Genomic DNA, 106820 nt, shown 5'->3' with positions numbered 1-106820 from the left:
CCCCCCCCCCCCCCCCCCCCGGCGAGCGATCTTCTTCCTCAACAACTCCGTGACTTGGACGTATGTCATCTTGACGCCACGGAGAGCGGAAAACCCGCCGCTGCGCATAGTCTGTACGGAGCTCGCAGGCGCTCCCACGAATTGATGGAGCGCCCATTTTTTGAAAACTTCACTGGGGGAAGAATGCACCAAACACTCGCGCAGCGTGGGGACCTGACTTCACGCACAAATATACGACAACGAATTTTCGGCTTCCTGGCCGCTGCCGCCGTAGCAGTTTCGCTGACCGCCTCGGCACTGCCGGCCACGGCCCAACCCGCGTATTTGAACGACGACTGCGAATACGACTGGGCAAGCGACTTCTGCTCCGAAGAGGAACCGGAGCCGATTCCGGAACTGGTCGAACCTGCCGAGTATCCCAAACCCGGTTTCGTCACCGCCGGAATGTCCATCCTTCCGACCGCCGCCGATTGGAGCCACTCCTGGTCAAGCGAAATCCAGTGGCTACTCGATGGCGTCACACAGCCCGTCCAATGGCATGAGGGCGAGGAATTCGGTTCGGACATCATCGGGGGCAGCCACTTTGTCGTCCCCGTCTCGGCGATCGGCAAGCGTCTGGCCGTGCATGTCCAAATGGACGATGTACTAGGCAAGTCTTGGGTCGATAAGTTCGACTTGGGCATCGTCAAGGCCAACACGTTCACCAAGGCACCTGCCCCCACGTTCTCCGGCACGACGACGGCAGGCAACAAGCTCACCGCATCGGCCGGCTCCTGGGCCCCGAAGGCGACGATCGCCTACCAGTGGTTCCGCAACGGCACCCCGGTCCCCGGGGCAACCAAGCAGGTCTACACTTTGGCGGCCACCGACGTCGGCAAGAGGATCAAGGTGCTCACCCGCGCCACGGCCGCCGGTGTCACCACCCTCGAGAAGTTCTCCGCCGAACGCTCCGTCGCCGCCGCAAGGTTCACCGCGGCACCCACCCCGTCGGTCACCGGCACCACGCGCGTGGGCAACACGCTGAAGGTCTCCACCGGCAAGTGGTCCCCTGCTCCGACGTTTGGCTACCAGTGGTACCGCAACAACGCGGCCATCAAGGGCGCGACGAAGTCCACCTTCGCCACGACCTCGGCCGACGTGAACAAGTCGCTCAAGGTCCGCGTCACGGCCAAGCGAAGCGGCTACCCCACCACGGAGCGCACCTCGCCGGCGCGCAAGGTCACCGCCGGAACCCTGAAAACCGGATCCAAACTGACCATTTCCGGCACGGCACGATCGGGCAGCACCATCTCCGCCTCGGTCAAGGCACCCGCCGGTGCCAAGGCCACCTACCAGTGGTACAAGAACGGCAAGAAGGTCTCCAAGGCGACGAAGAAGAGCCACAAGCTCTCGTCCAAGGACAGCGGGGCCAAGTACCAGGTGCGCATGTCCTTCACCCGCGCCGGCTACTCCAAGATGAACGTGAACTCGAACACCGTGAAGATCGGAAAGCCAACCTTTGCGGTGAAGTCCTCGCCCAAGGTCTCCGGCACCAAGAAGGCCGGCAAGACCCTGAAGGCCAGCACGGGATCGTACTCGCCGAGGCCGACCTCGTACTCCTACCAGTGGCTGCGCAACGGCAAGTCCATTTCCAAGGCCACCAAGTCCTCGTACAAGCTCACGTCGTCGGACAACGGAAGAAAGATCAGCGTCAAGGTCACCGCCAAGAAGAAGGGCCACGACAACAAGTCCGCCACCAGCGGTGCTGTCACGATCCCGGTTCCGCTCAAGACCGTGATGTCGGGCAACGGCACCTATCGCGTGGGCAAGGACGTGAAGCCCGGCCTCTACAAGGCCACCGGATCGGGAAAGGGCTGCTATTGGGAGCGCACCAGCGGCTTTAGCGGCAGCTTCTCCCAGATCAAGGCCAACTACTTCGGCACCGCCAACACCTACGTGCGGATCGTTTCAGGCGACAAGGGCTTCAAGACCAGCGGCTGCGGCAAGTGGACCACGGTGCCATCCTCCGGCGCCAAGGCCGCCAAGATCACCAAGGACGGCACCTACCGCGTGGGCATCGACATCAAGCCCGGACTCTACAGCGGCAAGGGCTCTTCCGCCTGCTACTGGGAGACATCCCGGGACTTCACCGGCCACTTCCGCGACCTCATCGACAACGACTTCACCTCGGGCCGCGTCGTCATCGACATCCCGGCCGGCGCCAAGGGGTTCAAGACCAGCGGCTGTGGAACGCTCAGCCGCATTGGCTAACCAACAACGCCACCACGCTTGATCCTTGCGGGCCGTGTCGCCGGAGCTTTTCCCGGCAACACGGCCCGTTTTCCACCAAGGTGCGGAGGTATCCGCGAATGATTGTTGTGCGCGTTGCAGCATGCGCTCCATCACGCGAGAGCAGTTGCTGAACGCAGCGGACAAGGATCGCTTGCTGATACACCGAGAACCCCGAGGCCCTGGTCTTGGGGTTACTTCGTTAACGGTCAGGCCCGAACATCCTCCAGGGCATCGCGCGGCACCGCGAACAGGGCCAGCGCACAAACGATCGCTGTGCCGCCGCAGATCGCCCATACGATCATGTACCCGGCCAGCGGTGCGGCGAAGTCCTCGCCCGCCCCGTCCGAGACCGCACCGGCCACCTGCCCGATGAGCGCCAGCCCGAAGATCGCCGAGGCGAAGGACCCGCCAACGGTCTTGATCGCGTTGGTCAGCCCGGTGGCCATGCCGGTTCGGTTGAACGGCGCGGCGGCAGCAGCCGCCGCGGGCAGGGCGGCGACCAGCGCCCCGGAGCCGATCCCGGCAATCATCATGTTCGCCAGCACCTGTGCCAGTGAATCGTGCAACGGCAGGAAAAGCAGGTAGCCGATCCCGACCAGGGCGCTGGCGGCGACAAGTGTCATCCGGGTTCCGGCCCAGCGGGCAGCGGCGGGGAAGAGCAGGGCCCCGATGAGCAGCGCCAGCACGTAGGCGCCGATGATGACCGACACCCCGGAGGCGCTCAGGCCCAGGCCGTAGCCGTTCACGCCCGGGTCGGTGCGGGCAAAGGTGCTCATCGGGATCTGCGCGCCGAGCACCGAGACGCCGAAGAGCCCGGCGGTCAGCTGCACCGGCCACATGGACCGGGCGAAGAGCACCGTGAAATCGATCAGCGGATCGTCTTGCTTGTTCTCATGGCGGTAGAAGACGTAGAGCACCACCAGCCCCAGCACCAGGCACGCCCACACCAGCGGACTGGAAGGCCCGTTGATCCGCAGGAAGCTCAACCCGCTGGTGAGCAGCAGCAGCCCCACGGCCAGGTACGCGAATCCCCCGGAATCGATCCTCGCCCCGTTGCGGTCCCCGTCGTCGGGCACCCCGAAGGCCACGGCGAAGATGCACAGGGTGGTGGCGACGGCGGGGATCGCCATGGTCAGCGCGAGGTTCCCGTCAAACACCCCGATCAATGCGCCGCCGGCCAACGCCCCGCCGATCACCCCGAACTCCAGCGCGCCGACCAGCAGCCCTGCGGCCCTCCGGGTCATCGGTCCGGGCACACCGAGCTTGCGGGCGCGGGAGAAGACGATGGCGATCTCCAGCGGAAGCCACACCGCGTAAAAGCCCTGGAATGCCCAGGCGATCAGGAAGGTGGTGAAGGACCCGGAGAACACCACGGCCCAGGAGGCGATGGCGGTGACGACGGCCGAAAGCAGCAGCATCTTCTTATGCCCGAAGATGTCCCCCAGCGAGGCCAGCAGCGGGACGGCCAGCGCGGAGACCATCAGCTGGGCGGCCTCGAACCAGTTCACGTCGGCGTCGTGGATGCCCAGGTGGCGGGCGATGTCGGTGATCAGCGGCGTGTAGTAGCCCTGCAGGATGCCGCTGGTCAGCTCCACGATGGCCAGGAACCCGACGATCCCCGCCACCGCGCTCCAGCGCACCGATTGTGCCTGTGCCGGGTCCTCGTTTGCGGAAAGCGGGGTGTCCATAGCGGGAGCCTATCGCGAAGTTGCGCAGGGCGGTGAGGGACCTCACGCCGGCGCCGGGGAATTATTCCGCGGCCACGGGTGCTATTACATGCAAACGCATACAAATCTGGCACAATGGATGCCAGAGACCAGCACACAGGAGGCAACCATGCAGTTCGGCATTTTCTCGGTCAGCGACATCACCCGCGACCCCACCACCGGCAACACCCCCACCGAGGCCCAGCGCATCAAGGACATCGTGGCCATCGCCAAGAAGACCGAAGAGGTCGGCATGGATGTCGTCGCCATCGGCGAGCACCACAACCGCCCGTTCTTCTCGTCCTCCCCGACCACCACGCTGGCCTACATCGCGGCGCAGACTGAAAAGATCATCCTCTCAACCGCCACCACGTTGATCACGACCAACGACCCGGTGAAGATCGCCGAGGACTTCGCGATGCTCCAGCACCTGGCCGACGGCCGCGTGGACCTGGTGCTGGGCCGCGGCAACACCGCCCCGGTCTATCCGTGGTTCGGCAAGAACATGCAGGACTCGGTGAACCTGACCATCGAAAACTACAACCTGCTGCGCCGCCTCTGGGACGAGGACACGGTGAACTGGGAGGGCAAGTTCCGCACCCCGCTGCAGAACTTCACCTCCACCCCGCGCCCGCTCGATGACGTGGCACCCTTCGTCTGGCACGGCTCGATCCGCACCCCGCAGATCGCCGAGATCGCTGCCTACTACGGTGACGGGTTCTTCGCCAACAACATCTTCTGGCCGAAGGAGCACTACATGCAGCTGATCAACCTCTACCGCGAGCGCTACGAGCACTACGGCCACGGCCGCGCCGACCAGGCCATGGTGGGCCTGGGCGGGCAGTTCTTCATCCGCAAGAACTCGCAGGATGCCAAGAACGAATTCCGTCCCTACTTCAACAACGCCCCGGTCTACGGCCACGGGCCGTCGATGGAGGACTTCACCGACCAGACCCCGCTGACCGTCGGCTCGCCGCAGGAAATGATCGAAAAGACCCTCACCTTCCAGGAAGCCTTCGGCAACTACCACCGCCAGCTCTTCCTGGTCGACCACGCGGGCCTGCCGGTCAAGACCGTCATGGAGCAGCTGGACCTCTTCGGTGAAGAGGTGCTGCCGACGCTGCGCAAGGAGCTCGCGGCCCGCAAGCCGGCCGACCACCCCGAGGCACCCACCCACGCCAACCGCGTCGCCGCCCGCGATGCAAAGCTGGCCGCCGCCCCCGCCGGGAGCGACAATGCCTAGCCCGGCCTCGCTGCGCTCCTCCAACGCCGCCTGGGAGTCGTTGTTCCGTGCGCAGGTGACGGTGATGCGCGAGATCCAGAAGCTGCCGGAGTTCAAGGAAATCAGCACCCGGGAGTACGACGTGCTCTTCAACCTCTCGCGTTGCGAGGCGGGGACCAGTCGGCTCAAGGACCTGAACCAGCACCTGCTGATTTCCCAGCCAAGCCTCAGCCGCATGGCCGACCGGCTGGAAGCAAAGGGCCTGGTCACCCGCCAGCCTGATCCGACGGACCAGCGGGCGGTGCTCTTCACGCTTACGGAAGAGGGAGCCCGCTTGCAGAAGGCCATCGGCCGCGAGCATGTCAAGGGCATCCACGCACTGATCGGCAGCGCACTGAGCACCGAGGAATTCGCGACGCTTGCGGAGCTGACGACCAAGTTGCGCCTCCACATGGAAGCGCGTTAGCCACCGATTTCCATACGCACGAATCGGGGGCCCGGCTGCCAGGAAAAATCCCTGGCAACCGGGCCCCGCGCATGTCCAAGGCCAAGCGGGCCGGTCGGCTCAGACCCCGAATGGTTCGGCATAGCGGAAGTTGCCCTTGGGCAGCTGCATTGCCGACAGGTTCAGCACCATGAAGTAATCGCCCCAGGACGGGTCGGAAGGGATGATGCCCGCGGCCATGGCCGGGCCGTAGCCAAAGCGCCCGTAGTACTCGGGGCTGCCCAGCAGCACGATGGCACGCTCGCCATGCTTGGCGGCGCGGTTCCGGATTTCGGCCAGCAGGGCCGTGCCCACACCTTGTCTCTGGTGGCCGGGTTCAACCGACACGGGCCCAAGTCCCAGCAAGGGGATGTCGCCATCGAGCCACCCCCGGGTGGCAATTGCGTGGCCCACCAGGTGGCCGTTGATCTCTGCCACCACCGAGTACTCGGACAGGTATCCGTCGCAGGCATACAGCTCGGAAAGCAACACCGCTTCCCCGGGTTCCCTGCCGGAATCCGGGTCGGCGAAGGCACTGATCGTCAACTTGCGGATACCCTGCCGATCGGCCGGCACCTCGCTTCGAATCTTCATCTCCCCAGCCTAGCCTTGCGCCACTGAAACCGTTCAGAAGCAGGTCAAGGGCCCGGTCAACGACCGGGCCCTTGAGGGTTGATTGTCTAGTGCGAGCCGATTGGATGATGCTCGTGGTAGACCTTCATTGCCGGCTGAATTGCCATGATCGAGGCAATCAGTGCCACAACACCCGGGATCCAGGTATTCCATGCCACGCCCGGCATATCCGTGGCGAAGCTGCCCATCCAGGGAGATGCGACAACGAGTGCGGCCACAACCAGCTGCACCCATTCGGCCACGGGCATACCCGGAGCCGCCAAGTTGATCACGCCGATGACAATCAAGACAACGCCGCCGGTCAGCATGTACGCATTCGAGGATCCGATTGCCGTGGTCCACGTCATGGCCAAGACCGTGTACAGGCCAGCAGCCACGGCGAGCCAATTCTGCCATGCAGTCCATCGCTTCATGGTCCAGATCTCCTTTGTCTTCCGTATACTCCCGATTCACGGACGTTCCGCAATCGTGAAGGATGCCCTTGCGGGCACCGACGGTACAGCAGGCCCCAACTTCCGTGCGGTGCTGTTCCTTCGGCTGTAATCCCATCCTGCCGTTGCGGTCCGGCTTAGGGTAGAGTCCAAAGTCACGTTGCCGAAGACGACTGCCCCGCAGGTGCTCCGCCCACCGGTTTCGCGAGCACTGTTTGTGAGGCCTGCGGGCACCATCCCGGTGCGCTGTCGACGACCGGCTATTTCGCGGGCAACTCCCCATGGGGCACGCGAATTGTTTTGCGTGCACCTTGGACGAGGCACGCCCCCACCCTTGCTGCATCCCGCCAAGCTGTGTTTGATGGAAACCATGAGCGAATCCGCCAAGGGGCCCAAATCCTATTTCCCGTCGATCGAGTCAAAGTACGGCCACCCCATTGGCCACTGGATGGAATTGCTGGACGAGGTGGCGGGCCAAAAGCATCTGGAGCAGGTGAACTGGCTCAAGACCGAACACGGGATCGGCCACGGTCATGCCAATGCCTTGGTCCATGTCTACCGGGCCGAACACCAGGCATAGGCAAACGCCCGCCCCGGTTGCCGCTGTCGTTTTGGCGTTCGTCCCGGGCAGCCCGCAATTCCTGCTGGCCCGCGACGCGCCGATCACCGCCGGGACCGGCATCTGGTTCATCTCCACGCTGCGCGGTGCACGACCCCTGGTCCAAACCCTGGCCAAGCCCCTCATCGAGGGCCCCTTCCATTGGCCCGGTGGCTGGGAAGCCCATTGGGAGCAAGCGCCGCGCTTCCGGCGCATGTGGCGCATCTCCTCCATCATGTGGGGGTGCGGATTCCTGCTTGACGCGGTGCTGCGCGTGATCCTGGCCTACTCGCTGGAACCCGATCCGGTGCCCGCGGTGACCACCGCGATGCACCTGGCGACAAACCTCGTGTTGATCCTGCTGAGCAACGCCTTCCACATCGCCTCGGGAATGCCCAATCCCCGCTGCATACTCTTTGCCCCGGCCGACGGCTAGGATGAGCCAACCGATTCCCTGCCCGCCACCGACCCGAACCCGCTTCGGGATCCCGCCACCAAACCAACGGAGTTCGCCCTTATGAGCACACGGCACCAACGCCCGGCCGCATTCGGCGCCGCCGCATTCGCCCTGGCAATGGCCATCTCCCCGTTGGCGACCCCGCCCGCGCAAGCCACGTCGGCTGCCATGCACCAGGTGGTGCAACTGGAGCTCGCTGCCTCGTCGGCGAGACCCGCCACCGCAGCGTTGGCCACCAAGCCCAAGCCCCCGCGGGACCCGGCCAAGTCCGATGTCCTGGTCAACAAGAAATACCCGTTGGTGCCCCGGCAGTACGTGCCGAGGCTCACCGAAATTCCGGGCACGGGGATCCGCCTGCAGCCACCAGCCGCCAAGGCCTACAAGAACCTGGTTGCCGCGGCCCGCCGCGACGGGGTGAACATCAGGCTCACCTCCGGCTACCGCTCCTACGCGGTGCAAAAGGGACTGCTCGAGAAGTACACCCGGGCCTACGGATCAACCTACGCACGGCGCATCGCGGCCAAACCCGGCAGCTCCGAGCACCAGACCGGGCTGGCCATCGACGTGGGAAACCACAACCGCGCATGCGCGCTGCAGGCCTGCTTCGCCACCACCAAGATCGGCAAGTGGATGGCCAAGAACGCCCCGAGGCATGGCTTCATCCTGCGCTACCCCAAGGGAATGGAATCGGTCACCGGCTACGCCTACGAGCCGTGGCACTTCCGCTACGTGGGCACCGCCCAGGCCAAGGCCATGGCAGGGTCCACGTCCAAGACCTTGGAACACTTCTATGGCGTGGCACCGGCACCCGGGCCCACCGCCACCAAGCCCTCGGCGCCCAAATCCGGCACCGTGAAGAACACCAGGAAGACCACCGCGAACCTGAACCTGCGCCGCGGACCGTCCACCGGCACCACCATCATCAGGACGGTGCCCCGGGGCTCGGCGGTGCGGCTGACCGGCAAGAAATCCGGGTCCTGGGTCCAGGGCACGCACCGGGGCGCCACCGGGTGGATGAGCTCGCGCTACCTGCGCTGAGGGCCCCGGCAGCGGCCCGATGTCCGGGAGTGCGCCAAGGGAATCTAAACTGGAACAATGACTGCAACACTCGTGGCCAAGGACCTTGCCGGAGGCCACGCCCACCGAACCCTTTTCTCCTCCCTCAGCTTCACCGTCTCCCCCGGAGACGTCATCGGGGTGGTGGGCGCCAACGGCGCCGGCAAGTCCACGCTGCTGCGGCTGCTCGCCGGCGTCGATGCCCCGCTGGGCGGATCCGTCTCCAGTGCCCCCGACGGCGCGTTCATCGGCTGGCTGCCGCAGGAACACGAACGCATCGAGGGCGAAACCATCGACGCCTACCTGGCCCGGCGCACCGGCTGCGCAGCTGCCACGCACGCCATGGAATCCACCGCCGAGGCCCTTGGCTCCGGGGCACCGGGTGCCGACGACGCCTACGCCGCGGCCTTCGACCACTGGATGGCCGCCGGCGCCGCGGACCTCGAGGACCGCGCCCCTGCCACGCTGGCCGAACTCGGCCTCACCCTCCCCACCGACACCCCGATGACCGCCCTGTCCGGCGGGCAGGTCGCCCGCGTCGCCCTGGCCGCGCTGCTGCTGAGCCGCTTCGACTTGGTGCTGCTCGACGAGCCGACCAACGACCTTGACCTGGCCGGGCTCGAACGCCTCGAATCCTTCGTCTCCTCGCTGCGCACCGGCGTGGTGCTGGTCTCCCACGACCGCGAGTTCCTGGCCCGCTGCGTCACCCGCATCGTCGAACTGGACCTGGCGCAGAACCAGGTCGCGGTGTACGACGGCGGCTACGACTCCTACCTGGAGGAACGTGCCATCAACCGCCGGCACGCCCGCGAAGCCTACGACGAGTTCGCCGACAAGAAGGCGGACCTGGTCTCCCGCGCCCGCACCCAGCGCGAGTGGTCCACCCAGGGGGTGCGCAACGCCATGAAGAAGAGCCCCGACAACGACAAGCTCCGGCGCAAGGCGTCCAACGAGTCCTCGGAGAAGCAGGCGCAGAAGGTCCGCCAGATGGAATCGCGCATCAAGCGCCTGGACGAGGTCGCCGAGCCGCGCAAGGAATGGGTGCTGCAATTCGAGATCGCGGCCGCCCCGCGCTCCTCCTCCGTGGTCTCCACGCTCAACGAGGCAACCGTCACCCGCGGGGATTTCACCTTCGGCCCGGTCTCCGCCCAGGTCAATGCCGGGGAGCGGATCGGCATCACCGGACCCAACGGCGCGGGCAAGTCCACTCTGCTGAACCTGCTGCTCGGGCACCTGGCCCCGGACACCGGCTCCGCCTCGCTGGGGTCCTCGGTGGCCATCGGCGAGATCGACCAGGCCCGCAGCCAGCTGCCCGAGGATTCCGCCCTGGGCGATGCCTTCGAGCTGGCGGTTCCCGAGATGAACCCTGCCGAGGCCCGCACGCTGCTGGCCAAGTTCGGGCTCAAGGCGCACCAGAGCGCGTCGAAGGTCCGCGACCTGTCCCCCGGCGAACGCACCCGATCGGGGCTGGCCCTGCTGCAGGCCCGCGGGGTGAACCTGCTGGTGCTCGACGAGCCGACCAACCACCTGGACCTGCCGGCCATCGAGCAACTCGAGGAGGCCCTGGAATCCTACGAGGGCGCACTGCTGCTGGTGACGCACGACCGCCGGCTGCTGGACAATGTCCGGCTCGATGCCCGCTGGGAAGTCGACGCCGGGAAGGTGCGCATCGGCATCAACCACTAGGACTTCGCGTCGCGGTTTTCCCAACGTCCTGCCATGGAACTCCATGGCAGGACGTTGGATAGTACCCGTGGCACATTGTGCCGGAGCGGCGCCGCGGAACAAGATGGTTTGGGCGCGCACTGCGGCGCCCAGCTCTTCCCGGCCGGTACGTCGAAAGTGCTCCCATGAAGAAGTCCTTTGGCAAACGCACCTCCCAGTCCCTGCTGCGCTCCGCGCCCGACATCCCTCCCGCACCGGAACGGTCGGTGCACCCGTCCCGGGTGCCGACCGACGAGGCACCGACCTGTGAATCCTGCGGCTCCGGCGATTTCCTGGTCTACGAGCACGTCGAGCTGCTGCTGGACCGGAGGCGCGTGCAACCTCCCTGCTGGGACGTCGAGTTCTGGTGCGGGCAGTGCGAATCGTTCTACGGCATGCTCACCACGCACGTGCCCGATGACCGCCAGGCCGTGCGCCTGGCCTCCGAGAACCCGCGCTACGTCCGCTATCCGGACGCGGCGCCGGAATCCGGTGCCGAAGCATGGACGGTGGCAGTGGCGGGCAGCAAGGTGTCACGGGATGCGCGCAGGCAGATTCCGGGCTTCGGGGATGCCGTGCCGTCGGCGTCCGTCCACCCCGACCGGTCCGCGGACCGGCTCTCCGGCGCCTACGAGTAGGGCGGTGCCCGCGGTGCGCACCTTCGGCATCGAGCAGGAATTCTTCCTCATCAATCCCGCCACCGGGCTTCCGGCGGTGCCCCGGCACCACGTCCACAACGAGCTCATGGCCCTGCGCAGCGGCGGGACGCACACGCATCCGGAGTTCCTGGCCTGCCAGGTGGAAAACAGCACCCCGATCTGCACCACGGGCGCCGAGGCGCTCGAGGCGGTGGTCGCCGCCCGGCAGGACCTCTCCGCGGTGGCCCGCGAGGCCGGGCTGCAACTGGTCGGACTGGGCACAGCACCGCGGATCCCTGCCGGCCCGGCGCCCGTCCATGCCTCGGAACGCTACTACGCCATCAACCGGTTTTGCCCCGGCATCACCTCCGAGCACTACGTCTGCGGCACGCACGTGCACGTGGGCATCGAGGATCTCGAGACCGGGGTCCAGGCGCTGAACTCGTTGCGCCAGTGGCTGCCGCTGCTCACGGCGCTGGGCGCCAACTCGCCGTTCTGGCGGGGTGCCGACAGCGGCTTCGCGTCCTGGCGCACCATCGCGTACCTGCGCTGGTCGATCCACGGGATCCCGCCGCACTTCGCCGACGCCCGGGACTACCTGGCGCGCATGGAATTCCTGCTGGCTTCCGACGTGGTCCTGGATGCCGGGCACATCGGCTGGGGCGCCCGGCTCTCGGCCCGCTTCCCCACCCTGGAGATCCGGGTGGCCGACGCCCAGATGGGCGCCTCCGACGTGGTGGTGCTGGCGTTGGTGATGCGCGCGCTGGTGTCCGCCGGCATCCACAGCCCCGGCCGGATCCCTGACCCCGCACCCGAGGCCCTGGACATGGCCCAATGGCAGGCGGCGAAGTTCGGGACCCGGGGAAACCACTACGACCTGGCCGCCGGCACCAAGGCCAGCCTGGACCGGCGCCTGGACGCCCTGCTGACCTATATCGGCGCGGAACTGGAGGACAGCGGCGACACCGACTTCGTGGGTACGGGGCTGGCGCGCATCGCCGGCGATGGCAACGGGGCGGCGGCCCAGCGGAGCTTCTTCCACGCCGGCGGCTTCGATGCGCTGATTTCCGAGGCCGGGGCCCGGATCCTGGACTGAACCCGCGCTTCCCAGGCCCGCGCGCACGCGAGGCCACCCGGTGCCCCTGGCCATCCGACCGGCGATCGGCTTGGTTCTCGGCGGAAATCTTTTCGCGCGCTTGAAGGCGACCCAAGATCTTGGTCATCGGCTTGAGCCATCGACCGACAAACGCGTCTTCGCGCGCGAGGCCGACCAAGAATCCACCCCGGCACCGCCCCGCTCATTCGTCCCGGCGCACCGGTTCAGGCCGTGTGCTCAGGCCCCGCCGGCCAGTGCTTCGGCCACTCCCGGGATCCGTTCCCGGTAGTTCTGCAGCAATTCACGGGCGACGGAGATCGAGTCCACCAGCGGGTGGGCGGCCAGCGCCCGCCAGGCCAGCGTCTCGCTCCTTTCCCGGGATGCCGCAATGACCAGCCGCTCGACGGTCTTGACCTGCTGCAGCAGCCCGAGCATCTCCCCGGTGACCGGCGCGATGTGCTTGGGCACGATGCCGGCGGCGCTGACGGTGCACGGCACCTCGATCACCGCGTCGTCGGGCAGCTGGGGCACCACCCCGCGGTTGGCGACGTTCAGGATCATGGTGGCAGGCGTCCCGCCCAGCAGCGCGGCCATCAAGTCCAGGGCAACCTGCTGGTAGCCCCCGCCCTCGATGTCCGAGGCCTCCCGGTTGGTGCGCTGGTCCTCGGGCCGGCTCTCGGCCATGTAGCTGGCCTCGCGTTCGTGCTTGGTGGCCAGCCAGGCATCCAGCGCGCGCTCCGGGTGCGCGGCGGCATCTTGGTAGAAGCCCGACTGCTGGCGGTGCAGGAACTCCCCGCGGGTGGGCTCCGGACCGCGCAGCCGCGCGGTGGCCTCGCGCTGGAAGTAGTAGTAGTACAGGTACTCGTTGGGGATCGCGCCCAGCGCCCGGACCCAATCCGGGCCCATCAGCCGGGCCTCCTCGATCCGATCCAGCGCCGCGTCGTCTGCCAGCAGCGAAGGCAGCCTGTCCACCCCGTCCACCACCAGGGAGCGCAGCCAGCCCAGGTGGTTCAGGCCCACGTAGTCGAAGTCCACCTGCTCCGGGGTGGAGCCGATGGCGGCCACGGCCCGGCGCATCAGCCCGATGGGGGTGTCGCAGATCCCCACGACCCGATCCCCCAACGCCTCGCGCATCGCCTCGGTGACGATGCCGGCAGGGTTGGTGAAGTTGATGACCGTTGCCTCGGGTGCGAGCCTGGCCACACGCTCTGCCAGGTCCCGGGCGTGCGGCAGGGTGCGCAGGGCGTAGGCCAGGCCGCCGGGCCCGGTGGTTTCCTGCCCGAGCACCCCCATTTCCAGGGCGACGCGCTCGTCCTGGATCCGCCCCTCGGTCCCGCCGATGCGCATGGCGGAGAAGATGAACCTGGCCCCGCCGACGGCATCGTCCAGCGACGCGGCGGTGGTGACCTTCGGCGGTGCGGGCAGGGAGGGTGCCATCTGGGACAGCACGGATTCGATGGCCGCCACCCGGTCCGGGTGGGAATCGAAGAGGCACAGCTGCGTGATGCGCACCGCCTCGTTCCCGGCCGACAGTGCCTCGAAGATCTGCGGGACCCTGAATCCGCCGCCGCCGATGATGGTCAGTTTCATGCCAGAACCACTTCGCTTCCTGATTTCCTGAATGCTTCGAGGGTGCGCGGATCGGCACCCCGGCTTGTCACCAACGTGGTGATCCGGGCGGCGGTGCAGACGTCGCGGATCCCCACCCCGGGGAACTTGCTCTCGTCGGCCAGCAACACGATCTTCGCGCTGGTGTCCAGGATTGCCTGCTTGACGGGCACCTCGATGCCGGTGGTGTCCTGCACCGTGGTGTCTTCCCTGATGCCGCTGCAGCCCAGGAAGCTGATGTTCGCCCGGATGGTGGCCAGCGACGCCAGCGTCAGCGAGCCCACGAGCGAGTGGTAGGAGCGGCGCAGCACCCCGCCGAGGATGACCAATTCCACCTCGGGGTCGGTGCGCAGCTCGTCGAGCACCGCCATGCTGGAGGTGATGACCGTGATCCTGCGACCGCGCAGGACCCGGGCCAGCATTGCCGTGGTGGTGCCGATATCCAGCAGCACCACGTCGCCGTCCTCGACGAGCTCCGCGGCCCGGTTGGCGATCTTTTCCTTGGCCGGCGAGCTTCTGGCCAGCACCTCGCGGAAGTCGATCTTGTCCGAGTCCAGGGACCCGCCCCCGTGGACCCGACGCAGGTGGCCCTCGGAGGAGAGCAGGTTCAGGTCCCGCCTGATGGTGGAGGGACTCACCCCCAGGTCGTTGGCCAGTTCCTGGACCGAGACGTCCCCAATCTCCTGGATCCGGCGCAGGATCGAACCCTGCCTCGCACTTATCAGCATGCCCCAAGACTAACAGTCATCAATGAGCAGAACCGAGCATTTTCAATCACTTGTACCACCCCTTGGTGCGTGCTAACGTCCAATCAAGGGTGCGCCGAGCGCCCCGAACGCCACCGGGAAGCCGGCACGCGTCCCGGATCGCCCGCTGGCGGAGCAAGCAAGAGGAACATACAGGTGAACACCGCATCCGAGCCCGACACCGAACTCGACCTGTTCCTCACCGGCTCACTCTTTTTTGACATCATCTTCACCGGCCTGCCCACCGCCCCGCAGCCCGGCACCGAGGTCTGGGCCGAGGGCATGGGATCGGTCCCCGGCGGCATCGCCAACCTCGCGGTGGCCGCTGCCAGGCTGGGCCTGGCCACCGGGCTGTCGGCCGGCTTCGGGGACGACGCGTACGGCGCCTGGTCGTGGTCGCTGCTGGCGGAGCAGGAGGGCATCGACCTGAGCCGCTCGCGCATCTTCGAGGGCTGGCACTCGGCGCTCACCGTCTCCCTGGCCCGCGGCGGGGACCGCTCCATGATCACCCACGGCCACCCGATGCCCATCAGCGCCGCCGAGCTCATCGGCACCCCGCCCACCTCCAAGGCCATGATCGCCGAACTGGCCATGCCGGGGCACGGGGAACCCTGGTGGATCCCCACGCACCCGAGGCAGGGCAAGGTCTTCGCCGCGGTCGGCTGGGACCCCACCGAGAAGTGGGACACCGCCATGCTCAACGACCTGGAACTCTGCCACGGCTTCCTGCCCAACCACGTCGAGGCCATGGCCTATTCCCGCACCGACTCGCCCGACGCCGCGCTCAAGGCGCTCTCCTCCCGCGCACCCCTGGTGGTCATCACCCGGGGCATGGACGGGGCCATCGCCATCGATTCCTCCACCGGGGAACAGGCCAGCGTCCCCAGCCTGAGCGTGGCGGCCATCGACCCGACCGGCGCCGGGGACGTGTTCTCGGCCGGCATCGTGCTGGGCACCCTGGCCGGCTGGCCGCTGGAACGGCGGCTGCTTTTCTCCACGCTCTGCTCGGCCCTGGCCGTGAAGCACTTCGGCGGTTCGCTGGCCTCCCCGGGCTGGGGGGACATCGCCGACTGGTGGGAATCGACGAAGTTGCGCGCCCGGGAAAACGCCGAATGCGCCGAGGTCGCCAAGCGCTACGGCTTCCTCGACGAGGTGCTGCCCCAGCACAAGCCCAACGCCGTGCGCCGCGCCGAGGCCACCTTCGGGCTGCTGACCGAGGCCGAGGCCCACTACCGCCCGCACGGGCACGGCCCGCTGCCGCCCTCCCGCTGACCCACGCTTCCGCCCGCGGCCGCCGGCTTCCGCAGCACCCGGCCGCCCACCGATTTCCACCGCACCTTGCATGAAAGGACACCCACCATGTCACCCAGAGGCAAAACCCGCACACTGGCGCTGGCCGCCACCGCGGCCCTCGCCCTGATGCTTTCGGCCTGCGCCCCCGGCTCCGAGGCCCCGGCCCCGTCGGCACCGCAAAGCGGCGCAACCATCGAAAAGGACGTCGCCAAGATGGGCGAGCAAACGCTCACCGTCTGGGACCAGGAGGTCCGCGGCGGGCAAAACGAGCAGATGACCAAGCTCAACGCCGCCTTCGAGGCCAAGTACCCGAACATCACCATCAAGCGGAACTCCCAGTCCTTCGAGGACCTGGGCAAGACCCTGCGCCTGGCCCTCTCGGGCACCGACGCCCCCGACGTGGTCCAGGCCAACAACGCCCGCAACACCATGGGCGCGTTCGTCAAGGCCGGGCAGCTGCTGCCGCTCGACGACTGGGCCAAGGCCTACGGCTGGACCGATCGCTACCCGGCCTCGGTGCTGAAGTACTCGCAGTACTCCACCGATGGCACCACCTTCGGCGCCGGTTCGGTCTACGGGCTGCCGCAGGTCGGCGAGGTCGTGGGCGTGTTCTACTCCAAGAAGAAGCTCGAATCCCTGGGCCTGGAGGTCCCCGCCGACTGGGCTGCGTTCGAGGCGGCCATCGCCACCGCCAAGGAGAAGGGCGAGACCCCGCTGCTGCTGGGCAACATCGAGAAGTGGCCCGCCGGGCACGTCTTCGGACCCATCCAGGGTGCCAAGGTCCCCGCGGAGGCGATCGAGAAGCTCGGCTTCGGCAACGCCGGCGCCTCCTGGACCTCCGGCGAGAACCAGGCCGCCGCGCAGACGCTGGCGGACTGGAGCGCCAAGGGCTACTTCAACAAGGGCGTCAACGGCACCGACTACGACGCCGCCTGGCAGAAACTCACCAAGGGCGAGGGCGTGTTCCTGATGGGCGGCTCCTGGATGGCCGCGGATTTGGCCGACGCCATGGGCGAGGACGTCGGGTTCTTCGCCCCGCCGGCCACCGCCGGCCAGGGTGCGCACACCACCGGCGGCACCGGGCTGCCGTTCACCGTGACCGCCAAGACCGGGAACGCGGATCTGGCCGCGGCCTACATCGACTTCATCACCAACAAGGACGCGATGAAGGTCCTGGCCGACACCGGGAACCTGCCGGTGCTCGACACCGCGGCCCACGCCCCGGCATCGGGCGTGCTCAAGGACGTGTACACCGCGTTCGAGTCGGTGACCACCGACGGGGTGCTGCTGCCGTACCTGGACTACGCGACCCCGACCATGGGCGACACCCTCGGCGACTCGCTGCAGGGCCTGCTCGATGGCCGCATCGATGCGAAGGCCTTCACCGAGGCCATGGAAGCGGACTATGCGGGCTTTACCCAGGGCCAGTAGCGGACCCGGCACCCCTGGCAGGCACACGGCCCGCCAGGGGCGCGCCATCACGCCCTACCTCTTCATCGCCCCGGCCTTCATCATCTACGCGGCATTCATGCTCTACCCGCTGGCCCGCGCGGTGCACCTCTCGCTCTACGACTGGGACGGGCTGAGCCTGGCGACCTTCGTGGGGGCGGGGAACTACACCGACATCCTCTCCGACACGCGCCTGCGCGCCGCGTTCGGGCACGCCGGCGCCTTCATCTTCTTCTACGCGGTGCTGCCCTGCGGGATCGGGCTGGTGCTTGCAGCGGTGCTCACCCGGGCCAAGGCCCGCGGGCTGGCGCTCTTCCGCACCCTGGTGTTCCTGCCCCAGGTCATTGCGATGGTCGTGGTCTCGGTGGCCTTCAAGCAGATCTACGCGCCCGACGGGCTGCTGAACACCGTGCTGCGCTCCATCGGCCTGGATTCCCTCACGCGCGCGTGGCTCGGGGACTACGTCTTCTCGCTGCCCGCCGTCGGGCTCATCGGTTCCTGGGTGTCAACCGGCCTGGTCACGGTGCTGCTTCTGGCCGGCATGGCCAGGATCCCGACCGAGCTCTTCGAGGCCGCCCGGCTGGACGGCGCCGGCGCGGTGCGCGAATTCATCTACATCATCGTCCCCTCGGTGCGCGCCGAGCTCACCGTGGCCCTCACGCTGACCATCGTCGCCTCGCTGAAGACCTTCGACTTGATCTACATGACCACCTCCGGCGGACCGGGCTCCTCCACCACGGTGCCCAGCTACGAGGTCTACCGGCGGGCGTTCGAGACCGGGCAGGTCGGCAGTGCCGCGGCCATCGGAGTCACCCTGACCATCATCATCTTCCTGGTGACCCTGGCCGTGAACCGGATCTCGGAGCGCGGCGCATGAGGGTCTCGGCGACCGAGCGGACGCTGAACTACGCCATCCTCATCGGCTTTTCCCTCATCGTGCTCACCCCGGTGCTTTCCATCCTGGCCGCCGCGTTCGGCCCGGCCAACGCCTCCGCGGCCCGCGAGGGGGCCTTCCACCCGGGCAACTTCGCCACCGCCTGGGTGGAGGGCCGCTTCGGGCAGTACATGGGCACCTCGGTGCTCGTGGCGGTGATCGTGGTGTCCCTGTCCGTGCTGCTGTCCATCCTGTCGGGCTACGCGTTCGGGACCATGAGGTTCCGCGGCGAGCAGGGCCTGTTCTACCTGTTCCTGCTGGGCATCATGGTGCCCTCCGAGGCCATCATCGTGCCGCTGTTCTTCGACCTGCGCACCTTCGGGCTCACCGACACCGTCTGGGCCGTGGCGCTGCCGCAGGTCGCCCAGTCCGTGGCGTTCGGCACCTACTGGATGCGCGCCTACTTCAAGTCCGTGAACCCCTCGATCATGGACGCCGCGCGCGTCGACGGTGCCTCCAAGGGCCGCATCCTGTTCTCCATCCTGGTGCCCATGGGCCGCCCGGCGATCACCACCATGGTGGTGCTGATGTTCATGTGGACCTGGAACGAGTTCCTGATCCCGCTGGTCATGTCCCCCTCCGGGGAATTCCGCACCGCTCCGCTGGGCCTGGCCTTCTTCCAGGGCCAATACACCCAGGGCACGGCCCTGTTGGCCGCCGCCGCGGTGATGGTCGCGCTGCCCGTGGTGGTGCTCTACTTCCTGATGCAGCGCCACTTCATCAAGGGCATGCTCGAGGGAGCCGTCAAGGAATAACCGGCGCACAATGGGTGCATGAGGATCCTGCTGCAGACCGCACGGCTGGCCTTGCGCGAATTCACCGCCGACGATGCCGGGCTGCTCGTTGAGCTGGACGCCGATCCGCGGGTCATGCGCTACATCTCCAACGGCGTTCCCGCACCGCGGACGTTGATCGAAGCGGAACACCTCCCCGCCTACCTGGCCTGCCACCGGGCGGGCCCGGACTTCGGGTTCCGGGTGGCCCAGCTGCGCGGCACCGGCGCATTCGCCGGCTGGTTCCACCTGCGCCCCGAGCCCGGGACCCCGGCCTCGGAACCGGAGCTGGGCTACCGGCTCAGGCACGAATTCTGGGGCCGCGGGCTGGCCGCCGAGGGCGCCCGCGCGCTGGTCGCCCACGGCTTCTCCGTTCCCTCGGTCACCCGCATCCCTGCCCGCACCATGGCGGTGAACACCGCCTCGCGCCTGGTCATGGAGAAATGCGGGATGGATTTGGTCCGCCACTTCACCGCCGACTGGCCGGTGCACATCGACGGGGACGAACTCGGCGACGTCGAATACGCCATCACCCGCGAGCGGTGGCTCGCGGACCGCCAAGCCCTGCCCGCCCCGTAGGCCCGGCCGTCTCCCGCAGGGTCGGCCGGCCGCGCCATGGGCAGCGGCGCACTTCGCGCCTACGCTGGAGACAGGGGCCCGAGGCATCGGCTCCGCGCACGGAGCCGGCGAAGGGGAAGACACCATGGGCACGAAAACCATCTACACGATCGGCCATTCCACGCACGCCGTCGAGGAATTCATCGAGATCCTCCAGGCCCACGGCATCACCCAAGTCATCGACATCCGTACCATCCCCAGGTCCCGGCACAACCCCCAGTTCAACGGCGACGAGCTGGCCGCTACCTTGGACGGCGCGGGCATCGGCCACCACCGCGCCAAGGACCTCGGCGGGCTGCGCCCCACCCACAGGGACAGCGTCAACGGCGCCTGGCACAACGACTCCTTCCGCGGCTACGCCGACTACATGCAGACCGAGGAGTTCGCCGCGGCCATCGAGAACCTGCTGGACCTGGCCCGGGGCAACACCACGGCCATCATGTGCGCCGAGGCGGTGCCGTGGCGCTGCCACCGCTCGCTGGTCGGTGACGCCCTGCTGGTGCGCGGCGTCGAGGTCCTGGACATCTTCTCCAAGACCAAGGCCGCCGCGCACACGCTGACCTCCTTCGCCCGCGTCGAGGGCACCACCGTCACCTACCCGCCAACCGCGCAGGACCCGGTAGAGGGCACACCCTAGCCGGGAACGTCAAGGGGTCCGGCGCCGCAGCTGCTTGCTTCGCAGGGCCCGCGCCCGGGCCCGCTTTTCACGGGCATCGGGGTTCATGCGCCGGCCCGTGTAGACCATGGCGAACCCGACCACCGACGCCGGGGCGCCATACAGCAGGCCGAGTTGAAAGGACCGGACCTTCCGGCCCGGAAGCGCCGAGGCCTCGGGGGTGTCGATGACCATGCGCGTGGAACCGCCCACGTCGTACAGCAGGGGCAGCTGCCGCCCCACGACCCGGAGTCCGCTGTCCGTCGAGGCGTAGCGCCTCCATTCGGTTCTCGTGTGCCTGCCGCCGATGACCTGCTCGGTCACCGGGTAGTAGGTGGTGCTTCCGCCGCCGGGCCGGGCGCGCGGCGTGGATGCCCGCCCGATCTCGACGATTTCGCCGGTCGCCGGGGCCCCGGATTGGCGCAGCTCGACGTCGGCCCGCTGGGCGGAGGCAGCGGACGGCAGGTGGATGGCGCCGCCGATCACCAGGAACAACCCGGCATGGGCGGGAACGGTCCCGATGATCCACAGCCATGTGCCCAACCGCTCCCGCGGCGTCAACTTCTTGCGTTGGCGCTTCAGCGCCCGCCCGGCCGAACGGCTCCTCTTGCGTCGCCTTCTTCTCACCGCATCCATCGTTCCGCATCCATTGTTCCGCATCCTGGCCGCGGCAATCATCGTCCCTCCCGGGCGGGCAAAAAGTTCCGCGGTGGCTCCCAAGGCGGAAAATCCGACATGGCCGAAGGCGCCCCGCACCGGCTGCCGGGGCAGCTGCCGGCTGGCGCACCACTGGTTCCCTTCGCCCGTCTCCCCGCTTCGCGGATCATCCGTCACAGTCCCTCGTTACGCTGGGAGCCAGAGCATTCCAGCAACCAACGGAGGCCCCCATGACCAGCCACGCATTCGTGCAGGTTGCCGAAGACATCGCCCGCCGCGCCCACAAAGGTCGGTTCGACAAGTCCGGCGTCGACTACATCACCCACCCCGAGCGGGTGGCCGCTGGCGTGCGCTCCCACGGCGGGGACGATGCCGCGGTGGCCGCGGCCTGGCTGCACGACGTGCTCGAGGACTGCGACGTCACCGAGGAGGACCTGCTGGCAGCCGGAATCCCCGCCGGCGTTGTCGAGGCGGTCCGCGCCGTCACCAAGGCCGAGGGCGAAACGCTGGAGGACCACTGCGCACGGGTGCGCACCAACCCCATCGGACTGCTGGTCAAGCGCGCCGACATCGAGGACAACACCGACCCGGCCCGCACCGCGCTCCTGCCAGAACAGGTCCGTGTCCGCCTGGCCGCGAAGTACTCCCGCGTCCGGACCCTGCTCGGTTTCCCGCAGCCCGTCTGGCCTCCTGCAGCCTCCGGGGCCGCACCCAAGATCCCCCGGCCCGGATCCTTCCGCCACGGGAATCCACCACGGGTCTTTGGCCCCTTGTCCGAAGCCGGTTCGACGGCCAAGAATGGAAGGGTGCAGGGGCACCGGCACGCACCCACGGGATCGGGAGGGACCGTCATGGACCACGCAGCGGCAACGGGGAACGCCCCGGGGCAGGCCACCGACCCGGAACCAGCCACCCCCATCCGCGTCTTCATCCTCGATGACCACGAGCTGGTGCGACGCGGCCTGCGCGAACTGCTGGAAGGCGAGGGCTTCGAGGTGGTGGGCACCTCCGGAACCGCGAACGATGCCCGCAAGCAGATCCCGGCGCTGCGCCCGGATGTCTCGGTGCTCGACGCCCGGCTGCCCGACGGCACCGGGATCGAGGTCTGCCGGGACGTGCGCTCCATCGACGGGTCGCTGAACTGCCTGATCTTGACCAGCTACGACGACGAGCAGGCGCTGCGCGGGGCGGTGCTGGCCGGCGCGGTGGGCTACGTGCTCAAGCAGATTGCCGGCAACGACCTGATCCGTGCGCTGCGCCGTGCCGCCCGCGGGGAATCGCTGTTCACCCCGGGGCTCAAGGCCCGGATCATCTCCGGGCTGATCGCCCACGAGAACCCGGACCCGCGCATGCAGCAGCTGACCGTCCAGGAGCGCCGCGTGCTGGAACTGGTCGGCGAGGGGCTGAGCAACCGGCAGATCGGCGAGCGCATGCGCCTGGCGGAGAAGACCGTGAAGAACTACGTCTCCTCGATGCTGGCGAAGCTGGGGTTCGAGTCGCGCACGCAGGCGGCGGTGTTTGTGACCCATCCGCTGCCGGGACCCAACGACGGCGGCACCTAGCCGTCGGCGGGCATGGGCACGACCCAGTGCAGCGTGGTGCCCCGACCCGGGGTCGAATCGATGTCCAGGGTTCCGCCGAGTTCCCCGGCGCGCTGGCGCATGTTCGCCAGCCCGCTTTCGGGCCCGCCGGGGATGAAGCCGGCCCCGTCGTCGCGCAGCGTCAGGGCCAGGGTTCCGTCGGTGCGCTCCACCGTCAGTTCGACGGAGCGGGCACGGGCGTGGCGGACCACGTTGCTCAGCGCCTCGGTGATCACCGCCAGCAGGTGGGTGAGCGTGGTTTCGTCGGCCAGCGCGTCCAGTTCGTCGCCCAGGCACAGCGCCGGGGTGATCTCCAGCGGTTCGGAGGCCAGGCGGATGGCGCGCAGGATCCGTGAGCTGGGGGTCTCGGTCTCCCCCGCGTCGGTGCGCAGCGAGTAGATGGTGGCGCGCAGCTCGGCGATGGTGGTGTCCAGTTCCCCGGCGAGCCCGGAGGCCCGCTCCCGGGCGGCGGGGGTGGGCAGCTGCTTGCGCAGGGCGCTGATCCCCAGGCCCGCGGCGAAGATGCGTTGGATGACGATGTCGTGCAGGTCCCGGGCGATGCGTTCGCGTTCCAGGTAGAGCAGCACGTCCTCGCGCAGGTGGTGCATCTGGACCAGGCCGAGCCCCTGGGCGATGTTGGCGGAGAGGATCCCCGCCATCTGGGCCTCGACGGGGCGGTAGCCCGGTGCCCCGTGGTCCCTGACCATGACCAGCAGCCCGTAGTGGATGCCGCGGGCCAGCAGCTCGGTGACCAGGGTGGCTTCCCCGTCGGCCAGTTCGCCCAGCGGGAGGATGGCATCGGGGGCCGCAAGCAGCAGTGGTGGGCTGTTGCGCAGCACCAGCTTGTGGCGCACCCCCACCTGCAGCAGCACGCGTCCGGCCAGGTGGGGGTGGACGTGTTCGCTGATCCCGGCGATCCGGTAGCCGGTGTCGCCGGGTTCCTTCCCGGTGATGGGGGTCAGCAGCAGGGCGTACTTGGACCGGGATTCGCGGCGGGCCAGTTCGGCGACGTCGTTGAGGCCCTGGGTGTGGTGCCGGGATTCGCCGCCCAGCAGGGTGCCGATGCGTGCGGAGGCCGCCAGCCAGCGGGCGCGGTCCGCGGCGTCCTGGTAGAGCTGGGCGTTCTCCAGGGCCACCCCGGCGCTTCCGGCGAGCGCTTCCCCCAGTTCCCGGTCGGCCCGGGAGTAGCGGTCCTTGCCGTGCTTGGGCCCCAGGGTGAGGCGGGCGAAGTGTTGCTGGCGGGTCTTCAACTCCAGGCGCAGGCGCCTGGATTCGTCCTTGCCCGCGGTCTCGAGCAGGCTTGCCGCGTTCTTGCCCTTGGACAGGTGTCCTTGCTGGTGGGAGGCGTTGGTCAGTTCCAGTACCCCGGAGGTGGCGCCGAAGATCTTCATGGCCTCGTCCAGCACGCGGTGGGTGATGGCGGTGACGGAGAGGTCGCCGGCGATCGAGGCCATGGAGGCGAGCAGTTCTCGCACCCGTGCGTCGCTGCGCTTGGACATCTGTCCTGCCCCTTCCCGGTTCCGCGCTTGGAGCTCCCGTCGCCGGCGGCATTCCTCGCCTTCTCTCCCCGCTATGCGCCACACTACCCGCGCGGGCGTGGCCGGTGACAGGGTGAATCCGGAATAGATTGGGTGGATGGATATTCGTGTTGCCACCGGGGAAGATTGGGCGGGCCTGTGGCCCATCATCGAGGAAGTCGTGCGCCGGGGCGGGACCTATTGCTGGCCTGAGGATGCGACCGAGGAGCAGTGCCGCGCGTGGTGGATGGGCAAGGTCGGCGGGACGGTCTTCGTGGCGGTGGACGACGACGGCGCGGTGGCGGGCACCGCGGAACTGCATCCAAACCAGCCCGCTGCAGGTTCCCACGTGGCCAATGCCGGCTTCATGGTCGCCTCAAGTGCCTCCGGGAGGGGGCTCGGGCGGGCCCTGGCGACACATGTCATCGAGGCGGCGGCCGGGCAGGGGTTCACGGCCATGCAGTTCAATGCCGTGGTTTCCACCAACGTCCATGCCATCCGGCTCTGGCAGTCGCTGGGCTTCGAGGTCCTGGCCGTGATCCCGCAGGCCTTCAACCACCCGGTCCACGGGTTGGTGGGCCTGAACGTGATGCATCGGGCCCTTTGGCCCGCCCCGCTTCCGGCCCTGCTCGAAGCAGAATAGAACACATTTTCGAATATGCCGATTTTCGCGACGCCTTCGGGGCTGCCCGCGGCGTGCGGGCAACCTCGGATCGATCCGCCCGCCGCCGCGCTCTTCCCTGGCCCGGGCCGCGGGTGTAGACCATGGGCATGGACGATCGCAATGACTTCCTCCAGTGGTTCAACACGACGTGGCGCCGGGCCGAGGACGCGCTGCACAACGGGGATTCGAGCGGCAGGTTCTCGACGTGGTCGGATCGCGAGCCTGTCACGCTCTTCGGTGCCTGGTTCGAAGCCCGGGGTCCCGAGGCGGCACGGGAGGTCTTCCTGAAGCTGGCCGACAGCTTCTCCCATTCCGTGTCCGGCGACATCGAGCTGATCGCGGCGGATGTGAGCGGTGACCTGGCCTACACGGTGCATCGGGAAGCCACCTCCACCCGTGTCAACGGCGAGCCCAGCGCCTACGTGCTCCGGGTGACCCGGGTGTACCGCCGCGAGGACGATGAGTGGAAGGTCGTGCACCGGCACGCCGACACCGCGCTTCCGGCTGCCGACGGCACCTGAGCAGCCCCGTGCCACGCCCCCTGCCGCATCCGGCACCCGGAGCTCCCCGCTAGAGCGACCGGAGCAGGAAGGTGTAGAAGTCCACGGCCTTGCCCAGCTCGGCGACCTCCACGGACTCGTCGGTTCCGTGGATGGCCCCGCGCTGGGCCTTGTCCATGCCCAGGGGCGCGAAGCGGTAGACCTGCTCGCAGATCCCGGTGAAGCGGCGGGCATCGGTGGCCGCCATCATGATGTACGGGACCGGATGCGCCTCGGGATGCGAATGGCCGAGCGCCGCTTCCAGCAGGGCGAAGCCGTCGGAGTCCACCGGTGAGATCGGCGAAGGTTCGGTGGCTCCCAGCACCGTGAAGGCGATCTTCGCATCCCGCACGCGCCTGCGCACCCCGGCAATTGCTGATTCCACCGATTCGGTGACGTTGATGCGGATGTTCAGCCCCACCGCGGCCCGCCGAGCCAGCACGTTGATGCCGTCGCTTCCTTCGAGCCTGGTGGCGGCGACGGTGGTGCGCACCATGGCCGCCGGCTCCGCCCCGACACGGGCCAGCAGTTCGCCGGCCAGGCGCCCGGGGCGGGATGCCAGCTTCAGCAAGGTGCCGGTGATCCCGGGGGCGGTGGCGGCCAGGCGGCGGAAGGTCTCCCGGGTGACCGGGTGCACGGCTGCCGGGAACGGCTTGGCCTGCAGCCTGCCCACGGCCCGGGCGATGCGTTGCACGGCGCCGAAGCGGGGAGGCGCGGAGGCGTGCCCGCCGGCGTCCTCGGCTTCCAGCAGCAGGTCCAGGATCCCCTTCTCACCCACCCCGATCACCCCGGCCGGGGCATCGATCCCCGGGAACGCCTGGTGGGCCACGGCCCCGCCTTCGTCAAGGACCCTCCAGGGGCGCACCCCGGCCGCGGTGAGGAAGTCCACCGCTTCCATGGCGGTGGGCCCGGATATCTCCTCGCAGTCGCCGAAGAAGAAGTACACGTCCTGTCCCGGGACAAAGCCCGTGGCAGCCAGGTCGTCGGCCGCCTGCAGGATGCAGGCCAGGTCCCCCTTGTCATCCAGGGCACCCCGCCCGTGGACGCGCCCCTGCGCCATGACCCCGGCGAAGGGCGGGTGTTCCCAGTCCGCTTCGCTTTGCACCGGGACCACGTCCTGGTGGGCCATCAGCACCACCGGCTTGCTGCTTTCGGTGCCGCGCCAATGCCACAGCTGCCCGGTGATCCCCAAGCTGTGCTGCTCGACGGCGCCGGCAATGTGCCCGAACAGGTCGGTGAGCAGGCGGGCGTGCTTGGCGAATTCGGCCCGGTCCTCGTCGTCGCGGTCCGGGCGGGACACCGTCCGGCAGGCGATCAGCTGCGCCAGCTTGGCCGCGACTTGCCCGGCGGTGCCGTCCGGCACATCGATTGCGCGTGAGGTGGGTCCCATGCCCCCAAGTCTATGCCGCGCAATAGTGCCCCAATTGTTGGGGCCGACCGCTCGATTGCGGCTCCCATCCGACGAACGAACAGACCGTGATGGAACATGGCGGAATCGCCAACTGATCAACAATTACGACTGTAGTCCGTGGACATGATGGACGAGAGTTGGATTGTTCCGCCGCCGGCTTCCCCCATCCATGGCGACGACGCATTCGTCGGCACGGATGCCACGGTCAATGATTTCTGGCGATTTGCCATGAGCGATCTGCGCATGAACAACACTCGTGGGTATTTGGCCGAATTCCTCGTTGCAAAAGCTCTTGGCTTGCACGAAGTCAACAGGATCGAATGGGACGCATATGACCTGCTTCTGGACGGGATTCGGGTCGAGGTGAAGTCCTCGGCCCATCTCCAGGCCCGGGAACAGCCCCGACCAAGTCGAATCGGTTTCAGCGGCCTGAAAGGCACGCGTTATCACCCCAAACACCAGTATGACCCGGCCGGCAAGCAGTTGAACGCCCACGTATATGTATTCTGCGTTCAGACCGCCCGGACGCACGAGGAATACAGACCACTCGACGTAAATCAATGGTCCTTCTACGTCGTGAAGCGCAGTGCCCTCGAAAAGCATGGAACGGCCGGTGTTGGACTTGATGCCGTCGCAAGACTGTCCCGAGGAGTCATTCCGTGGTCGGATTTGCGTGCATCGGTGATCCAGGCTGCAACAGGTGAAGTCGTCAACGATGCCCCCTGGTGGTAATGCCCTGAGCGTTCGCAGCCAATTGCAAAGTCGTTCCAGCCAGAAGGAATCGGCGTGCACACGCCATCACATTTCGAGTCTGCCGGACGTCAACAATCGTGGAAACGCTCATTCAACCTGGAGGCTTGCCAACAGGGCCGCCAACGGCGCGGGGATAGCGTCCAAGGGCACCGCCTCGGCCAGCAGTTGGGCGTAGCGCACCTTGTTGCCGCTGCGGCCGCCGAAGAACCGGGCCAGCTGGTGTTCGATCGACCTTTCGGACAAGTTGGGCTGGGCCTGCAGGCGGCGGAAGGACTCGAGCTCGCCCTGCCCGGCGATCACCGCTTCGATACCTTCGACGCCCAGCGCGCGGATGAATTCCGCTTCCAGGTCCGGGTGGCAGGCGAACACCGTGCCCAGCACCCGCTCGAAGTCGCGCCGCTGCGCCGCGTCCACCAGGCCGAGCAGCCGCTGCCCGTCCAGCCGACCTGCCGCGCGGCGGGCGCCCTTGGACCCGCCGACGGGCAGCACGCGCGGTTCGGGCAGGCCGAGCCTGATGGCCAGGGTCTTCACGGCGACGGCGTCGGACTCGCCTTCAACCAGCACTATCGACATGGAGCCATGAAACCACGAAGGGTGCCCCGCGCCCAAGGCATCCGGCCACGTTCGGGCACACCCGGCCCGCCTGCTCCGGGAGCTAGTTGCCGGCGATGGCCTTGACCGCCGCCACCACGGCGCGGGCGGCCGTGGCGATCTCCGCCTCCTTCACGGTGCGGGTGAAGCTCAGCCGCACCGCGGTGTGCGCGGTGTCCTCGTCGTACCCCATGGCCAGCAAAACGAGCGAGGGATCGGTGGACCCGGCGGCGCAGGCCGACCCGGAGGAGCACACCACCCCGCGGCGTTCGAGTTCCAGCAGCACCGTCTCGCCCCCGGTTTCGGGGAACACGAAGGAGACGATACCCGGCACGCGCCGCTCCGGGTCCCCGGTGAGCCGGGCGCGGATCCGCCGCTCGGTGTTCAGCCCGCCCAGCACGGTGTCGATGAAGTGCCGGCCGTGGCCCTGCGCGGTTCCGGTGGCGTTGGCCGCGGCGGCCAGCGACAGGGCGGTGGCCGTGGCGACGGCTCCGGCCACGTTTTCGGTCCCGGAGCGGCGTTCGCGTTCCTGCCCGCCGCCGTGGATCAGCGGCTCCAGGGCCAGCTTGCCGCGGACCATCAGCAGCCCGGCGCCCTTGAGCCCGCCGATCTTGTGCCCGGAGATGCCCAACGCATCGACGTGCGCGGCGATGCCGGCCATGTCCAGCCAGCCGGCGGCCTGCACCCCGTCGCAATGCACCAGTGCGCCCACCGCGCGGGCGGCCGCTGCCACCTCGGCGACGGGCTGGATGGTGCCGACCTCGTTGTTCACCGCCATCACGGAGACCAGCGTGGTGTCCGGGCGCAGCAGGGCACCGAACGCGTCCATTTCCAGGATCCCGTGGGCGTCGACCGGGGCGACATCGAGCTCGAACCCGTGGTGCTTGACCAGGTAGGCGCAGGCCTCGGCCACGGAGGGGTGCTCGATGGCCGAGTGGACCAGGTGGCGCCCGCGCGGGTTGCCCAGCGCCAGGCCCTTGATCGCCAGGTTGTTGGACTCGGTGCCCCCGGAGGTGAAAACCACGTCCCCGGTGCGCACGCCGAGTGTCTTGGCCGCGGTGGCCCGGGCGTAGTCCAGCGCGCGGGCGGCGGTTTGGCCCATCGAATGGGTGCTGGAGGGGTTGCCGTAGTCGCTGGTCAGCAGCGGGATGATGGTGTCCAGGACGTCCTGGCGCACGGGGGTGGTGGCAGCGGCATCGAGGTAGATCACCGGGTGTTCGCCCCGCGGCCCTGATCGATGACGATGTCCAGGCCGAGGTCCAGGGCGCGCACCGAGTGGGTCAGGGCGCCGGAGGAGATCACATCGACCCCGGTGGCGGCGATGGCGGCGACGGTCTCCAGCGTGACGTTGCCCGAGGCCTCGACCCACGCGGCACCGGCGATCCGGCGAACCCCGGTGGCCAGGTCCGCCAGGGAGAAGTTGTCCAGCATGATGGTGTCCACCCCGGCGGCGAGCACCGCGTCGAGCTGGTCCAGCGAGTCGATTTCCACCTCGAAGTGCACGGTGTGCCCGAGGTTGGCCCGGGCCTTGCGCAGCGCGGCGGTGAGTTCGGAGCCGGTGCCCAGCAGCGCCAGGTGGTTGTCCTTGGCCATGACGGCCTCGGAGAGGTTGTCGCGGTGGTTGTGCCCGCCGCCGCAGCGCACCGCGTAGCGTTCGAGCACGCGCAGCCCCGGGGTGGTCTTGCGGGTGTCCACGATGCGTGCGCCGGTGCCCGTCGTCTCCTTGACGAAGGCGGCAGTGGCGGTGGCGATGCCGCTCATTCGCTGGAGCAGGTTCAGTCCCACGCGCTCCCCGGCCAGCAGCCCGCGGGCAGGGCCGGACACGGTGATCAGGGTGTCCCCGGTGTTGAACCGCGCCCCGTCGGCGAGCGCCGGGTGCAGTTCCAGGGCGGGGTCCGATAGCAACATGGCGGCGATGAAGGCCTGAAGGCCGGCGCAGATGCCCGGTTCGCGGGCGATGACCGCGGCGGTTGCGGTGGTGCCGGCGGGGATCAACACGTTGCCGGTCACATCCCCGCGCGGGTTGTCCTCCTCCAGGGCGGCGAGCACGATCTTCTCGATGGCGCGGGCGGGGACCGGAAGAAGTGTGGCGGGGCGGGCCGGGGCGGCGGTGGCGATGGTGTCAGACAAGGGAGGAGATCCTTAGGTTCAGGTTCGTGGTGGCCGGCACCTGGGCGTAGCGGGACAGGTGCCCGTCGATCGGCTGCGGCGCTTCGGTGGCGTCCAAGCGGTAGTGCGCGCCGAGGGAGTTTTCCCGGTTCAGGGCGGCGGTGGCGATGAGCGTGGCGACGGTGAGCAGGTTGGCCCGCTCGCGGGAGGCGCGGTCGGTGCCGGTGACGCGCCAGCGTGCGAGCTGGGCCAGCGCGGTGCGCAGCCCGTCGGCCGTGCGTTCGACGCCCAGGTGCGCCTGGGCCAGGGCCTGCAGCGCGGGCAGCTCCATTTCCCGGGGCGATGTGCCGCGCGCGCGCGAAGCGTCGTCGTCGACATCCCCGGCGGCGGCACGGCGGGTCACGATCACCCTGGTGCCTGCGCTGCTGGTGATCGTGCCGCTTGTCGCGGCGGAATCCAGCGGGTTCGCCGGCGGGTTCGCCGGCAGGTTCGCCACGGTGCGCCAGGCGAAGACCAGTCCCTCGAGCAGCGAGTTGGAGGCCAGCCGGTTGGCGCCGTGCACCCCGGTGCATGCCGCTTCCCCGGCGGCGTAGAGCCCGGGCAGCGTGGTGGCGCCGGTGTCGTTGGTGAGGATCCCGCCCATCCAGTAGTGGGCGGCCGGGGTCACGGGGACCGGTTCGGTGGCCAGGTCATGGCCCAGCTTGGCCAGTTCGGTGGTGATGGAGGGGAAGCGCCGGGCCAGGAACCCGGGCCCGCGGGATGCCTCCACCGCACGGGCATCCAGGTGCACGGTGCCTCCCTTCGCGCGCACGGCGTGGATGGCGCGGGCCACCACGTCGCGGGGCGCCAGTTCGGCATCCGGGTGAACCTTCACCATGAAGCGTTCGCCGAGGCCGTCGATGAGCACCGCTCCCTCCCCGCGCACGGCCTCGGAGACCATGAAGCCGCCCGGGGAGACCAGGGTCGGGTGGAACTGGATGAATTCGGCGTCCGCCAGCGCCGCGCCGGCCCGGTAGGCCAGGGCGGCCCCGTCCCCGGTGGCACCCAACGGGTTCGTGGTCGCGGCAAAGAGCTGCCCGGCCCCGCCGGTGGCCAGCAGCACGGCCTTTGCGAAGAGGTCCCGGCCTTGCCCCTCGGCATCGAGCACCCGCACCCCGGTGACCATCGCGGCCGGGTCCCGCTCCGTGCGGGCCAACGGGTTGGCCTCGGTGAGCAGATCGGTGACGAAGGCGTGTTCGCGGATCTCCAGCCGGCCGGCGGCCTGCTGGGTGCGGCAGGCATTGATCAGCGCGCTGGCCAGCCCCTTGCCGGTGGCGTCCCCGCCGGCGTGCAGGATCCGCGGGTGGGCGTGCGCTGCCTCCAGGCCCAGGGCGAAGGCGCCGGAGGCATCGGTGTCGAACTGCGCACCGGCCTCGATGAGCCGGGTGACGTGGCTCCACGCGGTCGAGCACATGATCGCCACGGCGTCCGCGTCGTTCAAGTGCGCCCCGGCGGCGAGCGTGTCGGCGACGTGGCTGGCGATCGAGTCCCCCGCCGCGGCCCCGGCCGGGCCCACGGCGCTCAGCCCGCCCTGGGCATACCAGGAGTTGGAGTCCGCCAGCTTGTCCTTGGTCAGCAGGGTGACCTCGAGCCCGCGGACCGCGGCGGTCAGCGCGGCGTAGAGCCCGGCAACCCCGGAGCCGACGACCACAAGATCGGTGCCGTTCACGGCCGTGCCGCCAGCATCCGTTCCAGGGCGACCTTGGCGTCGGCGGCCACGTCGGCGGGCACGGTGATCCGGTTCAGCACGACCCCGTCCACCAGGGACTCGAGCACCCAGGCGAGGTAGCCGGGGTGGATGCGGTACATGGTGGAGCACGGGCAGATCACCGGGTCCAGGCAGAACACGGTGTGCCCGGGGTGCTCGGCGGCCAGCCGGTTGACCATGTTGATCTCGGTGGCGATGCCGAAGATGGATCCGGCCGGTGCAGCGGCGACGGCCTTCTGGATGTAGTCCGTGGACCCCGCCGCGTCGGCGGCGTCGACCACCGGCATCGGGCACTCGGGGTGCGCCAGGATCTGCACGCCGGGGTGCTCCACGCGGGCCCGCTCGATCTGGGCGACGGTGAAGCGCTTGTGCACCGAGCAGAACCCGTGCCAGAGGATGACCTTGGCATCGTGCAGGGTCTGCGCATCGGTCCCGCCCAGGGGCTTGCGCGGGTTCCACATCGGCATCGCCTCCAGCGGGATGCCCATGGCCTTGGCGGTGTTGCGGCCCAGGTGCTGGTCGGGGAAGAAGAGCACCCGGCGGCCACGCTCGAACGCCCATTCGAGCACCGTGGCGGCGTTGGAGGAGGTGCACACTATCCCGCCGTGCTTGCCGACGAAGGCCTTCAGCGCGGCGGAGGAGTTCATGTAGGTCACCGGGATGACCGAGGCCAAGCCGTCGGAGGAGTCCTCGCCCGCGTAGAGGTCCATGAGCTGTTCCCAGCATTCCTCCACGGAGGATTCGTCGGCCATGTCTGCCATCGAGCAGCCCGCGGCCAGGTTCGGCAGGATCACGGCCTGTTCGTTGGTGGAGAGGATGTCTGCGGTTTCGGCCATGAAGTGCACGCCGCAGAAGACGATGTATTTGGCCTGCTCGCGGGTCAGCGCCGCGTTGGCCAGCTGGAAGGAGTCCCCGACGAAGTCGGCGAAGGCCACGACCTCGTCGCGCTGGTAGTGGTGGCCCAGGATCACCAGCGAATCCCCGAGGGTTTCCTTGGCCGCCAGGATGCGCGCGGTCAGCTCCGCTTCGGAGGCCTCGCGGTACTTGGCCGGGATCTCGCCTTGCCGCGGGGTGTCGGCCGGGGCCGTATCTTCCTGCGAGGAGCCCGGCCCGTAGTCGGCTTCCCCGGTGTCGAAGAGCCAGGGTCCCTTGGTCAGATCGGTGTTGCAGCTGGCTTCGGGGGAAACCAGCTTCAGGGTCTGCAGGGTGGCGTTGATGCTGCTCATGAGATGTTCTCGCTCTCAAGGGGGTGGGTGGTTGAGCCGGTGTAGCGATAGAGGCGTGGGGGGCGGTGCTTGCCGCCGGAGAGGAACTCGCCGGTTTCCTCGATGTCGGGGGTGCTGCGCAGGGTCCGGCGGAAGTTCGCCGGGTCCAGTGCCCGATCCAGCACCGCTTCGTAGACCTCGCGGACCTGGGCGAGGGTGAAGCGCTCGCCGAGCAGGCGGTGGGCGATGGAGCCGTATTCGACCTTGTTGCGCAGCCGCCACAGTGCGTATTCGATGATTTGCCGGTGGTCGAAGGCCAGGTTTCCCAGCACCTCGGGGTCGTCCGCGCGGAACCAGGCGACATTGGGGTCGTCGACCAGCACCGAGGTGGCGGTGCCGTGGGGGTCGTCCTCGCGGACCAGTGCCCAGTAGACGATGGAGACCATCCGGCGGGTGGGCGAGCGGTCCAGGTCCCCGAAGGCGTAGAGCTGTTCGAGGTAGCGCGGGACCAGCCCGGTGGTGTCGCGCAGGTTGTTCGCCGCGGCGTCCAGCAGCGAGTCGCGCGGGCCCAGCGGGCCGCCGGGCAGCGCCCATTGGCCGCGGAAGGGTTCGCGGGTGCGCCGCACCAGTGGCAGCCACAGGCTCTTGCGTCCGGTGCGTTCGTCGTCGCGCAGCGAGAAGATCACCGTGGACACGGCCAGGGCCGGTGGTTGTTCGCGGCGTTCTGCCACATTCGAAAACGGCAACCGATCCACCTTCCCAGTTAGTGTCATTCTGACCAGAACTAAGAATACGGCCCGGCCCCTCCGTTCACAAGCCCTGTGACGCGAAAGCTTCCCGGCATGTCGACTTCCCCGTCCCGACCCCCTGGTGTGGGGTGCGGGTGACCGCCAACGCATCCTTTGTGCCCGACGTCCGGGAAACCGCCGCCGAACCCACCCGGCGCACCCCGCTCCACATCCTGGCCGACGGGGAACGCGCCGTCAGCGAGCCGGCCGAGAGCTTCCCCGCGACCCGCTCGGCCATCTCCCAAGTCGTGCGACTGCCGGCAGAAGTCGGACTGGCCACCGCCCGCCAGCCTCGAACGCCTGGTGGCCCTCACCTGCCGGAACGTCGCGGCGCGCCGAAGGAGGCACCCGGAACCCCCGGGGCGTGGGCAGCAACCCGGGAAGCCCAAGTCCCTGTCCGGGGGCGGCATTCCACCGGGTTGCCGCCGTGCCGGTGCCGGCAGCCGGGCAGCGCCATGCCGGCCGTTGCGTCCGCGGCGACGCGGAGCGAGGCGTCCCTGGCACGACGCGCTTCCGTCTCGGAAGCACCGCATGGTGCACACTGGGAACCATGATCACCGGACACGCGTTGCTGCCCGTCATCAGCGGCATGGAAGACGAGTTCACGGCCGCGTTCGAGCAGGCTCGGCCACTGATTTCCGCCACCGAGGGCCACCTCGGCCTGCAGCTGTCCCGCAGCATCGAAACGCCCAACCACTTCCCGTTTGCCGGTCTCCCGGGTATCCGTCGAGGCGCCCACCGTCGGCTTCCGCGGTTCGGTGATCCACCTCGAATGGAAACGACTGCTGCATCGCTTCCACGATCCGTTCCCGGTGGTCGAACACTTTCAGGCCGTTGAACCGCCAACCACCGCCCCGCCCACCGTCACGTATTGTGGCAGCGCCCCGGCCCCACGCCCTGCGCAACGCCGGGACATTCGCCAAGCCCTTCCGGATCTGAAAGGATCTGCCACATGGAATCCACACACGAGCACCTCGTCGAAGGCACCGCCAACGCCCTGGGCCTGACCGTCTACGAACCAGGCTCCCCCACCGCGTTGCGCCCGGTGGTCCTGCTGCACGGCTTTGCCTCCTCCAGCGAGCTGAACTGGGTGAAATCCGGCTGGATCCGCTCCCTCACCGAGGCCGGACGCAAGGTGCTGGCCGTCGATCTTCCCGGACACGGCACCTCCCCGGCGCCCGAGGACCTGGATGCCTACACCCCCAGCCGGATGCGCGCGGACTTGCTGCAGCTGTTGATGGACCACGGGGTGAAGGCCCTGTCGCCCACCGACCCGCTCAGCGGCATCGACGTGGTCGGCTACTCCCTGGGCGCGCGCCTGGCCTGGGAATTCGGCGGCACCCAGCCCCAGCTGGTCAACCGCCTGGTGCTCGGCGGGCCGGCGAGCATCGACCCGTTGGCCGCCTTCGACCTGAATGCCGCCCAGCAATTCCTGGCCGACGGCACCTCGATCGCCGACGAGTCGACGGCGGATTTGCTGCGGATGGCCCAGACCGTGGAATCCAACGACATGTTCTCGCTCATGAGCATGATCCAGGCCATCAAGACCGAGCCCTTCTCCCCCGAGCAGATGATCCCCACCATGCCCACGCTGCTGGTGGCCGGGGACGGGGATGCGCTGGCCACGACGATGCCGCGGCTCACCGAGCTGCTGGCAACCCGCGAGACCGAGAAGTCCGTGCTCTGGCTGGCCGGACGCGACCATGCCAACGCGGTGACCAGCCGGGAATTCAGGAACGCTGCGGTCGCCTTCCTGGGCGGGAAGTAGCCCCGCGCCCACTCCGGCTCCGTCGACCCGGGCCATCGCCACCGCCTCGGACCACGCCCCGAAGGACCTTTCCGCGCCCGGTGGTTGCGCGAAGGTTCTCAGCCGGCGGCTCCCACCTGAACCAACAGGTCGCCGAGCCGGGCGTGGATGCGCTTCAGGGCAGGCATCGTCACCGGCAACGACGCGGTGCGGTTGGTGCGGTGTCCATCCTGGTCGTGGCCGACGGTGTTCCAGCAGTCCAGGGCGAGGTGGAAGGAGCCTCGGCTGCCTTCGGCGCCGGGTGTGTAGATTGCCCGTGCCGCCAGCAGGTCGGCCGCCCCGGCAGCCTCCCCCGGGGCGCCGTAGACCAGGTTCTGGTCTCCGGTCCCGGCGGTCAACCCCAGGGTCATGGTCAGCCGGCAGCCGTCGTCGCCGTGGTCCCGGCACCACGGCTGGCAGTCGTCCGGGTGCTGGTCGGCCCGGTTGCGGGCCGCCCAACCGGCGCGGGCCGGGGCGATGCCTTCTTCCAGCTCGGCCCGGTGCGCCTCCCCGCTGCGAACCAGGGCCAGGAACCTGCCCAGCTGCGCGTGGACGCTCTTCATGCCCGGGCCGTTGGCTTGGAACGACGCCGTCGGCTCCCCGCGGTAGGTGTCACCAATCAGGGCGAGATTCAGGATGCACCACAGCGCGGGGGTTTCATCCTCGTCGTCCACAAATTCACTGCCCACCGAAAGCTCCAGGTCGTTGCAGCCGGCGGCACCACCGGCTCCCTGCAGGTCGATCCCCGACAGGGTCTCCCTGCCGCGAAGCGCCGAGGGCTTCTCATACAGTTGAAACGCCGCGGCGCAGGTACCGCCAAAATGGTTGTTGCACCATGGCTGGCAGGCGTCTGTGGTTTCTGGCATGGCGGTTGGCTCCTGATGTGCAACGGGGACGATAGTTGCCGCATACACTTCCACGGCGCACCGACGTTTCGGCGCACGGCCCCTGAGGCACCCCCCGGGTATGGCATCGGCGGATCTCGGAATCCCCCAAGGAATCCGGGCCCCTCCTTGAAGACCGTGTCGCGGCCACACCACGTCGCGCGTCGCCACAATGGCGTGCCCCTCCTCCCCCCAGGAGACGAGACACGCAGCGGCCGATTCGCCAGCGGGCATCGCTTGAGCGGTGCCCGCAGGCCGCGGCAGGTTCCCCAAGAACCCGCCGTTGCGCTCCGTGCACCCCTTCTGAAAGCAGCAAGGGCGTTCGCCTTGCTGGTTTCACACATCAAGAGGCAGCGGGCCCGGGATCATGACGTCGATTTCGCGGGAATGTCGAGAAATCCTTTACGGGTCGGGCGGTCCGGCGATTTCCCGCATGGTTCCGCGGGCATCGGGCACTTCACGTCAATACCGACACCCTTGGGGCGGACCAACCCTTGACAAGCCGGGAGATCGATATCACACTAGATCGTATACGATTTCATACACAACAGGAGGAAACCGTGAGCAGCGACGCCACAGCCACCGAGCCGGTGCAGGTCGACCAGTCCATCTTCGACAAGGCCGGCAAGGTTCTTGCAGTGCACCTCTCGTACTCCTCCCGCGCCGCCCAACGCGGCCGCACCCCGGCATTCCCCTCCTACTTCATGAAGGCCTCCTCCTCGCTGGCAGCCTCCGGTTCCACCGTCGAACGCCCGGCCGGCACCGAACTGCTCGCCTTCGAGGGCGAGATCGCCCTGGTCATCGGCACCGACGCCCGACGCGTCCGTGTCGAGGACGCCTGGCGCCACGTCGGGTACGTGACCGCCTCCAACGACCTGGGCGTGTACGACATGAAGTACGCCGACAAGGGATCGAACATCCGCTCCAAGTCCGGCGACGGCTACACCCCGCTGGGTCCGGTGCTGCTCCCGGCCGCCGCGGTGAACCCCGAGGCCCTGCGCATCCGCACCTGGGTCAACGGCCAGCTTGCCCAGGACGCCACCACCGGCGAGCTGATCTTCTCCTTCGCACAGATCGTCGCCGACCTTTCGCAGCAGATGACCCTGAAGCCAGGCGACGTGATCCTCACCGGCACCCCGGCAGGATCCTCGGTGATCAACCCGGGCGACGTGGTCGAGGTCCAGGTCGACGACGAGGCCGCGAACCTGACCACCGGACGCCTGTCCACCACCGTCATCGAGGGCACGCAAGACTTCGCCGCCTTCGGCAACCGGCCCAAGATCACCGACGCCGACAGGATCGACGCGTTCGGCACCGCCGCCGGCGCGGGCATCGAGCTGCCGATCACCGGCAAGCAGGCACTGACCGACGAAGTCAAGGAAAAGCTCATGTCGGTGGCCACCGCCACCATCTCCGGAGCGCTGCGCAAGCGCGGACTGAACAATGTCTCGGTCGACGGGCTGCAGGCCACCAAGGGCATGAGAAAGGTCATCGGCACGGCGCGCACGCTGCGCTACGTGCCGGGCCGCGAGGACCTGTTCAAGACCCACGGCGGCGGCTACAACGCACAGAAACGCGTCATCGACGACATCGGCCCGGGCGAGATCCTGGTCATGGAGGCCCGCGGCGAGAAGGGCTCGGGCACCCTGGGCGACATCCTGGCGATGCGCACCCAGGTCCGCGGCGCCGAGGCCATCATCACCGACGGCGGGGTGCGCGACCTGGATGCCGTGGCCGCCCTGGACATCCCCACCTTCCACAACGGCGCGCACCCGGCGGTGCTGGGGCGCAAGCACGTGCCGTGGGACACCGACGTGGCCGTGGGCTGCGGAGGAACCACCGTCGTGCCCGGGGACATCGTGATCGCCGACGCCGACGGCATCCTGGTCATCCCGCCGCACCTGGCCGCCGAGATCGCCGAGGAGGTCGTCGAATCCGAGCGCCAGGACACCTTCGTCTTCCTGAACGTGTCCAAGGGCAGCAAGATCGAGGGCCTGTTCCCGATGAACGCGCCCTGGAAGGCCAAGTACAACCAGTGGGTCGCCGACGGCGAACCGGAAATCTAGGCGCACCATGGCACCGAGCAAGTCGGAGTCGGCCTACCGGCTGCTGCACGAGAAGATCACCGAGGGAACCTTCACCCCCGGCTACCGGCTGGTGCTGGGCACCATCGCCGCCGAGCTTGGCTGCTCGGTGGTCCCGGTCCGCGAGGCCATCCGCCGGCTGGAGGCCGAGGGACTGGTGACCTTCGAACGCAACGTCGGGGCCATGGTGGCCGCCGCGGACACCACGCTCTACCTGCACACCATGCAGACCCTGGCGATCATCGAGGGCGCGGCCACCGCGCTGAGCGCCCCGTTCATCGACGCCGACCAGCTGGCCGCGGCCCGGGCCATCAACCAGGCCATGGCCGACCTGTTGGTCGACTTCGACGCGGTGCGCTTCACCGAACTGAACAACGAGTTCCACCAGGTGCTCTACCGCAACTGCCCCAACCCGCACATCCTGGAGCTGGTGCACCGCGGCTGGAACCGCCTGGCCGTGATGCGGACCTCCTCCTTCACCCACATTCCGGGCCGCGCCCGGGAATCGGTGGCCGAGCATGCCCGGCTGCTGGATCTGATCGAGACCCGGGCCCCGGCCGCGCAAATCGAACAGGCGGCCCGGGCCCACCGCACCACCACCCTGAACGCCTACCTCGCGGCGGCCAACCTCCCGGCCTCCCCGATCTAGCCCCTTTCGCAGCACACCGCTTTCGCCCCGCAATCCCCACAAGGAGCCAGTAAATGAGCAAGCACTTCGTTCCCGAGAACCTTCCGACAACAATCCAGCACTACATCGGCGGGAAGTTCGTCGATTCCATCAACGGGGAGACCTTCGAGGTCCTGGACCCGGTGACCAACACGACCTACGCCACCGCAGCCGCCGGCCAGCAGGCAGACATCGACGCCGCGGTCGCAGCCGCAACCGAGGCCTTCAAGAACGGCCCGTGGCCGACCATGAGCCCCCGGGCCCGCGCCAAGGTGCTGTACAAGATCGCCGACGCCGTCGTCGCCGCCGAAGACCGCCTCGCGGAGATGGAAACCTTCGACACCGGCCTTCCGATCACCCAGGCCCGCGGCCAGGCCCAGCGCGCGGCGGAGAACTTCCGCTTCTTCGCCGACTTGATCGTCGCCCAGCACGACACCGCCCTGAAGGTCCCCGGCTCCCAGCTGAACTACGTCAACCGCAAGCCGATCGGCGTCGCCGGGCTGATCACCCCGTGGAACACCCCGTTCATGCTCGAATCCTGGAAGCTCGCCCCGGCCATCGCCTCGGGCTGCACCGTGGTGCTGAAGCCTGCCGAGTTCACCCCGCTGTCCGCCTCGCTGTGGGCCGCCATCTTCGAGGACGCGGGCCTGCCGGTGGGCGTCTTCAACCTGGTCAACGGCATCGGCGAGGAAGCCGGCGACGCGCTGGTCAAGCACCCGAAGGTTCCGCTGATCTCCTTCACCGGCGAATCCTCCACCGGCCAGCTGATCTTCCGCAACTGTGCCGAAAACCTCAAGGGCATGTCCATGGAACTGGGCGGCAAGTCCCCGGCCATCGTCTTCGCCGACGCGGACTTCGACGCAGCCATCGACTCCACCCTCTTCGGCGTGTTCTCGCTGAACGGCGAGCGCTGCACCGCCGGCTCGCGCATCCTGGTCGAGCGCCCGATCTACGAGAAGTTCATCCAGGCCTATGCGGCACGTGCCAAGAACATCAAGGTCGGGGACCCGCACGATCCCGAAACCCAGGTCGGCGCGCTGGTCCACCCGGAGCACTACGCCAAGGTCATGGGCTACGTGGAGATCGGCAAGACCGAGGCCCGCCTCGTGGCCGGCGGCGGCCGCCCGGAGAACCTGCCCGAGGGCCAGGAAAACGGTTCCTACGTCGCCCCGACCGTGTTCGTCGATGTCGCCCCGGACGCCCGGATCTTCCAGGAGGAGATCTTCGGCCCCGTCGTGGCGATCACCCCGTTCGACACCGACGAGGAGGCCCTGGCGCTGGCCAACAACACCAAGTACGGCCTGGCCGCCTACGTGTGGACCAACGATTTGAAGCGCGCGCACAACTTCGCCCAAGACGTCGAGGCCGGCATGGTCTGGCTCAACAGCCACAATGTGCGCGACCTGCGCAGCCCGTTCGGCGGCGTGAAGGCCTCGGGCCTGGGACACGAGGGCGGCTACCGCTCCATCGACTTCTACACCGACCAGCAGGCAGTGCACATCACCCTCGGCGAGGTCCACACCCCCAAGTTCGGCGCCTAGGCACTTCCACAACTTTCCAGCCTTATTCGCGAAGGAGCGAACCCCGTCATGACCAAGACACCCACCAACCCCGTTCCCACCCCCTCGGTTCCGGCCCCGGACATCCTGCGCTGCGCCTACGCCGAGCTGGTCGTCACCGACCTGGCGGCATCGCGCAAGTTCTACGTCGATGTCCTGGGCCTGCACGTGTCCTACGAGGACGACCGGCAGATCTACCTGCGCTCCTTCGAGGAGTTCATCCACCACAACCTGGTGCTCACCCTCGGCCCGGTGGCAGCGCTGAAGGCCATGGCCTTCCGCGTGCGCTCCAACGCGGACGTGGATGCCGCCGAAGCGTACTACAAGGAACTGGGCTGCCGCACCGAGCGCCGCACCGGGGGCTTCGTCAAGGGCATCGGCGACGCGGTCCGCGTCGAGGACCCGCTGGGATTCCCGTACGAGTTCTTCTTCGAGACCACCCACGTCGAGCGCCTGCACCAGCGCTACGACATCTACTCGGCCGGCGAGCTGGTCCGCCTGGACCACTTCAACCAGGTGACCCCGGACGTGCCGCGCGGCCGGGCCTACCTGGAGGACCTGGGCTTCCGCGTCACCGAGGACATCCAGGACGAGAAGGGCACCACCTACGCGGCGTGGATGCACCGCAAGGGCACCGTGCACGACACCGCCCTGACCGGCGGCGACGGCCCGCGCCTGCACCACGTGGCCTTCTCCACCCACGAGAAGCACAACATCATCCAGATCTGCGACAAGATGGGCGCGCTGCGCATGTCCGACCGCATCGAGCGCGGACCCGGACGCCACGGCGTCTCCAACGCGTTCTACCTGTACATCCTGGACCCCGATGACCACCGCATCGAGATCTACACCCAGGACTACTACACCGGGGACCCGGACAACCCGGTGATCACCTGGGACGTGCACGACAACCAGCGCCGCGACTGGTGGGGCAACCCCGTGGTCCCGTCCTGGTACACCGAGGCCTCCCTGGTGCTGGACCTGGACGGCAACCCGCGCGAGGTCGTCAAGCGCACCGACTCCTCGGAGATGGCCGTGACGGTGGGGGCCGACGGCTTCTCCTACACCCGCGCACCCGGAAACGCGCTGACCGGGGACCCGGGCGAGGAAGTCGGCTTCAAGATGGGCCACCAGCTCTAGCCGGCACCCCGCAACCCGCCGCACCACCGGACCTTCGCGTTCGATCGGGGGCCGGCGTGCATGGCACCATCGTGGCGATGGTGCGTGCGCGCCGGCCCCTTCGGCGTTCGAAGGATCCAGCGAGGTTTCCGTGGCCCGCGGCCGCCGGGGCGGCTAGTGCAGCACGCGGTGGCGCATGAAGACCATGCCGTTGTCGAAGCGTCGCTCCTCGAGCAGCTCGAGCGGTTGGCGGATCCCGTCGGGGAACATCCGCTTGCCTCCCCCGACGAGCATCGGGGACACGAAGACCTGGCACTCGTCGATGAGCCCCGCGCGCCACGCCTCGGCTGCCAGCTCGGCGCCGGAAACGCCGAGGTCCTTTGCGGCATCTTCCTTCAGTGCCCGCACCGTCCCGGCATCGAAGGTGCGCTCGATCCGCGTCCGCCTCGTGCTCGCCGCCCGAAGGCTGCGCGAGAAGACGACCTTGTCGGCGGCCTGCCAGAGCCGGGCGAACTCGGCGTCCCGGGCGACCCGGCGGCAAACTCGGGGTCGGTTTCCCAGCCGGCCATCATTTCGTACATGGTGCGCCCGTAGAGGTAGGTGCCCACGTCGCGCTCGGCGGCGTTGATGAAGTCCATGACCTCCTCGCCCGGGTACGCCCAGCCGAAGTCCCCCGACGCGTCGGCGACATACCCGTCCAGCGAGGCGAGGTACGCGTAGATCAGCTTGGCCATGGTGTTCCCCTTTCCCCGGCGCCCCGGGTTTCCCCGAATGGTGGACGGGGCCCTGCGGCGCGTCGGGTTCAGGCTACTCCCCGCCGGACCGGAAGTCACCGGTTCCGCGCGTGGCCGGTGCCCGAGACCGGCCGGATTCCGCCGGCGCACCATGGTGGGGCATTCGTTCCCGCACGCCGACCGCGTGACTGGCCGCGAGACGGTGGTTGGTTGGTGGCGGGCCGGTTGCACGGGCTTCAGCGAACGCACGGTGCGCGGCCAAGGCGGCCTGGACCCTGGAGGCGACGCCCAGCTTTCCCATGAGCCGTGAAACGTGCGTCTTCACGGTGGTCTCGCCGATGCCCGGATTCCTCCCGATCAGGTGGTTGGTGTGGCCCGCGCCGAGTTCCCGCAGGACCTGCAGTTCCCGCTCGGTCAGCACCGTGCGCGGGTCGATGCCCGGGAACTGCGGTGCGGGCGCGGGCGCCGCCCCGAGCGCCGCGTGCACGATCTTGGCGGTGACTTCCGGGGCCAGCACCTGGTCGCCGCCGAGCACCGCGTCCATGGCGGCGATGATGGACTGCGGGGACGCGCTCTTGAGCAGGAAGCCCCGGGCACCGGCGGCCAGCGCCCCGAAGAGGTACTCGTCGTGGTCGAACGTGGTGAGCACCAGGACCTTGGACAGCGCCTCGGCCACGATCCGCCCGGTGGCCGCAACCCCGTCCATGACGGGCATGCGCAGGTCCATGAGCACCAGGTCCGGCCGCTGGGCGCGGGCCATGGATATCGCGGTGGCACCGTTTTCGGCCTCGCCGACGACGGTGAATCCCGGTGCCGATTCCACGACCATGCGCATGCCGAGCCTGACCGCGGCGTGGTCGTCGGCCAGCAGCACGGTGCTCGCTCGCCGGGGTGGTGCTTCGCGGGGTTCGGGGCCCGGTTTGGGGCCCTGGTGTGCGCTCACGTGGTTCCTTCGTTGAGCTGGGCAGGTGCGTGGCCCAGGGGCAAGGCCGGCTCCCCCGGCGCCGCTGCCGGCGGGCGGTGGCCCGTCGGCAGCGACATGGACACCGCGAAGGCGTTGTTGGCCGTCGAAATCCGGAACGATCCGCCCAGCTCGGCGCTCCGGGCCCGCATGCCCCGCAGTCCCGTGCCCGTGCCGTGGCCGCCGGCGGCCCCGCCAGGGGAACCGGCGGCCACCGGGTTGGACGCCGAAAACAGCACCGACCCGTCGCGAGGCACCAGCGAGAGCGAGAGTTCGCTCTCCGGGGCATGCTTGGCGAAGTTGACCAGGGACTCGTTGATGGTCCGATAGATGGTTGCCTGCGTCACGGCATCCAGGGTGCTGCCCCGTCCGGGCAGCTCGTTGCGGTAGGCGACGCGGAGCCCCGAGCCGCTGTACGTCTGGAGAAGGGCCGGGACATCGCCCAGCGACCCGGCCGGCGCGAGCGGGGTGCCGCGGTGCAGCATGCGGATCATGGTGTTCAGCTCCTCGATCCCGTTGACGCTCTGTGCGCGGATCTCGTCCATGGCGCGGGCGGCCAGCGCCGGGTTCTGCGGGGCATTCAGCGCCGCACCGCTTTGCAGCGCAATCGCGGCAAGCCGGGCGGAGAGCACGTCGTGGACCTCGCGGGCCATGGTGGTGCGCTCGGTCACCAGCATCCGTTCGTGTTCGGCCGCTTGCGCCGCCGAGCGCGCCGCCGCTGCCTCGTCCATGGCTGCCGCGGTGCGTGCCTCGCTGGCCGCCAGTTCCCGGGCGTGGCGGAGGTTTCCCGCCCATTGCGCGGGCATCATCAGGACCATCGCCGCAACCAGGGCGAGGGTCACGCTGATCGCGGCGGAACCGGTCACGAAGTACATCACGATCGTCAGCAGCGCCGTGAGAACCAGCGAGCCGTGCTCGGCGGCCCGCGAAACCCTGGCACCACCCCAGAGCACCAACGTGAAGACGGACTCGAAGACCAGGAAGAACCCTCCGCTGCTGCCCACCAGCAACAGCACGATCCCGGCCACCGCCATGGTGGCCGACGTGGCCACGACCTGGAGCTGCCTCAGGGCGACGGCCAGGCAACCGATGGCCAGCGGCAGCGGCCACCACCCGAGGTACCTTTGCAGCCCCCAGACCCCGTCGTTGTTCATGACCAGCGCGTGCAGCAGCCAGGTCAGTCCCCCATAGCCCAGCGCCCGGGCCAGGTCCTGGGGTCGCACTCGTCCGAGATGGCCGGGCCCGGGCGTCGCGGTGGCGTTGTCATCGGCTAACACCCTTTCATCGTGGTACGTCGGGGCGCTTTTACCAAGGGCGACACCACCACATGCCGCTGCCCGGTCCCTCGCGGGCGGCCCGCGAGGCCCGTGGCTGCGGGGGGGCAGCGGAAGCGGCGGATGCGGCGGATGCGGCGGATGCGGGGCGCTGCGCCTTGGTGTCGGCGCCCGGTGTCCTACGAAGGGATGACACCGGATGTTCCCCTTGGTCGACGCCCATACGCCGGTGCCCGGGGGGTGCTGGAAGCATGATGCTTGGAACCACCGGATTGTTCGCTTCCCTGGCCGTGCTGGCCCTGATCGATGCCACCAGCATCGGCACCCTGGTGATCCCGGTGTGGCTGGTGCTGCGGGCGAAGCCGCGCGGGGATCTGCGCTCGGCACTGGCCTACCTGGGTGTCTTGGGGAGCTTCTACCTGGCCGTCGGGCTGCTGCTGCTCGGCGGTGTCGATCTGGTCAGCAGGGAATTCACCGGCGCGTTGCTGGGCTCTTGGACCTTTCGGTGGGCGGTGCTGCTGCTTGGCGCCGGGATGCTGGCCTGGTCCTTCAGGAAAAACCCGGACAACGCCAGGGCGGCATCCGGGGCCGTGCCCGCGGGTGCGGGCCGGTCGGCCGCGGATACCGGCCGCGCACCGGCTCCCGCACAGGGCACCGCATGCCAGGCGGGGCAGGGCGCCGAGGGCCGCTGGGCACGTCGGCTGGACACGGCTCTGGCCAGTCCGTGGGGCATTGCGGGGCTGGGCGTCACCGCCGGGCTGCTGGAGCTGCCCACCATGCTTCCCTATCCGGGGGCCATCGGGCTGCTGCCCCAAAGCCCCTACTCCCTGCCGGTGCAATCCGGGCTGCTGGTGCTCTACTGCCTGGTGATGCTGCTTCCGGGAGCGGCGGTCATCGGCATCCGGGCGGTGGCCGGACCGAGGTTCCAGGGCCCGCTGGTGCGGCTCTCCGCCTGGCTGGCCAAGTCGTCGCCACAGTGGCTGCCGTGGATCGTGGGCATCCTCGGGTTCCTGATGGCCCGCTCCTCGTTGGCGTTCCTGTTTCCCACCGCCGGGTGGAACCCCTTCAAGTGACCGGGTTCTCCGGGCACGCGTGCAGACCCGGGCCGTCAGCGGCGCCATATCGGGCGGCCGGAGTCGCCGCCCGGTATTCACCCGGTCGCCAATCGCGGGCACACTGGAGTCATGGGCAGGCACTCAGCGGTGAAGTTCCACGACCGGGCGCAGGCCGGCGCGTTGCTCGGCGAGGTCCTGGCCGCACAGGGCCTGGGCGCCGACACAGTGGTGCTCGGGCTGCTGCGCGGCGGGTTGCCGATCGCCGCCCCGCTGGCCCAAAGGCTGGGTGCCGGGCTCGGTGCGCTGGCCGTGCGCAAGCTCGGGGTTCCGGGCCATGCGGAGGTCGCCTTCGGCGCCATCGCCTCCTACCGTTCCGTCACCGGCCGGTACCTGGTGCCCGCGGTCCACCGCCACGCGCTGGCCTCGGTCGGGAAGACCGAACTTCGGGCCGTGGAAGACCGGGCCGCCGCCGAGCTGGAACTGCTGGCCGCGCGCTTCGCCGACTTCGCGCCGTCGGTGGCGGGGCGGACCGTGGTGCTGTGCGACGACGGACTGGCCACCGGTGCCACGATGCACGCGTCCCTCGACGTAATCACACGGTGCGGGGCGGGGCAGGTCATCGTCGCGGTCCCGGTGGCCCCGCGGGACCGGGTGCACGCCATGGAGGGGGCGTCGGCGATCATCGCCCTGCACTCCCCGCACGAATTCTCCGCCGTCGGCGCCCACTACGAGGACTTCTCCCAGGTCCAGGAGGACACCGTGGCGGCCCTGCTGCGCGGTGCGCGGAACCCGGAGGCCTAGCCGTCCCCGGCCGCCGGATCCTGCCGGGTGCGCCGGCGCTGGTCGGCGAGCGCCACCAGCAGCGTGACGAGCACGACCGCGGCGATCGAGGCCAGGCCCACGCTCATGGCGGTGTCCCAGGCCGTGGCGGAGAGCGTGGCGAAGAAGACGGCGGTCATCATCGCGATGCCCACCGCGGTGCCGATGCGCTGGGAGGTCTGCATGACTCCCCCGGCGCTGCCGGAGTGCTCGGCGGGAACCTCGAGCATCGTCAGCGCCTGGTTCGGGGCGATGATCGCGCCCTGGGCGATGCCCACGAACGCGAGCGTGCCCAGCAGCCACCACAGCCCCACGCGCCCGCTCGCGTGCAGCTCGATGACCACGATGCTGGTCAGCAGCCCGAACAGCGCGCACAGGATCCCGAGGATCACGATCTTGCGTCCGTACTCCATGACCCGCAGCCCGGCCAGGTGCGAACCGGCCGCCGCGCACAGCGCCGCCGGCAACCCGAGCAGCCCGGCATCCAGCGCCGTGAACCCCTGCCCGTCCTGGACGTAGATGGCCACCAGCACCCACACGCTGGAGATCCCCACGAAGTACAGCCCGGCGATCAGCGTGCCGAAGGTGAAGGAACCGATGCGGAACAGCTCCAGGTCGACCATCGGGGAGTTGCCGCGGGCCGCGTAGTTCCGCTCCCAGAACACCCAGCCGGCGATCACCGCCAGACCTGCGGGCAGCAGCCACCACACCCGGGCGCTCTCGCGTCCCTGCACGAAGGGCAGCAGCATGCCCAGCACGCCGAGTCCCAGCAGCGTGCTGCCGATCGGGTCCAGGTCGGTTCCGCGGCTGGTGCGGTGCCCGGCGACGGGCGCCGGTTGCGGTTCCGGGCGCGCTGCCCGGGTGAACATCGGCCGCGGGAACCAGCGCAACGCCAGCACGATGGCCAGCGCCCCGACCGGCACGTTGACCAGGAACGTCGCCCGCCATCCGGCATCCGGCCCCAGCAACGCGATGAGCACCCCGCCGAGCAGCGGGCCGATCGCCACCGAGAACCCGACCACGGTGCCCATGGCGCCATAGGCCCGCCCGCGCTCGGTCCCGCGGAAGTATTGCTGGATCATGCCCAGCACCTGGGGGTTGATCAACCCCGATCCCACGCCCTGGATGAAGCGCGCGATGTTCAGGCCCAGCGGATCCGGTGCCAGTCCCGCGGCCACCGAGGACAGGGTGAAGACCGCGACCCCGGCGATGAACAGGGCGCCGCGGCCAAAGACGTCCCCGGCGCGCCCGGCTGCCACCAGCACGACCCCGAAGGTCAGCGCGTACCCGGAGAGCACCCACTGGATGTCCGATTGCGAGGCACCGAGGCTTGACTGGACCGCAGGGAGCACGACGTTGACGATGGACACGCCGATGAGCGACATGAACATGGTGACCAGCAGGACCGTCAGGATGCGCCAGCGTCCGGGGTCGGGCACGGGGTTCCCCGCATCCGGTTCCTCGCCGCGCATCGCTTCCCCCTTTTGCTTCTTCCTCTATTCATACGCGCTGCCGGCATCCCTGCCAACGGCCCGCACCACACCGGGGATTGATGCCGGTCCTCGACACCGGCGCGGCTGCGGGTGCCTTGGTGCGGACTCCCGCGCCGGATTCGCCGCCCGCCGTGCACCTGTTGCGTCATGTCAATACCTCCGGGAAGGTTGATACGTTGCCTCAGAAAGGAACCTCCGCGCAGGCCGATGCATTGCGTCCCGACGGTTTGGGCCGTAAATTGTTGCTCATCCGGGGTTGGGGATCGTCCGCACGGACGGCCCGGGACCCGGGCGCCCGATGTCTCGAAGGAGCACCCGATGGGGCTGGTTGGCTGGATCATCCTGGGCCTGGTCGTCGGCGCCCTGATCAAGAACATCATGCCCGGGCGCGTCAACGGCGGCTGGTTCACCTCGCTGGCCCTGGGGGTGGCAGGCGCCATCGTCGGCGGCTGGATCGGCAGCCTCATCTTCCACACCGGGCTCGGCGGGCTCTTCAACCTGCGCACCTGGGTGCTGTCCATTGTTGGCGCGGTGATTGTCGCAGGCATCTACGGTGCCATCCGCCAACGGCGCCTGGATCGCTAGCCCCGGTCGGTTCCCGGCACCTGGCCGTAACGGCGGTCCTGGCATCCGCGGCCGCGCATCCTCCCCCCCCGATGCCGGCAAGCGCAGCGCTCCCGGACCGCAACGGGAAGCTGCGCGCAGAAACCTGGGAACACCGAACATGAGGACCCGACTTTCCCTGCAGGGGATCACCTTTTCCCATCCCGGACGCGTCGTCTTCCGCGGACCGGACCTCGCGGTGCGCCCCGGCGAACGGCTGGGCGTCATCGGCTGGAACGGTGCCGGCAAGGCCACGTAGCTTCGTTTGCTGGGAGGCGGGCTCACCCCGGAGCGCGGGACCGCCATCCGTCAGTCCGCCGGAGGGATCGGCTACCTGCCGCAGCAACCAACCTTCGAGCCGTGCAGGATGGTGGACGGCTTCCGGGCCCACGTGTTGGCCGGAGTCCGGGAACTCGAATCCCGCATCGGCGCCCGGGCCGAAGTGCTGGCGCGCGCCACCAATGAACGCCTGCCTGCCCTGCTCGGGGAATACGCCCGCCTGACCGCTCTTTTCGAATCCCGCGACGGCGCAGGTGCACCCCGGCGCCTTGCCGCCTCGGCGCACCGGCGCACCGGCCGGGCCTGGGCCGGATCCCGGGCGGCAAGCCGAGCTCATCGCTCCGCGGCGGGGAGCATCGGTTGTCGCCGGCGGCCAGCTTGGCAGCCAACCCCGTGGTGCTGCTGCACGACGGGCCCATCAACAACCTGGACACGGCGGGCCTGAACTGGCTGGAGCAGCGGCTTGCCACCCGCCGCGGGGCCGTGGTGTTCTGCACGCACGACCGTCTTCCCGGGGCGGATCGCCGAGGCAATCGTTGAGCTCGACGGCGGTGCGCCCGCCCGCCATGCCGATGGCTACGTCGGATGCCTTCGGGCCAAGGCCGCCGCACGCCGGGCCATCATCTTCTCCCGGGAGCGGTGGGAAAAAGACCTGGCGCAGGCCGCGCGCATGGGGTTCCGCTCCGCGATCGCGGTGGCTGCGATCCCCGGAAGGCTGGGAAGCCCGGCTACAGGCCAACGAGGTTGCGGTTCCCGTCGAGCCGCTGCGCTTCACCCCGGCCCGTTTCCCGTCGCCGGCCCGCGGACCTGCTGCTGCTCGATGACCCGACCAACCATCTGTCCCCCGCGCCGGCCGATGACCTCGAGCGGGCCCTGGATGCCTTCGCCGGCACCGTCGTGCTGGTCAGCCACGACCGGGCACTGCGGTCGGGGTTTGCCGGGTGCCGCATCCACCCGGAAACGGGAGGATCGTGCAGTGGCCGGGGAGCCGGAAATCACCGGAGCCGACCTGTTCGAATCGGCCTCGCGCCTCCCGGCCCGAGCCCCCATGGTCAGTAGGCGACGTTGAGGCGCCCCAGCGTGCCGATCTCCTGGCCGTCCGCGTCGGTGACGTGGAGCGTGTCGCCCTTCACCCGCACCGCTGCCGCCGAAGAGAGCCAGGTGTCCATCCCGAGGCAGGCCACCAGGGTCATCGTCATGTCCTTCAGCTCGATGCGCTCCCCGTTGGCCACCCAGGTGCCTCCGAGCGTGTTGCAGCCGTCGTTGCCGTTGAAATGCCCGCCGGAGGCGAACCACAGCACCGGGGACCCCTCGGTGGCCCCTCCCCACTGACCCACAGGATCCGCTTCGCCCTGCCCGCCGGGGTCCCTGCCCGGTGTCGGCTGCGGCATGGTTGCCGTAGGAGAGCTGGCGGTTGGCGGCGATTCTTGCCCGCCACCGGGCCCGCCCGAGCATCCGGCCAGCACCAGGGCGAGCACCGCGGCCAGGACGAGGGCTGGAGATCGCTTCATGAGCACATCGTAGTACGCAACAATGGGCAATCGGCGGCCAAAGCGGCGCCCAAGTCGTGGCTTGGCTCCCGCCCGGACACGCGGGGGTGCAGACTTGGAGACATGACACCCGAACACATTGCCCCCAACCGCTTCGCGGACCGCACGGCCGCCGGCGAATTCCTGGCGGTCGACCTGCAGAAGTACGCCCGGGACCCGAACGCGCTGGTGCTCGGCCTGCTGCGCGGCGGGGTCCCGGTGGCTGCGGAAATCGCCGCGCGGCTGGGGCTGCCGCTGGACGCCCTGGCGGTGCGCCGCCTGGTGATGCCCGAACGCACCGACATCGCCTTCGCCGCGCTGGCCGCCTACGGGCAGCACACCTCGCTGAAGTACATCGATGGGGTCTGGGACTCGGCGCAGCTGCGCTTCGAGAAGGAGATCCTCGACGAGGTCGAGGCCGACGCCCGCAAGGAGCTGGACGAGCTGCGGGCCCGCCTGGTGGGCCAGTCAGTGCTGCCGGTGGCCGGGCGCACCGTCATCCTGGTCGACGACGGGATGGCCAGCGGGGCTACCATGCTCGCCGCGGTGGAATTGATGCGCGAAGCCGGCGCCGGACGCATCGTGACGGCCGTCCCGGTGGCCCCGGCCCCGGCGTGCAAGGCGGTCGAACCGCTGGTCGACGAATTCATCTGCGCCATCACCCCGCGGGTCTTCCACTCGGTCAGCGCCTTCTACTCGCGCTTCGACTCGCTGGCCGACTACGAGATCCTGGCCCTGGTCCCGCACCTGTAGCCGGAAACCCCGGGCAGTGCCCGGGTGCAGGCAGCAAAGGGGCCGAGCCGCTCCCGTTCCCCGGTTTTCGGGAAGCGGGAGCCGCTCGGCCCCTTGCTTGTTGGTCGCGTGCGTGGTGCGCGCGGTGCGCACCGGGTGTGGTGGCTAGGCGTGCTGGTCGCGCTGCTCCGCGTCGTGGGCGGCCTGCAGCCCCGGGTCCACGTCCTCGACATGCAGGTTGTTGCCCTTGGTCTCCCCGACCCACAGCACCGCGGCAACCGAGATGACGGTAAGCACCATGATGTAGATGGCGATGGAGATCGACTTGCCGGTTTCCTCCAGCAGGATCTGGGCGACGGTCGCCGCGAAGGCACCGCCAAGGATTGCACCCAGGGCGTAGCCGATGGAGATGCCCGAGTAGCGGATGTGCGCCGGGAACATCTCGGCGTACATGGCCGACTGCGGTCCGTAGGACAGGCCCAAGCCGGTGGTCAGCACGAAGACCGAGAGCCCGTAGAGGAAGATGGACCCGGTGTCGATGAGCATGAACATCGGGATCATCCAGACAAAGACGATGCCGTAGCCGATCAGGAAGGTGTTCCGGCGTCCCAGGATGTCGGAGAGCCAGCCGCCGACCAGTGTGAAGATCAGCCAGCCGACAGCACCGATGGTGGTGGCCAGCAGCACCGGTGCGACCGGCATGCCCAGGACCTTGGTGGTGTAGGAGATGAAGAACGCGATGACCAGGTAGCCGGCGGCGTTGTTGGAGATGAAGATCAGCGCGGCCTGGATGACTTCCTTGGTGTTGGTCTGGAACAGCTGCTTCAGCGGGGTGTGCTCGGAGGCCTTGCGCAGCGCCAGCTGCTTGAAGACCGGGGATTCCTCGACGGCCTTGCGGATCATGTAGCCGACCAGGATCAGCACGACCGAGAGCAGGAACGGGATGCGCCAGCCCCAGGCGGCGAACTGCTCGGAGGTCATCGAGGTGCGCAGGATGTAGAGCATGCCGGTGGCCAGGATCATGCCGATCGGGACGCCGATCTGCGGGTAGGCACCGAAGTAGCCGCGCTTGTTCTTCGGGGCGTGCTCGACGGCCATCAGGGCCGCGCCTCCCCATTCGCCGCCGGCGGAGAAGCCCTGGACGATGCGCAGCAGCACCAGCAGCAGCGGGGCCGCCAGGCCGATGGAGGTGTAGGTCGGCAGCAGGCCGATCAGCGCGGTTGCAGCGCCCATCATGATCAGGGTGGCGACAAGGATGCGCTTGCGCCCGTATTTGTCTCCCAGGTGGCCGGCCACGATGGCGCCCAGCGGGCGGAAAAGGAAGGAGATGCCGATCATGGCGAAGGCCAGGATCTGGCCGAAGCCCGGGTTCGACTTGCTCAGTGGTTCCAGGAACAGCGGGCTCAGCAAGGTGGCGGTGAGCTGGGCAAAAATGAAGAAGTCGTACCACTCGATGGTGGTGCCGACCAGCGTGCCGGCAAGGACGCGACGTTCCTCGGAACGTTTCTTGCTTGCAGCCAGGGAGGTGCGGGCCATGGGGATCTCCAGCGTTGGGCGCTAGGCGCGGTGTGAGTGTGGTTATACCGACCGTTCGGACGGTATTGGACTGTGACCATGGTAACCCATGATCGTGAGTTAACTCACCTCGCCCCGCAGCCCGGGGTGCGTCCGCGCATCCGCTCGGCGCGGGATCCGTACCGCTCCGGCGCCCGACACCACGCAGGAGGACCGCGACGCAACAGCTCGGCTGCGCACGCGGGTCCCGGTCGCGGGCCAGGAACTCGCGCACCCTGGCACGCACCGGCTCGCGGTCGTGGCCGTTGACCATGGCCCCGGCCATGCGCACCGGGTCGCCGCAGAAGAAGTACTCGTAGAGCGATTGGCGCCCGGCGAACCCGGTGCTCGAGGCGTCGCAGGGCAGCTTGAACAGCGCAATGCGCTCGGGGCCGGTCAGCGGCTTGCCCTGCCGGTACTTGGCGATGTCCTCGCCCGCCACTTCCAGGTCCGTCTGCCCGGGCAGCGCCGCCAGTCCCGAGGCGCACATCATGCGAATGATCTCCGGAAAGCGCTGGGAAACCTTCGGGTACCGGTTCCGTGCCGCGTTCAGCGTGTCCCGGCGGGCAGCAGCACCCGGTCGACGCCCAGCGCGGCCTGCGCCTCGGCGGCCACCACCAGCGCCTTGCCGATCTCCGAGGCCAGCCCGGGGAAGAATGCGGACTTGGCCACGGTGCGGGTGACGACCTGGCGGGTCATCAGCGCTCCGGCACCGGTGTCCACCCACCAGGCGTTGCACAGCTCGGCGTGCCCGGGCAGGAAGATCCGCTCGTTGGGCATGAACACGTCGTCGAACGCCACCACCGCGTCGATCTCGTCGAAGCGCACTGCAAGCGGCTCGTCGTGGGTGTTCCCGCCGTTGTGCAATCCGGTGCGGCAAAGGTAGCGCAGCCGCGGGGTATCGTTGGGCACCGCCAGGGCGAAGGGGTGCGCGGCGTCCTCCGGGGTGCCGCGCAGCACCGTGGAGGGGAAGACCAGAAGCTCGTCGGAGATCGGGGCAATGGTGGCCGGCATCCTGGCTCCGTTGATGATCACGCCGTCGGAGCGTTCCTCCACGATGCGGGCGGTGAGCTGCCCGCCGAGCTGCTCGGATCCGGAGACCGGGCGGTTGACCCGCGGCGGGATCAGCGTGCGGGTGGCCAGCAGGTCGTTTCGCGCGCGAACCGGCAGTACGCCTCGATGCGTTCCCCGCAGACCGGGTCGGCCTGGGCGAAGCAGGTCTTGGCGCCGGCCAGGGCGGTGAGCGCCCAGTTCCTGTGGTCGGCGGTGCGGCCCAGAAATCCGTTGGAGTACTGCGCCCAGGTGTTGGTCGCGGCCCGGCGTTGGCCGGGTCCTCCTTGGTGCGCGGGAGGGGGAAGGAGGCGTTGACCTTCTGTCCGGTGGTGGGCGAGGTGCAGGTCAGGGCGTCCTGGTACGCCGGGTCGTGCTGCATGTCAAAGAGCTTGGCGTAGGTCGGCGCCAGGTTCTTGAAGGCGGGATGCTGCATGAGGTTCTTCGAAACCACCTCCCCGTCGATCACGAGGTGTGGGTTCATCGCATCGAGCTTGTCCCTGAACCGTTGGCCGGTTCGGATTCCCATGGTGAAGACCGCTTCTTGCGTGGTGGGCGATCTTCGGATGTTGCGGTGCTGTGCGGGAAGGGCCCAGCGGGGCGCGCGGACCTAGAGCAGCTCCTCGACGCCCAGTTGGCTTTCGGGGATGGTGGTGAAGGCGGAGTTGGCGAAGGCCAGTGCGTCGCCACGGCGGTAGTTGAAATCCTGGACCTGACCCAGGTACAGGGTGTGGTCCCCGCCGTCGTAGGCGGCCCACGGGGTGCACGAGAAATAAGCGAGGACCCCGGCCAGCCGCGGGGCAATCTCCCCCTCGATCCAGGCAGGATCGTGGCTCGGGCGGCCGGCGAAGTGAAGGGCCAGCTCCTTTTGCTCGGCACCCAGGATGTTCACGGTGAATGGGTTGTTGGCCAGTTCGTCGTGGGCCCTGGACTTGCGGGCGATGGACACCAGCACCAGCGGTGGGTCCATGGAGACGGAGGTGAAGGAATTGACGGTGATCCCGTGCCGGCGGGTTGCCCCGTCAAAGGTCACGATGGCGACTCCTGTGGCAAAACGCCCGAGGCTGCCGCGGAAATGTGGCAATGTTGAGGCATCGATCCTGCGCGGAATGCCGCCCTCTGCGGCTTCCCGGTTGCGCGGAACGATCATGGCGTGCCCCTGCATTCATTTCCGGCCGTTCGATTCCTCGCAACGAAGGAGGAAATGTTCTAATATCGAACGTATGGTTCCAATAAAGAACTGTATCTGCACCATAGCCCAGCACCGGTTGCCCAACAACCCCCGCCGGGACCCGGCACGCCACGTCGCACGATTCCCCAGAGGATGGCCACCAAACCCATGACTGCCCCCAGCACCCCCGCCCCGGCATCGCAGACCCTGTCCCGCGGCATCCGCATGCTCGAGATCCTGGCCGAGGCCGACGGCCCGCGGACCATTGCGGAGCTGGCAGCCGACATGGGTGTGCACCGCTCGATTGCCTACCGGATTCTGCGCACCCTCGAATCCCACCGCCTGGTCACCCGCGACGAGTCCGGCCGGGTGCACGGGGCCCCCGGGCTGGCGGTGCTGGCCCGCGGGGTGCAGCGCGACCTGCAAAGCGCGGCGCTGCCCGAGCTGACGGTGCTGGCCAACGAACTGAAAATGTGTGCCTTCATTGCCGTGTGGGACCAGCCCGACTGCACCACGCTGGTGACGGTCGAGCCGCGCCACGTGCATGCCGCGGTGGTCCAGCACCCCGGCACCCGGCACCCCTTCGGGCACGGGGCGCCGGGCATCGCCATGCAGTCCACGCTTACCCAGGCCCAGTGGAACGCCCTGAACCACGAGACCCCGTACCGGCAGAACGCCGCAGTGGCCCGGGCCCAGGGCTACGCCACCAGCATCGACGAGGTCATCCCGGGACTGTCCTCCGTGGCCGCTCCCATCAACGTACCCGGCCGGCTTCCGGCGGCCGTCGCGGTGGTCTACAGCACCGGATCGAACACCAGCGAGGTCCCTGCCATCGGCGCCCGGATGAAGGCCGCGGCGCTGGCCATCGAGGCCGAACTGGCCTGATCCCGCCCCGGAAAGCGAAAAAGCGGGCGCCGGCACGAGGAGCACTTCCTCGGTGCCGGCACCCGCCGTTGGTTCCGCGCGGTTGCGGTCAGGCGCGCGGGCCGTTGCCAGCGAGCATGGTGCGGCGCTGGTGCTGGCGCAGGAGCGCCATCGCGATGCCGGCAGCCAGGATCAACCCGGCGGCCCCGGCAGCCACCGCGTAGGCGCCGGCATAGCCGTGGGAATCGGCCAGCAGCCCGGCCAACGAGTTGCCGATGGCGGTGCCCACCACGATCCCCGAGGACAGCAGCGTCATGACCGTGGACAGGCGCTCACGCGGGGCGATTTCCCCGCCGAGGGTGAAGATCGTGACCAGCACCGGGCCCACGGGGATGCCCACAAGCAGCAGGGCGGCGATCATCGGGACAAGATCCCCGGGAAGCTGCAGGGCCAGGGCGGCAGGAACCATGAAGATCCCCGCGGCCAGCCAGCGGCTGGCTTGCGGCCACCCGCTGGGCCAGAAGGCCACCGAGAGCGCGGCGATCGCGGAGGTGAACCCGACCGCGGCGTACAGCAGCCCGCCGATGTTGGCGTTGCCCAGTGCCCCGGCAAAGGCCAGGGTTCCGGCGGCGCTGGCCCCGAAGAAGGTGCCCATGCCGATCATGCCGGCCACGGCGAAGGAAATCCCGGTGACCTGCTGCGCGCCCAGCTTCGTCTTCACGGCGTTCTTCACCGCGGGCAGCACGGCCTTTTCGGTGCGGTGCACCGCGAAGAGCGGGACCAGGACGATGGTCAGGACCGCTGCGATCGCCAGCGGCAGCCAGGGTGCAACCAATGCGGCAAACAGGCCCACGGCCGCCGGACCGAGCACGAAGCCCAGTTCGTCGACCATCGATTCGTAGCTCAGGGCCGCGGATAGCTCTCGTCCCCCGGTTTCGCGCTTGCGGGTCAGCGCCATCCAGCGCACGCGGGCCAGCGGGCCGACCTGCGGGCCGGTGGCCCCGGCCAGGATGGCCAGCAGCACGATGACGCCCAGCGGCGCCAGCGGGCCGGCGCCCCCGAACCAGAGCAGCGCGGTGATCAGGATCGCCTGGGCCACTGCCACCGGGACCAGCACGCGGCGCTGGCCGAAGCGGTCCGAGAGGTAGCCGATGGTGGGCCCTCCCACGGCCGAACCGATCCCGACCATGGCAGCGGCCATGCCGCCGGCCGTGTAGGAGCCGGTCGAGTCGATCAGCAGGGTCATCGACCCGATGGTCAACATGGCCAGCGGCAGGCGGGCGAAGAAGCCCAGGGGGAAGAAGGCCCAGCCGACCAGCGGCGGAAGCGCCGCATAGGGCGAGGTCTGGGGTGTTGATTTCCTGGAAACGGAATTACTCATGGTGATGACGGGCACTCCACATACACGCGTGTACCGTCCCTGCCTCCCGCTACACAAAACCCTTTGCAACCACCGAACAGTCTATCGGAGGGCCACAAGGGTCCCGGTCACACCCCCGCCTGCATCGACACCGTGGAACCCGTGCGTGACTTGTGCACATTCAGCTGGGTGGTGATGCGCTGCTTCATGTCCGCCACGTGCGAGACGACCCCGATGACCCGTCCGCCGCTGCGCAGGTTCTCCAGCGCGTCCATGACCTCCTCGAGCGTCTCGGCATCCAGGGAGCCGAAGCCCTCGTCGACGAAGAGCGTCTCGATGTCGATGCCGCCGGAGGAGTGCTGGATGACATCGGCCAGTCCCAGGGCCAGGGACAGCGAGGCCATGAACGACTCGCCGCCGGAGAGCGTCTGGGTGTCGCGCCGCACCCCGGTCCAGGAGTCAAGGATCTGCAGGCCCAGACCCGATTTGTTGTTGCCGCGCGGGGTGTCGTCGTGGACCAGCGAGTAGCGCTGCCCGGTCATCGCCAGCAGCCGCTCGGTTGCCGCCAGCGCCACCGATTCCAGTCGCGCGGCGAGCACGTAGGTGCTCAGCGTCATCTTCAACCGGTTCTCCCCCGCGCCGCGGGCCAGGTCGGCAATGCCCTTGAGGGTCTCGAAGCGTTCGATGACCGGGCCGGCTTCCACGGCCAGCGCGGCGAGGCGTTCAAGGGCGGCTTCCAGGCGTGCGGCGTAGCTGGCAAGCACCGCGTCGCGGGCCAGCAGGCCGTCGCGTGCCGCCGCGCCCCGGTCCACGGCCTGGCCGGCGGCCTCGATGTCGTCTTCGCCCGGGGCCCCAAGCCCTGCGGCCGCTTCGTTGCGGGCCAGTTCGATGCCCGGCGCCTCGGCCAGGGTCTTGATGCGCACGGCCGCGTCGTTGTGCCCGCGCACGCGTGCCTGCTCGGCGGTGCGCCGGGCATCGTCCAGGAGTTGTTCCTGCCAGGCGGCGGTGTCCGCCGCCCCGATGCCGGCCAGCTTGCCCGCCCACAGGAGCCGCGCACCCTCCAGTGCGGTGCCCGCGTCGAGGCATGCGTGCACCGCACCGGCCAGGGTTTCCAGGTCGGTGGCGGCGGCGGAAAGGTCCGCGTGGCGTTCGGCCAGGGACTGGCCGTCCCTGCCCAGCCTTGCCAGGCGCGCGGCAAGCTTGATGGCCTTGGCCTCCTCGGCCTGCTTCTTGGCGGCCGCAACCTCAAGTGCGGTGGCGGCCGAGGCCAGTGCCGCGTTCAGGGTTTCGAGCTCGGTTTCGGCCGTTTCCAGTGTCAGGGCCGCGGCGGCGGATTCGGCCCCCGAGGCCCGCGCCTTTGCCAACGCGTCGGAGGCCCTCGACAGCTCGGCCTCCGCCTCCTCGGTCGAGAGCTCGCCGATCTTGCCGCGGCCGACATCCAGTGCCGTGTCCGCCTTCTTCAGCGCCGCACGGTGTTTCTCTTCGGTCTTTTCCGCCGCGGCCAGCACGCCCTGGGCTGCCTCGATGTCCCGGACCCCGATCAGCTCGCCGTCGGGCAGGGCGGCAGGTTCCGGGTGCGTGGTGGATCCGCACACCAGGCACGGGTCCCCGTCAACCAGCTCCTGGGCCAGGACCGCGGCAGACTGCTCCAGGCGCAGCGCGACCAGTGCGGCGACCCGTTCCTTGGCTTCAAGGGTTCCGGTGCGCGCCTTGTTCCAGGCGCTGTGCGCGGTCAGCTGCGCCTTCTCCGCCTTGCTGCGGGCGGCCACCGCGTCGCGGCGCTCGGTGGCAGCGTGCACCGCGGATTCCAGGCCCGGTGCGGATTCGGCGAGCGCGGCCAGTTCCGCGTTCCGGGTGCGCAGGACCGGGAGTTGTTCCCCGAGGGCGTGGATGCGGGCGGATCGCTCGGCCTGCCGTTGCGTGCCGGCCTCGATGTCCTCCTGCAGGGCGTCGATGTCCTTGCGGGCCTGGGCCAGTTCGGCTTCCTCGGGCAGCGCGGCCTCGATCAGGGCGGCGGCGGCCCGGGAGGCCTTGGCCGCTTCGCCGGCATGCCCACCCAGGGCCTCAAGTGCCGTGGGATCGGGCTCCGCACTGCGCGCGGCGGCCAGCAGGGTCTCGATGCCGGGGTCCCGGGCATCCAGTGCCGCCCGGGCCTCGCCGGATTCGATCGCGGCCATGGCCTCGGCCAGCCGGCGATGGGCCGCATCGGCCTTGGTCCGGGCATCGAGCAATTGCTGGTGGTACGGGCGCAGCCCGACGGCGCGGGCATCGGCCTCCAGCAACGCCCCGAGTGCGGCAATCTCTTCGGCGCGGTTCTCGTGGGATGCGCGAAGGGTTCCCAGTTCGGCCAGCTGGCGGTGCCGGGCGGCCCGCTCATCCAATGCGGTCCGCGAATCCCGGGCCGCGGCGAGCTCCGCCTCGGCCGAACTGCGTGCCTCGCCCAGCGCGGTGCGGGTGGCGGCGACGTGTTCGCGCAGCACGGTGCCAAGCCCGGCATCATCCCCGGCCTGCAGGTGTTCGCGGGCCTCGGGCGGCAATCCGGACTCCGCTGCCATGCCCTGCCCGGGGTCGTCCTCGTTGTCCTCGCCGGTTTCCCCGGCCTCGGCGTCGCGGACCTGTGCGAACAGCGTGGTCTCGGCGTCGGCCACCAGCGTCTGCAACGTGGTGGTCCGGGCACGCGCGGCCTCCTCGGCCTCGGCGCGGGCGGCGTTGAGCCGCTCGCCCAGGATCCGCTCGGTCGCCGCGTAGTCGCTGGTGTCGAAGAGCGAACGCAACAGGTCCTCGCGTTCCTTGTCCTTGGCGCGCAGGAACGCGGCAAAGGCGCCCTGCGGCAGCATCGCGACCTTGGTGAACTGTTCCCTGTCCAGGCCCAGGATCCCCTTGAGCGTGTCGCCGACCTCGTCGTTGCGCGTGGATTTCTCCACCCACGCCCCGTCGATGCGTTCACGCAGCCGGGATTGGGCGTTCTCCGTGGTGAAGCCTTTTTTGCTGCGCTTTGAAGGCTTGTCCCAGGCCGGGGAGCGGGTGACCTCGAAGCGCCGCCCGCCGGTGGAGAATTCGCAGATGACCTCCGGCACCGCATCGGGGACCGCGTGGTCGCTGCGCAGCGACTTGGACCCGGTCCGCACCCCGGGCAGCGAGCCGTAGAGCGCGTAGCAGATCCCGTCCAGCACGCTGGTCTTCCCGGCGCCGGTCTCCCCGTTGAGCAGGAAGATCCCGGCCTCGGAGAGCGCATCGAAGTCGATGGTTGCCCGCTTGGCGAAGGGGCCAAAGGCCTGGAGCTGAAGCGAATGGACCCTCATGCCTGCACCTTTTCGCTCTTGACCTGGTCCAGCACCGAGACCACCAGTTCTTCCTCGGCCTCGCTCAGGGGCCGCATCCGCACATGGTCGACGAACCCGGCACAGACCTGGACCGGCGAAGTGGCAGCGGCCAGCCGCTGCGCGTAGGAATGGTGTGGATCCTCCGCTCGGTCCTCGGGCTCGAAGTTCAGCACCAGGGTGTCCGGGAAGCGTCCGCGCAGCCGCTCCATGGCCCCGGCGGGCCGGTGGGTGTCGGTCAGGGTGATCTGGCACCAGGCGTCCTGCGCCGCGGCGTAGGCCGGGTCGGTGAGCAGCGCCTCGATCTTGCCCTTGAGGATGCGCAGCTCCTTGGATGCGGGCCAGTCGATGCCGCGCACCTCCCCCAGTCCCCCGGGGCCCAGCTCCAGCAGCCAGGCACCCTTGGAGTGCCCGGCCTCGGAGAAGGAGTACGGGATCGGGGAACCGGAGTAGCGCACGTTCTGGCCCAGTACCTGGCGGCCGTGCAGGTGCCCGAGGGCCGCATAGGTGAAATCGGCGAAGAACGAGGTGGGCACGATGTCCAGCCCGCCGATGCTCAGCTCGCGCTCGGAATCGGAGCCGGCGCCCCCGGCGGCAAAGACGTGCGCCAGCACGATCCCGTGCACGGGGAGGCTCGCGGCTTCCTGCCGGGCGGCCAGGTCCGCGCGGACCCGCTGAAGCGCGGCGGAAACCACCGGCGGGTGCCCGGGCTCGGTGACACCCAGGGACTCGGCGACCATGCGCGGCTCCAGGTAGGGCAGCCCGTAGACGGCCACCTCAAACCCGTCGCCGGCGAACACCGCGGGCTTGGCGATGTCCGCGACCCGGGTGCGCAGGTGCAGCCCCGCGTGCTCCAGCAGTGCCGAGCCGAAGCCCAGGCGCAGCGCCGAGTCGTGGTTCCCGCTGGTGATGACCATCGCCACCCCGGTATCCCGCAGCCGCACCAGGGAGTCGTCGAAGAGCTTCACCGCGTCCACCGAGGGCAGCGCCCGGTCATAGACGTCCCCGGATACCAGCAGCACATCGACGGCCTCGGCCTCGATGGTCGCAACGAGCCGGTCGACGAATTCACGTTGGGCCTCAAGCAGCGAGGCCTGGTGGAAGGAGCGGCCCAGGTGCCAGTCGGAGGTGTGCAAGATACGCATGGGTTCCACAGTAGCCAGCGGCGGCCACTGGTTGGTATTCGGCCCTGCCTGCCTGTGCAAAACCACTAGACTTGCTTCCGTGAGTGAATCAACTGATCAGTACGCGCTTCCCGCCGATTTTTCCGACCGTGTCTTCGGGGTCCTGCTGGCCGCGGCCGACGGCGCGGCCCATGCCCGCGATGCGCAGGAGCCCGGCGAAACCGAGACCCTGGCCCTGTACCTGCTCGACGGGCTGCTCGAGGCCCTGGAATGGGCCCACGACGGCGTGGCCTCCGACGAGGCGGCCTGCATGTGGCTGGCCGCGCTGCGCTGGTACAAGCTGGTGAACAAGTCCTACCCGGAGGGCGCACCCGAGCCGCAGCCGCGCTGGATCGATACGGCCTTCGCCGGTGCTCCGGCCCTGGCCCCGGGCGACTCGCAGAACCTGCTGGCCCTGGACAACCGCGACATGGCCTCGGTGGGCCGCCCGTTGTTCCCGCAGGCCGACACCACGGGGGTGCTCACCCGCGCCGCGTTCGTGGCGTTGCTGCCGCGGGTCGATGAGGCCACCACGGCCAAGATCGCCACGGATGCCGCTGCGCTGACCCACGGCGCACCGAGTGCGCACCGCGCGGCCGGGGCCGCGGCCCTGGTGGTGCGCGCCGCACTGGAATCCGGGACCGACTCCGTGGACCGCTGGGCCGCCCTGGTGCAGGAATTCGCCATCGAGGAACCCGCCCACGATGCGGCGGAGGCCACCGAGGCGGACACCGACGAACACACCGGTGAAACGCCGGGCCGGGAACCGCAGTGCACGGCCGGGGCCGGGCTCTTCCGGGCCGTCGGCCACGTGCGCAACGCGCTGTCACACACCGAACCGAAGGCCGCCTACGACGCACTCTTTGACGCGCTGGGCGAGGAACCCGACGTGGAGACCGCCGCGTTTGCCACCACGCTGCTGGCGGCGGTGCAGGGCACCGACGCGGTGGCCCACCGCCCGGCCTCGGAGATCGACCCGATCCTCGATGCCATGCACGAGCGCTGGATGGCCCTCACCGCCGGGCAGTAGCCGAACACCGATGCCCGGAACACGCCGCGCCCCGCTGACCACCCGGTGGGCTTCGATGCTGCGCGCGGTGCGCGCTGCCATCGCCGCGGCCCCGTTCACCGCGGTGCTGTGGCTGGTGGTGCTGCTTGCAGGGATCCTCACCGGCACGATCTTCGGCGCCGGGTCGCGCAACAACTGGTTCGACGCCATCGGCTTCCCGCTGCCCACCGGCGAGGGCGGGACCTGGGCCGGGGCCTTTGCCGGGATCGTCATCCTCACCGAGCCGCTGGCCTACATTTCGGTGCTGCTGCTGCTGCCGCTGGGTGTTGGCTGGCTGGAAGCCACCCGCGGCACGCGCACGGCGGTGCTCGCGTTCCTCGGCGGGCAGCTCGGTGCCTTCCTGCTCACCGCCGGGGCCCTGTTGCTCTTCCGCGACCTGGGCTCGGGCTGGATCGACGGGTTGGCCACCGACATCGATACCGGGCCTTCCGGCGGGGTCTTCGCCTGCCTCACGATGGCCGCCTGCCACGTGCGCCAGCCCTGGCGCGGACGCTGGCAGTTCCTGCTGCTGGCCTTCGCGGTGCTTTCGGTCATGCTCTTTGGCGAGGTCGGCGATCTGCAGCATTGTGCAGCGATCCTGCTGGTGCTGGTGTTCAGGCACCGCAGCATCACCCTTCCGAACTTGCGCGAGCAGCGCTACGTGGCCTGGGTGGGGCTGGTGGGGCTGGTTGCGGTGCAGATCCTGACCATCATCGTGCCCACGCACGGGCCCTTCGGCCCCACGCAGGCCGGAGGGGGGCACTGGGCGGTGCTCATCGATGCGGCCCTGGCCATCGCCCTGGCCCGCGGGCTGCGTTCCGGACGGCGCCTGGCCTGGGCCGGCGCGCTGGCGCTGGCGGTGCTCAACGTGCTGCGCGGGGCCGCGGGCATCACGCTGGTTGTGACCATCGGCCCGCAGCTTCCGCACCACGGCTTCGCCTCGCTGGCCGCAGCGGTGGCGGGGCTTTGGGTGCTGATGCTGGCCTACCTGCTGATCTGCTGGCGGGCCTTCCGGGTGCGTGTGGCCAAGCGGTTGCCCGCGGACACGCCCCGTCCACCGGCCGACCGGGCCGAGATCGTCACGGCACTTAAGACACACGGGGGCGGCACGCTGTCCTGGATGGGCACCTGGGCCCCCAACCAGCACCGCCACACCCCCGGCGGTTCGCTGCTGGCCTACCAGGTCCACTCCGGGTGCGCGGTCGCCCTCGGCGACCCTGTGGGCCCGGCCGGTGACCGGGATGCGGCAATGGCCGACTTCGCGCACGCGGCCGAGGCAGCCGGGCTTGTCCCCTGCTTCTTCTCCGTCACCGGACCCCCGGTGGCGCCGACCGATGCGTGGCGCTTCATGCAGGTCGCCGAGGACACCATCGTTGACCTGCCGGATCTGGCCTTCGCCGGGAAGGCATGGTCCGATGTGCGCACGGCGCTGAACCGCGCGGCCCGGGAAGAGGTGTCCTTCCGGCTGACGGCGCTGATCGACGAGCCGGAGCCGGTGCGCGCGGCGCTGGAGGAAATCTCCGACTCCTGGGCCGGGGACAGGTCGCTGCCGCCGATGCGCTTCACCCTGGGCACCTTGGCGGAAGCCGCGGACCCGGCGGTGCGCGTGGCCCTGGCACAGGACCGCAGCGGAACCATCCAGGGATTCCTGTCCTGGCTGCCGGTGTATTGCGCCGGAGGAACCGTGAGCGGGTGGACGCTGGATTTGATGCGCCGGCGCGAGGGCGGCTTCGGGCCGGTCATGGAGTTCCTCATCGCCTCCTCGCTGCGCACGTTTTCCGACGAGGGAGCGGCCTTCGCCTCGCTCTCCGGGGCCCCGCTGGCCCATGCCGTGCATGGCGCGGGGACCGAACCGGTGGACCGGGTGCTCGCCGCCCTGGCCAGGGCCCTGGAACCGCTCTACGGGTTCGGGTCGCTGCACGCGTTCAAGGCGAAGTTTTCCCCGCGCATCGTGCCGATGTACCTGGTGTACCGCGACGAGTCGGACTTGCCGCGGATCGCCGGTGCACTGGCCCGGGCGTACCTGCCAGAGGCCAGCGTGGGGCAGCTGGCCCGCGAGGGCTTCGGCGCGTTGCGCGGACGGCGCTAGGGCGGCCGTGGCCCGCGAGCGTCCGCGCGCGAGGCCGTGCCGGCTTGCTCAGGCGGCGTCGAAGCCGTCGATCAGCTGCAGGAATTCGCCCTCGGAAAGGATCGCCACGCGTTGCCCGGCCTCCTGCAGGCGCAGCACCCGCTTGGCCTTGCCGGTGAGCCGGCCGGTGGACAGGTCCTCGGGCACGAAGCCGTCGCCGACCACCAGCACAGTGGTCGCGCGGGTGACCCGGCTGGCGGTGTTGGCCCCGCGCTCGGCGGAGCGGTCCTTGGCGATTTGCCGCGAGATGCGCAGGTTTCCGGTGAACACCACCGTCTCGCCGAACAGCGGGTGCGCGGGGTCGGCCCCGGGCACCGCGGTGCGGTCCTCGCCCTCCTGCGGCCACGCGGCCCATTCGGGCTGCATCGGCACGCGGTTCCCGCTGGCGGCCCAGCCCTGGGCGTCGCGGGTGGCCTTGGACAGTTCGTCGCCCGGCACGTAGGCCGGGGCGAAGCCCATCTTCACCTTCAGCGACTCGGCGGCCGCGGCCACCGCGTCGGCTTCCTGGCGGCGGGCGATGTCGATCATGATGTTCGCGCAGGCCCGGGCATCGGCCAGCGCATCATGGTGGTTTTCCATCGGCGAGCCGGCCTCCTGCGCCACAAAAGGCAGCGAGTAGGAGGAGAGCTCGTAGGTGCGCCGGGACATCTTCACGGTGCAGGCGTAGTCGAACGCCGGTCCGGCGAGCCCGGAGACCTCCAGGGCGGAGCGGATCACGCCCAGGTCGAAGGCGGCGTTGTGCGCCACGAGGGTGTCGGTGCCGATGAAGTTGGCCATCGGGGTGAATAGTTCGCCAAACCGCGGGGCGTCGGCGACCATGTCCGCGGTGATGCGGTGGATCATCACGTTGCGTGGATCGAAGTGGTCAAAGCCCTCCGGCGGGCGCATCAGCCAGGAGGCTTCCTCGACGATGGTGCCGTTGCGGACCCGGCTGAGCCCGACGCTGCAGGCGGAGCCACGGAATCCGTTGGCGGTTTCAAAGTCGATCGATGTAAAGTCCAGGGCCACGCACCAAAGGATACCGTCGATCCCACGCACCTTGGGCACCGCGACGCCCGCATGTGTCGCGAATGACACCGCACACGGCACGGCGAACCCCCCGCGGGGAGGCTTGCCGCTTCGCCTCCCCGCCGGGTTCGACCGGTGCCTGGGCCGCGGGCCGGTGCGAAGTGTTCTCCGCAACCGGCGCGGTTCCGGGTGCCGGGATGACCCGGTGGCCATCAGGGGCAAATCCTCGACAGGGCAATCCTCGTTGCGGCTGTTTCTCCTGACGTATCGGGGAACGGGTGCGGGGCAACACCTGCGCCGTCACCCACCCAGGGCATCCACACGTGCGGCATACGCAGATCTTCGAGCGGGCGGGCCGTGCCGGAACCCCGCCAATGGCAGGACCCGGTCATTGTTCCGGTCGGCACCGGCGGCGTCGTACGGTTCGCCTTCGACGATTTCACCGAAGTCCGTCCACCACTGCCACATGCTGCCCCACGAGGACACGGGCTTGCACGCGGTGGCCAAAGAGCGATGAACAGATATCTTCCCGAAGCCTCCACCCATGCTCCGCGTCCTTCCCCGCCGGCAGCAAGCACGGCAGGTTGCCGTGGTCTTCGTCTTGGGGGGAACCGTCGAGGGCCGCGCGGCCGACCAGGCACGCCGGCCCGGACCCGTGGGCAGATCCACCCGCCGGCTGCCCGCACGGTGGACAGCCGGCGGCGCATGCAGGCGATTTTCGGCCGGGGCCCGTCCAATTCGGTGTGGTGAAGACCAGTGGGCATTCCAGACGGTCCGGCCGGGGCCTTTGCGCCCAACCGGACGCCACGCGGGCACCAACGCTCCGCACCGTTCATTCGCCCTGCATTCGATGGGCGACACAGGTGATGTGCCCACCACCGTCTGGCTCTTGGAAAGCGGCCGGTTCACGCCCACGGGAATCATTCGCACGCGGGAATCCGGCCTGCGCACGGAACAGTGCATCCGCGGCGTTCCGACAGCACCGTCCTCGACCACCGCCGTCCGGGTCGGCCTCGGGGCCCTAACTGCCTGAGATTTCCTTCAGTGCCGCCTGGATTCTGGCGTCGGCATCGTTGGCGACCTCGCGTGTCGCATCGCCCGGGCTGAGTTGGACCAGGGTTTGCGGGTCGATGGCCTCGATGGTGGTTTCCGTGGCCTCGGGGGCGCGACGCACGACGACGTTGCATGGGAGCAGCGCGCCCAACTGTGGTTCGGCGGTGATGCCGCGTTGGGCCAATTGCGGGTTGCAGGCCCCGAGGATGATGTAGTCCCCCACGGCGTCCCCTGCTTCCTGGCCCAGCTTCCGGGTGAAGGTCTCCTTCACGTCGATTTCCGTCAGGACACCGAATCCCTGTTCTGCAAGGGCGCCGCGGGTCCTGGCGACGGCATCTCGCCATGACAGCGGGACGGTGATGGCGTGGGTGTACGTCATGGTGTTTCTCCTGGGCTCGTGGTGCGGAGGCCTGCCTGGGCGGCTGCGGGGTCCGCCATGGCAGGATCCCTCGGCTCCGTGCCCATGCTACGTGTTGGGTCGATCGGGCGGAAGCATTGCGGCGGTATCGACCGCGTGGTCCGGCCGGGGATGCGGCAGGTGTGTTTCATACATGCGGATCGCGACAACCAGGGCCGCGGCTGCGCTGAGGGTCGCTGCCATCCAGATGGCCGCGTGCATCCCCATGAGGTCGGCAATGATCCCGCCGGCGATGGCGCCGACGGCATATCCGAGATCACGCCACACCCGGTAGACGCCCACTGCCCGTCCCCGCCACACGGGGTGTGCGACGTCGCCGACGGCGGCCAGCAGCGTGGGGTAGACCATGGCGGTTCCCGCGCCGAGCAATACGGTTCCCGATGCCCAGGCGCCAAAGCCGTTTCCGAGGGCGATGAGGGCAAGGGCTGTGGCTTGGACCAACATGCCGGCGGTGATGAGGTGTTTGCGCCCGATCCGGTCCGAGAGGGCACCGGTGAACATTTGGCCAATGCCCCACACCCCGGGATACAGGGCGAAGAGCAGGCCGATCTGGCTGGTGCCGAGGTCCGCGGTGGCGAACAGGAGCGGGAACAGGCCCCAGGAAAGTCCGAAATTCAGGTTGTTCACCAATCCGGCCAGGCTCGCCGAAGACAAGGCCGGTTCCCGGAAGCTGGCCAGGGCAAAGACCTGGCGGTTGGTCGGGTCGGAGTCCATGCCATGGCTCACGGAGGTGCCGCGGGATGCCATGTTTCCGGCATCCAGGAGTGCGTGGGGGCGGGTCTCCCGGACGAACACCCCCGACAGCAGCAGGGCCAGGGCCGTGTAGGCCAGGCCCAGGAGGAAGGGTGCGGGGCGCAGCCCGTACTGCTCGGCGAGGTATCCGGCCAGCAGGGAGGTGGCTGCCACGGCCCCGTACCCGGCGGCCTCATTCAGGCCCATGGCCAGGCCGCGCTGCGCCGGACCCACCAGGTCGATCTTCATGATGACGGTGGTCGACCAGGTCAGGCCCTGGTTGATGCCCAGCAGCACGTTCGCCGCGACGACCCAGCCCCAGTCCGGGGCGAAGATGAGCATCAGCGGCACCGGAATGGCGAAGAGCCAGCCGGCCAGCAGCACGGGTTTGCGTCCGTAGCGGTCCGAGAGGGTCCCGGCGAACCAGTTGGAGGCTGCCTTGGCGATCCCGAAGGCGGCCACGTAGGCGAAGAGGAACGTGTATCCGCTCAGGCCGAACTCCGCGTGGGCCAGCAGCGGAAGGACGGTTTGCTGTTGCCCGACCATCCCGCCGACCAGCGCGTTGACCGCGACAAGCAAGGCGAACTGGGCCGCGTTGGCGCGCAGGCCCAGGACGGGGAGGATCTTGGTGGTGGACGGTTTCATGCGCGGACTCCAGGGGTGCCGGGGCGGGAGGGGCAACACGGCGGGGAGCCGGAGACTAGCGGGCTTCGGTTGCCATGTTGGCGGCAGGGGGTGTGGGCGATTTGCGCCGCAGGGGGCAGGCGGGGATCACGAACCAGCACAGCGCCGCAACCGCCGCGGCTGCGCCGGCGGTGATGCCCAGGATGAGGTTGGCCGGGGAGGGCAGTTCCTGGACGAGGACGAAGACGCCCATGGCCAGGACGAAGAAGCCAAAGCCCTTGCGCAGGGCCGCTTCGGGGATCCGTCCGGCCAGCCGGGCGCCGAGGAAGGAACCAAGGATCGCGGCGGCCGTGACCCCGCCGACCAATGCCCAGTCCAGGGAGACGGTGGTGAGGTAGCCGCCAAGTCCGGCGAAGGACTTCATGGCGATAACCACCAGCGAGGTGCCGACCGCGACGGGCATCGACAAGCCACCGAGCAGGGCGAGTGCCGGAACGACGAGGAAACCGCCGCCGGCGCCGACGAGCCCGGTGACCAGGCCCACGACCAGGCCCTCGAGGATGACCTTGAGCACGGGGAGTTCACCGTCGTGGGCCACGGTGGTGCGGTCCTTGCGGCCGCGGATCATGGCCAGGGAGGTGGCGACCATCATGAGGGCAAACGCGATCATGAGGATCGTTCCGGGAATATGGCCCCCCAGGAGGCCGCCGCCGAAGGCCCCGGCCATGCCGGCGGCCCCGAAGACGAGCCCGGTGCGCCATTTGACGCGCTTCTTGCGGGCGTGGGTCACCGCACTGACGGCGGAGGTCGCGCCGACGACGAAGAGCGAGGCGGCGATGGCTTCCTTGGGGTTCATGCCTGCAACGTAGGTGAGGATCGGGACGGTGAGGATGGACCCGCCCCCGCCGAGCAGGCCGAGCGAGAGCCCGATCAGCACCGAAAACAGGAGGGTCAGTACGAGGGTGAGGGTCATGGAAGGGGCCTTGTCTGGGGAGGAAGGGAGGAGTGCGTGCGGGGTGGCGCCGGTGCGTGGCTTTAGGTGACGGGCAGGCCGGCGCGTTGCCAGGCGGTCATGCCGCCGGCCATGGTGTCGGCGGTGAATCCGGCCCCGGTGAGGGCATCGGCGACACGGGCGCTGCGGTTGCCGCTGCGGCAGATGACGATGACGGGGCGGGTCCGGTCGATCTCGCCCAGGCGGGTGTTGAGCTCGCCCATGGGGATGTGGATGGCTTCGGGGATCATGCCCTCGGTGATTTCGAAGTCTTCGCGGACGTCAATGAGCTGGTCCGTGGCGCGTCGCTGGTCGGTGTCGGTGATGGTGATTTCGGGCATGGTCTGCTCCTTCGGGGGCGTGTTCAAGCGGTATGTGGGTGCCTTCCGGGCCCGGATCAACGCGACCCGGGCCCGGAAACCGGGAGGAATCCGGTTGGCGGCGGGCCAACCGGGTGTGTGCTAGGACTTCTTGGGCGGAAGCTGGGCGAGGACCGACGCGCGGGTCGGTTCGTTGCCGGTCTTGTTCCACGGCATCTTGGCCAGGGCCTTGCCCATGGCGCAGGTGTTGGTGGCCGCGGAGAAGGTCAGTCCCGCCCCGATGACCCCGGCAACGGTGCGGATCTGCGGGGAGAGGAACTTGCCCCCGGCCAGTCCGGCGATCACCAGGGAACCGGCGGCCATGCGCACCTGGCGTTCCAGGTCCCAGCGCTTGGAACCTTCAACGGTCCGGCCGCCGGCCTGCTTGTAGGCGGGGACGCCGCCGGCCAGGACGTGGGCGTTGCCGAATCCGACCGACGCGAGGTTTGTCTTGGCTTCGGTGGCGCGCACGCCGGATTGGCAGACCAGCACCACCTTGGTGTCGAGCTTCGAAGCAAGTTCCTCGGTGTGTTCGGCCAACAACGGGAGGGGGACGTTGTAGGAGCCCGAGATGTGCAGGGATTCGAATTCGGCGGCGGAGCGCACGTCAAGCACCACGACGTCGGAGCCGGTGGCGATCCAGTCCTTGAGTTCTTCGGGGCTGGTGGTCTGGGGAATGGGGTTCATGGCTTGTGGGCCCTTTCTGCCGGGCATGGCGCCCGGCCGGTCCCGCATCCGGAAAGGGGGATGCGGGACCGGGAATAGGTGGAATTTATGGGGGAGGGATGGGCGGTGGAGAACGCTAGGCGTCCTGCAGCTGCTTCCAGTTGGCCCATCCGGCGTAGCTGCCCTCGACCTCGACGATGTCGAACCCGGCACGGCGCAGGGCGGAGGCAGCCACGGAGTTGCGCACCCCGGACTGGCAGTAGCTCACGATCACGCCGTCGGATGGAAGGTTGTCGGTGTTCCAGAGCACGCGGCCGGCGCTGAGCTGCTCGGAACCCGGCACGTGCCCGGCGGCGTGCTCGGTCTTGTTGCGCACATCCAGCAGCAGGGTGGCATCGAACCCTGCCAGCTCGGCAGGGGAGATCGTGCGAGGCACGTAGACCGGCAGGCCGTCCAGGGACGTGATGTATCCGGCAACCTTGTCTATGCCCACACGGATGAGGTGGTCCCACATCTCGGTGGCGCTCTCGCTGTCCGGAGCCAAGAGCACCAGCGGGCGCTGGTCCGTTTCCGGGTCCACGGCCCAGGCACCGTAGCTGGCGGCCTTGGTCCCGGCGGGGATGTTCAGTGCCCCGGCGGCGGTGCCCTCGTGGACCAGGGTGTGGTGGCGGGTGTCGACCACGCCGATTTCGTCGGCGGCCAGGGCGGCGGCGACATCCCCGGTGGCCAGCTCGGCCAGCGGTGCACGATCGCCCAGGACGGCCGGGCCCTGGCGGTTTTCGCGCTTCATGCGGCCGAAGTAGGCGTGGGCGTCGGGCTGCCCGTCAAGTAGGGCCTCGACGAAACCGGCCTCGTCGTTTGGCTCCAGGTAGGGGCCCCACCAGGCAAAGTTGCGTTCGTACCCGACCGTGGAGGACGGGATCGCGCCCAGCGCCTTGCCGCAGGCGCTGCCGGCGCCGTGGCCCGGGTAAACCTGCACGTAGTCGGGCAGGGTCAGGAACTTTTCCTTCAGGGAAGTGAACAGGTCGTGGGCCCCGGCGAAGCGGGTGTCGATTCCGCCAGCGGCCTCGTCGAGCAGGTCCGGGCGGCCCAGGTCGCCGGAGAAGACGAAGTCGCCCGAGAGCAGGAAGCCGGGCTTGTCGCTGAAGGCGCCGTCGGTGACCAGGAAGGAAAGGTGTTCGGGGGTGTGTCCGGGGGTGTGCAGGGCGGTGACGGTGATGTTGCCCAGGGTGATGGTGGACTGGTCGAGGAGGCGTTCGGCCTCGAACTCGTACTGCCAGTCCGTCCCGCCCTCGCCCGAGACGAAGATCTTTGCACCGGTTGCCGCGGCCAGCTCCCGGGTTCCCGAAAGGTAGTCCGCGTGGATATGGGTTTCGGTGACTGCGACAATCTCCATGCCGTTTTTTGCGGCAAGATCCTGGTACACCTGGATGTCGCGGCGGGCGTCCACCACGACGGCCTCGCCCTTGGCCTGGCAGCCAATGAGGTAGCTGGCCTGTGCGAGGTCCTCGTCATAGATGCGTTCGAGAAGCATTGGTTCTCCTTGTTGTTGGTCTGCTTGCGCTTCATACCCCTGGGGGTATCAGCTCCACTTCAAACAATAATACCCCTGGGGGTATGCGTCAAGTCATCCATTGCCCGGTACCCGGGATCGTTTGCCCTGCAAAAAGGGCGGTCGGCACCATTCAAGCTGGCGCCGACCGCCGCACGGCACGGAGCGGCCGGGCCTAGCGGCCAAAGAGGCGCGCGAAGAACCCGCCTTCGCTGCTGGGTGCTTTCGGGGCATTTGGATCGCAGGAGCAGCGTTCACTGCGCGGCACATTGGCCATGACCTGCTTGACGTGCTGGCCGCATCCGGCCCAGGTGGTCTTCTGGCACTTGCGGCATTTGGTCGTTCGGCACATGTGGTTCTCTTTCGGTCTTAGGTGATCGAGGGGGCGTGACCACCCCCCTGGGCTCAAGTATGGCACATACCCCCGGGGGTATGTGGAATTGGCTGTGTCGACACCCAAAGAAACCCCCGGGGGTATACACTTGGAGAAAGCCAGCACCCGGAAGGAACCCACCATGGAACTTGAAGCGGACACCCTGAAGCCCGCAATCAACAGGCTCAAGCGCGCCCAAGGACAGCTCAACGCGGTGATTCGCATGCTCGAGGAAGGCAGCGACTGCCGCACGGTCGTCACCCAGCTGTCCGCGGCCTCCAAGGCCATCGACCGCGCCGGCTTCTCCATCATCGCCACCGGGTTGGAGCAGTGCCTGAAGAGCGAGGACCCAACAGCCGACCGCGCCGACCTGGAAAAGCTCTTCCTCTCACTGGCCTAGCGTTCCCGGCAACGTCGTCGATCCTTCCGGCCGCAACCGTTCAGCGCCCCGTGGTCAGCTGGCAAGCAGTCCTTGAATCAGCTTGAAGAATGGTTCGGTCCGTCGACGGTCTCCTTGTCGCCTCGGCCACCAAACAGGGTGAAACGATTTGTGCCACGCACCTTGAAGGGCAAGACGCCTTGTTGCGACAGCTCGTTCCGCATAAGCCGCGGGCCGTCTGGCATTTCCATCCACCCGGGTCGGGGTCTGGCAGAACCCTCACCGATGGCCAATTCATGCCAATGGCCTTCTGTGAGGCCCGGCGGCAGGGAGGACACCGGCATTCGCATTGCCACCGACGTCTTCGAGGCGCTCGGCTATCCGCCGCCGGGCGGCAGCCAACACCCCGAGCAGCCGGCTCTGCGCTGCAGGCCTTCTTCGCCGGCCGCGGGCCGACGGGAGGTCTTCGCGCACCGCCTCGCAGCCCCCGCCCATGGGCATGCGGCGCCTGGATCCAACCAACAGTGTGGCGGCGGGGCCCGGTCAACCCTGGACACACACCACGCACGCATCGAGGTCCGCTGCCGGCTTGCGTTGCCAGTCGTTCGCCTACACCGCGTTGTGTCCATACGGCGGTGCGCGAGTGCCGTCGATTTCCTTGGACAGCAGCGGCTTCTCGCCGGCCTGGCGGGGCCATCGTCCGCCCAGTCTCCGTGCCCCGGCCAAGCTGCGCACCCCACAGGTACGGGAACGGCTTGGCTGTGCCACCGGCCAGCTCCAGCGCCCCGCGCATGGCATTTTGCGCCGAGCCACCGTCTTGGAGCGCCAAGGTCGCCATCGTGCCGGATGCCCCGGTGCGGCCACGTCAACCTCAAGTCCTGACTTCTCCGATCGATTCCAGCTCCCTGAAGGCCACCTTCGCCGCCCCGGCCACGATCCGTGACGCTTTCCTCGGCTGTGGCAGGGTGAACTGGCGCCGCTTGCAGCTGGAGCGCCTCGCGGGGCCAACCGGACTGGTTTCCACCGTGACAGCGAACAGGCCCAGGGCATCATCAGTGGCTTTGGCCTCCGGCCGGCGTAACATCGCCGTGTCACCGCTTCGCGGAACCCCCGCCCCACGTGCCCATGCGCCCTCTTCGGACTCTCAGCGCACGGTACGACGCCGGACGCTGCGCATCAGCGGGGCGAGTCCTTGGCGCTGGTGGCGGCCTCACTGCTCCGAATTCAGGCGACGATCCTGGCCCTTGAGGACGGCATGGGCACCATCCTCGCGCCCGCCACAATCCAGGAAGACAGATTCCCCGGCCGGCCTGGAAAGCTTGACGCGCGCCGAAGTCGTCGGAAGGCTCCTGCGATTGGAGGGTGAAGCAGATCCATACGGCGTCTCGCCGGCTTTGTACGGAGACAGTCCGTGGGCCAGTGCCTCGCCGTTGGTCGGGAATCCCCAACCCCGAAGATTCTTCCCGGGGTGGTCCTGCCGATGCCACGGCTGCCCCGCATTCCTTGTTTCCGGACTTCCCCCCGGGGACGTCATGATTCGGGGACAAGGCATCCGAGTCCAGTGCGCAGCCGTTGCGGTAGTTCTTGGTAGGGCTGCGCAGCTCGGGGGTCGGCGAGGGGTCGTCTTCATGATCGGACACGCCTTTCGGGCGCGTCGGCAGCCAGTGGCCGGCGGACCTTCCCGTTCCTGCGTCTCGGCATCAATGCCTGCCTATTCGCCTCACTGACCAGCGGTTTGATGTCTTGGGCAATGAACGCGCTGTCCATCCGTTCAAGCAAGTGGCCGCGGTCCCCGGTGGCGGCATAGGTGCCACCGCCTCGATTCCCGTCCAGGATCCATCGTGCAGCCAAGAGGTTCACGCCCTGGGCCATGGTCGCATCGTTCATGCGGCAGCAGGAGAAACCGTTGATCGAGGGGTCCAGGGTCTCTACGGCCATGGTGTCGGCCACGCTCACGGGTTCGGCGAGCCCCGCAACCTGAAAGAAGATCGCCCGGGAATCAGCGTTGGCACCTACGACGACCCGCCGCTCTCGGACCGCACAGAGACCTCGAGACCTCTTGGTCGGTTTCTCCCTGACCCACGTCGCCAGCCTCCGGCCGCACGAGACCGCTGTCTCCAGGAACCCGGGGGGGGGGATCATTCAGGCACGGGCCTGCTCGCCATCCCTCGCCGGTCAGCAAAAAGCCCGGCCGCACGTCCCCTGCTTCGTATTTCTCGAAACCAGGGAAATGCGACCGGGCCCAGGGCTCGGTTCGGCGGTGCGGCTACTTGGCGGCGTCCGCGTCCTGCAGGGCAGCGCTCTTCTTCGCCCTCGACTTGCGGACCTTGAGCACGGCCCAGAGCACGATCAGCGCGGCGACCACCACGATCACGACCTTCTGGAAGATACCGGCATAGGTCTCCACCACGTGCCAGTTCTCCCCCAGGTAGTACCCGGAGAGCACGAAGATGGAGTTCCAGATCAACGACCCGGCCGCGGTCAGGCCCAGGAACTTGGCCTGGTTCATCTTGGTGACCCCGGCGGGGATGGATATCAGCGAGCGGAAGATCGGGATCATCCGGCCGAAGAACACGGCCTTGGAACCGTTGCGGTCAAACCAGCCCTCGACCTTGTCCACGTCCTGAAGGTCCACCAGCGGCAGCCAGCCGAAGATCGCGCGGGTGCGCGTGCGGCCCAGTGCCCGGCCCACCCAGTACAGCGCGTAGGCGCCGAAGATCGACCCGATCGTGGTCCACAGCAGCGCCTCGAACAGCGAGAAGGACCCGCGGCTGGCGGTGAATCCGGCAAGCGGCAGGATGACCTCGGAGGGCAGCGGGGGAAAGAGGTTCTCCAGCGCGATGGCCAGCGCGGCGCCGGGCGCCCCGATGACCTCCATCAGGTGCACGGCCCAGTCGGCGAATCGGGTGATCAGGCTTCCGCCGGAGGGATCGGCGGCAGCGGCCTGTAGCGCAATCAAAGTAGTCATTACCCATCAGTGTCTCTTAACGGGCTGGAAATGCGCCGGGTGGATCGGCTCAATGTGTCCAAGGCCTCACGCGCGCGGCCACGCGCAACCGCGGCGGTCCCGGTCGCATGGCCAGGCTAATCCCCGAAAGACCCCTGACGCGTCGGACGCGCGCACGAAACCCTCCCAATCCATGTTGGCGATGTTCAAGTTGCTCTCCACCGCCCACCATTCCGAGGCCGCGCACCGGAATTCCGGCCGTCCTTCCATCAGGTCGATCACCAAGACCGGGTCCCGCGGTCGGCCGGGCTGCGCCGGCCAACGGCAAAAAACACCATCGGGCCGAACCGGTTGGGGACGACCGCCGCGCGCAGGAGCTTCGGGACCGCCTCTTCGAATGCCGGATCGTCGACGAGGGACAGGTTCGCCACGACCCCTTCCCCGCTCGCTTGCCCCACGGCCGCAAGCAGGCGCTCCCAGGCCGCCTGGTCGGTGAAATCGAGGCGGACCAAGGGAGAAATCGAGCGGGTGTCGGGCAGCTTCTTCAAGGCTCCAGTCTTCCACGGCCACACGCTCCCGTGGCAGGACACCGGCAGCCGAAGCAGGCCGCCCGCGAATCCAGGTTCAGTCGTTTCCGGCCGCTTCCAGCCGGTCGATCTTCGCCACGTTCAGCAGCAGGCTGGATTCCTCCAGCGCCGTGATCTGCGAGTACCCGGCCGGCAGCACCAGCAGGTCCCCGGTCCGCCCCTCCCAGTGCTCTTGGCCCGAGGTCAGCCTGATCCGCCCGCTGAGCACCATGATCGTCGCCTCCCCGGGGTTGATGTGCTCCTTCAATTCCGTCCCCGCGGCCAGGCCGATCACCGTCTGGCGCAGCGTGTGTTCGTGCCCGCCGAAAACCGTGTTGGCGCTGCGCCCGCTGGAGGCCTTCGCGGCAAGCTGCATCTGGGTGCGGGCCATGGCGGTGAGCGAAAACTTCTTCATGCGTCCTCTTATCCCGGAAGGCGAAACCTCTTGCCCAAGGATGGCCCTTCGTGGATGCGGCGGTCAAGCACCGGATTCGCGCCCACCCGGCCTCGATCCGGCACGCGAACCCCAGCCATGTTCAATTGCGGGTTCTGGCGGTAGGTTGAAAAGAGCCGACACCCGGCCGAGCGCCCGGGCAACCCGCTGGCAATCCCTTCGCGGAGCGGCACGTCTGATCGGAGGTGTGGATCGCGCCAAGCCCCGCTTCCTGCCGTTTTCCAAGCACCCGCCGCGCCGGTCGCCGGCAGCCCCGGGTGGACCCCCATGTGAGAGGACCGCGCTTCAATGCCCACGAACTCCTTCAATTCCCGCTCAACCCTTGACGTCGACGGGCAAAGCTACCGGATCCACCGGATCGACGCCGTCGAAAACTCCGCACGCCTGCCCTATAGCCTCAAGGTGCTGCTCGAGAACCTGCTGCGCAACGAGGACGGACGGCTGGTCACCAAGGACCAGATCAACGCGCTGGCTTCCTGGGACCCGGCCGCCGAGGCCGCCAGTGAGATCCAGTACACCCCCGCCCGCGTGTTGATGCAGGACTTCACCGGGGTGCCCTGCGTGGTGGACCTGGTCGCCATGCGCGACGCCATGACCGCTCTGGGCGGGGACCCGAAGAAGGTCAACCCGCTGATCCCCGCCGAACTGGTCATCGACCACTCGGTGATCGCCGACGTCTTCGCCCGCTCCGACGCTTTTTCCGTCAACGCCGACTTCGAGTTCAAGCGCAACCAGGAGCGCTACCAACTGCTGCGCTGGGCCCAGCACTCCTTCGACGACTTTCTGGTGGTCCCGCCTGACACCGGGATCTGCCACCAGGTCAACCTCGAGTACCTCTCCCGGGTGGTGTTCACCCGCGAGGGGCCAGACGGCACCGCCGCCTACCCGGACACGCTGGTCGGCACCGACTCGCACACCCCGATGGTCAACGGCCTGGGCGTGCTGGGCTGGGGCGTGGGCGGCATCGAGGCCGAGGCCGCGATGCTCGGACAGCCCATGAGCCTGCTGATCCCGCAGGTCGTCGGGCTCAAGCTCACCGGCGAACTTCCCGAGGGCACCACCGCCACCGACCTGGTGCTCACCGTCGCGGAGCTGCTGCGCAAGATCCGCGTGGTGGGCAAGTTCGTGGACTTCTTCGGCCCCGGGGTCGCCAACGTCCCGCTGGCCACCCGCGCCACGCTGGGGAACATGTCCCCCGAGTACGGTTCCACCGGGGCCCTGTTCCCCATCGACGCCGAGACCCTCGACTACCTGCGGCTCACCGGACGCGCGGAGCACCAAGTCAAGCTGGTCGAGGCCTACGCCAAGGAACAGGGACTCTGGCACGACCCGGAGCACGTTCCGGATTTCAGCCAGGTCGTCGAACTGGACCTGGGCACCGTGGCCCCCTCGCTGGCCGGGCCCAAGCGCCCCCAGGACCGCATTCCGCTGGCCGCCGCGCAGGGCGCGGTGCGCCGGCTGCTGGCCGGGGACACCCACGAGGAAGCCATCGCCGGCGGGCTGGACGACGCCTCGGCCGAATCATTCCCCGCGTCCGACCCGGTGGCCATCAGCACCCGGATCGAACGTGACGATCCTCCCCACGACTACGCCAGCGGGGAACCGGCCATCACCTGGCCGTCCAAGCCGACCAAGATCCGTCTCGGGTCCCACACCGAGACCCTTGACCACGGCTCGGTCGTCATTGCGGCCATCACCTCCTGCACCAACACCTCCAACCCCACGGTGATGCTCGGGGCGGCGCTGCTGGCCAAGAAGGCGGTGGACAAGGGTCTGCGTTCCAAGCCGTGGGTCAAGACGACCCTGGCACCGGGATCCCGCGTGGTCACCGACTACTACAACCGCTCCGGGCTGACCCCCTACCTGGAAACCCTGGGCTTCAACCTGGTCGGCTACGGCTGCACCACCTGCATCGGCAACTCCGGCCCGCTGATCCCGGAAATCAGCGAGGCCGTGAACTCCCACGACCTCTCGGTCGCCTCGGTGCTCTCGGGCAACCGCAACTTCGAGGGCCGGATCCACGGGGAGGTGAAGATGAACTTCCTCGCTTCCCCGCCGCTGGTCATCGCCTACGCGCTGGCCGGATCGATGCACGTGGACCTGCTCAACGACTCGCTGGGCAACGACACCGAGGGCAACCCGGTGTACCTGCGGGACATCTGGCCCACGAGCACGGAAATCAAGGCTGTTCTCGACGCCAACCTCGAGGCCTCGATGTTCACCAAGGGCTACGCGGATGTCTACCACGGGGATGAGAACTGGCGTTCCATGCTCATCCCCGAGGGCGACCAGTTCGCCTGGGACGCTTCCTCCACCTACGTGCAGTCCCCGCCGTACTTCGACGGCGTGGGCCCGGTGCCCGAGCCCGTCAAGGACATCGAAGGTGCGCGCGTGCTGGTGAACCTGGGCGATTCGGTCACCACCGACCACATCTCCCCGGCCGGCGCGATCCGCAAGGACTCCCCCGCCGGGGCGTACCTGCTGTCCCAGGGCGTGGCCCCGGCCGACTTCAACTCCTACGGCTCGCGGCGCGGCAACCACCACGTGATGATCCGCGGCACCTTCGCCAACGTGCGGCTGCGCAACAAGCTGGTCCCGGGCGTCGAGGGCGGCTTCACCCGGCACCTGCCGGGCACCGAAACCACGACCATCTTCGACGCCTCGAACGCCTACCTGGCCGAAGGCACCCCGCTGGTCATCCTGGCCGGGTCCGACTACGGGTCCGGCTCCTCCCGCGACTGGGCGGCCAAGGGCACGCTGCTGCTGGGGGTCAAGGCCGTGCTGGCCACCTCCTACGAGCGGATCCACCGCTCCAACCTGATCGGCATGGGCGTGCTTCCGCTGCAGTTCCGCGACGGCGAAACCGCCGAGTCCCTCGGCCTGACCGGCGAGGAGGTCTACTCGATCGCCGGGCTGGCGGGGACCGGGAAGCTGCCCGACGAGGTCTCCGTGACCGTCGAGGACGGCGGTGCCACCCGCGCCATCACCATGGCCGTGCGCATCGACACCCCGGCCGAGGAGGCCTACTACCGCCACGGCGGCATCCTGCAATACGTGCTGCGCCAGCTGCTCGACGCCTAGTGCTGCATCCCCCAATGGGTGCCGTGGGAGGCGAACATGAGTACGCTGGAAGCACGAATCAAGACATTCGCTAATGCATAGGTCGCCCGGGAAGGCGGAATCATTATGAGTATCGGTGCCGGAGTATTTCTTTTTGTCGTTGGTGCGGTCCTTCGCTTCGCATTGAACGTCGAAGTGGGCTGGCTGGACGTTCCACTGGTCGGAAACCTGCTCATGGGTGCCGGCGTCCTGGTCTTTGTGCTCGGACTGGTCTTCACGTTCCGCCGCCGCCGGACCGTCTCCACGCGGCGGACCGTCGGCGGACCGGGCGAGGTCGATGGAGTCACCCGGACAACCCGCGAAGTGGACGACCCCGGCCTCTAGTCGCCGCATCACCCCCCCCCCGCAGCCCTTGTTCCCGTCCCGCGCGACGGGCATACTCGGGGCATGATTCGAAGCGCCGCCGTCCTGTCCGACATCCACGGCGTCCTGCCGGTGCTCGAGGCGATCCTGGCCGAGCCCGACGTGGCGGCCGCCGACCTCATCGTCGTCACCGGGGACCACGCCGCCGGGCCACAACCCGTCGAGGTCCTGGACCGGCTGGCGGCCCTGGGCGAGCGGGCCGTGCTGGTTCGCGGCAATGCCGACCGCGAGCTGGCGGCCGTCGCCCGGGGCGCCTCGATCGAGGTTCCCGACGAGGTCGTTCCCTGGGCCGCCGCGCAGCTGGGTCCGGAGCACCTCACAATGCTGGAACAGCTGCCGCATCCGGTCACCCTCGAGCTGGAGGGCTTCGGCCCCGTGGTGTTCTGCCACGGCACCCCGCGCGACGACGAGGAGGTCGTGCTGGTGGACACGCGGCTGGAGCGCTGGGCCGAGGCCTTCGCCGAGCTGCCCGCTCGGGTCCAGACCGTGGTCTGCGGGCACACCCACATGCCCTTCGTGCGGCTGGTGGACCGCCGGCTGGTGATCAACCCCGGCAGCGTGGGCATGCCCTATGGCCGGGCGGGCGGCAACTGGGCGCTGCTGCGCGACGGCGCAGTGTCCCTGCACCGCAGCATCATCGACGTCGAGGAGGCCATCGCCCAGGTGGTCGCGGGTTCGACGTACCCGGGCCGCCGGAAATGGGCCGAGTACTTCATCGGTTCGGCCGCGAGCGACGCCGAGGCACTGACCATGTTCGGCCCGCGGGACGGCCGCGAGGCCTGAGCGTGGCCCGCGTCGACCACGGCCTCGGCCTCATCGCTTGGCCCCGCGGAGTCCCGGCCCCGGAAAATAGTTATCCACAGATTCCTTCTTCCGCCCCCGCTGCACCCCGGTTCGGCGCATGCTGGTGGACATGGAGACGGACCGGTTCATCAGCCTCACCGCGGGCACCCGCGGTGCCCCGGGACACCACGTGTCGCCGGACGATGAACTGCGCGCCCTGCTCGAGGTCCAGGCCCTGGGCCGCGACCTGTCCCGGCGTGTCGCCGCGCACACCAGCTCCCCGGTCCATGCCGCGCTGTTCGCCCGGACGGCCGAAGACGGACACCGCACCGCTGCCCACGCCCGGCTGCTGGCCGCCGAGACCGCCCGGCGCACCCTGGTCCACGAACTTCCCGAGGCCACGCTCGACGACCTCGACGCCATCCACCGCGACCCGGCCGGATACCTCGCGGGCACCACGGTGCTTCCGGCGGACCCGGCCACGGTCCCCACCGGGCGGCCGGTCTTCAAGGACACCACCGCATTCCTGTCCGGATTCCTGCACATTTCCTTCTTCGAGGCCCGCGAACGGGTCAGGTCCATCGACAGGCTGCTGCCCGGCACCGATATCCACGGCCAGTTGGCCCCGGCGCGCTTCCCCGTCCTGGCTCGGGACCTGGCCGACGGGACCGCCGACCCCGGCCAGATCGGGGCCGCAGCCCGCAAGCTCGAGTCCCTCGTCCCGCAGATCGACCGGCACCCCGACGCGGCCACCCTGGCGGGCACGCTCGAGGACCAAGTCGCCGAATCCGTGCGCACCCAGGATCCCCGCACCACCGCGAAGCTGCTGGCCGGGATCCAAACATCACTCGAGAAGGGACCCGAGGACCTGCCCGAGGAGATCCTGCGGTCCAAGACCGGACTGTTCTACCGCGGCACCACCGGCGGGCTGGGCGAATTCCTGCTGCGCACCCTGCCGCGGGACACCGAGGCCCTGCTGGCCCTGTGCGCCAGCACCGACAACCCCAGGACCAAGGCCGGGGACCGCGACGGGCTGCTCGCCCAGGCCCTGGCCACCAGCGGCCCGGGTGCGGATACAGACGTCGCCGAGGCTGCCGGCACCGGCAACAACTCCTCCGATGGCCTGTCCGGCACCGCAGCACACGCCCGCGAGGGTTCCGGGGTTCCCGATTTCCTCATCGACCCCGCCACCGGCACCCCGCTCACCGACCCGGCCGCCATCCGGAAGCTGTCGCTGGATCCCGAGGGCCTCGGCATCCTCGGCAACCTGTTCACCGGGGCAACCGGAACCAACGGCAACAACGGCAACAACGGCAACGGTGTAGGCACCCGGAACGGGCTATTCGATCCGGGAAGCATGAACTCCACCTCCTATGGAGGCGACGGGCTCACCCCGCCGCAACGACATCTGCAGGGACTGCTGAACCTGATCAGGGCGGCAGGCCAACCACGCTCCGGGAAAAAGACCATCGGCCTGCCCTCCCCCAAGACACTGGTCATCGCCACCCTGGACGAATTGCGCGGGCTGGCCGACACGCACGGCATCACCTCCCGTGGCCAGGAACTCACCCCGGCGGAACTGCGCCAGGGCCTGTGCAACGGCGGGGTCGTGCCCGCGGTCATGGGTGGCAAGTCCCAGATCCTGGACCTCGGCCAGGAGGAGCGGTTCTTCCCCGACTACATGCGCGAGATCATCCTGGGGATCTACGGCGGCTGCATCATGCCCGGCTGCACCGTGCCCCCGGAGCATTGCGAGATCCACCACTTCGACGGCTTCGCCAACGGCGGCAAGACCGAGGTCAACCAGGGGTGCCCGGGGTGCACCAGTGCGCACCACGGCTTCCACACCGGGCTCTTCAAGGTCGTGCGCGACGAGGACGGGCTCTTCTCCGTCATCCTGCCCAAGTTCATGGACCCCGAGCAAAAACCGAGGCGCAACACCTACTGGCGCACTCCCCGCCCGCCCCTGTTCTAGGCCACCAATGACAACGACCCTGCGCGTTCGATCCGGATCGGGATCAACGTGCAGGGTCGTTCGCGGTGCAGCGGCGAGAAGCCGAGGCGACTACTCGAAGTCCACCTGTCCGCGGCGCGGCGGGACCGGAGCGATGTGGCCGCCGGCAGCGGCCACCAGCTCCACTTCGTTCAACCGCGGTGCAGGTCCGTCGGCGGAGTGAAGGATCCACGGCCCGACCATGAGATAGGCGGCATCGCCCTCGGCCGCGGTGGCCACGCCGGTGACCACGAAGTCGCCGTAGGGCGCCTGCGTGAACGAAGCGACCACCAGGTCGCCGTGCGCCACCTTGTCCGCGGCAATCGGCGTCGGGTCGAAGTCCCCCTCGAATACCGCCGGGAAGGCGCGGACATCCGAGTCCGGCTGGCGCTGCCGCAGCGGCTCGCCCTCCGCGGACTTGGTCGCCTTCGCCGCGGCCGCGGCGTTCAGCCCGCCGACCATCAGGTCATCGAGCACTGTCAGGTGCGCGGCCCCGGTGACCAGGAAGTTGCCGTAACGCGCATTCTTGAACAGGACGGACACCACCTCCGTGCTCCCAACCAGCGCGAAGGCGGCCTTCATGCCCGCAACATCGCGCTTTGACGGCCCCTTGATAAAGGTGTCCACTCTTGCTCCGTTCGTTCTCGGTAGGTTTGTCTTGCTTCCACTCTATGCGCTGGGCCGCCGTCGGCCCGGGACGGCCGGACCGCATCGCACGATCTGCATCGCACGATCTGCGGCCCGGGCACCGCAAGGGGGCGGCCCTCCCTGCGGCACAATGCCGGAAGAAGACCACCCTGTGGGGCCGTGCCGCAAGCGAGCCGGCGCCTACCTGGCGTCCTGGTCCGCCAGCGCCTTGACGATCTGCGGCAGCAGGCCGCGGAATGCGCGCCCGCGGTGGCTGATCGCGTTCTTTTCCTCGCTGCTCAGCTCCGCCACGGAGATCCCATAGCCCTCGGGACGCAGGATCGGGTCGTAGCCGAAGCCGCCGTTCCCCCGGCGCTCGTGCAGCAGCGTGCCGGCCAAGTGTCCCATTTCCAGGGCGACGTAGCCGCCCGGGGCGGCCAGTGCCGCGGCGCACACGAAGGAGGCGCCGCGGTGCTCCTCGGCGATGTCGCCGAGCTGGGCCAGCAGCAGGTCGATGTTGGCCTCATCGTCGCCGTGTCTGCCGGCCCAGCGCGCCGAGAAGATCCCCGGTGCCCCGCCGAGCACGTCGACCGCCAGCCCCGAGTCGTCGGCGATGGCAACCAGTCCGGTCGCCTCGCACACCGCGCGGGCCTTGAGCAGGGCGTTGCCCTGAAAGGTCACCTCGTCCTCGACGACATCCGGCGCACCGACGGCCCCGGCGTCGACGACCTGCGTGTCCACGTCCAGCCCGGGGACCTGCCCGCGCAGCAGCTCGCGCAACTCGCGCAGCTTGCCCTGGTTGTGGGTGGCCAGCACCAACCGCGGGGTGGCGCCCATGCTCAGCGTCCCAGGGTTTCGCGCTGGATGCGGGTCAGCTCCACGGTGCCCAGCAGGGCCAGGTCAAGCAGGGAGTCCAGTTCGGCGCGCTTGAACGGCACGCCCTCGGCGGTGCCCTGCACCTCGACGAAGTCGCCGGTGCCGGTGACCACGACGTTCATGTCGGTCTCGGCGCGCACGTCCTCCTCGTAGGGAAGATCCAGCATCGGGACCCCGTCGATGATGCCCACGGAGATCGCTGCCACCGAGTCGGTGAGCACGATCGCGTTCTTCTTCACCAGGTTGTTGGCCCGGGCCCACTCGATGGCCTCGGCCAGCGCGACGTAGGCGCCGGTGATCGCCGCGGTGCGGGTGCCGCCGTCGGCCTGCAGAACGTCGCAGTCAAGCACGATGGTGTTCTCGCCCAGCGCCTTGGTGTCGATGATGGCGCGCAGCGAGCGGCCGATCAAGCGCGAGATCTCATGGGTGCGGCCGCCGATCTTGCCCTTGACCGATTCGCGGCCGTTGCGGGTGTTGGTGGCCCGCGGCAGCATCGCGTACTCGGCGGTGACCCAGCCGGCGCCTTGGCCCTTGAGCCAGCGCGGCACGCCCTCGGTGAAGGAGGCGGTGCACAGCACCTTGGTGTTGCCGAATTCGATCAGGGCCGATCCCTCGGCCTGCTTGGACCAGCCACGGGTAATGGTGATCTCACGGAGTTGGTCGAGGCCGCGCCCGTCGGCGCGCACTGCTGCTGTGGTGGATGCTGAAGTCATGGCTTCAAGTCTAGTCGGCGCGCGGCCAGGGCCAGGCACGTCCACGGCACCGCAGCGAGCCCGCGTCCGCGCCTACCTGCGCGGGCTCTTGGACTTGGTCCCGGGCCATTCGCGGTTCGGCGCCGAGCGCACGATGGACACCGGCGCGGTGGGCAGCGACTTCGGGGTGCCCAGCTGCGAGCCGGAGAACACCCCGTAGGTGACCCCGGAGACCGCCACGGCGATGCCGCCGTCGTAGGTTTCCTTGGCCTCGTTGACCACGGTGTTGATGTCGGTCCACACCGGGATGTGGGTCAGCAGCAGGCGCTCGACCCCGGCCTCGGTGGCGGCCTGCCCGGCCCGCTTGCCGGTCAGGTGCACGCCGGTGATCGCGTCGTCGCGGCCCTCCTCGAACGCGGCCTCGCACAGGAACATGTCCGCGCCGGCCGCCGCCTCGATGAGTTCGGGGCAGGAGTCGGTGTCGCCCGAATAGGTCAGCACGGAAGTGCGCAGGGACCCGTCGGCGACCGGCTCGGTGGCCTCCACGCGCAGCGCGTAGGACTCCTCGATGGGGTGCAGCACCGGGTAGGGGGTGATGGAGAACGGGCCGATCTTCACCGGCGTCCGGGATTTCCAGTGCTGGAAGTCGTAGTCCGGGTGCATGCCCTCCTCCAGCGGCAGCCCGTAGGCGGTGGCCATCCTGTCGGCGGTGGCCGCCGGGCCGTGCACCAGCATCCGCTCGCGGCCCCACCCGTTGGGATCCCAGCGGATCGCCACGTGCATGCCGCACAGATCCATGCAGTGGTCCGGGTGCAGGTGGGAGATGAAGATCCCGTCCAGGTCCTTGATGTCGACGTAGCGCTGCAGCACGCCCAACGCGCCGGAGCCCAAATCCAGCAGGATCTTCCAGTCGCGTGTCCCGTCGAACGCGGTGACCAGGTAGCAGGAGGCGGGCGACCCCGGGCCGGGGAACGAGCCGGTGCAGCCGATGATGGTCAGCTTCATGAGGCACTCGCTTTCGAAAGGGCCACCATCTGCGGGGTAACCATCGCGATGGAGCCGGTCGGGTAGTGGGCGGCCACGTTCTCGACCTGCTCGACCGCGAGGACCTCGGGCCCCAGGAAGCGTCGGGCCAGGATCTCAAAGCTTGCCGCATCGCCGGTGGCGAGGAACTGGTGCGTGGGGGCCGCGTCGGCGGTGCGTGCCAGGTCGTGGCCCACCAGCGCGCGGTAGACGTCCTTCGCGGTCTCCTCGGCGCTGGAGACGAGGGTGACGTCCTCGCCCATGACGTAGGAGATCACCCCGGTCAGCAGCGGGTAGTGCGTGCAGCCCAGCACCAGCGTGTCCACACCGGCGGCCTTGAGCGGGGCCAGGTATTCCTCGGCGGTGTCCATCAGCTCGGCGCCGGTGGTGATGCCGTTCTCGACGAACTCGACGAAGCGCGGGCACGCCACCGAGGTGATCGAGTAGTGCGGGGCCGCGGCGAAGGCGTCCTCGTAGGCGCGCGAGCCGATGGTGGCCACGGTGCCGATGACCCCGATCTTGCCGTTGCGGGTGGCGGAGACGGCGCGGCGGACCGCCGGCTGGATGACCTCGACCACGGGGATGCCGTAGCGGGCGGTGTAGCGTTCGCGGGCGTCGCGCAGCACCGCGGCGGAGGCGGAGTTGCAGGCAATGACCAGCAGCTTGACCCCGGCGTCGACCAGTTCGTCCATCACCCCCAGCGCGTTGGCCCGGACCTCGGCGATGGGAAGCGGCCCGTAGGGCGAGTTCGCGGTGTCCCCGACGTACATCGTCGATTCACCGGGAAGCTGGTCAATGATGGCACGTGAAACGGTCAGGCCGCCGACCCCGGAGTCGAAGATTCCCAACGGGGCGTTTGCCCGGGGCCGCTCGGATGGTCGCTTATCGCTGGAGGACGCACTTGTCATGGTGTACGAAGCCTACGTGGTTTTGCGCGCGAACGGCCAGCACGCGCGACACACTGTATCCCAGCTCACAAAGACTTGAGCATGGCCTGCATCAGGGATTCCTGCAGCCAGGTGACGAAGTTGTAGACCAGTGCCAGGTATTCATCGACGGATTCGGCCTTCGACCAGTCGTCCTGGGCATGGATCCGCTCGGCGTCTTCCTCGCTCGCCAGCCCCAGCCGCTCGGCCAGCACCAGGCGTACGTCGTTGACCGCTGCGGCGAAGCGCGGTGCGGTCTCGACGGACAGCAGGATCGACCCGGATTCCATCAATAGCGCAGCCTCGCGCAGCGCCCCGATCTTGCGTTCGCGGATCCCGCGCTCCGAGAGCCTGCGGAATTCCAGCGACGCGGCGGCGTCGTCCGGATCCGCATCCGGCAGCAGCCGCTTGGTGGCGGGGTCGGCCGGGGCCGCGAAGTCCGCGCGGTGGGCGTTGGGGTCCAGCCCGACCATGGCCCACAGCGGATCCTCGTCCGCGGCGCGCTCCGGCTCAAGCAGGGTGATGACGTCCTGGAACAGGCCGCGCAGCAACTTGCGCTCGGCGGTTTCCAGGGAGGCGGAAAAACCGCGCATGGTGTTCTTGAATGCTCGTGCCACGGTTAGGCTGCGTCCGCCTTCGACAAGGTGGCCCACAGGCCGAAGCCGTGCATCGCGGACACGTCGGCCTCGATCTTTTCGCGGTTGCCGGTGGCGACGACGCTGCGTCCCTCCTGGTGGACCTGCATCATCAGTTTCTCCGCCTTGGTCTCGGGGTACCCGAAGTAGGAGCGGAAGACAAAACTGACGTAGCTCATCAGGTTGACCGGGTCGTTCCAGATGATCAGGACGTAGGGCTGGTCCAGTTCGTGTGCTTGTGCCTGCTCCACGTGTTCAAGCACATCGGGCATCGCAGTCATGGTTGGCATACCTCCCATTCTACGACGGTGGGCCGCCGAAGCGAACCGGGCCACCGTTGGGCGGTTCGGGCAACGGGCGCCCAACGACGGCGCGCGCCGGGCCGGCCCGAAGGCGGCAAGGGGCCGATGCCGGGTCTAGAGTATCTACTAACGTTTGCACCGCCGTTGCCGGCCCATTGCGCCGCCACCTGCGGCGGGGCGGGCCCCGGCGCCCAGGCTCCCGACGCCGGTGCAAACCGCCCGAACACGCATACTTCACCCCCCCGACACCCCTCGCGAGGAGCCCACCGGCCATGTGGCAGCAGCCCACCTCACTGTTCACCGACCACTACGAATTGACGATGCTGCAGGCGTCCCTGCACTCCGGGGCCGCGCACCGCCCCAGCGTTTTCGAGGCCTTCGCCCGCCGCCTGCCCGAGGGCCGGCGCTACGGAGTGGTCGCCGGCACCGGCCGGATCCTGGCGGGGATCAAGGAGTTCCGCTTCGACGATGGGCAGCTGCGGTTCCTGTCCGACACCAAGGTCGTGGACGCCACCACGATCAAGTACCTGGAGAACTTCTCCTTCGGCGGAAACGTGTACGGCTACGCCGAGGGGGAAATCTACTTCCCCTACTCCCCCGTGCTCATCGTCGAATCGACGTTCGCCGAGGCCTGCGTGCTGGAGACCTTCATCCTCTCCGCGCTGAACCACGACTCGGCCATCGCCTCGGCGGCCTCGCGCATGATCGCCTCGGCAGGCACCCGCCCGTGCATCGAGATGGGTTCGCGGCGCACCCACGAGGAATCCGCGGTGGCCGCGGCCCGCGCCTCGGTCATCGCCGGGTTCGAGGCGACCTCGAACCTCGAGGCCGGGCACCGCTACGGGATCAAGACCGTGGGCACCGCCGCCCACTCCTTCACACTGCTGCACGACACCGAGCGGGCCGCCTTCGAGGCCCAGGTCGCCTCCATGGGCGCCGACACCACGCTGCTGGTCGACACCTACGACGTGGAGGCCGGGGTGCGCACCGCCGTGGAGGTCGCCGGGCCCGGGCTGGGCGCGGTGCGCCTGGACTCCGGGGACCTGGTCGAGCAGGCCCGCTGGGTCCGCACCCTGCTCGATGACCTGGGCAACGAGAACACCCGCATCATGGTCACCTCGGACCTGGACGAATACGCGATTGCCGCCCTGGGCTCGGCCCCGGTCGACGCATACGGCGTGGGCACCTCGCTGGTCACCGGCTCCGGGCACCCCACCGCCTCGATGGTCTACAAGCTGGTCTCGCGCCACGACGACGCCGGAAACTTCGTCGACGTCGCGAAGGCCGCGAAGAACAAGGTCTCGGTGGGCGGACGCAAGTACGCGGTGCGCCGGCTCAACGAACGCGGCCGTGCCACCGAGGAACTCATCGGAGTGGGCGAGGTGCCCGCGACCGATGCCAACGACCGCGCGCTGCTGGAACAATTCGTGGCCGGGGGCCGGATCGACGAGGCATTCACCGGCGCCGCCGGCGTGCGCCGCGCGGCGAAACGCCACCGCGACTCGATCCTGGAGATGCCCGGCAGCTCGCGGCGGCTGCAGCGCGGCGAACCGGTGATCCCCACACGTTTCATCGACGAAAACTGACCACGAGGAGAAGCACCCCCCATGAGCGAACCAACCAGCACACCGGAAAACGCCTCGACGCGTGCCCTGATCATCGTCGATGTGCAGAACGACTTCTGCGAGGGCGGCCCGCTGGCCGTGGCCGGCGGAGCCGCCGTGGCAACGGCCATCGCCGAGCTGGTGGCCGCGCGGCACGAAAGCTACGCGGTGCTTGTCGCCACCCAGGACTGGCACATCGACCCGGGAAGCCACTTTTCCGAGGCACCCGACTTCATCGACTCCTGGCCCGTGCACTGCGTGGCCGAGACCCCCGGCGCGGCCTTGCACCCCAACCTCGCCCCGGCCACGACCCACCTGCACGCGGCGTTCCGCAAGGGCCGCTTCTCCGCGGCCTACTCCGGTTTCGAGGGCCGGCTGGCCCTCGAGGGTGCGTCAGTGGAGGACGAGTCCGGGCCGCTGCTCGGTGATTGGCTGCGTGAGCACGGCATCACCTCCCTGGACGTGGCGGGGATCGCCACCGACCACTGTGTGCGGGCCACCGCGCTCGACGCCCGCACCCAGGGTTTCGAGACAACCGTCATCGCCCCGCTCACCGCCGCGGTGCATCCGCAGGACAACGACGCGGTCTTCGAGCAGCTGCGGGCCGCGGGCGTGACGGTGCTGGCCCTCGGCTGACACCCGGCCCCGCACGAAGCAAGGCGCGGTGCCTGTCCGGATTCCCCCGGCCAGGCACCGCGCCTTCGTCGTCCCCCGCGCCGGTTTCCCCCGCACCACGGCGGGGAGGCGGTCGGCTACTTCTTGCCGATGAACCAGCCCTGCAGCTTGTTCAGCCGCGTCTGCAGCTGCTCGGCGTTGGCCTGGGCCACCGCGGGCCCGCCGCAGACCTCGCGCAGCTTGGTGTGGATGACCCCGTGCGGGGTCCCGGTGCGCGCGCTCCACGCCGAAACGTTCTTGGACAGCGTCGAGCGCATCTCCATCAGCGCCCGGTGGTCCATGACCGGCGCCTCGGCGCTCTCCTCGTGCGCCTTGCGCACCTTGCGCCGCGAGACCTGCTCGGCCTGGCGCTGGCGCAGCAGCACGCCCACCTGGTCGGCGTCCAGCAGCCCCGGGATGCCCAGGAAGTCCTCTTCCTCTTCGGAGCCCACGGCGCCGCCGGTGCCGAATTCGCCGCCGTCGAAGAGCACCCTGTCGAAGGAGGCGTTGGAGTTCAGCGCCTCGAACTTCTGCTTGTTCAGCTCGTCGCTGGCCTTCTCCTCGCGGTTGGCCGCGGCGACAAGCTCGTCCTCGGGGTTGTAGTCCGGGTCCTGGAAGTGCTTCTCCGGGCGGTCCAGCGCGTGGTCCCGCTCGGTCTCCATCTCGTTGGCCAGGGCCATCAGGATCGGCACCGAGGGCAGGAAGATCGAGGCGACCTCCCCGCGCTTGCGGCTTCGCACGTAGCGGCCGATGGCCTGGGCGAAGAACAGCGGGGTGGAGGTCGAGGTCGCGTAGACCCCCACGCAGAGCCGGGGCACGTCCACGCCCTCGGACACCATGCGCACCGCGACCATCCAGCGCGAGTCCCCGGCGGAGAACTCGTCGATCTTCTTCGAGGCGCCCGCGTCGTCGGAGAGGATCACGGTGACCTTCTCGCCGCAGATCTTCTCCAGCTGCTCGGCGTAGCCGCGCGCGTCCTCGTGGTCGGTGGCGATCACCAGGGCGCCCGCATCGGGCACGGTGCGGCGGACCTGGGTCAGTCGCTTGTCGGCGGCCTGGAGCACCGAGGGGATCCAGTCGCCCGCCGGGTCGAGCGCGGTGCGCCAGGCGTGGGCGGTGATGTCCTTGGTGAAGCCCTCGCCGAGCTGGGCCTCCATCTCCTCGCCGCCGCTGGTCTTCCAGCGCATGTACCCGGAATAGGCCATGAACAGCACCGGGCGCACCACGTGGTCGCGCAGCGCCTGGCCGTAGCCGTAGGTGTAGTCGGCCTTGGAGCGGCGGATGCCGTCGGTGCCCTCGGCGTATTCGACGAAGGGGATCGCCGCGGTGTCCGAGCGGAACGGGGTGCCGGTCAGCGCCAGGCGGCGGGTCGCGGGCTCGAATGCCTCGCGGATGCCCTCGCCCCAGGACAGGGCGTCGCCGCCGTGGTGGATCTCGTCGAGGATCACCAGGGTGCGGGCCGCCTCGACCTTGGCCCGGTGCAGCATCGGCTTGGAGGCGACCTGGGCGTAGGTCACCACGACGCCGATGTAGTCGGCGCCGTGGCGGCCGTCGGAGTTCTTGAAGTTCGGGTCAAGGGCCAGGCCCACGCGCCCTGCGGCGTCGGCCCACTGCTTCTTGAGGTGGTCGGTGGGGGCGACCACGATGATGCGGTTGATGGTCTTCGCGTCGACCAGCACCTTGGCCAGGCGCAGGGCGAAGGTGGTCTTGCCTGCGCCGGGGGTGGCCACGGCCATGAAGTCGCGCGGGTTGCCGGTGAAGTACTTGTCCAGCGCCTCTGCCTGCCAGGCGCGCAGCTTCGGTCCGGTGCCCCAGGCCGCCCGTTCGGGGTAGGCGGGAGGAAGCCGGTCCTCCATGGGCAGCTTGTCTGCAAGTGAGAACAAGGTATCGGTCATGCATACACCTCCACGGCGCTAAAAATCTTCCCCGCCAGGGCGCGTGCCGGCGCTCCCGGGCGGGTTCGGGTCAAGACGTGTTGCGTGGAAGGAACTACTTCTTGTCCTTGTCGCCGCCGCCGGTCAGGCCCTCATAGATTTCCTTGCACTCGGGGCACACGGGGAACTTCTGCGGGTCGCGGCCCGGAATCCAGACCTTCCCGCACAGGGCGATCACGGGGTCCCCGGAGAGCGCCGACTCCATGATCTTTTCCTTGCGCACATAGTGCGAAAAGCGTTCGTGGTCCCCGGCCTCGACGTCCTGGGCCGCTTCGGTGCGCTCGATGGTGGTGGCACCGCCGCCGGAGGTGGTGCGGGGATCATTGCGGAACGGATCTAGGGGCATGCTCATGTCCTCCAGTCTAACAAGCTAATGCCCCGGGTCGGTCGAACCCGGGTGCCGGGGCAGGTCGTGTGGGGCACATCAGCGGTTCGCCGCGACCGCCTGCATCAGCTCCGGGGCCCGGGCATCGAGCCAGCGCCCGCCGATGCGGATTCCGGCCACCAGCAGCCCCGCACCCTCGGCCACGCCCACCACCAGGGCGAGCCAGCCGAAGAGCGCCTGGTGTGTGAAGACCTGGGCAACCAGCAACCCCAGGGCCGGCAGCAGCAGCACCGACATGATCGTGAACGTCGCCAATTGCACCACGGCCATCCGCGCCCCGGCGCCCGGGGGCGTCTTGAACGGGCTCTCCCCCGGCAGCGGGACGGCATAGGTGAAGCGCGCCGAGGCCACCGAGGCCACACCGAGCCCGGCCAGCAAGCCGCACAGCGAGATGCCCAGGATCGCCGGCAACAGGTCCGTGCGGCCCAGGAACACCGGCGGCAGGATCGCTGCCAGCAGTGTCACCGGCAGCGCGAACACGGCACAGGCCAACACGCGCCCGGCCCGGTCGTCCACCCCGCGCACCCCGGTGAGCACGTGCAGCGAGAACGCGGTGGAGTCGTAGGAGACGTCGGCGGAGATCGCGAACGCCATCAGGATCCCCAGCAGCGGCCCCAGGACCAGCATCAGCTGCGGGTTCCCGGCGTTGGTCGAGGTGAACCAGATCAGCACCGGCATCAGCGGGACGACCACGATGGAGGCGGCGTAGCGGGGGTCCTTGAGCCAGTAGGTCAGGGCGCGGGCGGCCACCGCGCCGCGCGGGGTGGCGGGGAAGATGTCGAAGGCGCCCATGCCCACGGACCTGGAGCCGGTGTGCGGCGCCAGCGGGTTTTCCATGGACTTGTGCAGCCCGCGCTCCCACGCCCAGAGCACCGCGCCCAGGTACGCCAGCCCCAGGACCAGGCGTGCCGCGCCCAGCCCAAAGGCCCCGGCGGCCAGGTCCCCGGGCAGCGCCGCGAAGACGCCCAGCGGGGTGAACCCCAATACCGCGGCCAGGCGCGGCAGCCAGTCAAGCACCGTCTCGATGCCCTCGGCAGCCGAGCCGATGATCGGGCCCAGCAGGATCAGCGGGATGATCGCGATGATCCCGGCGACGTCGCGGAAGCGCCGCGAGCCGGTCAGCCGGGCCATCGAGGTGGTGGTCAGCCGCGCCAGTGCCAGGCACATCAAGGTACCTGCAACGCCCCCGGCCAGTGCCGCGAGCAGGGCCAGCGGATCGCGGCGCCAGGCCAGGAACTGGCTGCCGAGCAGCAGCAGCGTCAGCAGCCCCGGGACGCCGATGAAGCCCGAGAGCAGCAGGCCCGTCGCCAGCCTGGGCCGGGAGATCGTGAAGGTGGTGAAGCGTGCCGGGTCAAGGGTCAAGTCAACGCCGAAGGCGACCAGCGGGACGATGGCCCAGCCCAGGGTGATCAGCGAAACCGCACAGACCAGGATGGTGTTGGCCAGCGCGACGTCCGCATCGGCCAGCAACGCCGTTCCGGAGACGGCGAAGACGACCATGCCCAGCCCGTAGAGGCCGCCGATGCACACGCCCACCAACTGCCAGGGGCTGCGCCGGAAGGAGTTGCGCAGCAGCGCCAGCTTCAACCTCAGGAGGTGTGCAACCATGAGAGCCCCTCGCTGTTCCCGCGCCCGCCAACCAATTGCACGAAGCGTTCCTCCAGGGAGACCGGGCCGCGCACCTGATCCACGGTGCCCGCGGCCAGCAGGTTGCCCTCGGCGATGACCGCCACGTGGCTGCACATGCGCTGGACCAGGTCCATGACGTGCGAGGAGACGATGACGGTGCCGCCGTGGGTGACGTAGTCCGTGAGGATCTCGCGGATGTTGGCCGCGGAGACCGGGTCCACGGCCTCGAAGGGCTCATCGAGCACCAGCACCCGCGGGGAGTGGATCAACGCGGTGGCCAGCGCGATCTTCTTGGCCATGCCCGCGGAGTAGTCCACGACCAGCTTGGCCCCGGCATCCTCCAGGTCCAGCACGCGCAGCAGGTCCTCGGTGCGTTCGACGACCGTGGCGCGGTCCATGCCGCGCAGCAGGCCGGAGTAGGTGACCAGCTGGCGTCCGGAGAGCCGGTCGAAGAGCCGCACCCCGTCGGCGAGCACACCCATGGCGGCCTTGGCCTTCAACGGTTCGGCCCAGACATCGATCCCGTTGAGCCACACCTGGCCCGCGTCGGGGCGCAGCAGCCCGGTGGCCATGGACAGCGTGGTGGTCTTGCCGGCGCCGTTGGGTCCGACCAGGCCAAAGAACGACCCGGCGGGGACGTCGAGGGAAATGCCGTTGACCGCGACCTTCTCGCCGAAGCGCTTGCCCAGCGATCGGATCGACAGGGCCGGGGTGCCGGGTTCCTCAATGGAGTTGCTCATGCAATCGAAATTAGCAGTCGGCACGTGGTTTTGCCGTCATCCCTGCGGACTAATCCCGCCAAGCGCTCCGCCCGCGGGGATGGGGTGCCGCGATGTGCGCGCGGCCGGCCTTCGGAAACTGCGCGTCCGCGGGACGCCGAAGGGAGCGCCGCCACGGACCCCGACGGGCCGCGGAGACACTCCCTGGTTGATTTCCCGCCGGTGCAGCGGGCGGCAACGCGCGGGACGGGACCCGTGGGGCCCCGGATCCTAGAACAGGACGCGGGCCAGCTTCTGGCGCGAGGCAACCACCCGCTGGTCGGCCACCCCGACCACCGAGTACAGCTCGACCAAGCGGGCCCGGGCGGCCTCCTTCTCGTCACCGGCGTGGCGGCCGATGAAGCCCACCAGCCGGGAGAAGGCGTCCTCGACGTGCCCGCCAATCAGGTCCATGTCGGCAACGTCCAGCTGCGCGGCCAGGTCCTCGGGGTTCGCAGCCCCGGCGGCACGCACCGCGGCCAGGTCCTTGTCCTGGGTGCGCATCAGCAGGCGCACCTGGTTCAGGCCGATGGCCGCGTCGTTGTCGTTGGGCTTCTCATTCAGCGCCTGCTTGTAGGCGGTCTCCGCCGCCGGCAGGTCGCCGGATTCGATGGCCTCCAACGCCGCCTGGTGCAGCGGAGGCAACGGGGCCGGGGCTGCCGCAGCAGCGGTGGTGCCCAGCGGCGCGATGGTTCCGGCGACCCCGTGCTGGACACCCAGGCCCAGCAATTCCTCGATCAGCGACTGGATCTGCGAGACCTCGGCGCTGCCTTGGAAGAGCGGCACCGGCTGGCCGTTGACCAACGCGATGACCGCAGGCACCTGCGTGACCTGGAAGGCCTGGGCGATGGCGGCCTCGGCCTCCGCGTCCACGGTGGCCAGCGCGAGCGTTCCGCCCTTCGCGTCGACCAGCGAGGCGAGCGTCGCATCGAGCTGGACCGAGGCCGGGGAACGCGGGCTGCCCAGCGAGACGATCACCGGCACCTGTTGCGAGAGCGCAACGATTTCCGGGAAGAGTTCCTGGTTGACGGAGCGCACCCAGGTCGGGGCCCCGGCGTCCACCGGGCCGTTGACCGGCTCCGGGTGGGGCGTCTTGAAGGCTGCCAGATCAATGGCGCCGCGCGAGGAGGGTGCAGTGGGTTCAGGCATGCTGGTGGTCATTCCTCTACTTTAGGCCGCTTGGTGCCCGGGTGGAAAACCCGTCCGCTTCCCGCTGACAAGCACACCGGTGCGGCGCCTCCCGTTGGCGGCGCCGCGGGGAGGTCCCGGATGGGGCCCCACACGCCAAATGCCCCCGGGCAGTACCGGTGGCATATCCTAGTGACTGGAAATCTCCCGCTGCACCGGGGCCCGCGTCACGGCCCATCCTCAGGGCAGCGTGGCAGCCCAGTTGCGGACGGGACGGCCCGTTCGATCGATCGAACACGGGGACGGCCCCGTGGAATAGGGTCCATCCCGTGGTTTCCCCCACAGCACGCTCCATCCTCGCACGCCCCGCCATCGTGCGCCTCGTCGTCGGCTGGGGCACCGTCCTCGGCCTGTTCCTGGCCGGCCCCCTGCTTGAGCCGCCCACCAGCGCACCGCTGCTGGTCGGATCGTTGGTCCTGATCATCGGCGTCATCCTGCTGTGCGCCTTCGGGGTGGTCCACGAGGCCGAACACCTCGCCCGCCGGCTGGGCGACCCCTACGGGTCCCTGGTGCTCACACTCTCGATCGTGCTGATCGAGGTGGTGCTCATTTCCGCCGTCATGCTCGGGCCCGGCGAGCACGCCACCATCGCCCGGGACTCGGTGATGGCGGTGTCGATGATCATCCTCAACGCCGTGATCGGGCTGTCCCTGCTGGCCGGGGGCCTCAAGCACGGCGGACTGGGGCACAACCGCACCGGCACCTCCGCCTATCTGGGAATGCTCATCGTCCTGTCCTCGCTGGCCTTCGCCCTGCCGGCGCTGATCGGGAAGGCCGGCACCTACACCCGGGGGCAGGAAATCCCCATCGTCGTGCTGACCCTGGGCCTCTACGGCTTCTTCCTCATCCAGCAGATGGGCCGGCAGGCCGACGACTTCCGGGAAGTCGACCCGCGGGTGGCGCCGGCCGCCGATTCGCCCGCCGGCGCGGACCCCGCGGTGCAGCGCACACGCATCACCGCTGTCATCGCCGAACACCGTACCGAGATCGGGCTGCGGATGGGCCTGCTTGTCGTGACGGTCCTGCCCATCGTGCTGCTCTCGCACGACATGGCCACGCTGCTCGACGACGGCTTGGACCGGGTCGGTGCGCCGGTGGCGCTCTCGGGCATCCTCATCGCCATGATCGTCTTCCTGCCCGAGTCGATCACCTCGGTGCGGGCGGCCCTGAACGGGGAGATCCAGCGGGTCGGCAACCTCTGCCACGGGGCCCTGGTCTCAACCGTCGGCCTGACCATTCCCGCGGTCCTGGTCATCGGCATGCTCACCGGCCAGTCCGTCGTGCTGGCCGAAACGCCCGTCAACCTCGTGCTCCTGGGTGTGACGTTGCTGCTGTCGGTGTCGACGTTTGCCGCCAAGCAGGTCACCGCGGTGCACGGGGCCGTGCACCTGGTGCTCTTCGCCGTCTACGGCATCGCCGTGTTCTCCTAAGGCGCCTGGCTGCTTCCCCGCGGCCGGGTCCCCCGCGGCCGGGGCGGGCCCGGCGCTGCGGGGACATCGGACACCGGCATGCAAAAGGGCGCGGTGCCGCCGAACACGGGATCCGTTACCCGTGCCGGTGGCACCGCGCCTGGCGTGGATGGACCAACAGGTCCCCGCGCTCCCCCGCCGAAGGGGGCCATTGGCTACTTCAGCAGTTTTGCGCCCTTGGTGATGACCTCGGCGGCAACCACCGAGACCTTGTCCTTGGAGTCTGCGGCCGGGATGTAGATGAGCATCGGCTCGCCGTAGGTGATCTCGATGCCCTTCTTGGTTTCCTTCGCGTTGACGATCTTGGCGGTGGTGTCGTCCAGGCCGATGGTGCCGCCGGTTTCCTTGGGCTTCGCGGTGGTCGTGGCGGTGAAGTTGCCCGAGACCAGCGCCCCGCCGTCCGGGGTGGCCAGCACGACGGTGTCCTTGGCGTTCACTTGGCGCTTGAAGCCGATGGTGGCGTCCTTGTTGGCCTTGACCAGTGCGTTCTGGTCCTTGGCGTTGAGCGTCAGGAACGCGTTCTTGGCGAACTTGTCTGCGTCCTTGGACTTCTCGTTGTCCATGAGCCCGGCCAGGCGCTCAAGGGCCGACTTCGGGGTCATTTCCAGGCCCTCGGCGTTGTCCTTGAGCAGCTTCACGGACTGGTCTCCCACGGCGATCCCGGGGAACGTGGAACCGGGCAGCATCGGGGTGGCGAAGGCGACCTTGTAGTTGTCCCGCGGCCCCGCCTGGGTCAGCGTGATGGCGGTGGGGATGGTCGAGGCGCCGGAGTCCTTCGCCGTGACAACCATCAGCGAACGCGGGAAGTGGGCACCGTCGTCCGTCGGCACTGCGGCCGAGCGGATGACGGTGGTGTCGATGGCGGAGGGGCCATCGAGCTTGACCTTGTCGTTGCGCAGCTTGTAGTTCTGGCCGCGCAGCACCTTGAGCGCACCGGTGGTGCGGTCCTCGAGGTCCTTGGCGTTCTTGGATTTGTCGGCCTTGGCCACGGAGCTGGAAACCTCGGAAAGGATGCGCTCGAGCTGGGCCTGGAGCACCACCGGGAAGACCTTTTCGGTGTCCTGGGCGGGGGCCTCGGCCGGGGAGGACGAGGGGCTTGCGGCCAGAGCCGGCGCGGAGGGAACCAGTGTCAGGGCCAGGATCGAGGCGGTCGCAACGACCTTGGCCACGGTGTTGGGGCCGTTCTTCCCGGGTGGGGTGGTCGGCAGCGAACCGGTCTGCGGGGCTCCGGAACGATCGGCGGCGCGGCGTCCTCCGCCGGTTGAGCCCCCGCGCGGCATGGTGCGCACCGCGGCCAGCGCGATGCCGGCGACCAGCAGCAGCGCACCGATGATGATCAGCGGCATGGAGTACGGTGTGGCGGTGTCGCCGGGCCAGGTCACCGAGATGTCCGTGGGGGCAGCGGCCTTGCCGTCGGCTGCCAGCAGCAGCGTCCATGAGCCCTCGTCGGGGTCCGTCCAGCGGTAGGTCATGGTCTTGTCGGCGTTCTCGGTCGCCTGGAACAGGTCCGCGCCGGCCGGGTTCGGGACCTGCGCCTCGCCGGTTTCCGAGGTGGATTCAAGAACGGTGTCGGCTGCGTTGATGCCGGAGATGGTGGTGTGTGCGGCCTTGCCGACCCACGCCTGCGCATCTGCGGAGCGCACCAGCGAGGCGCTGAACTTGCCCTCGGCCTTGATGGTGATCTCCGTGGGGTGCCCGGCAACGGTTCCGATCCCGGATTCGAGCAACGTCACCGGCGCTGCTGCGGGGGCTTCGGCAAGGTGGGCGGTCAGCGTCTCGGGCGGAGCCCAGACGGTACGCTGGCCGATCCCCACCACCAGGGCTGCCAGCCCAAGAATGATAGCGATCGCTGAGAAGATCTTTCGCACAATTACACCTAACGGATGGGGGTCGAGATTCGGCCTCGGGGTGCCGCCCCGCGTCGTGGACTCGGGGTGGCACGCCATAAGTCTAACGAGTTGTACCGCATCCGGGTTCCTTGATGTGGGTAGCACCACGCTCGGCACGGTGGGGCCTCGGCCACCATTTGCCGTATCCGACATCGGGGCCCCAATGCCGACAAGTGGCCGCACCGGGTATTAAGCTCGGGGTTGTGACTACTCAAGACGGGGACGACGCAGTGCCGACGGCGGCAACCGGCCACCATGGGCCTGTGCCCGGAGCCGAAGGTCAGCAATCTTCGGGAGCTCCGGGCACCGGGGAAGTTTCCGCGGACGGCACCCCGGTTCCGGGACCGCCGGCGGGTCCGCGGCAGTGGTGGCGCCGCATCCTGGGCACCGCCCAGCAGACGCTCGATGCACGGATCAAGCCGCCGGCGAACTTCGGCTTCCCGCCCGAGCCGAAGCACGAGGCCGGCACGGGTCTTCCGGGTGCGGATGTTTCCCCGACCGCCAACCCGATCGCCTTCGGGTTCCTGTTCACGGTCGGCGTGGGACTGGCCCTGCTGGGCTTCTTCCTGCTGACCAACGTGGGCTCGCTGGTCATCTGGATCGCGATCGCCCTGTTCATTGCCCTGGGGCTGGACCCGGCCGTGCGCTTCCTGGTGTCGCACGGGATCTCGCGCACCGTCGGGGTGCTGATCACGATGCTGGCGCTGCTGGTCCTGGCCGCCGGGTTCATCGGCAGCATCATCCCCACGCTCACCGCGCAGACGGCCCAGTTCATCGAGCGTGCCCCGAAGCTGGTCGACGATTTCCTGAAGTCGGAGCTTTTTGTCAGCCTCGATGCGCAGTACCACGTCTCGGACCGGATCAGCCAGGAGATCGGCAAGTTCTTTTCCGACGCCGGGGCCGTGGGCGGGATCTTCGGCGGCGTGCTGGGCGTGGGCAGCGTCATCGCCCAGGGCGTGTTCGGCGTGCTGATCGTGCTGGTGCTGGCCATCTACTTCCTGGCCTCGATGCCGGCGATGAAGTCCTTCTTCTACCGCATGGCCCCGCGTTCGCGCCGGGCACGGGTCGAGGAGCTGGGCGACACCATCACCCGATCGGTGGGCAACTACGTCATGGGCCAGGCGTTCGTGGCGCTGCTCAATGCCACCGTCGCCCTGATCCTGATGAGCGTCCTGGGGGTGCCGTTCGCCGCCCTGCTGACCCTGCTCGTCGCCATGCTGGCGTTCATCCCGCTGGTCGGCGCGGTGATCGCCGGCATCCTGGTGTCCCTGATCTCGCTGACCCTGGGGTGGCAGACCACCGCCATCTACGCGATCTGCTACTTCGGCTACCTGCAGATCGAGGCGTACTTCATCTCCCCGCGCGTGATGCAGAAGGCCGTCTCGGTCCCCGGCGCGGTGGCGGTGATCTCGGTGATCGCCGGTGGCTCGCTGCTGGGGGTCATCGGCGCGCTGATGGCGATCCCCGCGGCCGCGGCGATCATGCTGATCCTGCGCGAGGTCTTCATCGCCCGGCAAGATAACCGCTAGGGCCGTCCTGGCCCGCCAGCTGCCGAAGGTGGCTCGCCGGCCTAGTACCGGTAGGAGCGTGATTCCCAGCACTTGGGGTGCCAATGGCGGCGGCCCGCGGCCGACGCGTCATCGCCAGACCAGTGGTCGGCCCTCCACGCCACCAGGTGCTCGGTCCCCGGGGAGATGAAACGTCCGCAGCCCGGGCACTTGTAGGTCTTGGACGCACCGACGGCCGAAATGCGGCGCACGTGCCATTGCCCGTCCGGCGCGTCCTGCAGGCGCTGGACCCCGTAGCGCGCCTTTTCCAGCCAAACGTCGTCGCCCGGGGCCTCGGGGCGGGTCCACTTGTTGACCCGCCCGGAGCGGGGTGCGGGCGTGGAGGAGCGAGAAGGTCGATTCGAGCGGGCCATGGTCCAATTCTGCCCCAGTTCCGTGGTGGGCCGCGCCCGCGGCGCACCCCCGGCCCGCCACGACCGGGCCCCGGCGGGCCCGGGGAGTCGGCGAAACCCGGTAGAGTGCCTGTTGTGCGTTTAGTGATTGCCAAGTGTTCAGTTGATTACGAGGGCCGCCTTCGGGCCCATCTCCCCCTGGCGACCCGTCTGTTGATGGTCAAGGCCGACGGCTCGGTGCTGGTGCATTCCGACGGCGGCAGCTACAAGCCGCTGAACTGGATGAGCCCGCCGGCGGTGATGCGGGTCGTCGAGCCCGACGAGGAGCAGGCCGCAGAGGGCGACATCGAACTCTGGCACGTCGCCCACCAGAAGTCCGACGACCGCCTGGTGGTGCACATCAAGGAGATCATCCACGACACCGAGCACAACCTCGGCACGGACCCCGGGCTCATCAAGGACGGTGCCGAGGCGGACCTGCAGCGCCTGCTGGCCGACCAGATCGAGACCGTCGGCGCCGGCTACACACTGATCCGCCGCGAGTACATGACCGCCATCGGTCCCGTGGACATCCTGGCCCGCGACTCCTACGGCGCCACCGTGGCCATCGAGCTCAAGCGCAATGGCGACATCGACGGCGTCGAACAGCTCACCCGCTACCTCGAGCTGCTCAACCGCGACCCGCTGCTCAAGCCGGTGCGCGGCATTTTCGCCGCCCAGAAGATCAAGCCGCAGGCCCGCACGCTGGCCACCGACCGCGGCATCGACTGCCTGGTGTTGGACTACGACGCGATGCGCGGCGTCGACGACGTGGCAGCACGGCTCTTCTAGGGCCCCTGCGACACCCCTTTGCCCCGCCTCGGGGACCATGTCCCGTTGCGGCACCCGCCCGGCTTGGCCCGGCCAGGCAGGCGGACCGCGCAACCTTGTGCCGCGGCTACCTCCGTACGCGGGCGCTCGGACCTAGAATGGGTCCATGACTTCCACCGACTCACCCGACCGTTACGCATTGACCGGACGACTGGTGTCCCCCGGCAGGGACATCACCAAGGGCATCATCGCCGTGGAGGGCAACCGGATTGCGTTCGCCGGCGATGTGCGCGAGTTCTCCTTCTTCGACGAAGCCGGCGCCTTTGAGCTGCGTGAAAGCCCCGAGGGAACCATCATCATCCCCGGCCTGATCGACCTGCATTGCCACGGCGCGGCCGGCGGCGACTTCCCCTCCGGTGACCGCGAGAAGATCGCCACCGCCATCGGGCACCTGCACCGATCGGGCACCACCACATTTCTGGCCTCGCTGGTCACCGCCTCGCGCGCTGACATGCTGGCATCGGCCGCCGTGCTGTCCGAGTTCGCCCAGCGCGGGGACATCGCCGGGATCCATACCGAGGGCCCGTTCCTGTCCACCGCGCGCTGCGGCGCCCAGGACCCGGCATTCCTCTCCGATCCGGAACCGGACTTCGTCGATAAGCTGATCGACGCCTCTGCCGGCCAGCTGCGCACCATGACGTATGCGCCGGAACTTCCCGGGGCCGACGCGCTCCTCGAGCAGCTGGTGTCCCAGGGCGTGGTCCCGTCGCTGGGCCACACCGATGCCGATGCATCCACCACCGCAGCCTCGCTGGCGCTGGCCCGCGAGGAACTAGCCAGCGCCGGGGTGGACGGCTTCACCGAGCGCCCCACGGTCACCCACCTGTTCAACGGGATGCCTCCGATGCACCACCGGGCACCCGGTCCGATCGCCGCCTGCCTGGAAATGGCTGCCCAGGGCAAGATCATCGTCGAGCTCATCGCCGACGGCGTGCACCTTGACCCGGACATGGTCCGGACCATGTTCAATCTGGTGGGGGCCGACTCCATCGCGCTGGTCACCGACTCGATGGCAGCCACCGGGCTGTCGGACGGCACCTACGAGCTGGGCCCGGCCGAGGTCATGGTGTCCAACGGGGAAGCCCGCCTGGCCTCGAACGGATCGCTGGCCGGGGGAACCGCCAGCATGCTTGATGTCCTTCGCTCCACGGTGGCCGCCGGGGTGGATCTGCGCGACGCCCTCGTCTCCGCCACCAAGGTGCCGGCGAGCGTGCTGGGCCTGATCGACGAGGCCGGCCGGCTGCACCAGGGTTTTGCGGCGGACCTGCTGATCCTGGACGCGGATCTGGGGCTGCAGCAGGTCGTCCGCAACGGCAAGTACTTGCTCTGACGCACGGTCCCCTCGCCACACGGATTCCACCGGCCCGGGGAATCTTCCCTCGGCCGGGCGGACGCCCCGCTTCACCCCATGGCTGCACATGCCCGGCCGCGCTGCCGCAAGCCCGACACACCGACCCCACGGCCCCGTTTCCCCTTGGCCCGACGGCACCGCGGCGGGACTGGATCCGCCGGTGCGCCCCGTCCCGGGGTAGGCACCCAAGGGCCCATGTGAAGTCTTTGCTTGCCATCTGAGTCAAAGGTATTGACCCAAGTCACACCATTGTGTGATGCTTGACTCAGTCTTTGTGTTGGTTAGTCATACCCGCCAAAGCAGTGCTGCGGGTGTGAAGTGACTGCGGCGGGGTTAAACCCACGCCAGTGATCTTCTCACTTGAGTACCACCTATGGCCGTTGCACGGTGCAGCGGCCAGATTTTCGCACTAAATGAGGAGAAATACATGGCTCAGGGAACCGTGAAGTGGTTTAACGCCGAAAAGGGATTCGGTTTCATCACTCCCGATGGCGCCGAGGCTGACGTTTTCGTGCACTACTCGGAAATCCAGACCAACGGTTTCCGCACGCTGGAAGAAAACCAGCGCGTGGAATTCGAAGTTGGACAGGGTGCCAAGGGGCCGCAGGCCACCGGTGTGGTTGGTCTCTAAAGGACTTCACAAACTCTTTGAACTTCCCGCCCTTCTGTCCCCGGCCCGCACAGCGGAGTCGATCGGATAGGCGGAAACGCTAAAAGAAAACAAAAGCCTGGGGCGGGATGATTTATTCATCCCGCCCCAGGCTTTTGTCTTGCTTGATCAGTCTTGCCGCCAGGTGCCGACACCCGCAACGGGGCCGGCCTCGACCCAGGCCGAAAGGCCATTGTAGGTCTGGTAATCCATGGCAATCAAGACATCTCGGCCTTCATAGCTCATCATCACGATGACGCTTCCGGGCTGCACCAGGTGCTTTTCTTCTTCCTCGGGCTTTCTCCAGCCCTTGAGCAGGATGGAAGACCGCAGGAATCGATGCACCGGGATCGGGGAGACCGAAAAGAGCTTGAGGAACTCAAGCTCTCCAGGGCCATAACGCGCAATCGCCATCATCCACTTCCCGGAGGACGTGGAGATGGAAGCGTCGAAAGTGCCAAGAGTGCGCCGCAATTGAATGCGACGCACTCCCATGGCACCCAAGAACATCACCACAAGCAGCAGGGCTGCCAACACGATGAGTACAGGAATGCCGAGTTCGTTCAAGGCAGGACTATCGAGTTCCCGCCGGGACGGAGTCGGCCATGACGGCGTTGTCCGCTACGATCACCACTCGGTCGGCGTCAACGGAGAAGAACCCGCCATCAACCTGGACCGAGAACCGTGACCCGGAGACCGGAACGATTTCCAGATCCCCGGCAGCCAGGACGGCCAACATCGGCACGTGACCGGGAAGGATCCCGATCTCGCCGTTGCTGGTGCGTCCCTTGACCAGTTTCGCCGCTCCCGACCACACGAAGTGGTCGGCAGCAACGATTTCGACTTGGAGTTCGGCCATGACTAGCGAGTCGACTTCTGGATGTCGGCCCACTGGCGCTCAACGTCGTCCATGCCGCCGATGTTGAAGAATGCCTGCTCGGCAATGTGGTCAACGTCGCCGTTGCAGATCGCGTTGAAGCCCTCGATGGTGTCCTTGATGGCAACCGTCGAACCCTCGACACCGGTGAACTGCTTTGCGGTGTAGGTGTTCTGCGAAAGGAACTGCTGGATGCGACGGGCACGTGCCACGACGATCTTGTCTTCTTCGCCGAGCTCGTCGATGCCGAGGATCGCGATGATGTCCTGCAGTTCCTTGTTCTTCTGAAGGATCTGCTTGACGCGAACCGCGGTCTCGTAGTGAGCCTGGCCGACGTACTGCGGGTCAAGGATTCGCGACGTGGAGGTCAGCGGATCAATGGCCGGGTACAGACCACGGGAAGCGATTTCACGGGAAAGTTCCGTGGTCGCATCCAAGTGGGCGAAGGTCGCTGCCGGTGCCGGGTCGGTGTAGTCATCAGCAGGCACGTAAACGGCCTGCATCGAGGTAATCGAACGGCCCTTGGTCGAGGTGATGCGCTCCTGGAGGAGACCCATCTCGTCGGCAAGGTTTGGCTGGTAACCCACGGCCGAAGGCATGCGGCCCAGAAGGGTCGACACCTCGGAACCGGCCTGGGTGAAGCGGAAGATGTTGTCGATGAAGAGCAGCACGTCCTGGTTCTGCACATCGCGGAAGTACTCCGCCATGGTCAGCGCCGACAGTGCAACACGCAGACGCGTGCCTGGCGGCTCATCCATCTGGCCGAACACCAAGGCGGTGTCCTTCAGAACGTTTGCTTCTTCCATTTCGACCCAGAGGTCGTTACCTTCACGGGTGCGCTCGCCAACACCGGCGAATACCGAGGTACCACCGAAGTTACGTGCAACACGGGTGATCATTTCCTGGATCAGAACCGTCTTGCCGACGCCGGCGCCGCCGAACAGACCAATCTTGCCGCCCTTGATGTAAGGGGTCAAAAGGTCGATCGACTTGATGCCGGTTTCGAGCATTTCGGTCGAGCCTTCAAGGCTC

103 protein-coding genes and 3 pseudogenes (1 of these 106 only partly in view) are annotated in these 106820 nt (G+C 68.7%); 47 read left to right on the top strand and 59 right to left on the bottom strand.

The annotated features are described in order from the left end of the window. Positions 1 to 183 precede the first annotated feature (183 nt). Positions 184 to 2250, top strand: a complete 2067-nt coding sequence (locus DQ353_RS06755) for an Rv1352/Rv1906c domain-containing protein (protein WP_113761999.1) — start codon at positions 184 to 186, stop codon at positions 2248 to 2250. A gap of 227 nt (positions 2251 to 2477) precedes the next feature. Here DQ353_RS06755 and DQ353_RS06750 read toward each other — a convergent pair whose 3' ends face one another. Beyond that, positions 2478 to 3959, bottom strand: coding sequence for an MFS transporter (locus DQ353_RS06750; RefSeq protein WP_113761998.1), 1482 nt, complete (start codon positions 3957 to 3959; stop codon positions 2478 to 2480). Between the two features lie 148 nt (positions 3960 to 4107). On the opposite strand from DQ353_RS06750, the gene DQ353_RS06745 reads away from it, so the two are divergent. Together DQ353_RS06745 and DQ353_RS06740 are read left to right on the top strand one after the other, a co-directional pair. Beyond that, positions 4108 to 5220, top strand: coding sequence for an LLM class flavin-dependent oxidoreductase (locus tag DQ353_RS06745; RefSeq protein WP_113761997.1), 1113 nt, complete (start codon positions 4108 to 4110; stop codon positions 5218 to 5220). Then, positions 5213 to 5665, top strand: coding sequence for a MarR family winged helix-turn-helix transcriptional regulator (locus tag DQ353_RS06740; protein WP_286166656.1), 453 nt, complete (start codon positions 5213 to 5215; stop codon positions 5663 to 5665). Before DQ353_RS06745 ends, DQ353_RS06740 begins: the two co-directional genes overlap by 8 nt. A 99-nt stretch (positions 5666 to 5764) precedes the next feature. Here DQ353_RS06740 and DQ353_RS06735 read toward each other — a convergent pair whose 3' ends face one another. Together DQ353_RS06735 and DQ353_RS06730 are read right to left on the bottom strand one after the other, a co-directional pair. After that, positions 5765 to 6277, bottom strand: coding sequence for a GNAT family N-acetyltransferase (locus DQ353_RS06735; RefSeq protein WP_113761996.1), 513 nt, complete (start codon positions 6275 to 6277; stop codon positions 5765 to 5767). Positions 6278 to 6363: 86 nt separating this feature from the next. Next, positions 6364 to 6729, bottom strand: a complete 366-nt coding sequence (locus DQ353_RS06730; RefSeq protein ID WP_113761995.1) for an SPW repeat domain-containing protein — start codon at positions 6727 to 6729, stop codon at positions 6364 to 6366. Between the two features lie 388 nt (positions 6730 to 7117). On the opposite strand from DQ353_RS06730, the gene DQ353_RS06725 reads away from it, so the two are divergent. The 6 genes from DQ353_RS06725 (at position 7118) to DQ353_RS06705 (ending at position 12296) form a co-directional block, all read left to right on the top strand. Continuing rightward, complete coding sequence (locus tag DQ353_RS06725) at positions 7118 to 7327, top strand: DUF4287 domain-containing protein (RefSeq protein ID WP_113761994.1); 210 nt, start codon at positions 7118 to 7120, stop codon at positions 7325 to 7327. Further along, the gene (locus DQ353_RS06720; RefSeq protein ID WP_146755214.1) at positions 7299 to 7781 is read left to right on the top strand and encodes a VC0807 family protein; all 483 of its coding nucleotides are present in this window, start codon (positions 7299 to 7301) and stop codon (positions 7779 to 7781) included. The genes DQ353_RS06725 and DQ353_RS06720 overlap by 29 nt, the downstream gene beginning before the upstream one ends. Before the next feature lie 81 nt (positions 7782 to 7862). Continuing rightward, on the top strand, positions 7863 to 8840 hold the full coding sequence (locus tag DQ353_RS06715; RefSeq protein WP_113761992.1) for a D-alanyl-D-alanine carboxypeptidase family protein: 978 nt from the start codon (positions 7863 to 7865) through the stop codon (positions 8838 to 8840). Positions 8841 to 8897: 57 nt separating this feature from the next. Continuing rightward, positions 8898 to 10544: a ribosomal protection-like ABC-F family protein gene (gene abc-f, locus DQ353_RS06710; RefSeq protein ID WP_113761991.1), complete on the top strand. Its 1647-nt coding sequence runs from the start codon at positions 8898 to 8900 to the stop codon at positions 10542 to 10544. A gap of 164 nt (positions 10545 to 10708) precedes the next feature. Further along, positions 10709 to 11200 carry a hypothetical protein gene (locus tag DQ353_RS21595; RefSeq protein WP_181578284.1) on the top strand — a complete coding sequence of 164 codons (492 nt, stop codon included), beginning with the start codon at positions 10709 to 10711 and terminating at the stop codon, positions 11198 to 11200. Between the two features lie 13 nt (positions 11201 to 11213). Further along, positions 11214 to 12296 (top strand): carboxylate-amine ligase, encoded by a 1083-nt coding sequence (locus DQ353_RS06705; protein WP_220093981.1) that lies wholly within the window; start codon positions 11214 to 11216, stop codon positions 12294 to 12296. Positions 12297 to 12533: 237 nt separating this feature from the next. Here DQ353_RS06705 and DQ353_RS06700 read toward each other — a convergent pair whose 3' ends face one another. Together DQ353_RS06700 and DQ353_RS06695 are read right to left on the bottom strand one after the other, a co-directional pair. Then, positions 12534 to 13886: a 6-phospho-beta-glucosidase gene (locus DQ353_RS06700; protein ID WP_113761989.1), complete on the bottom strand. Its 1353-nt coding sequence runs from the start codon at positions 13884 to 13886 to the stop codon at positions 12534 to 12536. Further along, a complete protein-coding gene (locus DQ353_RS06695; RefSeq protein WP_113761988.1) occupies positions 13883 to 14632 on the bottom strand; it encodes a DeoR/GlpR family DNA-binding transcription regulator in 750 nt (249 codons plus the stop codon). The genes DQ353_RS06700 and DQ353_RS06695 overlap by 4 nt, the downstream gene beginning before the upstream one ends. A gap of 174 nt (positions 14633 to 14806) precedes the next feature. On the opposite strand from DQ353_RS06695, the gene DQ353_RS06690 reads away from it, so the two are divergent. From DQ353_RS06690 to DQ353_RS06665, 6 genes are all read left to right on the top strand, one after another. Further along, a complete protein-coding gene (locus tag DQ353_RS06690) occupies positions 14807 to 15922 on the top strand; it encodes a PfkB family carbohydrate kinase (RefSeq protein ID WP_113761987.1) in 1116 nt (371 codons plus the stop codon). 87 nt (positions 15923 to 16009) lie between these two features. Further along, positions 16010 to 17374 (top strand): ABC transporter substrate-binding protein, encoded by a 1365-nt coding sequence (locus DQ353_RS06685; protein WP_113761986.1) that lies wholly within the window; start codon positions 16010 to 16012, stop codon positions 17372 to 17374. Continuing rightward, a complete protein-coding gene (locus DQ353_RS06680) occupies positions 17349 to 18269 on the top strand; it encodes a carbohydrate ABC transporter permease (RefSeq protein ID WP_113761985.1) in 921 nt (306 codons plus the stop codon). Before DQ353_RS06685 ends, DQ353_RS06680 begins: the two co-directional genes overlap by 26 nt. Further along, on the top strand, positions 18266 to 19081 hold the full coding sequence (locus tag DQ353_RS06675) for a carbohydrate ABC transporter permease (protein WP_113761984.1): 816 nt from the start codon (positions 18266 to 18268) through the stop codon (positions 19079 to 19081). The genes DQ353_RS06680 and DQ353_RS06675 overlap by 4 nt, the downstream gene beginning before the upstream one ends. A gap of 18 nt (positions 19082 to 19099) precedes the next feature. Continuing rightward, positions 19100 to 19678: a GNAT family N-acetyltransferase gene (locus tag DQ353_RS06670; RefSeq protein ID WP_113761983.1), complete on the top strand. Its 579-nt coding sequence runs from the start codon at positions 19100 to 19102 to the stop codon at positions 19676 to 19678. 124 nt (positions 19679 to 19802) lie between these two features. Then, a complete protein-coding gene (locus DQ353_RS06665; RefSeq protein WP_113761982.1) occupies positions 19803 to 20354 on the top strand; it encodes a DUF488 domain-containing protein in 552 nt (183 codons plus the stop codon). A gap of 9 nt (positions 20355 to 20363) precedes the next feature. Here the strand turns inward: DQ353_RS06665 and DQ353_RS06660 are convergent, their stop codons facing one another. Further along, a complete protein-coding gene (locus DQ353_RS06660) occupies positions 20364 to 20999 on the bottom strand; it encodes a hypothetical protein (protein WP_146755213.1) in 636 nt (211 codons plus the stop codon). Here DQ353_RS06660 and DQ353_RS22540 point away from each other — a divergent pair. Together DQ353_RS22540 and DQ353_RS06650 are read left to right on the top strand one after the other, a co-directional pair. Then, positions 20906 to 21517 (top strand): annotated as a pseudogene (locus DQ353_RS22540) (HD domain-containing protein); the annotation flags it as partial. The gene DQ353_RS06660 and the pseudogene DQ353_RS22540 sit on opposite strands and share 94 nt — an antisense overlap. 363 nt (positions 21518 to 21880) lie before the next feature. Further along, entirely contained in the window at positions 21881 to 22591 is a 711-nt protein-coding gene (locus DQ353_RS06650; protein ID WP_113762024.1) for a response regulator, read from the top strand. Here DQ353_RS06650 and DQ353_RS06645 read toward each other — a convergent pair. Next, the gene (locus DQ353_RS06645) at positions 22588 to 24108 is read right to left on the bottom strand and encodes a GAF domain-containing sensor histidine kinase (RefSeq protein ID WP_113761980.1); all 1521 of its coding nucleotides are present in this window, start codon (positions 24106 to 24108) and stop codon (positions 22588 to 22590) included. The genes DQ353_RS06650 and DQ353_RS06645 overlap by 4 nt on opposite strands. A 136-nt stretch (positions 24109 to 24244) precedes the next feature. Between DQ353_RS06645 and DQ353_RS06640 the strand changes: the two genes are divergently transcribed. Both DQ353_RS06640 and DQ353_RS06635 read left to right on the top strand, forming a co-directional pair. After that, entirely contained in the window at positions 24245 to 24769 is a 525-nt protein-coding gene (locus DQ353_RS06640) for a GNAT family N-acetyltransferase (RefSeq protein ID WP_113761979.1), read from the top strand. A 128-nt stretch (positions 24770 to 24897) separates the two neighbouring features. Beyond that, the gene (locus DQ353_RS06635) at positions 24898 to 25311 is read left to right on the top strand and encodes a YybH family protein (protein WP_113762023.1); all 414 of its coding nucleotides are present in this window, start codon (positions 24898 to 24900) and stop codon (positions 25309 to 25311) included. 49 nt (positions 25312 to 25360) lie between these two features. Here the strand turns inward: DQ353_RS06635 and DQ353_RS06630 are convergent, their stop codons facing one another. Further along, complete coding sequence (locus tag DQ353_RS06630; protein WP_113761978.1) at positions 25361 to 26719, bottom strand: M20/M25/M40 family metallo-hydrolase; 1359 nt, start codon at positions 26717 to 26719, stop codon at positions 25361 to 25363. Between the two features lie 138 nt (positions 26720 to 26857). On the opposite strand from DQ353_RS06630, the gene DQ353_RS06625 reads away from it, so the two are divergent. Next, positions 26858 to 27472 carry a hypothetical protein gene (locus DQ353_RS06625; RefSeq protein ID WP_113761977.1) on the top strand — a complete coding sequence of 205 codons (615 nt, stop codon included), beginning with the start codon at positions 26858 to 26860 and terminating at the stop codon, positions 27470 to 27472. A gap of 108 nt (positions 27473 to 27580) precedes the next feature. Here DQ353_RS06625 and DQ353_RS06620 read toward each other — a convergent pair whose 3' ends face one another. The 6 genes from DQ353_RS06620 to DQ353_RS06595 all read right to left on the bottom strand — a co-directional run bounded on the left by DQ353_RS06620 (position 27581) and on the right by DQ353_RS06595 (position 33891). After that, on the bottom strand, positions 27581 to 28066 hold the full coding sequence (locus DQ353_RS06620; protein WP_113761976.1) for an ATP-dependent endonuclease: 486 nt from the start codon (positions 28064 to 28066) through the stop codon (positions 27581 to 27583). An 82-nt stretch (positions 28067 to 28148) separates the two neighbouring features. Beyond that, a complete protein-coding gene (locus tag DQ353_RS06615) occupies positions 28149 to 29294 on the bottom strand; it encodes a cysteine desulfurase family protein (RefSeq protein ID WP_113761975.1) in 1146 nt (381 codons plus the stop codon). Further along, on the bottom strand, positions 29291 to 30214 hold the full coding sequence (gene nadC, locus DQ353_RS06610) for a carboxylating nicotinate-nucleotide diphosphorylase (protein WP_113761974.1): 924 nt from the start codon (positions 30212 to 30214) through the stop codon (positions 29291 to 29293). Before nadC ends, DQ353_RS06615 begins: the two co-directional genes overlap by 4 nt. After that, a complete protein-coding gene (gene nadB, locus DQ353_RS06605) occupies positions 30207 to 31901 on the bottom strand; it encodes an L-aspartate oxidase (protein ID WP_113761973.1) in 1695 nt (564 codons plus the stop codon). Before nadB ends, nadC begins: the two co-directional genes overlap by 8 nt. Further along, a complete protein-coding gene (gene nadA, locus DQ353_RS06600) occupies positions 31898 to 33166 on the bottom strand; it encodes a quinolinate synthase NadA (protein ID WP_113761972.1) in 1269 nt (422 codons plus the stop codon). The genes nadB and nadA overlap by 4 nt, the downstream gene beginning before the upstream one ends. Beyond that, the gene (locus DQ353_RS06595; RefSeq protein ID WP_286166655.1) at positions 33163 to 33891 is read right to left on the bottom strand and encodes an NUDIX hydrolase; all 729 of its coding nucleotides are present in this window, start codon (positions 33889 to 33891) and stop codon (positions 33163 to 33165) included. Before DQ353_RS06595 ends, nadA begins: the two co-directional genes overlap by 4 nt. A 592-nt stretch (positions 33892 to 34483) precedes the next feature. On the opposite strand from DQ353_RS06595, the gene DQ353_RS22535 reads away from it, so the two are divergent. Beyond that, positions 34484 to 34771, top strand: a complete 288-nt coding sequence (locus DQ353_RS22535) for an antibiotic biosynthesis monooxygenase family protein (protein ID WP_353616666.1) — start codon at positions 34484 to 34486, stop codon at positions 34769 to 34771. Positions 34772 to 34885: 114 nt separating this feature from the next. Continuing rightward, on the top strand, positions 34886 to 35701 hold the full coding sequence (locus DQ353_RS06585) for an alpha/beta fold hydrolase (RefSeq protein WP_113761970.1): 816 nt from the start codon (positions 34886 to 34888) through the stop codon (positions 35699 to 35701). 98 nt (positions 35702 to 35799) lie between these two features. On the opposite strand, the gene DQ353_RS06580 is transcribed toward DQ353_RS06585, so the two are convergent. Beyond that, positions 35800 to 36585, bottom strand: coding sequence for a hypothetical protein (locus DQ353_RS06580; RefSeq protein ID WP_113761969.1), 786 nt, complete (start codon positions 36583 to 36585; stop codon positions 35800 to 35802). A 578-nt stretch (positions 36586 to 37163) separates the two neighbouring features. Between DQ353_RS06580 and DQ353_RS06575 the strand changes: the two genes are divergently transcribed. The 4 genes from DQ353_RS06575 to hpaD are packed head-to-tail and all read left to right on the top strand — an operon-like array spanning position 37164 to position 42053. Continuing rightward, positions 37164 to 38669, top strand: coding sequence for a fumarylacetoacetate hydrolase family protein (locus DQ353_RS06575; RefSeq protein WP_113761968.1), 1506 nt, complete (start codon positions 37164 to 37166; stop codon positions 38667 to 38669). A 7-nt stretch (positions 38670 to 38676) separates the two neighbouring features. Continuing rightward, complete coding sequence (locus DQ353_RS06570; protein WP_113761967.1) at positions 38677 to 39336, top strand: GntR family transcriptional regulator; 660 nt, start codon at positions 38677 to 38679, stop codon at positions 39334 to 39336. A 53-nt stretch (positions 39337 to 39389) separates the two neighbouring features. After that, complete coding sequence (hpaE, locus tag DQ353_RS06565; RefSeq protein ID WP_113761966.1) at positions 39390 to 40895, top strand: 5-carboxymethyl-2-hydroxymuconate semialdehyde dehydrogenase; 1506 nt, start codon at positions 39390 to 39392, stop codon at positions 40893 to 40895. Positions 40896 to 40943: 48 nt separating this feature from the next. Further along, on the top strand, positions 40944 to 42053 hold the full coding sequence (gene hpaD / locus DQ353_RS06560) for a 3,4-dihydroxyphenylacetate 2,3-dioxygenase (RefSeq protein WP_113761965.1): 1110 nt from the start codon (positions 40944 to 40946) through the stop codon (positions 42051 to 42053). Positions 42054 to 42206: 153 nt separating this feature from the next. Here hpaD and DQ353_RS06555 read toward each other — a convergent pair whose 3' ends face one another. The 3 genes from DQ353_RS06555 to DQ353_RS06545 all read right to left on the bottom strand — a co-directional run bounded on the left by DQ353_RS06555 (position 42207) and on the right by DQ353_RS06545 (position 45004). Next, entirely contained in the window at positions 42207 to 42593 is a 387-nt protein-coding gene (locus tag DQ353_RS06555; protein WP_353616668.1) for a dihydrofolate reductase family protein, read from the bottom strand. A gap of 246 nt (positions 42594 to 42839) precedes the next feature. After that, on the bottom strand, positions 42840 to 43709 hold the full coding sequence (locus DQ353_RS06550) for a response regulator (protein WP_353616665.1): 870 nt from the start codon (positions 43707 to 43709) through the stop codon (positions 42840 to 42842). Then, positions 43706 to 45004 (bottom strand): sensor histidine kinase, encoded by a 1299-nt coding sequence (locus tag DQ353_RS06545; protein WP_181578282.1) that lies wholly within the window; start codon positions 45002 to 45004, stop codon positions 43706 to 43708. Before DQ353_RS06545 ends, DQ353_RS06550 begins: the two co-directional genes overlap by 4 nt. Before the next feature lie 248 nt (positions 45005 to 45252). On the opposite strand from DQ353_RS06545, the gene DQ353_RS06540 reads away from it, so the two are divergent. Together DQ353_RS06540 and DQ353_RS06535 are read left to right on the top strand one after the other, a co-directional pair. Then, positions 45253 to 46074 (top strand): GAP family protein, encoded by an 822-nt coding sequence (locus tag DQ353_RS06540; RefSeq protein ID WP_113761963.1) that lies wholly within the window; start codon positions 45253 to 45255, stop codon positions 46072 to 46074. Between the two features lie 111 nt (positions 46075 to 46185). After that, on the top strand, positions 46186 to 46857 hold the full coding sequence (locus tag DQ353_RS06535; RefSeq protein WP_113761962.1) for a phosphoribosyltransferase: 672 nt from the start codon (positions 46186 to 46188) through the stop codon (positions 46855 to 46857). On the opposite strand, the gene DQ353_RS06530 is transcribed toward DQ353_RS06535, so the two are convergent. Continuing rightward, a complete protein-coding gene (locus tag DQ353_RS06530; RefSeq protein WP_113761961.1) occupies positions 46854 to 48347 on the bottom strand; it encodes an MFS transporter in 1494 nt (497 codons plus the stop codon). The genes DQ353_RS06535 and DQ353_RS06530 overlap by 4 nt on opposite strands. Positions 48348 to 48686: 339 nt before the next feature. Here DQ353_RS06530 and DQ353_RS06525 point away from each other — a divergent pair, with 339 nt between their 5' ends. From DQ353_RS06525 to DQ353_RS21585, 3 genes are all read left to right on the top strand, one after another. Continuing rightward, positions 48687 to 48953, top strand: coding sequence for a GlsB/YeaQ/YmgE family stress response membrane protein (locus tag DQ353_RS06525; protein WP_113761960.1), 267 nt, complete (start codon positions 48687 to 48689; stop codon positions 48951 to 48953). 139 nt (positions 48954 to 49092) lie between these two features. Continuing rightward, complete coding sequence (locus DQ353_RS21590; RefSeq protein ID WP_181578281.1) at positions 49093 to 49230, top strand: hypothetical protein; 138 nt, start codon at positions 49093 to 49095, stop codon at positions 49228 to 49230. Positions 49231 to 49628: 398 nt separating this feature from the next. Then, on the top strand, positions 49629 to 49790 hold the full coding sequence (locus DQ353_RS21585; RefSeq protein WP_181578280.1) for a hypothetical protein: 162 nt from the start codon (positions 49629 to 49631) through the stop codon (positions 49788 to 49790). A gap of 231 nt (positions 49791 to 50021) precedes the next feature. Here the strand turns inward: DQ353_RS21585 and DQ353_RS21580 are convergent, their stop codons facing one another. Together DQ353_RS21580 and DQ353_RS06510 are read right to left on the bottom strand one after the other, a co-directional pair. Continuing rightward, the gene (locus DQ353_RS21580) at positions 50022 to 50162 is read right to left on the bottom strand and encodes a hypothetical protein (protein ID WP_181578279.1); all 141 of its coding nucleotides are present in this window, start codon (positions 50160 to 50162) and stop codon (positions 50022 to 50024) included. Positions 50163 to 50302: 140 nt separating this feature from the next. Further along, on the bottom strand, positions 50303 to 50761 hold the full coding sequence (locus tag DQ353_RS06510) for an META domain-containing protein (RefSeq protein WP_113762021.1): 459 nt from the start codon (positions 50759 to 50761) through the stop codon (positions 50303 to 50305). 102 nt (positions 50762 to 50863) lie between these two features. Here DQ353_RS06510 and DQ353_RS06505 point away from each other — a divergent pair, with 102 nt between their 5' ends. Further along, positions 50864 to 51532 (top strand): phosphoribosyltransferase, encoded by a 669-nt coding sequence (locus DQ353_RS06505; RefSeq protein ID WP_181578278.1) that lies wholly within the window; start codon positions 50864 to 50866, stop codon positions 51530 to 51532. Between the two features lie 144 nt (positions 51533 to 51676). On the opposite strand, the gene DQ353_RS06500 is transcribed toward DQ353_RS06505, so the two are convergent. The 5 genes and pseudogenes from DQ353_RS06500 to DQ353_RS06490 form a co-directional block, all read right to left on the bottom strand. Next, the gene (locus tag DQ353_RS06500; protein WP_113761956.1) at positions 51677 to 53047 is read right to left on the bottom strand and encodes an MFS transporter; all 1371 of its coding nucleotides are present in this window, start codon (positions 53045 to 53047) and stop codon (positions 51677 to 51679) included. Between the two features lie 298 nt (positions 53048 to 53345). Beyond that, positions 53346 to 53567, bottom strand: a pseudogene (locus tag DQ353_RS22185) (4-hydroxyphenylacetate 3-hydroxylase C-terminal domain-containing protein); the annotation flags it as partial. A 47-nt stretch (positions 53568 to 53614) separates the two neighbouring features. Next, positions 53615 to 54190 carry a 4-hydroxyphenylacetate 3-hydroxylase N-terminal domain-containing protein gene (locus tag DQ353_RS22180; RefSeq protein ID WP_286166658.1) on the bottom strand — a complete coding sequence of 192 codons (576 nt, stop codon included), beginning with the start codon at positions 54188 to 54190 and terminating at the stop codon, positions 53615 to 53617. 217 nt (positions 54191 to 54407) lie between these two features. Then, a pseudogene (locus DQ353_RS22175) lies at positions 54408 to 54644 on the bottom strand (4-hydroxyphenylacetate 3-hydroxylase N-terminal domain-containing protein); the annotation flags it as partial. Positions 54645 to 54725: 81 nt separating this feature from the next. Beyond that, on the bottom strand, positions 54726 to 55265 hold the full coding sequence (locus DQ353_RS06490) for a flavin reductase family protein (RefSeq protein WP_113762020.1): 540 nt from the start codon (positions 55263 to 55265) through the stop codon (positions 54726 to 54728). Between the two features lie 189 nt (positions 55266 to 55454). Here DQ353_RS06490 and DQ353_RS06485 point away from each other — a divergent pair, with 189 nt between their 5' ends. Beyond that, a complete protein-coding gene (locus tag DQ353_RS06485; RefSeq protein WP_113761955.1) occupies positions 55455 to 56171 on the top strand; it encodes an IclR family transcriptional regulator in 717 nt (238 codons plus the stop codon). Positions 56172 to 56259: 88 nt separating this feature from the next. On the opposite strand, the gene DQ353_RS06480 is transcribed toward DQ353_RS06485, so the two are convergent. The 3 genes from DQ353_RS06480 to DQ353_RS06470 form a co-directional block, all read right to left on the bottom strand. Then, on the bottom strand, positions 56260 to 57531 hold the full coding sequence (locus DQ353_RS06480) for an MFS transporter (protein ID WP_113762019.1): 1272 nt from the start codon (positions 57529 to 57531) through the stop codon (positions 56260 to 56262). A 107-nt stretch (positions 57532 to 57638) separates the two neighbouring features. After that, on the bottom strand, positions 57639 to 60812 hold the full coding sequence (locus tag DQ353_RS06475; RefSeq protein ID WP_113761954.1) for an AAA family ATPase: 3174 nt from the start codon (positions 60810 to 60812) through the stop codon (positions 57639 to 57641). Then, positions 60809 to 61975 (bottom strand): exonuclease SbcCD subunit D, encoded by a 1167-nt coding sequence (locus tag DQ353_RS06470; RefSeq protein WP_113761953.1) that lies wholly within the window; start codon positions 61973 to 61975, stop codon positions 60809 to 60811. Before DQ353_RS06470 ends, DQ353_RS06475 begins: the two co-directional genes overlap by 4 nt. A 79-nt stretch (positions 61976 to 62054) precedes the next feature. On the opposite strand from DQ353_RS06470, the gene DQ353_RS06465 reads away from it, so the two are divergent. Together DQ353_RS06465 and DQ353_RS06460 are read left to right on the top strand one after the other, a co-directional pair. Beyond that, positions 62055 to 63023: an ADP-ribosylglycohydrolase family protein gene (locus tag DQ353_RS06465; protein WP_181578277.1), complete on the top strand. Its 969-nt coding sequence runs from the start codon at positions 62055 to 62057 to the stop codon at positions 63021 to 63023. Between the two features lie 10 nt (positions 63024 to 63033). Then, the gene (locus DQ353_RS06460; protein WP_181578276.1) at positions 63034 to 65130 is read left to right on the top strand and encodes a bifunctional lysylphosphatidylglycerol flippase/synthetase MprF; all 2097 of its coding nucleotides are present in this window, start codon (positions 63034 to 63036) and stop codon (positions 65128 to 65130) included. 48 nt (positions 65131 to 65178) lie between these two features. Here DQ353_RS06460 and DQ353_RS06455 read toward each other — a convergent pair whose 3' ends face one another. The 8 genes from DQ353_RS06455 to DQ353_RS22710 all read right to left on the bottom strand — a co-directional run bounded on the left by DQ353_RS06455 (position 65179) and on the right by DQ353_RS22710 (position 72924). Next, positions 65179 to 66177: a 3'-5' exonuclease gene (locus DQ353_RS06455; RefSeq protein ID WP_113761951.1), complete on the bottom strand. Its 999-nt coding sequence runs from the start codon at positions 66175 to 66177 to the stop codon at positions 65179 to 65181. Positions 66178 to 67198: 1021 nt separating this feature from the next. After that, positions 67199 to 67609, bottom strand: a complete 411-nt coding sequence (locus tag DQ353_RS06450) for a DUF302 domain-containing protein (protein ID WP_113761950.1) — start codon at positions 67607 to 67609, stop codon at positions 67199 to 67201. Positions 67610 to 67696: 87 nt separating this feature from the next. Beyond that, entirely contained in the window at positions 67697 to 69025 is a 1329-nt protein-coding gene (locus tag DQ353_RS06445) for an MFS transporter (protein WP_113761949.1), read from the bottom strand. A gap of 55 nt (positions 69026 to 69080) precedes the next feature. Continuing rightward, positions 69081 to 69977: a sulfite exporter TauE/SafE family protein gene (locus tag DQ353_RS06440; protein WP_113761948.1), complete on the bottom strand. Its 897-nt coding sequence runs from the start codon at positions 69975 to 69977 to the stop codon at positions 69081 to 69083. Positions 69978 to 70039: 62 nt separating this feature from the next. Continuing rightward, positions 70040 to 70336, bottom strand: a complete 297-nt coding sequence (locus DQ353_RS06435; RefSeq protein ID WP_113761947.1) for a rhodanese-like domain-containing protein — start codon at positions 70334 to 70336, stop codon at positions 70040 to 70042. A 120-nt stretch (positions 70337 to 70456) separates the two neighbouring features. Next, positions 70457 to 71041, bottom strand: coding sequence for a rhodanese-like domain-containing protein (locus tag DQ353_RS06430; protein WP_113761946.1), 585 nt, complete (start codon positions 71039 to 71041; stop codon positions 70457 to 70459). Positions 71042 to 71156: 115 nt separating this feature from the next. Beyond that, on the bottom strand, positions 71157 to 72554 hold the full coding sequence (locus DQ353_RS06425) for an MBL fold metallo-hydrolase (RefSeq protein ID WP_113761945.1): 1398 nt from the start codon (positions 72552 to 72554) through the stop codon (positions 71157 to 71159). Positions 72555 to 72747: 193 nt separating this feature from the next. Beyond that, the gene (locus DQ353_RS22710) at positions 72748 to 72924 is read right to left on the bottom strand and encodes a DUF8730 family Cys-rich protein (RefSeq protein WP_502696380.1); all 177 of its coding nucleotides are present in this window, start codon (positions 72922 to 72924) and stop codon (positions 72748 to 72750) included. Between the two features lie 163 nt (positions 72925 to 73087). Between DQ353_RS22710 and DQ353_RS06420 the strand changes: the two genes are divergently transcribed. After that, positions 73088 to 73345 (top strand): metal-sensitive transcriptional regulator, encoded by a 258-nt coding sequence (locus DQ353_RS06420; protein ID WP_113761944.1) that lies wholly within the window; start codon positions 73088 to 73090, stop codon positions 73343 to 73345. Positions 73346 to 74950: 1605 nt separating this feature from the next. On the opposite strand, the gene DQ353_RS21285 is transcribed toward DQ353_RS06420, so the two are convergent. The 5 genes from DQ353_RS21285 to DQ353_RS06395 form a co-directional block, all read right to left on the bottom strand. Continuing rightward, on the bottom strand, positions 74951 to 75274 hold the full coding sequence (locus DQ353_RS21285; protein ID WP_220093980.1) for a hypothetical protein: 324 nt from the start codon (positions 75272 to 75274) through the stop codon (positions 74951 to 74953). 316 nt (positions 75275 to 75590) lie between these two features. Then, on the bottom strand, positions 75591 to 76292 hold the full coding sequence (locus DQ353_RS06405) for a DedA family protein (protein WP_113761941.1): 702 nt from the start codon (positions 76290 to 76292) through the stop codon (positions 75591 to 75593). 66 nt (positions 76293 to 76358) lie between these two features. After that, positions 76359 to 76541, bottom strand: coding sequence for a DUF6924 domain-containing protein (locus DQ353_RS22705; RefSeq protein ID WP_502696381.1), 183 nt, complete (start codon positions 76539 to 76541; stop codon positions 76359 to 76361). Between the two features lie 8 nt (positions 76542 to 76549). Then, positions 76550 to 76819: a DUF6924 domain-containing protein gene (locus DQ353_RS06400; RefSeq protein WP_113761940.1), complete on the bottom strand. Its 270-nt coding sequence runs from the start codon at positions 76817 to 76819 to the stop codon at positions 76550 to 76552. A gap of 76 nt (positions 76820 to 76895) precedes the next feature. Continuing rightward, positions 76896 to 77252 (bottom strand): cupin domain-containing protein, encoded by a 357-nt coding sequence (locus DQ353_RS06395; protein ID WP_113761939.1) that lies wholly within the window; start codon positions 77250 to 77252, stop codon positions 76896 to 76898. Between the two features lie 327 nt (positions 77253 to 77579). On the opposite strand from DQ353_RS06395, the gene DQ353_RS06390 reads away from it, so the two are divergent. From DQ353_RS06390 to DQ353_RS06375, 4 genes are all read left to right on the top strand, one after another. After that, positions 77580 to 80372, top strand: a complete 2793-nt coding sequence (locus tag DQ353_RS06390) for an aconitate hydratase (RefSeq protein WP_113761938.1) — start codon at positions 77580 to 77582, stop codon at positions 80370 to 80372. Positions 80373 to 80477: 105 nt separating this feature from the next. Next, on the top strand, positions 80478 to 80735 hold the full coding sequence (locus DQ353_RS06385) for a DUF6458 family protein (RefSeq protein WP_113761937.1): 258 nt from the start codon (positions 80478 to 80480) through the stop codon (positions 80733 to 80735). Positions 80736 to 80798: 63 nt separating this feature from the next. Then, on the top strand, positions 80799 to 81557 hold the full coding sequence (locus DQ353_RS06380; RefSeq protein WP_113761936.1) for a metallophosphoesterase family protein: 759 nt from the start codon (positions 80799 to 80801) through the stop codon (positions 81555 to 81557). A gap of 130 nt (positions 81558 to 81687) precedes the next feature. After that, positions 81688 to 83532, top strand: coding sequence for an HNH endonuclease signature motif containing protein (locus DQ353_RS06375; RefSeq protein ID WP_286166654.1), 1845 nt, complete (start codon positions 81688 to 81690; stop codon positions 83530 to 83532). Positions 83533 to 83622: 90 nt separating this feature from the next. Here DQ353_RS06375 and DQ353_RS06370 read toward each other — a convergent pair whose 3' ends face one another. From DQ353_RS06370 to clpS, 7 genes are all read right to left on the bottom strand, one after another. Continuing rightward, a complete protein-coding gene (locus DQ353_RS06370) occupies positions 83623 to 84132 on the bottom strand; it encodes a hypothetical protein (RefSeq protein ID WP_220093979.1) in 510 nt (169 codons plus the stop codon). Positions 84133 to 84378: 246 nt separating this feature from the next. Continuing rightward, positions 84379 to 85014, bottom strand: a complete 636-nt coding sequence (rdgB, locus tag DQ353_RS06365; RefSeq protein ID WP_113761933.1) for an RdgB/HAM1 family non-canonical purine NTP pyrophosphatase — start codon at positions 85012 to 85014, stop codon at positions 84379 to 84381. A gap of 2 nt (positions 85015 to 85016) precedes the next feature. Beyond that, positions 85017 to 85766, bottom strand: coding sequence for a ribonuclease PH (gene rph / locus DQ353_RS06360; RefSeq protein WP_113761932.1), 750 nt, complete (start codon positions 85764 to 85766; stop codon positions 85017 to 85019). Between the two features lie 72 nt (positions 85767 to 85838). Then, entirely contained in the window at positions 85839 to 86750 is a 912-nt protein-coding gene (locus tag DQ353_RS06355) for an MBL fold metallo-hydrolase (RefSeq protein ID WP_113761931.1), read from the bottom strand. Then, positions 86747 to 87676, bottom strand: coding sequence for a glutamate racemase (murI, locus tag DQ353_RS06350; RefSeq protein WP_113761930.1), 930 nt, complete (start codon positions 87674 to 87676; stop codon positions 86747 to 86749). Before murI ends, DQ353_RS06355 begins: the two co-directional genes overlap by 4 nt. Positions 87677 to 87741: 65 nt before the next feature. After that, on the bottom strand, positions 87742 to 88311 hold the full coding sequence (locus DQ353_RS06345; protein WP_113761929.1) for a DUF2017 family protein: 570 nt from the start codon (positions 88309 to 88311) through the stop codon (positions 87742 to 87744). 2 nt (positions 88312 to 88313) lie between these two features. Then, positions 88314 to 88610: an ATP-dependent Clp protease adapter ClpS gene (clpS, locus tag DQ353_RS06340; protein WP_113762017.1), complete on the bottom strand. Its 297-nt coding sequence runs from the start codon at positions 88608 to 88610 to the stop codon at positions 88314 to 88316. A 293-nt stretch (positions 88611 to 88903) separates the two neighbouring features. Here clpS and DQ353_RS06335 point away from each other — a divergent pair, with 293 nt between their 5' ends. Both DQ353_RS06335 and DQ353_RS06330 read left to right on the top strand, forming a co-directional pair. Beyond that, positions 88904 to 90217, top strand: coding sequence for a nicotinate phosphoribosyltransferase (locus DQ353_RS06335; RefSeq protein WP_113761928.1), 1314 nt, complete (start codon positions 88904 to 88906; stop codon positions 90215 to 90217). A 21-nt stretch (positions 90218 to 90238) separates the two neighbouring features. After that, a complete protein-coding gene (locus DQ353_RS06330; RefSeq protein ID WP_113761927.1) occupies positions 90239 to 90871 on the top strand; it encodes an isochorismatase family protein in 633 nt (210 codons plus the stop codon). A 116-nt stretch (positions 90872 to 90987) separates the two neighbouring features. On the opposite strand, the gene DQ353_RS06325 is transcribed toward DQ353_RS06330, so the two are convergent. The 5 genes from DQ353_RS06325 to DQ353_RS06305 form a co-directional block, all read right to left on the bottom strand. Next, positions 90988 to 92784: a DEAD/DEAH box helicase gene (locus DQ353_RS06325; protein ID WP_181578274.1), complete on the bottom strand. Its 1797-nt coding sequence runs from the start codon at positions 92782 to 92784 to the stop codon at positions 90988 to 90990. A 94-nt stretch (positions 92785 to 92878) separates the two neighbouring features. Beyond that, a complete protein-coding gene (locus DQ353_RS06320) occupies positions 92879 to 93175 on the bottom strand; it encodes a DUF3039 domain-containing protein (protein WP_113761926.1) in 297 nt (98 codons plus the stop codon). 72 nt (positions 93176 to 93247) lie between these two features. Further along, positions 93248 to 94816, bottom strand: a complete 1569-nt coding sequence (locus DQ353_RS06315; RefSeq protein ID WP_113761925.1) for a transporter — start codon at positions 94814 to 94816, stop codon at positions 93248 to 93250. After that, the gene (locus DQ353_RS06310) at positions 94798 to 95577 is read right to left on the bottom strand and encodes an ABC transporter ATP-binding protein (protein WP_113761924.1); all 780 of its coding nucleotides are present in this window, start codon (positions 95575 to 95577) and stop codon (positions 94798 to 94800) included. Before DQ353_RS06310 ends, DQ353_RS06315 begins: the two co-directional genes overlap by 19 nt. 249 nt (positions 95578 to 95826) lie before the next feature. Beyond that, entirely contained in the window at positions 95827 to 96744 is a 918-nt protein-coding gene (locus DQ353_RS06305) for a co-chaperone YbbN (protein ID WP_113761923.1), read from the bottom strand. 308 nt (positions 96745 to 97052) lie between these two features. Here DQ353_RS06305 and DQ353_RS06300 point away from each other — a divergent pair, with 308 nt between their 5' ends. After that, positions 97053 to 98213 (top strand): calcium:cation antiporter, encoded by a 1161-nt coding sequence (locus tag DQ353_RS06300; RefSeq protein ID WP_113761922.1) that lies wholly within the window; start codon positions 97053 to 97055, stop codon positions 98211 to 98213. 194 nt (positions 98214 to 98407) lie between these two features. Here the strand turns inward: DQ353_RS06300 and DQ353_RS06295 are convergent, their stop codons facing one another. Next, the gene (locus DQ353_RS06295) at positions 98408 to 100120 is read right to left on the bottom strand and encodes a DUF8094 domain-containing protein (protein ID WP_113761921.1); all 1713 of its coding nucleotides are present in this window, start codon (positions 100118 to 100120) and stop codon (positions 98408 to 98410) included. A gap of 224 nt (positions 100121 to 100344) precedes the next feature. On the opposite strand from DQ353_RS06295, the gene DQ353_RS06290 reads away from it, so the two are divergent. Beyond that, the gene (locus DQ353_RS06290) at positions 100345 to 101670 is read left to right on the top strand and encodes an AI-2E family transporter (RefSeq protein WP_286166653.1); all 1326 of its coding nucleotides are present in this window, start codon (positions 100345 to 100347) and stop codon (positions 101668 to 101670) included. 41 nt (positions 101671 to 101711) lie between these two features. Here the strand turns inward: DQ353_RS06290 and DQ353_RS06285 are convergent, their stop codons facing one another. Beyond that, positions 101712 to 102062, bottom strand: coding sequence for an Rv1322 family protein (locus tag DQ353_RS06285; protein ID WP_113761920.1), 351 nt, complete (start codon positions 102060 to 102062; stop codon positions 101712 to 101714). Positions 102063 to 102176: 114 nt separating this feature from the next. On the opposite strand from DQ353_RS06285, the gene nucS reads away from it, so the two are divergent. From nucS to DQ353_RS06270, 3 genes are all read left to right on the top strand, one after another. Then, entirely contained in the window at positions 102177 to 102872 is a 696-nt protein-coding gene (gene nucS, locus DQ353_RS06280) for an endonuclease NucS (RefSeq protein ID WP_113761919.1), read from the top strand. 145 nt (positions 102873 to 103017) lie between these two features. Further along, complete coding sequence (locus tag DQ353_RS06275) at positions 103018 to 104241, top strand: N-acetylglucosamine-6-phosphate deacetylase (RefSeq protein WP_113761918.1); 1224 nt, start codon at positions 103018 to 103020, stop codon at positions 104239 to 104241. A 448-nt stretch (positions 104242 to 104689) separates the two neighbouring features. Next, entirely contained in the window at positions 104690 to 104893 is a 204-nt protein-coding gene (locus tag DQ353_RS06270) for a cold-shock protein (RefSeq protein ID WP_068735141.1), read from the top strand. Between the two features lie 147 nt (positions 104894 to 105040). Here the strand turns inward: DQ353_RS06270 and DQ353_RS06265 are convergent, their stop codons facing one another. The 3 genes in view from DQ353_RS06265 to atpD are tightly spaced (at most 7 nt apart) and all read right to left on the bottom strand, a layout consistent with a single transcriptional unit that may run on beyond the window. Then, a complete protein-coding gene (locus tag DQ353_RS06265) occupies positions 105041 to 105478 on the bottom strand; it encodes a DUF2550 domain-containing protein (RefSeq protein WP_245348092.1) in 438 nt (145 codons plus the stop codon). Between the two features lie 7 nt (positions 105479 to 105485). Further along, complete coding sequence (locus DQ353_RS06260; RefSeq protein ID WP_071213163.1) at positions 105486 to 105770, bottom strand: F0F1 ATP synthase subunit epsilon; 285 nt, start codon at positions 105768 to 105770, stop codon at positions 105486 to 105488. Between the two features lie 2 nt (positions 105771 to 105772). Next, positions 105773 to 106820: the 3' portion of a F0F1 ATP synthase subunit beta gene (atpD, locus tag DQ353_RS06255; RefSeq protein WP_113761917.1), read on the bottom strand. Its footprint extends 410 nt past the window's final position; only the last 1048 of its 1458 coding nucleotides appear in the window; its start codon lies beyond the right edge, outside the window; it ends in the stop codon at positions 105773 to 105775.

It is taken from the genome of Arthrobacter sp. AQ5-05, from assembly GCF_003287975.1.
GTDB lineage: Bacteria > Actinomycetota > Actinomycetes > Actinomycetales > Micrococcaceae > Paeniglutamicibacter.
Note: the sequence above shows the minus strand (reverse complement) of the source record. Positions and strands in the feature narration are given on the sequence as shown.

What these genes read in the sequence shown, in the direction of transcription:
- DQ353_RS06450 (WP_113761950.1), bottom strand. Translation starts at nt 67,609, where the DNA reads ATGACGTACACCCACGCCATCACCGTCCCGCTGTCATGGCGAGATGCC.
- DQ353_RS06445 (WP_113761949.1), bottom strand. Translation starts at nt 69,025, where the DNA reads ATGAAACCGTCCACCACCAAGATCCTCCCCGTCCTGGGCCTGCGCGCC.
- DQ353_RS06510 (WP_113762021.1), bottom strand. Translation starts at nt 50,761, where the DNA reads ATGAAGCGATCTCCAGCCCTCGTCCTGGCCGCGGTGCTCGCCCTGGTG.
- DQ353_RS06315 (WP_113761925.1), bottom strand. Translation starts at nt 94,816, where the DNA reads ATGGTTGCACACCTCCTGAGGTTGAAGCTGGCGCTGCTGCGCAACTCC.
- DQ353_RS06420 (WP_113761944.1), top strand. Translation starts at nt 73,088, where the DNA reads ATGGAACTTGAAGCGGACACCCTGAAGCCCGCAATCAACAGGCTCAAG.
- DQ353_RS06320 (WP_113761926.1), bottom strand. Translation starts at nt 93,175, where the DNA reads ATGAGCATGCCCCTAGATCCGTTCCGCAATGATCCCCGCACCACCTCC.
- DQ353_RS06685 (WP_113761986.1), top strand. Translation starts at nt 16,010, where the DNA reads ATGTCACCCAGAGGCAAAACCCGCACACTGGCGCTGGCCGCCACCGCG.
- DQ353_RS06485 (WP_113761955.1), top strand. Translation starts at nt 55,455, where the DNA reads ATGACTGCCCCCAGCACCCCCGCCCCGGCATCGCAGACCCTGTCCCGC.
- DQ353_RS06645 (WP_113761980.1), bottom strand. Translation starts at nt 24,108, where the DNA reads ATGTCCAAGCGCAGCGACGCACGGGTGCGAGAACTGCTCGCCTCCATG.
- DQ353_RS06530 (WP_113761961.1), bottom strand. Translation starts at nt 48,347, where the DNA reads ATGCGCGGCGAGGAACCGGATGCGGGGAACCCCGTGCCCGACCCCGGA.
- hpaE (WP_113761966.1), top strand. Translation starts at nt 39,390, where the DNA reads ATGAGCAAGCACTTCGTTCCCGAGAACCTTCCGACAACAATCCAGCAC.
- DQ353_RS22535 (WP_353616666.1), top strand. Translation starts at nt 34,484, where the DNA reads ATGATCACCGGACACGCGTTGCTGCCCGTCATCAGCGGCATGGAAGAC.
- DQ353_RS06675 (WP_113761984.1), top strand. Translation starts at nt 18,266, where the DNA reads ATGAGGGTCTCGGCGACCGAGCGGACGCTGAACTACGCCATCCTCATC.
- DQ353_RS21595 (WP_181578284.1), top strand. Translation starts at nt 10,709, where the DNA reads ATGAAGAAGTCCTTTGGCAAACGCACCTCCCAGTCCCTGCTGCGCTCC.
- DQ353_RS06670 (WP_113761983.1), top strand. Translation starts at nt 19,100, where the DNA reads ATGAGGATCCTGCTGCAGACCGCACGGCTGGCCTTGCGCGAATTCACC.
- DQ353_RS06695 (WP_113761988.1), bottom strand. Translation starts at nt 14,632, where the DNA reads ATGCTGATAAGTGCGAGGCAGGGTTCGATCCTGCGCCGGATCCAGGAG.
- clpS (WP_113762017.1), bottom strand. Translation starts at nt 88,610, where the DNA reads ATGACTGCGATGCCCGATGTGCTTGAACACGTGGAGCAGGCACAAGCA.
- DQ353_RS06720 (WP_146755214.1), top strand. Translation starts at nt 7,299, where the DNA reads ATGTCTACCGGGCCGAACACCAGGCATAGGCAAACGCCCGCCCCGGTT.
- DQ353_RS06325 (WP_181578274.1), bottom strand. Translation starts at nt 92,784, where the DNA reads ATGACCGATACCTTGTTCTCACTTGCAGACAAGCTGCCCATGGAGGAC.
- DQ353_RS06480 (WP_113762019.1), bottom strand. Translation starts at nt 57,531, where the DNA reads ATGAGTAATTCCGTTTCCAGGAAATCAACACCCCAGACCTCGCCCTAT.
- DQ353_RS06330 (WP_113761927.1), top strand. Translation starts at nt 90,239, where the DNA reads ATGAGCGAACCAACCAGCACACCGGAAAACGCCTCGACGCGTGCCCTG.
- abc-f (WP_113761991.1), top strand. Translation starts at nt 8,898, where the DNA reads ATGACTGCAACACTCGTGGCCAAGGACCTTGCCGGAGGCCACGCCCAC.
- DQ353_RS06405 (WP_113761941.1), bottom strand. Translation starts at nt 76,292, where the DNA reads ATGACTACTTTGATTGCGCTACAGGCCGCTGCCGCCGATCCCTCCGGC.
- rdgB (WP_113761933.1), bottom strand. Translation starts at nt 85,014, where the DNA reads ATGGGCGCCACCCCGCGGTTGGTGCTGGCCACCCACAACCAGGGCAAG.
- DQ353_RS06460 (WP_181578276.1), top strand. Translation starts at nt 63,034, where the DNA reads ATGCCCGGAACACGCCGCGCCCCGCTGACCACCCGGTGGGCTTCGATG.
- DQ353_RS06750 (WP_113761998.1), bottom strand. Translation starts at nt 3,959, where the DNA reads ATGGACACCCCGCTTTCCGCAAACGAGGACCCGGCACAGGCACAATCG.
- DQ353_RS06725 (WP_113761994.1), top strand. Translation starts at nt 7,118, where the DNA reads ATGAGCGAATCCGCCAAGGGGCCCAAATCCTATTTCCCGTCGATCGAG.
- DQ353_RS06535 (WP_113761962.1), top strand. Translation starts at nt 46,186, where the DNA reads ATGGGCAGGCACTCAGCGGTGAAGTTCCACGACCGGGCGCAGGCCGGC.
- DQ353_RS06680 (WP_113761985.1), top strand. Translation starts at nt 17,349, where the DNA reads ATGCGGGCTTTACCCAGGGCCAGTAGCGGACCCGGCACCCCTGGCAGG.
- DQ353_RS06490 (WP_113762020.1), bottom strand. Translation starts at nt 55,265, where the DNA reads ATGATCGTTCCGCGCAACCGGGAAGCCGCAGAGGGCGGCATTCCGCGC.
- DQ353_RS22710 (WP_502696380.1), bottom strand. Translation starts at nt 72,924, where the DNA reads ATGTGCCGAACGACCAAATGCCGCAAGTGCCAGAAGACCACCTGGGCC.
- DQ353_RS06260 (WP_071213163.1), bottom strand. Translation starts at nt 105,770, where the DNA reads ATGGCCGAACTCCAAGTCGAAATCGTTGCTGCCGACCACTTCGTGTGG.
- DQ353_RS06735 (WP_113761996.1), bottom strand. Translation starts at nt 6,277, where the DNA reads ATGAAGATTCGAAGCGAGGTGCCGGCCGATCGGCAGGGTATCCGCAAG.
- DQ353_RS06700 (WP_113761989.1), bottom strand. Translation starts at nt 13,886, where the DNA reads ATGAAACTGACCATCATCGGCGGCGGCGGATTCAGGGTCCCGCAGATC.
- DQ353_RS06425 (WP_113761945.1), bottom strand. Translation starts at nt 72,554, where the DNA reads ATGCTTCTCGAACGCATCTATGACGAGGACCTCGCACAGGCCAGCTAC.
- DQ353_RS06635 (WP_113762023.1), top strand. Translation starts at nt 24,898, where the DNA reads ATGGACGATCGCAATGACTTCCTCCAGTGGTTCAACACGACGTGGCGC.
- murI (WP_113761930.1), bottom strand. Translation starts at nt 87,676, where the DNA reads ATGACAAGTGCGTCCTCCAGCGATAAGCGACCATCCGAGCGGCCCCGG.
- DQ353_RS06355 (WP_113761931.1), bottom strand. Translation starts at nt 86,750, where the DNA reads ATGAAGCTGACCATCATCGGCTGCACCGGCTCGTTCCCCGGCCCGGGG.
- DQ353_RS06475 (WP_113761954.1), bottom strand. Translation starts at nt 60,812, where the DNA reads ATGAGGGTCCATTCGCTTCAGCTCCAGGCCTTTGGCCCCTTCGCCAAG.
- DQ353_RS06395 (WP_113761939.1), bottom strand. Translation starts at nt 77,252, where the DNA reads ATGAAGAAGTTTTCGCTCACCGCCATGGCCCGCACCCAGATGCAGCTT.
- DQ353_RS06580 (WP_113761969.1), bottom strand. Translation starts at nt 36,585, where the DNA reads ATGCCAGAAACCACAGACGCCTGCCAGCCATGGTGCAACAACCATTTT.
- DQ353_RS06335 (WP_113761928.1), top strand. Translation starts at nt 88,904, where the DNA reads ATGTGGCAGCAGCCCACCTCACTGTTCACCGACCACTACGAATTGACG.
- DQ353_RS06640 (WP_113761979.1), top strand. Translation starts at nt 24,245, where the DNA reads ATGGATATTCGTGTTGCCACCGGGGAAGATTGGGCGGGCCTGTGGCCC.
- DQ353_RS06715 (WP_113761992.1), top strand. Translation starts at nt 7,863, where the DNA reads ATGAGCACACGGCACCAACGCCCGGCCGCATTCGGCGCCGCCGCATTC.
- DQ353_RS06370 (WP_220093979.1), bottom strand. Translation starts at nt 84,132, where the DNA reads ATGAAGGCCGCCTTCGCGCTGGTTGGGAGCACGGAGGTGGTGTCCGTC.
- DQ353_RS06430 (WP_113761946.1), bottom strand. Translation starts at nt 71,041, where the DNA reads ATGAACCCCATTCCCCAGACCACCAGCCCCGAAGAACTCAAGGACTGG.
- rph (WP_113761932.1), bottom strand. Translation starts at nt 85,766, where the DNA reads ATGACTTCAGCATCCACCACAGCAGCAGTGCGCGCCGACGGGCGCGGC.
- DQ353_RS06730 (WP_113761995.1), bottom strand. Translation starts at nt 6,729, where the DNA reads ATGAAGCGATGGACTGCATGGCAGAATTGGCTCGCCGTGGCTGCTGGC.
- DQ353_RS06440 (WP_113761948.1), bottom strand. Translation starts at nt 69,977, where the DNA reads ATGACCCTCACCCTCGTACTGACCCTCCTGTTTTCGGTGCTGATCGGG.
- DQ353_RS06500 (WP_113761956.1), bottom strand. Translation starts at nt 53,047, where the DNA reads ATGGCCCGCACCTCCCTGGCTGCAAGCAAGAAACGTTCCGAGGAACGT.
- DQ353_RS06380 (WP_113761936.1), top strand. Translation starts at nt 80,799, where the DNA reads ATGATTCGAAGCGCCGCCGTCCTGTCCGACATCCACGGCGTCCTGCCG.
- DQ353_RS06310 (WP_113761924.1), bottom strand. Translation starts at nt 95,577, where the DNA reads ATGAGCAACTCCATTGAGGAACCCGGCACCCCGGCCCTGTCGATCCGA.
- DQ353_RS06630 (WP_113761978.1), bottom strand. Translation starts at nt 26,719, where the DNA reads ATGGGACCCACCTCACGCGCAATCGATGTGCCGGACGGCACCGCCGGG.
- DQ353_RS06305 (WP_113761923.1), bottom strand. Translation starts at nt 96,744, where the DNA reads ATGCCTGAACCCACTGCACCCTCCTCGCGCGGCGCCATTGATCTGGCA.
- nadA (WP_113761972.1), bottom strand. Translation starts at nt 33,166, where the DNA reads ATGAGCAGCATCAACGCCACCCTGCAGACCCTGAAGCTGGTTTCCCCC.
- DQ353_RS06745 (WP_113761997.1), top strand. Translation starts at nt 4,108, where the DNA reads ATGCAGTTCGGCATTTTCTCGGTCAGCGACATCACCCGCGACCCCACC.
- DQ353_RS06740 (WP_286166656.1), top strand. Translation starts at nt 5,213, where the DNA reads ATGCCTAGCCCGGCCTCGCTGCGCTCCTCCAACGCCGCCTGGGAGTCG.
- DQ353_RS06275 (WP_113761918.1), top strand. Translation starts at nt 103,018, where the DNA reads ATGACTTCCACCGACTCACCCGACCGTTACGCATTGACCGGACGACTG.
- DQ353_RS06285 (WP_113761920.1), bottom strand. Translation starts at nt 102,062, where the DNA reads ATGGCCCGCTCGAATCGACCTTCTCGCTCCTCCACGCCCGCACCCCGC.
- DQ353_RS06650 (WP_113762024.1), top strand. Translation starts at nt 21,881, where the DNA reads ATGGACCACGCAGCGGCAACGGGGAACGCCCCGGGGCAGGCCACCGAC.
- DQ353_RS06385 (WP_113761937.1), top strand. Translation starts at nt 80,478, where the DNA reads ATGAGTATCGGTGCCGGAGTATTTCTTTTTGTCGTTGGTGCGGTCCTT.
- DQ353_RS06540 (WP_113761963.1), top strand. Translation starts at nt 45,253, where the DNA reads ATGATGCTTGGAACCACCGGATTGTTCGCTTCCCTGGCCGTGCTGGCC.
- DQ353_RS06270 (WP_068735141.1), top strand. Translation starts at nt 104,690, where the DNA reads ATGGCTCAGGGAACCGTGAAGTGGTTTAACGCCGAAAAGGGATTCGGT.
- DQ353_RS06390 (WP_113761938.1), top strand. Translation starts at nt 77,580, where the DNA reads ATGCCCACGAACTCCTTCAATTCCCGCTCAACCCTTGACGTCGACGGG.
- DQ353_RS21590 (WP_181578281.1), top strand. Translation starts at nt 49,093, where the DNA reads ATGAGGACCCGACTTTCCCTGCAGGGGATCACCTTTTCCCATCCCGGA.
- DQ353_RS06620 (WP_113761976.1), bottom strand. Translation starts at nt 28,066, where the DNA reads ATGTCGATAGTGCTGGTTGAAGGCGAGTCCGACGCCGTCGCCGTGAAG.
- DQ353_RS06665 (WP_113761982.1), top strand. Translation starts at nt 19,803, where the DNA reads ATGGGCACGAAAACCATCTACACGATCGGCCATTCCACGCACGCCGTC.
- DQ353_RS06375 (WP_286166654.1), top strand. Translation starts at nt 81,688, where the DNA reads ATGGAGACGGACCGGTTCATCAGCCTCACCGCGGGCACCCGCGGTGCC.
- DQ353_RS06435 (WP_113761947.1), bottom strand. Translation starts at nt 70,336, where the DNA reads ATGCCCGAAATCACCATCACCGACACCGACCAGCGACGCGCCACGGAC.
- DQ353_RS06525 (WP_113761960.1), top strand. Translation starts at nt 48,687, where the DNA reads ATGGGGCTGGTTGGCTGGATCATCCTGGGCCTGGTCGTCGGCGCCCTG.
- DQ353_RS06470 (WP_113761953.1), bottom strand. Translation starts at nt 61,975, where the DNA reads ATGCGTATCTTGCACACCTCCGACTGGCACCTGGGCCGCTCCTTCCAC.
- DQ353_RS06755 (WP_113761999.1), top strand. Translation starts at nt 184, where the DNA reads ATGCACCAAACACTCGCGCAGCGTGGGGACCTGACTTCACGCACAAAT.
- DQ353_RS06505 (WP_181578278.1), top strand. Translation starts at nt 50,864, where the DNA reads ATGACACCCGAACACATTGCCCCCAACCGCTTCGCGGACCGCACGGCC.
- DQ353_RS06570 (WP_113761967.1), top strand. Translation starts at nt 38,677, where the DNA reads ATGGCACCGAGCAAGTCGGAGTCGGCCTACCGGCTGCTGCACGAGAAG.
- DQ353_RS22705 (WP_502696381.1), bottom strand. Translation starts at nt 76,541, where the DNA reads ATGGAAGGACGGCCGGAATTCCGGTGCGCGGCCTCGGAATGGTGGGCG.
- DQ353_RS06585 (WP_113761970.1), top strand. Translation starts at nt 34,886, where the DNA reads ATGGAATCCACACACGAGCACCTCGTCGAAGGCACCGCCAACGCCCTG.
- hpaD (WP_113761965.1), top strand. Translation starts at nt 40,944, where the DNA reads ATGACCAAGACACCCACCAACCCCGTTCCCACCCCCTCGGTTCCGGCC.